Below are 115,343 nucleotides of genomic sequence, written 5' to 3'. Positions count from 1 at the left end.
GCGGCCGTCGGTGAGCCGCAGCGCCACGCTGCGCGGGGCGGGGCTGACCTGCAGCTGCCAGTCCAGCCGGGTGCCGGTTGGCACGCGCGCATCCAGGCCGGGCAGGCGTGCGGATGGCAGGCCGGTGTAAGCGGGCGGAGTGCTGTGTAGCTGTGCCTGACGCAGCGTGGGAGCGCCGTTGCCGGCACGGGCAGCGGCGACGCGGTCGTTGCTCGGCGCGGGCTGGGTGGCGCGGTGTGGCCACAGCAGCAGTGCGACGCAGGCCAGCAGGCCGAGCAGGCTCCATGGCCAGGCACGCCGCCACGGCCAGGCCGGGCGTAGATCGCGCGGGGTGCTGCGCAGGCGCTGTTCCAGGCGATGCCGTTGCAGGGCCTGCAAGGGGCCGAGCTGGGCGGTCGAGGCGAATAGCAGGTCGCTGCTGTCTTCCAGGTCCGCTTCGCGATCCAGCCGGCGGATCAGCCAGGTCTGGTCCAGCCGGCGTGCCGCCAGCACCGCCACACCGGCCAGTGCCAACACACCGGCAATGAGCGACGGCACGATCACCACATGCGCGCCGGTGCGCCAGGCCAGTACCGCCGGGAGGACGGCCAGCGGTAGCCCGAACAGCAGCACGCCTGCGGCCTGCCGCCGCCGCGCGGCCTGCCAGGCGTGGTGCAGTGCCGGCGTGCTCATGCCGCGTTGCTCCGGCGTGGCGATGTGGCCAGCCAGCGTTCGGCGGCGAACAGCAGCAGCACCAGACCGATCAGCCATGGCGCCAGCGGCCACGGTGCGGCGGTCAGGCGGATGGCCGCAGGGCCGCGCTGTGGTTGTTGGGTCTGTGCCAGCGCGCGCTGTGGTGCGGGCGTCGATTGCAAGGCGTCGTGCAGGCGGGTGGGGAAATCGGCATCCAGCAGCGCGGGCAGGTGCTGCGGTTGCAGCGGCGCGGCCCAGCGAAAGATGCGTCCGCGCCCTAACGCGATGGCATCGATCAGCGACGTGCCACGTGCGTCTTGCAGCACTGCCTGCCGCGGGCCGGCGAGTGCGGGCGGGGCCGGCGTCTGGGTGTCGAGCAGCAGTTGCCCGCCGGCTGCGACCCAGGCGATGACCGGCGCAGGCGGTGCGCTGTGCGACAGCCAGACCACCACCGTGCCGGGTGCCCAGCGCGCTGGCACTGCGGCGTCGGGTGCGCTGACTGGCAACGGGCCGGGCACTGCCCAGGCAGCGTGTACGGCGCGCAGATAGCGCAGCGCCGGGTCGGCAGGGGCGTCGGCGATCGCCTGCAGCCGCAGCGGTGCGACAGCTGCGGCAGGGGCGAGCGGCGATTGGCCGGGCAGCACCTGCCATTGCACGCTGCGCGACAGCTGCAGGCGCTGTGCATCCAGCGGCCCCCATTGGCTCGGCACGATGACGCTGAGTGCGGTGCCCGGCGGCAGGCTGGCATCGAGTTCGCGCAGCAGGCTGCCGACCGGTTGCGTGGTGCCGGCGGTCGCGGGGTGTGTGTTGGTCGCATCGGCATCGATCGGCGGGAAGCCCGGCGCCAGCCACACCCACTGCGCGTTCGCTGCGTGGCTGAGCGCGCGCGCCGCGGCCACATCCACGCCAGGACTCACCGCAACGCGCGGGCGCATATCCTGATGGTTGCGCAATGCCGGCTCGGCCAGCAGCAGCGCCAATGCCGCGAGCAACAGCAAGCGCACCAGCAGCAGCGGCCATTCGTCGAAGCGCACACGATGCCGTGGGCGCGGCAGGGCACGCAGCCAGCGCAGCGCGGCGAAGTCGGTGGGCCGGTGTTCGCTGCGGCGTGCCAGGTGGATCAGCAGCGGCAGCAGCAGTGCGGCCAACGCGGCCAGGCCGGCGGGGAAGAGCAGGAGCAGGTTCACGGCCGCGCCACCTCAGCGGCGTGCGCGATGAGGTGCAATGACGGTACCTCGCTGAGGCAGGTGTATTGGCTCATCGCCGCGTACCCTGCCCGAACAACGCGCGCAACGCCGCGTCGGGTGGTGCATCCAGATAATGCAGCGCATGCGCAATGCCGGCGGCCTGCCAGCGGGCCTGCCGCGCGCGCTGTGCATCGCCGAAGCGTTGCAGATACGCATCGCGCATCGCGGCGCCATCGCCGAGCAATTCTTCGCCGGTTTCCGGATCGCGGAAGCGGTGCCCGCCGCTGAAAGTGAAATCGCGTTCGTCGCAGGTCAGCACTTGCAGCTGGATCACTTCGCGGCGTGCGGCGGCGAGTTTTTCCAACGCGCCGACCAGTTCTTCGTCGAAGCCATCGCCGATCGACAGCACCAGCGCATGTGCGGCGATGCGTTCCCACAGCGGGCGTAGCGCATCCATGCCGGGCCAGCGTCCACCGGCGCGCAGACGCTGCAAGGCCAGCCAGAGCCGGTCACGTTGGCGTGGACCGCCGCCTGCCGGCACCGCCGCCAGGCCATCGCCGTGCACGGCGAACAAACCGACCTGATCGCCCTGGCGCAGCGCTACTTCGGCAGCGCATGCGGCCAAGGTCGCCATCGCCTGCAAGCGCGTGTAGGCAGGGCGCGCCTGATCGGCTTGGCCAGCGGAGGCGGTGGCATCGAGCAACAACCACAGCGTGAGCGGGCTTTCGCGCTCTGCTTCGCGCACGAAAAAACGGTCTGAACGTGCGTAGAGTTTCCAGTCGATCTGGCGCAAGGCATCGCCAGGTTCGTAAGCGCGGTATTGCGAAAATTCCAGCCCGGCACCACGGTTGCGGCTGGCGTGCTGGCCGATGCCGTGCGCGCCCTGCGCGTGGCGCGCGCGCAGCTGCAAACCACGCAGGCGGCTGCGCAGCTCGGCAGGAATCAACGCCGGCAGGTCCACGCTCACGCTACTGCGTGCCTCACGCCGGGAACGGCACGGCGCGCAACAGCGCTGCGACCACATCGTCGGCGCTGCGTTGTTCGGCCTCGGCCGCAAACGACAGCAGCAGGCGGTGGCGCATCACTGGCGCTGCGAGCGCAATGACATCGTCGCGGGTGGCGGCAAAGCGGCCGTGCAGTAATGCGCGTGCCTTGGACGCGAGCACCAGCGATTGCCCGGCGCGCGGGCCGGCGCCCCATCGGATCCATTGACGCACCTCGTCGCTGGCCTGCGGGCCGGGCCGGCTGGCGCGCACCAGGCGATTGATCCAGGTCAGCAGATCCGCGCCCACGTGCACCTGCCGCACCTGTTGCTGCAGCGCCAACACGCTGTCCGCGCCCATCACCACCGGCACCTGTGCAGTTGCGGTGCCGGTGGTCTGGGTGAGGATGTCGTGCTCTTCCTGCTCGCTGGGGTAGTCCACTCGCACATGCAGCAGGAAGCGGTCCAGCTGCGCTTCCGGCAGCGGATAGGTGCCGGCCTGTTCGATCGGGTTCTGCGTGGCCAGCACGAAGAACGGCGCCGGCAGCGCATAGGTGGTGCCGGCATAACTGACGGTGCGCTCGCTCATCGCTTCCAGCAACGCGGCCTGGGTCTTGGGCGGGGTGCGATTGAGTTCGTCGGCCAGCAGCAGGTTGGTGAAGATCGGCCCCTGCTGAAAACGGAAATGCCGATGCCCGGTGCCGTGATCTTCTTCCAGCAGCTCGGTGCCGAGAATATCGCTGGGCATCAGATCGGGAGTGAACTGCACGCGGCGGAACTGCAGCTCCAGCGCTTGCCCGAGCGAGCGCACCAGCAGCGTCTTGCCCAGGCCGGGCGCGCCTTCCAGCAGGCAGTGGCCGCCGGCCAGCAGGCCGATCAGCAGTTGCTCCACCACCGCGCCCTGGCCCACCACCGCCTGGGCCAGGGCCGCACGCAGCGCGCCGAGTTGGGAGAGCTGGTTGGCGAGAATGTCGTCGTTGGGGGAAGTCATGGGGAAGTCTCGTTATGTGACTGCTGGCGTAGGAGCGCGCTTGCGCGCGACGCTTCACCGGGAAATCTTCATCGCGCGCCAGCGCGCTCCTACACGGCGGTCAATTGGTCAACGCATACATCACGATGTTGACGCCGAACCTGGTGTTGTCTTCGGCCAGAAATCGCTTGTTGCGCCAGTCGTAATCCCATTCGCAGCCGTAGTCCTTGTTGCTGTACAACACGCCGAGCCGGCCATCGATGCTGATGCCCTTGAGATAATCGTGCACCAGATCGTCGCCCCAACCGTTGAGCTCGAAGCTGGTGGCGGGCGGGCCATCGGGGAACTTGAAGAACGCGTTGTAGAGACGGTGCGTCTTGGGCAACTTCTGCAGCGCGGTCTTGCCGAAGATCGATGCCATCTGCGCCTCGAACGACGTCGCAAACAAGCCATCGATATCGTGATTGCAATCGTCCACAAACACGAAGCCGCCATTGCGCACATAACGCTCGAAGTTGCGCCGCTCGGCGGGATTGAATTCCACCAGCTTGTGCCCGGCCAGATAGCAGAACGGGGCCTGCAACATGCGCGGATCGGCCAGATCCAGCACGTGTTCTTGCGGGTCCACACGCAGCTGGGTGTAGTCGATCAGCGAGGTGATCAGGTTGGACGGCATGCGCGCATCCACATCCCAATCGCCGGAGTCGTAACGCAGCCGGGTGAACCAGAAATCGTAGTTGCCGGCCGCGCGTGCACGCAGCGGTAGCGCCAGGGTGACGGCGCTACCGAGCAACAGGCCGAGGAAGTGGCGCCGCGAAGTGGGAGCCGGGAGACCGGGAACGGGAGCCGCAAGCGCCTGCAAGGTATCAGTCTGCAAAGAGCAGCTTCTGCTCTCCGATTCCCGAATCCCCACTCCCGAATCCCGGCTCCGACTCACACCGCATCCGACAACGAGGTAAACGTAAAGTCGCGCAGGCGCATCGGCGGGATCATCATCACGAAGTTGGATTCGTCGCCGGCCACACGCACCGGCTTGCCCAACTCGTCGATGTTGTTGAGCATGATCACCGGCGACTCGTTGAAGCGGAAATTCTTCACCGGATATTTGATCTGCCCGTTCTCGATGTAGAAGGTGCCGTCGCGGGTCAGGCCGGTGAGCAGCACGGTCTGCGGGTCGACCATGCGGATGTACCAGGTGCGCGTGACCAGGATGCCCTTCTCGGTGCCGCGCACCAGCTCGGCGATGTTCTTGTCGCCGCCGGCCATCAGCAGGTTGCCCGGCTCGCCGATCGCGCGCTTGCCGTTCTTCTGCGCCCAATAGCGCGAATACTGCAGGTTGGCGATCTTGCCGTTTTCCACGATGGACATCTTCTCGCGCGGCAGGCCCTCTTCGTCCCACGGCAACACTGCGGCACGCGCATCCCACGGGTCAGCGGTGATGTTTACGCGCGGGTCGTAGACCTGCTCGCCGAGCTTGTTGCCGCCGCCCTTCTTGGACAGGAAGCTGCGGCCTTCATCGGCGCGGCGCGCGTCGAAGAAATTCATCATGAACGAGATCAGCCCCGCAGCGGCGGCCGGCTCTAGAATCACCGTGTACTTGCCCGGTTCCAGCGCCTTGGCCTCGGCCGAATCGCTGGCCTTGCGCATGGCGATGCGGATGTCCTGCTCGGCCTTGAAGTCGGCCGCATCTTTCAGATTGCGCCCCACCCACCCCGAGCCGCGGCCGTCTTCGGTACGCACGGTGCAGGTGTAGTCGAAACGTGCGCCACGTTGATAGCCGAAATTGCCCTTGCTGTTGGCGAATGCGGTGAAGCTCTGGCCATCCTCAAGAAAGCCGGCAGCGATCAGCCCTTTGCCCTTGCACGGGGCGATCGAATCGGCGGCGACCTGCGCGCGAAACGCCGGGTCGATGGCCGCGGTGGAGTCGCTGAAGGTCGGGCTGGCGGTATAGGTTTGCTTCTCGACCGCCGGCATGAATTCCGGATTTTCCGGCGCCAGCCGGGCCAGATCTTCGGCACGCCGCACCACGCGCTCCAGCGCGGCGTCATCGAACTCGTTGATGGTGGCGATGCCTACGCGCTTGCCGAACGCCACCTGCACCTGCAGGTCGGTGTTGTCGACGATGCCGCTGGTGGACACGTTGTTGAGCGCAAAACGGATGTTGCCGTCGATCGCGCCGGTGAGCGTGGCGGTGCACTCATCGGCCTTGGACAGTTTGATGACCTTGTCCAGAATGGCCTTGGCCTGCGCTTCGGTAAGGATGCTCATATGGGTTTCTCCTGATCAGCCGAGCGAGCGGGCGGTGTTGATGACGTTGATGCCGTCGAAACGGGCGGTGGACGAGCCGTGCGAGACCGCCGAGGACTGGCTCGGCTGGCCCTTGCCGTCGAAGAACGAGCCACCCATGCGGTAATCGCGTTGATCGGCCACGGCGCTGCAGGCGTTCCAGAATTCCGGGGTGCGGATCTGGTAGGCCACGTCCTCAAGCATGCGGGTGATCGCGCCGTTCTTGATTTCGTAAAAGAGCTGGCCGCCGAACTGCGCGTTGTAGCGCTGCTGGTCGATGGAAAACGAGCCATCGCCGATGATGTAGATGCCGTTTTCCACGTTCTTGATCAGGTCGCTCACGCTCAACGGCGTCTTGCCGGCCGCCAGCGAGACATTGGCCATGCGCTGGAACTGCACGCTCGACCACGAGTCGGCGTAGCAGCAGCCATCGGAGGCGGTCTTGCCGAGGATATGCGCCTGATCGCGGATGGCCTGGTAGTCCACCAGCTTGCCGTCGCGGATCAGATCCCACTGCTTGGTCTTGACGCCTTCATCGTCGTAGCCCACCGCACCCAGGCTACCGGGCTGGGTCTTGTCGGCCAGGATATGCACCTTGTCGCTGCCGTACTGGAAGCCGGCCTTGAGCTTGTCGAGCGTGGCGAAGCTGGTGCCGGCGAAATTGGCTTCGTAGCCGAGCACGCGGTCCAGTTCCAGCGGGTGGCCGACCGATTCGTGGATGGTGAGCCAGGTGTGCGAGGGATCCAGCACCAGGTCGTACTTGCCCGGTTTCACAGACGGCGCCTTGAGCTTTTCCTGTGCCTGCTTGGCAGCCGCAATGGCGTCTTCCTTCATGTCGTAGGACAGTCCGTAATTGACCACGCCGTTGGGCGAGACGAACTTGCCCGAGGCCGCGCCATCCAGATATTCGTAGCCCAGGCCCATCGGTGCGGAGAGTCCGTCGCGGGTGCGGAACTTGCCGCTGGCCTTGTCGATGGCAGTCACGCTCATCGGTGCCCAGATGCGGTGCACGTCCTGATCGATGTAGGAACCATCGGTGCTGGCGAAGTACTTCTGCTCGTTGACCACGAACAGCATCGAGTTGACGAAGTTGGCGCCGGCCGCAGTGGCGGCGGCATTGACGCCGAGCAGCAGGTCCACCTTGTCCTTGATCGGCACTTCCATCGCGTTCTTCTTGATCGGCGTCTTCCAGCTCACCTCGCCCACGCCAGGCGTTGGCGCCAGTTGCACGGGGGTGCCCTGCACCTTGGCATTGGCCTTGGCGATCGCGGCAGCCTGCGATGCGGCCTTGGCCACGCCCTGTTCGGTGAGATCGTTGGTGGCAGCAAAGCCCCAGGCGCCAGCTACGAGCACGCGGATGCCCGCACCGATGGATTCGGTGTTGACCACGTTCTGCACCTTGTCCTCGCGGGTGATCACGAACTGGCGCAGATAGCGGCCGATGCGCACATCGCAGTAGCTCGCACCGGCCTGACGTGCGGCGTTGAGGCCGGCATCGGCCAGGCGCTTCTTGCTGCCGACATCCAATTGCGTCAACAACTGCTCGGCGGCAATGGCCTTGCCGAAGTAGGCGGGCACGATCAGTCCGCCCATGGTCAGCCCGGTCAGGGCCAGGAAATCACGTCGTTGCACGGGCAACTCCCCAATAGTCCCGCGCGGCGCGCAGGTAGTCTGGTGACGCACAGATGGGTATCTGCACGGTATCGCCGATTCTTGCCGGGCAACGAACGCTGCGTCAAATGACTTTCGGCATGGGTGTGGGTAAATGCTGTGCCCGCATAGAGTGAGTGGCACAACATGCATGCAGGTGTGGCGAGCGCGGCCGACAGCGTGCGATGGATGCATTTGCGCGGGAGCACGTAGCGGATGCCATGCATGCTTGCCTTATCGACGATCATGCGATGCGCTATCAGCACACATCACGCGATTATGCGCAGTATTTGCTTCACAGGTTCAGAGCGGCTGACAAACTAAGGAGATGATCTGCGCGCTGGCTGCGGGGCCCTTGCCCGCCCACCCTCGCGGGACACGCCGCAAGTACGTCCATGTAGGCTCTTACGCGGCATCCATGCCGCGTAAGGTCCCGCGACGGTGGGCGGGCAAGGACCAGTCGAGATGTTCGGCGTGCATGGTTGCAAGCGAGGCATGACGGGTGCTGTTTGAATAACGCCGTGTCCGATCAGCTTCTCAACGCAAGGCGATCAACCTGCAGGCTTAAAAAAGCTACCGGCTCACTTTCTGGTGCGGTGTCCTGGCCGCTTGCGGGACCGTGTGGCGGCATGGATGCCGCCACCGAGCCTACATGGAGGTACTTGCGGCGTGTCCCGCGAGCGGCGAGGGCACCGCGCGCTCGACTGACCATGCTTTTGACTTACAGCATTTTTGATGCATCTAAACAACATCACTCGATATCTTTGTTGTTGTGAGCTGATTGAACGAGGTAAGGGCTTCAGCGGCAGACCGATAGGGCTGCAACTCCGCTGCAGGGTCCTTGCCCGCCCACCATCGCAGGACACGCCGCAAGTACGTCCGTGTAGGCTCTTACGCGGCATCCATGCCGCGTAAGGTCCCGCGACGGTGGGCGGGCAAGGACCAGTGGAGATGGTCGGTATGCATGGTTGCAAGCGAGGCATGACGGTTGCTGTTTGAATAACGCCGCGTCGGATCATCTTCGCAACGCAAGGCGATCAACCTGCAGGCTTAAAAAAAGCTACCGACTCACTCTCTGGTGCGGTGTCCTCGCCGATTGCGGGACCGTGTGGCGGCATGGATGCCGCCACCGAGCCTACATGGACGTACTTGCGGCGTGTCCCGCGAGCGGTGAGGGCACCGCGCACTCGACTAATCAAGCTTTTGATCGCATCTAACAACGCTAAGAATCGACATCATTATTAGCCACTCTCAGCCCAACGAACGCGCGGTATTGATCACGTTGATGCCATCGAAGCGCGCGGTGGATGATCCATGCGACACGGCCGAGACCTGGCTGGGTTGTCCCTTGCCATCGAAGAACGAACCGCCCAAACGGAAGTCGCGTTGATCGCAGACTGCGCTGCAGGCATTCCAGAATTCCGGCGTGCGGATTTGATAGGCGCCGTCTTCCACCAACCGCGTGACCTGGCCGTTCTCGATCTCGTAGAACAACTGCCCGCCGAACTGCGCGTTGTAGCGCTGCTGGTCGATCGAATACGAACCGCGCCCGTGGATGTACAACCCGCGCTCGACGTTCTTGATCATCTCGGCAACGCCAAGTGGGCTTTTGCCTGCGGCCAGCGACACATTGGGCATGCGCTGGAACTGCACGCTGGACCAGGAATCTGCATAGCTGCAGCCATCGGAGGCGGTCTTGCCGAGCAGATGCGCCTGATCGCGCGTGCATTGGTAATCGACCAGGATGCCGTCTTTCACCAACTCCCACTGCTTGCTCTTGACGCCCTCATCGTCATAGCCCACCGCGCCCAGGCTGCCGGGCTGGGTGCGGTCGGCAACGAAGGTCACCGCATCGCTGCCCCAACGAAAGCCTGCATCGCGCTTGTCCAGCGTGGCGAAGCTGGTGCCGGCGTAGTTGGCCTCGTAGCCGAGCACGCGGTCGAGCTCGAGCGGATGGCCCACCGACTCGTGGATGGTGAGAAACAGATTGCTCGGGTCGATTACCAGATCGTACTTGCCGGCCTTCACCGAGGGTGCGGTGAGTTTGGCGCGCGCCTGTTTGGCGGCAGCAATCGCATCTTCGCGCGCATCGTAACTATGGCCGTAGCCGATGAGTCCGCCAGGCAACTGGTGTTTCTGGCCGGCATCGCCATCGAGATATTCGTAGCCCATGCCCATTGGCGAAGACAGCCCGTCGCGGGTGCGGAACTTGCCGCTGGCCTTGTCCACTGCGGTGACGGTAAACGGCAACCACAACCGGTGCACGTCCTGATCGATGTAGGAGCCGTCGCTGCTTGCGAAATACTTCTGCTCGTTGATCGCAAACATGCGCGAGGCCACGAAGGTGGCACCGGCAGTGAGCGCGGCCGCGTTGACGTCCATCAGCAGCGCTACCTTGTCCTGAAGCGGCACTTCCATCGCGTTCTTCTTGATCGGGGTCTTCCAGCTCACCTGCCCGGCCGGAGTCACCGGTGCCAACTGCACCGGCGCACCGCCCAGCCGCGCGTTGGCCTTGGCGATCGCCACTGCTTGATGCGTGGCAGTGGCCACGCCATCGCTGGTGAGCGTATTGGTGGCCGCAAAACCCCACGCACCATCGGCCAGCACGCGCACGCCCACACCGCTGGATTCGGCGTTGACCACGTTCTCCACCTGCGCCTCGCGGGTGATCACAAACTGGCGCAAATAGCGGCCCACGCGCACATCGCAGTAGCTGGCACCGGCCGCCTTGGCGGTGGTCAATGCGGTATCGGACAGGCGCCGGTTGCGCGCCGCATCCACCGGGGTAAGCAATTGCTCGGCCGCGATCAGGCGCGTATGCGGCAGCAGCAACCCGGCTGCACCGATGCCGGACAAGGTGAGGAAGGTACGACGGTCCACGTGGCGTTCTCCACTGAAGCGCACGCTGCGCACGTGCCAAACCCCGAGGGTGGCGTAGAGGCCTGAAAGTGGTCAAGTGACGATGTGCATGGCGGTTGGCGTGGCCCGCATGCAATCGTGCGGGCCGCATGGATCTACACCGCTCATGTGAAGGGTTGGATGTGCCTGGACAGACCAGCGCGCTGTCGCTGTGTCGATCGCGCTATGGCTTGACCTGCTTGGGTGCATGCCCGAAATACGCCTTGAACGCGCGGCTGAAGCCGGCTTCGGAGTGATAACCCACCCGGCGCGCGGCATCGCCCACGCTGACGTTGCCTGAGCGGATCAGAGCGTCTGCCACGCTCAGGCGCCACAGCGCGATGTAGCGCATCGGTGACTCGCCGGTGATCTGCGCAAACTGCTGCGCAAACAGCGAGCGCGACAACCCGGCATGGCGTGCCAGTTGCTCCACCTTCCAGCTGCGGTACGGGTCGGCATGGATCGCATGCAGGGCCAGCCCGATCCGCTCGCCGGTCGGGCTGGCAAGCCAGCGCGATTGCTGCGGATGCAGTTCGGCCCAGCTGCGCAAGGCGCGGATCACCAGCAGGTCGATGATGCGCGAGACCATCAAGCGCGCACCGGGGCGCACCTCGTGCGCTTCGGCCATCAAAAAATGCGAGAGCAGGCGCAGCCACTCCGGCACGCGCCCGCCATCGCCAGGGATATGGATCAGGGTTGGCAGCGCGCGCATGATCGGCGGCAGCGGTAACCGTTCGTAGCGAAAAATGCCGCCGATGACAGTGGCCAGCGGTGCGCCGTCGCCATGCCGGATCTTCAGCGTTGCAGCGTCGAACTGCCCTGCTGCGAAGAAATCATCGGCAGTGCCTTTCACCTGTGCGCAATGCGACAAGCGATGCCCACGCCCATGTGGTAGCACCACCAGATCGCCGGTCTGCAGCAACAACGGCTTATCGCCATCGGGCGTGATCCACAACGCGCCTGCTTCGACAAAGTGCAGATGCGATGGCCCCGCCGGCAGATGCGCATGGAAGTGATTAGCGACCTCTGCGGTATAGACGCCCTCGCCATGCAGGCGGATCAACGTGAGCAATTGCGACAGGATGTCGGCGCGTGCGGGCTGCGCAACGTGCGTTGCATGCAGCGGTAGAGGATCGGTCATGGAAGACGGTGTCCGGGTCATGGAGTCGTGCGGCGCGCAGGGGGAACCTTAGTGCATCCACACAGACCCGAGATGCACCGATGAAAAACAAGACCTGCATGACCATGACCACGCTGCTGTTGTGCGCGCTGTGTTCCGGCGCCGTCACCGCAAAGCCCGCCACGCATCCCACCATCGTGCTGGTGCACGGCGCCTGGGAAACCTCCGCCATCTGGCGGCCGGTCGCCGGCCAATTGCGTGCGCATGGTTATCGCGTCATCGCAGTGAATCTGCCGGGCCGCCCCGGTGCAGCGCAAGCGCCCGAGGCGATCAGCCTCGATGCATATCGCGACACGGTGCTGGCCGCGATCGCTGGCGAGCGCGCACCGGTGGTGCTGGTCGGGCATAGCTTTGGCGGTGTCACCGTCACCAACGTGGCCGAGGCCGCACCGGAGAAGATCAAGACCCTGGTGTATCTGGCTGCGTTCGTTCCACAAGACGGACGCACGCTGCTGGCGCTCGCGCAAGCGGACACGGCAAGCAAGATGCCGCCCTACCTGACAGTGAACACGCACAAGAAGGCAATGTCGGTGGAGGCATCTGCACGCGGCGAGCTGTTCGCCAACGATGCAACTGCCGCACAGCAGGCCCGCATGCAACACATGATCGTGGACGAGCCACTGCAACCGATGATGACGCCGGTGCATCTGACCGCGCGCTCGAGTGGCGTGGATCGGGTGTATATCCGCACGCTGCAGGACAAGGCGCTGAGCCCGGCGTTCCAGTCCAGGACAATCGCTGCCGCTCCCATGCGGATGACCATCGATCTGGACACCGGCCATTCGCCATTTCTCACCGCGCCTGGCGCGCTGGTCGCCGCCATCGAGCAGGCTGCGCAATGAGCATGCCCATCGAATTGATCGCGTTGGTGGCAACCGCGCTGCTGTGCCTGTGCATTCCTTTGCTGTCCTCTGCGCTGTACGCACGCCAGGTCGGCGCCAAGGCGTTGATCGGCAATCGCGAGGGGTTGCCCGAACCGAGCGGTGCCGCAGGGCGTGCACAACGTGCGCACCGCAACCTGCTGGAAAATCTGTTGCCGTTTGCCGCAGTCGTGCTCGCTGCCATGACGCTGCAGGTGTCCAATAGCATCACGGTGATCGCGTCGTTGGTATTTTTAAGTGCGCGCGTGGTGCATGCGGTTTGCTATCTTTTCGGCATTCCCGGACTGCGCACGCTCGCCTATCACTTCGGCCTGTGGGCGACGCTGGCCTATGCAGTGCAGTTGTTTGTGTGAGGATCACAATGCGCGCCAGAAATGTGTCCAGCGGATGTTTGCACGATGCTGCGCGCAGGCGACGCGCAGCGCTTTCTTATGCTGCTGCCGCTGGCATCGAGGCAACGCCGAAGGCGCTCGGTTGGTGCAGCGGTGCAGTGCTGGCGCTGATGGTCACGCTGTTGCCGTCACACGCCGCGCGTGCTGCAGACGTGCCGGAGCGCGTGAATTTCAGCGTCACCATCAAACCCCTGGCCGCGCAGGACGGCACGGTCAATGGCCTGGCTGTCACCGAGCTGATCGTTCTACCGGACGCGCGCGCGCCGTTGACCTTGGTGTTGCCTTTGGCATTGCCCGCAGTGCCGCGTAATGCCGAGGCAGTGAGCGAATTGCGCGTCACCGACGCGCGCGGCGAGGTTGCACTGTCGATCAATGACGGCGGGCCGTCGCAAGGTTTTGCCTTGCGACGCTGGACCACCGTCCGGGCAGTCGGTCCGCAGGTGACAGTGCGCTATCGCGCCGCGCTGCAGCCCGCGCAGACCGGCGGCCCACCGTATGGCATGAAGGCGGCCGGGCAGGGCGTTGCAGGCAGTACCAAGAGTTTCGTGTTGCTGCCCGAAGCTCTGAGCAGCGATACCAGCGTGCTGATGTGGGATCTGTCCGAGCTTGTGCCCGGTTCGATCGGCGTAGCCACTGGCGGGGCCGGAACGCTGCGTGTCCCCGGCTCGCCCATGGTCATGGACGATCTGTGGTTGCTGGCCGGCCCTGCACTCGCCGGCCAGACGCAAACCGATGCCGTGTTCAATGCCTACACCATCGGTCAACCACCGTTCGATGCGGCAGCCACCATGGCCTGGTCGCGACGCGCCTACGAGGTACTGACAAGCGCGTTCGGCTACATGCAGGCGCCGCATTACGAATTGTTGATCCGCGCCCTGCCGGTTGCCTCGTACGAAACCGGCACCGCTCGTCTGGCCGGCGGCGGCAGCCTGATGACGGTGGGCAGCGTGTTCTCGCCATCGCAGGATGTGCAAAGCGTGCAGAGCACGATCTTTCATGAGTTGGGGCATCAATGGGTTGGCCAACTCAGCAACGGCGTCGAACCGTGGTATGCGGAAGGCATGAACGTGTTCGTACAAGCGACCTTGCCCTGCGCCTCGGGCTTGCACCCGATCGCGGCCTGCGCAAAGACCATCAACCACTGGGCGCAGTACTACTACACCAGCCCGGCGCGGCACTGGTCGCTGCAGCAGATCGATGCCGCCGGTTTCGAACAGGAAGCCGTCCGCCGCATTCCCTATGCACGCGGCATGCTGTACTTCGCCAGCGTCGACGCCGCCTTGCGCAAGCGCTCTGCCGGCAAGCACGGCCTGCTGGATGCCATGCGCCCGCTCTACATCGCGCGACATGCAGGCAAACGCTTCGAACGCAGCGACATCGAAGCCTTGCTGCGCCGCGAACTCGGCGAGGCCGAGGTCACCACTTTTCGCCAGGTCGTCATCGACGGCACGCAGCTGATCGTGCCGCCTTCCAATGCGTTCGGCCCCTGCCTGCAGCGCGAGGAGCGGCGCTGGAGTAGTGAGGGTAAGGACATTGAGGGCTATGTGTGGGAGCCGATGCGCTGCAGGGCCCTTGCCCGCCCACCATCGCAGGACACGCTGCAAGTACGTCCGTGTAGGCTCTTACGCGGCATCCATGCCGCGTAAGGTCCCGCGACGGTGGGCGGGCAAGGACCAGTCGAGATGGTCGGTGTGCATGCTTTTGAACAAGTAACCTAAAACTGTGTGGTGCGGTGTCCTCACCGATTGCGGGACCGTGTGGCGGCATGGATGCTGCCACCGAGCCCCCAGGGACGGGTTCACGGCGTGTCCCGCGAGCGGTGAGGGCACCGCGCATTCGACTCACTCAGTGTTTGATCTGGACTTCTGACTGCATCCACCAAGAGACGGCCGACAAAACCACTGCACTCGCTGACAGGTGCTCGCTCGCCAGTGTTCACTTGGACTGACTTGCCGCGCGTTTGAAATACGCGGTGCGCATTACCGGGTTGCCGTCCTTGAAGTACGCTTCAATCTCGGTCATGACCTTGCCGTCGGCGCTGACCGTGTAGGTGCGTGTGGATGCCGGGACGCCTTGATACATCAACTGCATGACTAGCACGCCTGGCTCGGGCATTTTGACGGCGGCACGATCGACTAGGTAGGTGCCGGATGCCTTACCCGGCGTGCCGTCCAGCAGCAGCGTGGATTGTGCCTGCAGCGTCTTGTTGTCGTGTTCGATGATCTCGGCGCTGGTTGCCCACTTGTTGCCTGGAACCTGTTTGAAGTTCAGGACGACACGTTTGGGTCGTACTGCTGCTGGCATCGGCAGGCTGCTGGTATCCAGTAGCCAGGTTCCGACCAGTGGCGATGGGGCGGTTGATGCGGAGAAGGCGGGTGTGGCTTGCAACATGACGGCAGCTACCAGTGCAACGCATGCGGTCTTCATGAGAATTCCCTTATCGATATGTGATCCCTGCGGGCAGTCAGGCGACTGCTTGCAAGGCATTGCGCGTAGAGATCGACTTCCCGTAGACCGTCCCACTCCGGCCCGAGGGCGATACTCACCGCCGAGCGCTGGTGAGTCAACTCAGGGCACAAGGTCGCCGTTGGCGCAGGTCTCGCGTCCCCAGCGCATCGCCAGCGGCGCAATCAGCATGGGTTACATAAAAAGACACCCGCACTGGGCGGGTGTCTTGCATCAATCAACGTTGCTTGTCGCGTGAGCCGAAACCTCAGCCCTGCGCCTTATCCGCATCCACGTGATACCGCGTCGCCTCAGCCACCTCATTCTTCGAACCCAAGAACACCGGCACGCGCTGATGCAATTGCGTCGGCTGGATATCCAGAATGCGCTCGCGCCCCGTGGTGGCCGCGCCGCCGGCCTGTTCCACCAGCATGCTCATCGGGTTGGCTTCGTACATCAGACGCAGCTTGCCGGGCTTGGATGCGTCCTTCTTGTCCCAGGGGTAGATGAAGATGCCGCCGCGGGTCAGGATGCGGTGCACGTCGGCCACCATGCTGGCGATCCAGCGCATGTTGAAGTCCTTGCCGCGCGTGCCGTCCTTGCCGGCGAGCAGGTCGCCCACGTAGGCCTGCATGGCCGGTTCCCAGTGGCGCTGGTTGGACATGTTGATGGCGTATTCGGCGGTGTCGTCGGGCACGCGCATGTTGGCCTGGGTCAGCAGGAAGCTGCCTTCCTCGCGCTCCAGGGTGAAGGCGTGAGTGCCGTGGCCGAGCGTGAGCACCAGCATGGTGCTGGGGCCGTAGATGCAGTAGCCGGCGGCCACCTGCTTGGTGCCCGGCTGCAGGAAGTGTTCGTCGCCGGGCTTGTCGGTGCCCTCGGGGGCGCGCAGCACCGAGAAGATGGTGCCTACCGAGACATTGACGTCGATATTGGAGCTGCCATCGAGCGGGTCGAACAGCAGCAGGAAGTCGCCGCTGGGGTACTGGTCGGGCACCGGCTGGCTGTGGTCCATCTCTTCGGACGCGCACGCGGCCAGGTGGCCGCCCCAGGCGTTGGCTTCGAGCAGGATGTCGTTGCTCAGCACGTCGAGCTTCTTCTGTGCCTCGCCCTGCACGTTGCCGGTGCCGGCATCGCCAAGCACGCCGCCCAGCGCGCCCTTGCTCACGGCGATGGAAATGCGCTTGCAGGCGCGCGAGACGATGGTGATCAGCTGGCGCAATTCCGCATCGATACGGCCGGCGTGTTGCTCTTCGATCAGGAAGCGGGTCAGCGAGGGACGCGACATGGGAACGGGCAGCCTGTGTAGGAAGTGGTCCGCCATTGTCGCTATTGCGCCGTTAGATTTCGATCACTTGATGCGCGTTTTGCAGCAAACCTGATCGAACGTGCGCGAATGTGTTGCCGACGACATGGGCTACCGGCAGGTACCACTCGCAGTTTGAGCGCCTATGCGCGGCGGCAAGGGCGGCGAACAACCACAAAAAAACCGGGAGGCTCGCGCGCTCCCGGTTTAGGCATTTCAACCAGCCGCTGCAGTCACATGCGGCTGACGGTGGCCACCGCTTGTGCCACGTATTCCAGGTTGCGCTGGCTCAATGCGGCCACGCAGATGCGGCCGGTGCCGACGGCGTAGATCGCGAACTCGTCGCGCAGGCGGTCCACCTGGGTCCTGGTCAGGCCGGAGTACGAGAACATGCCGGCCTGGCGCTGGATGAAGTCGAACTCCGGCGCGCCCAGCGTGGCGAGCTTGGCGACCAGGCCCGCGCGCAGGGCGTGGATGCGCTCGCGCATTTCGGTGAGTTCCTGCTCCCACAGATCGCGCAGCTCCGGGCTGGTCAGCACGCCGGCCACCAGGGCGGCGCCGTGCGTGGACGGGCTGGAGTAGATCGTGCGGATGATGCGCTTGACCTGCGACTGCACGGCCTTGGCTTCGGCCGCGGTAGCCGAGACCACCGACAACGCGCCCACGCGCTCGCCATACAGCGAGAACGACTTGGAGTAGGAGCTGGCGACCACGTAGCTGTCGATGCCTTCGGCGGCCAGCAGGCGCACCGCATACGCATCGGCCTCAATGCCCTTGTCGAAGCCCTGGTAGGCGATGTCGACGAACGGGAACAGGTTGCGCTCCTTCAACACGCCGGCGACCTGCTTCCACTGCTCCTTGGTCAGGTCGGCACCGGTCGGGTTGTGGCAGCAGGCGTGCAGCAGCACCACCGTGCCCGGCTCGAGCTTGGCCAGATCGGCCAGCATGCCGTCGAAGTTCAGGCCATGGCTGACGGCGTCGAAATAGGTGTAGTCGACAACCTCGAAGCCGGCCGCGCCGAACACCGCGCGATGATTTTCCCAGCTCGGGTTGCTGATGGCGATGGTGGAGGTGGGCAACAGCTTCTTGAGCAGGTCCGCGCCCACGCGCAATGCGCCGCTGCCGCCGACGGTCTGCGAGGTCGACACGCGGCCGGAGGCCACCAGCGCCGACTCGGCGCCGAACAGCAGCTCCTGGGTGGCCTTGTCGTAAGCGGCCAGGCCGTCGATGGGCAGATAGCCGCGCGGTTTGGCCTCCAGCGCGAGCTGCTGCTCGATCTTGTGCACGGCGCGCAACAGCGGGATGCGCCCGTTTTCGTCGTAATAGATGCCAACGCCCAGGTTGACCTTGTTGGGGCGGCTATCGGCGTTATAGGCCTCGGTCAGGCCCAGGATGGGGTCGCCTGGAACCTGTTCCACGTTTGCAAAGAAGGACACGGCATGACTCGCTGAAGGACGAAAGAGTGAGGGACTTCCGGGTGCTTGACCGCGGCTGGGCCAAACCACTTCATCGTAGCAGCCCATGGCGGGCGTAGCATGCTTCGTTCCGTACGCAACAATGCGCCCGCAGTACGGATGAGGGACACTACGCCCATGCCCAGACTCACCTTGTTGGCCGCCGCGTGCGGCCTGTTCGCCACGAGCGCCGCGCCGCTCGCCCTGGCCGCCGACACGGCGCCGTCGTCTACACCGATCCAGCGCTTGCCCACCGTGCAGGTGGACGCCGCGCGCGTGCACGGGGTGGACGACTTCGACCTGCCGGCCTCGTTCACCGTGGTGGCGGCCGACGACGACAACCGCCGCGGCGCGCAGGTGTCCGAGCTGCTCGATGGCATCCCCGGCCTGGTGGCGCGCGACCGCCAGAACTATGCGCAGGACACCCAGCTGTCGATCCGCGGCTTCGGCGCGCGCTCCACCTTCGGCGTGCGCGGCGTGCGGCTGCTGGTGGACGGCATCCCGGCCAGCATGCCCGATGGCCAGGGCCAGCTCTCGCACTTCAACGTGCTGGGCGCCGAGCGGGTGGAAGTGCTGCGCGGGCCGTTCTCGGCGCTGTACGGCAATTCCTCCGGCGGCGTGTTGCAGCTGTGGAGCGCCGACGGCAAGCCGGGCGACCCGTGGCGGCTGCGTGCCACCTATGGCAGCAATGCCACTGCCAACGTGGGCGCGCAATTGCTCGGCCAGCAGGGCGCGGTGCACTACAACCTGGCCGCCAATCACTTCGAAACCGACGGCTTCCGCGACCATAGCCGCGCCAAACGCGATTCGGTCAATGCCAAGCTCGGTTTCGATCTGGCCGAGGGCCGCCGGCTGGACCTGGTGCTCAATTACCTCGATGCACCAGATGCGCAGGACCCGCTCGGCCTGACGCGTGCGCAGTTCAATGCCGACCCGGCCCAGGCCACGGCGGTGGCGACCCAGTTCAACACCCGCAAATCGGTACGCCAGTCGCAGGCCGGCGCCATCTTCACCCAGCAGTTCGATAGCCAGACGCTGCGGCTGATGGCCTACGGCGGGCAGCGCAGCGTGGAGCAGTATCTGGCGATCCCGGTCGCGGTGCAGCGCAACCCGCTGCATTCGGGCGGGGTGATCGATCTGGACAGCAATTACGAAGGCGCCGATGCACGTTGGGCCTGGCAAGGCGACGCGTTGGGCCGGCCGCTGCAGCTGACCGTGGGCGCCAATGTCGATCGCCAGCGTCAGCACCGCACCGGTTACGAAAACTTCGTCGGCGACACGCTGGGCGTCAAAGGTGCGCTGCGCCGCAATCAGCGCGATCAGGTCGAGAACGTGGACCAGTTCGCACAGCTGTGGTGGCAATGGAGCGAGCGCTGGTCCGCCTTGCTGGGCGTGCGCCATAGCGAGGTGCGCTTCGACTCGGACGACCATTACATCGTCGGCCGCAATCCCGACGACAGCGGACAGCGCGATTATTCGGCGACCACGCCGGTGGCCGGCATCGTGTTTCGCGCCGCCGACGATCTGCGTTTCTACGCCTCGGTGGGACGCGGCTTCGAAACGCCCACCTTCAACGAGTTGGGCTATCGCAGCGATGGCGGCGCCGGCCTGGCGCTGGATCTGGGCGCGGCGATAAGCCGCAACTATGAAGTCGGCAGCAAGTGGCGCGCGCAAAGCGGTGCAGCGGTGGAGTTCGCACTGTTCCGCGCCGACACCGACGACGAACTGGCGGTGGCCAGCAACACCAATGGCCGCAGCACCTATCGCAACATCGGCGCCACCCGGCGCCAGGGCGCTGAGCTGAGCTGGAATCAACCGGTGGGCGACACCCAGCAAGTACAGCTGGCCTACACCTTCGTCGATGCCACCGTGCGCGATGGGTATCTCACCTGCGCCAGCAGCGGCTGCGCCACACCCACCGCGCCAGTGGCCAGCGGCGCGCGCCTACCGGGCGTGCCGCGTCAACAATTGTTCGCACGCTGGCAGTGGCAGCCGATGCACTGGCAGTTCGCCGCCGAAACGGTGGTCTCCGACGCCACCGTGGTCAACGACCTGGCTACCGAACGCGCACCCGGCTATGCGCTGGTCAATCTGGAAGCCTCCAGGCGCTGGACCACGGGTCTTGGCGGGCTGCGCACCTTCGTCCGCATCGACAACGCGTTGGATCGGCAATACGTGGGCTCGGTGATCGTCAACGACGGCAACGGGCGCTATTACGAGCCCGGCCCGGACCGCACCTATACGGTGGGGCTGCAGTGGGATTTCGGCGGCTGAGCTACCCGAAGGCGGCGCGCGTTCAACAACACGCACGCCGCCCGTAGGAGCGCACCCGGGCGCGACGAAGCCTTCCCGATAACACGCGCGTCGCCACGCAACGGCCACAGCAGCGCAATTGCATCTCCAATACCACACCAGGCCCCACCATGATCGTCATCGATCACGCCCCCGCAGACTGGTTTCTCCTGCACGAGGACAACCGCTACTGGCTGGACATCAACTGCACGATCTCGGCCACCGGCTTCTCGCTCCTGCTGGCATTGAACGCAACCGAGCAGGCCGATGTGCTGGCAGACGGGCATGCCGCCTGCGCACGGCTGGCCGCGCAGGTGCAACGGCGGCCGCACGACTTTGCCGCGCGTGATGTCAGCGCCAGTCACGGTGCGCAGGTCACCGCGGCCGTGCAGGCGTGGCGCGCGGCAGACACCGGCACCACGCGCGCATGAGCGCGCATCGTGCCCGGCAAACCGCTCGCGCTGTTCGCTGGGCGTCGCTGCAAGGCGCCGCATTGACGCGGCGGTGACTGCCGGCAATGCGATGCACTAAGCTTGCAAGCGCATTCCCCGCACAAGGATGTTTCCGTTGAACACGCGCTACGCCCCGATCGATTTCAGCGACAAGCTCGCGATGCTGTCGCAGCATTGGTCGCCACGTGTGGTGGCGGAAATGAACGACTACCAGTTCAAGTTGGTCAAGCTGCAAGGCGCCTTCGTGTGGCATCAGCATGCGGACACGGACGAGGTGTTTATCGTGCTGGACGGCAACATGTCGATCGAGTTTCGCGATGGTGTGGTGGCGCTGTCGGCCGGGCAGATGCACGTGGTGCCCAAGGGTGTCGAACACCGGCCGGTGGCAGAGCAGGAATGCAGCGTGTTGCTGGTGGAGCCGCGCGGCGTGGTCAACACCGGCGATGCGGGTGGTGCGTACACGGCTGACAACGACGTCTGGATTTGATTGTTTTGCGGTGCGTGCGGGTGCAGAGCGGCTGCAGAGCGCATGATCTGCGGCTTGGTTGCAGGGTCCTTGCCCGCCCACCCTCGCGGGACACGCCGCAAGTACGTCCGTGTAGGCTCTTACGCGGCATCCATGCCGCGTAAGGTCCCGCGAGGGTGGGCGGGCAAGGGCCAGTGGAGATGGTCGGTGTGCATGGTTGTGAGCAGTGCGTGCCAGTCAGTTGCGTGGCACGCAACCAGCTCCGCGTGACATGTGTTGTTGCAACTACCGAGTTGCCTATTGCGCACCTTTGTCATACACGATATCGCTGCAGCGCCTGCGGATAGTCAGCTGTGAGGTGCGTGCTAGGCTCGACTTCTCGCACACAATGCATGGAGCACGTGATGAAGTTCTTGGCAGCAATGTCGATTGCGGTGTTTGGCACGAACAGCCTGTGGGCCAGTGCCGCTACGCCTGCGGAACAGGGCGATTTGCGTGTGACGCGCACCTATCCGACAAACAGTCCGGCGGTGGCGCAAGTGTATCGCTGGTTGCTGGAGCAGCCGTCCAGGCTAAAGCTTCCGGCAAGCGCTGCCGAATTAGGCCAGGTGCGGACCAGCTACTTCACGCACGCGCCAGGAGCGGATCGGCGCACGGATCTGACCAGCACAGAGGTTGCCTTCCCTGTGCGTGGCCATGGCGGCGATGAGGTCGGTATCGATGCGTGTGGCGCCGGCATTCGCTATCAATGGAAGTACCGATGGATGTCGTCGTCGGCAAATGCCGGTTGGCGGTTGCTGGCTTACCAATTCAAGCAGGTGCAAGACTGCACTGCTGCCATGGCGGATCCCGGGTTCGTCAAGCCGGCGGCACCGCGCAGCTGAGATGGGCGTGCGCAGCTGCTTGCGGCCCATGGTGTCGCACGTTGCGGGTGCTACACGCAGCAAACTGGCACTAGGGAACCTCTGAACAACGCACCACAGATACGCGACACTACCCGCCTGATGTTGAGGAGTGATCCATGCAACTGACGTTCGGTGACGCTGAGGGCCTGGGCAAGCGCAAGCAGACCCGGCGCGAGATCTTTCTGGCCGAGATGGAGCAGGTGGTTCCGTGGCAGCAACTGCTCGGTCTGATCGCGCCGCACTATCCGGTATCGGGCCGGCCAGGTCGGCAGCCGTACGCACTGGCGACGATGTTGCGGATTCATCTGCTGCAGCAGTGGTATGCGCTGAGCGATCCGGCGATGGAAGAAGCACTGCACGAGATCCCGACCTTGCGGCGGTTTGCCCAGCTCGGTGGCTTGGACAACGTTCCGGACGAGACCACGATTCTCAACTTTCGGCGCCTGCTGGAGACCCATGGCCTTGCCGCGCGGATGCTGGAAGCGGTCAACGCGCATCTGGCGCGCAAGGGCCAGAGCCTGCGGTCGGGCACGATCGTCGATGCGACGCTGATCGCGGCGCCCAGTTCGACCAAGAATGCCGACAACGCGCGCGACCCTGAGATGCATCAGACCAAGAAGGGCAATCAGTGGTATTTCGGGATGAAGGCGCACATCGGCGTGGATGAATTTTCCGGGTTGGTGCACCACGTCCATTGCACAGCCGCCAACGTCGCCGATGTCACGGTGATGCACACGTTGCTGCATGGCAAAGAAGACAGCGTGTTCGGCGATAGCGGCTACACCGGTGCGGACAAACGCGAAGAACTGCAGGCCTGCAAGGCTGCATTCTTCATCGCCGCCAGGCCCTCGACGATGCAAGCCCTCGGCAACAAACGCGAGCGTGCTCGGGAAAGACGTTGGGAACACTTCAAGGCCAGCGTGCGCGCGAAGGTGGAGCATCCATTCCGGGTGATCAAGCGCCAGTTCGGCTACACCAAGGTCCGCTATCGCGGCCTGGCCAAGAACACCGCGCAGGTGCTGACCTTGTTTGCGCTATCGAACCTGTGGATGAAGCGAAAGCAGTTACTGCCGACGATGGGGAGCGTGCGCCTGTAACCCGGGGAATTCCCAAGGAAAGCTCCAGAAATTGCGAAAAATCCGAAGATCCAAACGCGACTCTCCGGAACGATGCGACATCCCGCACTCTCAGGCCTCATTGTTCAGACCTTCCCTAGTTATCTCCGTGCACGCAATGATGCGCTGCAGCGCACTTTCCACAGCTGCGTACGAAAAAACGGCTGCGCCGCAATGACGCAGCGCAACAGCGCATGACATGACATTGCGCTAGCACTTGCGCGGGTATACACGTTCGCATCGGACCATCGCAGCAGGAGACCATGATGAATGCGCTTCCCTCCACCAAGCCGTTGAATACCGACCCGACCTCGATTTTCAAACCGCGCTACGACAACTTTATCGGCGGTGCGTGGGTGGCGCCGGCAAGCGGCCAGTACTTCGACAACACCACGCCGATCAGCGGCAAGGTGTTCACCTCGATCGCGCGCTCCAACACGCAGGACATCGAAGCGGCGCTGGATGCGGCGCATGCGGCCAAGGAGGCATGGGGCAAGACCTCCACTACCGATCGCTCCAATGTGCTGCTCAAGATCGCCGACCGCATCGAACAGAATCTTGAACTGCTCGCGTATGCCGAAACCTGGGACAACGGCAAACCGGTACGCGAAACGCTCAATGCCGATGTGCCGCTATGCGTGGATCACTTCCGCTATTTCGCCGGTGCCATTCGTGCACAGGAAGGCGGCATCTCCGAGATCGACAGCGACACCATCGCCTATCACTTCCACGAACCGTTGGGCGTGGTCGGGCAGATCATTCCGTGGAATTTTCCGTTGCTGATGGCCTGCTGGAAACTGGCACCGGCACTGGCCGCCGGCAACTGCGTGGTGATGAAGCCGGCCGAGCAGACCCCGGCATCGATCCTTGTGTTGATGGATGTCATCGGCGATCTGTTGCCGCCCGGCGTGCTCAACGTGGTCAACGGCTTCGGCCTGGAGGCGGGCAAGCCGCTGGCCAGCAACCCGCGCATCGCCAAGATCGCCTTCACCGGCGAAACCACTACCGGCCGGCTGATCATGCAGTACGCCAGCCAGAACCTGATTCCGGTGACGCTGGAGCTGGGCGGCAAATCGCCCAACATCTTCTTCGCCGATGTGATGGCCGAAGACGACGATTTTCTCGACAAGGCGGTGGAAGGCTTCGTGCTGTTCGCCTTCAACCAGGGCGAAGTGTGCACTTGCCCGTCGCGCGCGCTGATCCAGGAATCGATCTACGACAAATTCATGGAAAAAGCGCTGGCAAGGGTGGCGGCGATCAAGCAAGGCAACCCGCTCGATCCCAACACCATGGTCGGCGCGCAGGCCTCCAGCGAGCAGTTGGAAAAGATCCTGGCCTACATCGATATCGGCAGACAGGAAGGCGCCGAAGTGTTGATCGGTGGCGAGCGCAACACGCTCGATGGCGAGCTGGCCGGGGGCTTCTACGTCAAGCCGACCGTGTTCAAGGGCCACAACAAGATGCGCGTGTTCCAGGAAGAGATCTTCGGCCCGGTGGTGTCGGTGACCACCTTCAAGGACGAAGCCGAGGCGCTGGCGATCGCCAACGACACGCTCTACGGCCTGGGCGCTGGCGTGTGGAGTCGCGATGCGGCGCGGCTGTATCGCATGGGCCGCGCGATCCAGGCCGGGCGCGTGTGGACCAACTGCTACCACGCCTATCCGGCGCATGCTGCGTTTGGCGGTTACAAGCAGTCGGGGATTGGTCGTGAGAATCACAAGATGATGCTCGACCATTATCAGCAGACCAAGAACCTGCTGGTGAGCTATTCGCCGAAGGCGCTTGGGTTTTTCTGAGTGTTGTCACGGCAAGCGTGACCCAGGTTGCGCTTGCCGCAACATCAACTCACCAGCCCGCCATGCCGCCGTCCACGCGCTCTCGTTGGAGGCGAGAAACAACGCAACGTTCGCAACTTCCTCCGGCTTGCCGAGCCGGCCGAGCAGGGTCTTGCCCAGCATGTAGTCGGCCCATTCCGTGTCCTGCAACTGCTCATCCGCCAATCGCTCAGCGATGCGGTATTGACGATCGTGCCGCCACTCCTTGTGCAGTTGGTCCTCACCGATCGCTCGCAACTGTCGGCACAACGGCCGTCCGCCAGCTCGCCATTGACCTGGGACCTGGCAGACCTGTCCACCAAGCACGCGCTGCTGGTCAGCGGGCTGGGTTGGGGAGAGATGCCGCTACATACGGTGGACAAGGACCTCGCCGAGGCGCCTGGTCGAACTTGCAGTGAAGGGCCTGCCGCTTGGTGGAGCGCAGTTGCCAATGTGGCGATCTACCGCAATGCCGCGCCCCCGGGGCCTGCGGGCCGCTGATGATCGATCGGCTCAAGCAGTGCGCGAGCACGCGGCGCACCAACGTGTTGACAGTCTAATAAGTGTGCTGTAATGTTGGTTACACACATTCACAAGCAGGCCGACATGCCCACCAGCACCCGCTTCGTCGTTGCGGTCCACATCCTGACGTCACTGGCCGTCAGCGATGGCAAACCGCTGCGCTCCGAAGATCTGGCGTACTCGGCCAATACCGGGCCGGTCGTGGTGCGCGCGTTGTTGTCGCGTCTGGCCGAGGCCGGCCTGACCCGTTCGCAGCTCGGGGCGGGCGGCGGCGCCCTGCTTGCCAGGCAGGCGAAGACGATACGGCTGCTGGACGTCTATCAGGCCGTCGAGGATACCGAGTTGTTCCCTACGCATCGAACGCCACCTTGCGAGAACTGCGCAGTCGGCGGAAATATCCTCGAAGCGCTTGGCCCGCCGCTGGCGCGGGCACGCAAAGCACTTGAAGCGGAGCTGGCAAAAACCAGTATTGCGTCGGTCGCAGCAGAGGTGGCGCGGCTTGGAAAGTTTTCGATCCCGCTGGTGTGGTGAAGTTTTCTCAATAAATGTAATAGAGTAAGTGACACAAATATATTAATGAGCTGTTTGTACGTTCGATGTCTCAACACCCGATCGGCCCATGTGGCGCCGGCGGCCGTTTGCTTTCAACCCCAACGTCTTATCAGGAGAACATCATGAGTATCGGTATCATCGGTTCCGGCGCCCTCGGCTCCAACATTGCACGTGCGCTCGCCAAGCACGGAATTTCGGCCACCATTTCCAATCGCCGCGGCCCCGACTCGCTGGCAACGCTGGTGCAGGAGCTGGGCCCGTCGATCACGGCGGGTACCACGGCGGAAGCGGCGAGTGCCGATATCGTCTTCGCGGCGATCCGCTGGAGCGATATCGAGAGCGTCCTGGGTAGCCTGCCGGCATGGAACGGCCGCATCGTGGTCGACGGCACCAATCCGGTCGAATTCCTGGACCCGAATTCGGAAGATGCGAAGGACCCCAGCAATCCGCTTGCCGCCTACGGCATCAAGGCGGTCGATCTGGGTGACAAGCATTCCAGCGAAGTGCTGAGCCAGTTCGTTCCGGGTGCACGCGTGGTCAAGGCATTCAACCATCTCGACGTCAACGTGCTGCCAGAGCCAGAGGTTGCCGGCGGCAAGCGTGTGCTGTTCTATTCGGGCGATGACGCAGACGCCAAGGCCGAGGTTCGCAAGATCATCGAGGCTGCCGGCTTCTTCGCGGCGGATCTGGGCTCGCTGGAGGTTGGCGGCCGGCTTGCCTCGTTGCCGTTCGGTGCCTTGTCCACGCACAACTTCATCAAGATCTAAGCCCGCAACCTCTGATGAGGCGGCGCTTCAAGCAGCGCCGCAGCGTGCCGCATCGGACAGCAGGCAGCTCCCCGCCACGACGGTTGTCCAATCGGCGCAGCTGCGTAGGTCGGGCTGCACCTTGCAGCACGGTCGCGTGACACTCCGCGGAGAACGTATGCGCGCAGCAGCGTGAGAGGCGTATCGTGCCTGACAGGGCGGCCTGATGCGGCTGCAGGAGGCGGACGATGCAGCACACCACGCAATCCACCACGCAATCGGAGATGCCGCCGCAGGTCATGGCTACCTTGGCGGCGTTGCAGTTGATCGAAACGCTGCGCGCACGGCATGGCGAGTTGCTGTTCCATCAATCCGGCGGCTGCTGCGATGGGTCTTCGCCGATGTGCTTTCCGGTGGGCGATTTCATCGTCGGCGACCGTGACGTGCTGCTGGGCGAGATCGGCGGTGCGCCGTTCTACATCAGCGCCTCGCAGTTCGAGTACTGGAAGCACACCCAGTTGATCATCGATGTGGTGCCGGGGCGCGGCGGCATGTTTTCGCTGGAGAACGGCGAAGGTGTGCGCTTTCTGGTGCGCTCGCGCTTGTTTGCCGATGAAGAATTTGCCCGACTGCAGGCAGCAGGTCGGGCGTAACGCATACCCGCCTGGCTGGTGCCGCCGGGCGGGTATTTCAGCCGGCTGTTTTCAGCGGTCTGTCAATGTCGACAGTGCAGTGCCCGGCTTCTTGGCCGGCGTGTCGCTATCGGCAGGAATCAGCTTGTCGGGCGCATCGCCGGCACCGCGGTCTTCGTAGTGTTCGGCATCGCGCTTGCCGTGTTGTTCGCCCGGTTGGCTCGGTTGGTCGCGCAGTGGGTCACGGGACATACGATTCTCCTGAGAGTCGAGATGGTTGCGCAGTTGACCGCGCGTCGGGTGAAGGGGGCGCAGTGGCAGCTGCCCACACACGGCTCACGCATGGCTCACGGCGCCAGCGTTACAGCTATGTGCTACCCCAACAGCACCCGGAGTCACACGCCGATGGCACGACCGATCTGGACCGGAACCCTCTCGTTCGGCTTGCTCAATGTGCCGGTGTCGCTGATGTCGGGCGAGCGCAAGGTGGACCTGCATTTCCGCATGCTCGATTCGCGCGACAAGAAGCCGATCCGCTTCGAGCGCGTCAATGCCGACACCGGCGACGAGGTGCCGTGGAAGGAGATCGTCAAGGCGTTCGAGTACGACAAAGGCAGCTATGTGATTGTGGAGGAGCAGGACATCCGCTCCGCCTCGCCGGAAAGCCATGAAACGGTAGAGGTGGAGACCTTTGTCGACGCCGCCGACATCGACCCGCGCTATTTCGAAAAGCCCTACATCCTGGTGCCCGGCAAGAAAGCCGAAAAAGGCTATGTGTTGCTGCGCGAAACGCTACGCGACACCGGCAAGGTGGGCATCGCCAAAGTGGTCATCCGTACCCGCGAATACCTGGCGGCGGTGATGCCGCAGGGCGATGCGCTGATCCTGCTCCTGCTGCGCTACCAGCAGGAAGTGGTGGACCCGCAGGACTTCAAGCTGCCGACCGGCGCGGTGGGCGAATACCGCATCACGCCCAAGGAACAGGAGATGGCCAGGCAGTTGATCGAGTCGATGTCCGGCACCTGGCAGCCGGAGGATTACCACGACGAATTCCGCGGCAAGCTGGAGCAGCTGCTGCGCAAGCGCATCCAGGAAAAGGGCGGTACCACCAAGGTGGACATCGAGCCGCCGCAGCACGAAGACGCCACCACCAACGTGGTCGATTTCATGTCGCTGCTGCAGAAGAGCCTGCAAGCCAATACACGCACGCCGGCCAAGAAAAGCAGTGCGCCGGCAGCAGCGCCTGCCAAGAAAACCGCAACCAAGAAGGCGGCCAAGAAGGCCACCAAAAAGACCGCGAGCAAGCCGACCAAAACAGCGGCTGCGAAAGCACCGCCGCGCCGCAAGGCCGGATAGGCCCAGCCCATGTCACTGCACGACTACAACGCCAAGCGCCGCTTCGACCAGACACCGGAACCGGCCGGCGAGACGCCTGCGCGCGCCAGCAAGCAGCCGATCTTCGTGGTGCAGCTGCACCACGCCAGCTCGCGCCATTACGACTTCCGTCTGGAAGCCGATGGCGTGCTCAAGAGTTGGGCCGTGCCGAAGGGTCCTTCGTTGCGCGTTGGCGAAAAACGCCTTGCGGTGCAGGTGGAAGATCATCCGTTGTCGTACGCCAGTTTCGAAGGCGATATCCCGCAAGGGCATTACGGTGCCGGGCATGTGGACGTCTTCGACCACGGCCACTGGCACTGCGAGGGCGACGCATTGGCGGCGCTGGAGGCGGGCAAGCTGGAATTCGAGTTGCAGGGCACGTTGCTGCGCGGTGGCTTTGCGTTGGTGCGCACGCAGATGCGTGGCGGCAAACCGCAGTGGCTGCTGTTCAAGCGCACCGATGCCTACGCGGCCGATCTGGATGCCGATGCACTGGTGGCGCAGCAGGCCGCCGGTGCGTCGGGTGTGGCAACTTCGGCAACGCGTACCAAGACAGCGTCGGTGACAACGCGCGGCAAGGCTAGCCGTGCGCAACGTGTGCCGCCAGAAGCAATCGCCGAGACATCGACAGTGACAAGCAAACGTGTGCGCTCAGGGCGTGCAGAATCCAAACAGTGGCGTACCCGCGCCCTGGCGCTGGACGGCGCACGAGATGCGCCATGCCCAACCGAGCTGCGTGCGCAACTGACCTTGCTGCGCGAGCACGCCCCGGAGGGTGAGCGCTGGCTGCACGAGATCAAGTGGGATGGCTATCGCCTGCTGGCCGATCTGGTCGATGGCAACGTGCAGTTGCGCTCACGCAACGACCAGGCCTGGACGCAGCGCTTTCCGGATGTGGTGCGCGCGTTGCAGGCGTTGCCAGTGCGCGATGCGCGCCTGGATGGCGAGCTGGTGGTGCTGGACGCGCAAGGGCGCAGCGATTTCTCGGCGCTGCAACGCGCGCTCGATGGCAGCGTCACACAACCGCTGCGCTACATCGTGTTCGACCTGCTCGGCGTCGCTGGGGTGGATCTGCGCGGCACCCCGTTACTGCAGCGCAAGCAATTGCTGCGCGAGTTGCTGGGCGATCAACCGGGTACGCTGGCCTATAGCGACCATGTGATCGGTCACGGCCCGGAAGTGTTCGCGGCCAGCGCCGGCACCGGCTGGGAAGGCATCGTCAGCAAGCTGGCTGACGCGCCTTATCGCGAAGGACGCAGCGCCGATTGGGTCAAGACCAAGCACGCAAACAGTGACGAGTTCGTGGTGGTGGGCTACACCGACCCCAAGGGCGCACGTAGTGGTTTTGGCGCCTTGCTGATGGCGCAACGCGACGGCAAGACGCTGCGCTATGTCGGGCGTGTAGGCACCGGTTTCGACGATGCCTTGCTCGGCAAGATCACCACGCTGTTGCAGGCGCTGCATAGCGACACCGCCACGCTGGAATTGCCCACGCATATTCCGGGGCGGCCACGCGATGTGCATTGGGTGCGACCGGTGTTGATCGCCGAGGTGGCCTTTCGCGGTTGGGCCAAGGAAGGGCTGCTGCGGCAAGCCGCGTTCAAGCGTTTGCGTGAGGACAAACCTATGAGCGAGTTGGGCGGCGATCGCGCCGCGCCGGGCAAGCCGCGTGCTGCGAGCAAAAGTGGCAGTACGGCGACGGCCATTGCGCCTGCGCGCAAGACGGCGACGAAAAGAGCAACCAAAACGACAGTGGAAGCATCCACCAAGACAACCAGCAAACGCGTGCGTTCGACGGCATCGAAGACGACCGCCATATCGAAAACTGCAGTGCCCGGATCCAGGGCGTCGAAATCCGCAGCGTCCAAGTCCACTGAGTCCACATCCACGCCCACAGACGGCATCACCATCACTCATCCCGAGCGCGTGGTGTTTCCCGCAACGGGCATCACCAAGGGCGATGTGGCTGACTACTACCGCGCAGTGGCGCCGCTGGTGCTGGCGGAGATCGCCCGCCGTCCGTTGTCGCTGTTGCGTTGCCCCGACGGCGCCGGCGGCGAGTGCTTCTTCCAGAAGCACGAAGGTCGCCAGCTGGGCGCGCATATCAAGGCGATTCCGCTAAAGCAAAAAAGCGGCACCGAGGACTACATCTATGTCGAAGATGCCGCCGGCCTGCTCGAGCTGGTGCAGATGAACACGCTGGAGTTACATCCCTGGGGCGCGCAAATCGACGACCCGGAGCATCCGGATCGCTTGGTGTTCGACCTGGACCCCGGCGACGACGTGTCCTGGCCCGATGTGGTCGCCGCCGCGCGCGACATCCGCGCCAAGCTGCGCAGCGCGGGGTTGGAGAGCGCGGTGCGCCTGTCCGGCGGCAAGGGCCTGCACGTGGTGGTGCCGATCGTGCCGGAGGCAGGTTGGGAGCAGGCGCGCGATTTCTGCGAAGCGTTCGCACAGGCACTGGCAACGCACACCCCGGACCGCTACGTGGCGACCATGAGCAAGGCCAAGCGCCACGGCGTGATCTTCGTCGACTGGCTACGCAACGGGCGCGGTAACACCAGTGTGTGTTCGTGGTCGCTACGCGCCCGCGAAGAAGCCACCGTCGCCGTGCCGCTGCGCTGGGAAGAACTCGGCAAGATCAGCGGCCCGGATGCGTTTCCAATGGACAAGGCATTGCAACGTGCCAAGCGCCAACGCGCAGACCCATGGGCATCGGTGTTGGCGTTGCGGCAATACTTGCCCACAGGCGACGATAAGAACTAAGAGCGGCTAACAAACCTACTGCACAGCCCCCACGCGGGCGCGGCCTGTGTTCGGAATCGGCATTACCACTCGTACACTCCGGTTCTGAGCGCGCCGTCCGCACCCCACCTGACGAACGCTCGCTACGTTTTGTTAGCCGCTCTGAGCCGGAGGCTCAGGTCAAAAGCCTGGTTGGTCGAGCGCGCGGTGCCCTCACCGCTCGCGGGACACGCCGCAAGTACGTCCATGTAGGCTCGGTGGCGGCATCCATGCCGCCACACGGTCCCGCAATCGGTGAGGACACCGCACCAGGAAGTTGGTCGGTGGTCGCGTGAAAAGCTGCTTTCGCTCCAGGTGCATCGGCATTGGGTTGATACGCCATTATCCAAAATGCACATCCCGCACTGCTCTTGACCGTGCGCACCGACCATCTCGACGGGTCCTTGCCCGCCCACCGTCGCGGGACCTTACGCGGCATGGATGCCGCGTAAGAGCTTACAAGGACGTACTTGCAGCGTGTCCCGCGATGGTGGGCGGGCAAGGGCCCTGCAGCAAACTCACAGCGTCGAGGTCGCAGCGAGGACACCGCACCCGACAGTTTGCTGGCTGTTTATTGAAACTATGCGCACCGACCATCTCGACTGGTCCTTGCCCGCCCACCGTCGCAGGCTCTTACGCGGCATGGATGCCGCGTAAGAGCCTACACGGACGTACTTGCGGCGTGTCCTGCGATGGTGGGCGGGCAAGGACGCCGCAGCCAAACCGCAGATCATCCGCTCTACAAACGACAGATCCGCATCGCTTAATCCCCGCAACACAACTGAGATCTCACAGTCCTAACTCCTGATTCGAATCTCATCAAGGCGAAACGGAAGTCTCCCGCGTCACCCGGCTCAACGCATCGCCACTGATCTCGGCAATCGACCGCGTGCCGGTCAAGGTCATCGCCACGCGCATCTCGCGTTCGATCAAGGTCAGCAGATTCTCCACACCGGCCTGGCCACCGGCTGCCAGCGCGTACACGAACGCACGCCCAAGCAGTACCGCGTCGGCGCCCAGCGCCAGCATGCGCACCACATCCAGCCCGCTGCGGATGCCCGAGTCGGCCAGGATTTTCAGCTCACCTTTCACCGCATCGGCAATCGCCGGCAACGCCCGCGCGCTGGACAGCACGCCGTCGAGCTGGCGCCCACCATGGTTGGACACCACGATGCCGTCGGCCCCGAAGCGCACCGCATCGCGCGCATCGTCCGGGTCCAGGATGCCCTTGATCACCATCGGCCCGGTCCAGAATTCGCGGATCCATTCCAGATCCTTCCACGAAATCGACGGGTCGAAGTTCGCGCCCAGCCAGCCGATGTAATCCTGCAACCCCGTCGGGCTGCCGCGATACGCCGAGATATTGCCCAGATCGTGCGGCTTGCCGAGCAAGCCCACGTCCCAGGCCCAGCGCGGATGCGTCACCGCCTGCAGCATGCGCCGCAGCGCTGCGTTGGGCCCGCTCATACCCGAGTGCGCATCGCGGTAGCGCGCGCCCGGCGTGGGCATGTCCACGGTGAACACCAGCGTGGTCACCCCGGCCGCCTTGGCGCGCTCCAGCGCATTGCGCATGAAGCCGCGGTCCTTGAGCACGTAGAGCTGGAACCACATCGGCCGCTCGATCGCCGGCGCCACTTCTTCGATCGGGCACACCGACACCGTGGACAACGTAAACGGAATCCCCCGCGCCGCCGCCGCACGCGCCGCCTGCACCTCGCCACGGCGCGCGTACATGCCGGTCAGCCCCACCGGCGCCAACGCCACCGGCATCGCCAGCGTCTCGCCGAACAGCTCGGTGCTCAAGCTCAGGTCCGACATATTGCGCAGCACCCGTTGGCGCAGCGCGATATCGGCCAGATCGGCGACATTGCGCCGCAAGGTGTGCTCGGCGTACGCACCGCCATCGATGTAGTGAAACAGGAACGGCGGCAGGCGCGCCTGCGCGGCGGCACGGTAATCGGAAGCGGCAGAAATGATCATCGAAGACGCACGGCAGCTGCGGGGTAGCCGCTGAGTGTAAGACCATCGGTGTGGCGGGTGGACCGCGCTACAGCGTGCCTGGCGTAGCAGCAGGCCGATGCCGGGTGACTGGCGAGATGGACGAATGCGACACGCTCGGCAAGTTCGGCGTACTGCGCCAGCGGCGCACGCATTGCGGCTGCGGCCAAAGCGATAACAGGCGCCAGCTCAGCTTGCCCCATCACGGGAGGTGGCGCACCGGCTCACCCGGCAGCAGCAAAGTGCCCGTGAAATCCCAGCGGCACCGCATACGGCAACCAGACCTGTGCGATCGGCCCGGCATCCACGTGGCGTGAATCCAGCACCATCAGGCCGGTGCGCGCACGGGTGGTGTCCAGCACGGTGCCGACCAGCCAGCCGTCGTCTGGGCGGTCGCTGCCGGGGCGCGGCACAAACACGTGTTCTTCGGCCAGCATGTCCGGCCCGTAGCGGTGCACCTGGCGGCGGTCGCGATCCAGGTCGTAGCTGGCCACCGCGTTGAGAAACGGCGATGCGGTCGGCCCATCGATGCACGGCGCGTACAGCCGTGCGCCGCGCGTGCCGGGCGTACGCGCATCGAAGGTCGGCAGTTCCAGATTGTCCACCGCATGCGCCTGCCAGTGCGCGCGGCCGCTGCGTAGATCCAGGTGCAGGCTGCGCAGCTGCACCGGTGAGGGCGTGGCCGCCGGGTCGCCGTGCATTGCCGCCCGCAATGGCGAGCGCGCCTCCTCCGGATTGGTGTGGACCAGCGCCCGCACCACGATACGGTTGCGGTGTTCGTAGGCATCGGCGAAGTGATAGGCCACCGCGAAGTCGGCCTCGAACCAGCGCGGTTGATCCAGCGCATCCTTGGGCACCACCGCAATCCGGCACGCGGCGTCGGGGGTGAAGCGCATCTGCTCGAAGAACGGGCCCTCGCCATCCAGCCGGCGGTAGGGCGCCAGCACGAAGATCAGATGCCGCTGCGTCATCGCAAAGCTGTGCAGATAGCCCGGTGTGTCGGTCTGCAGCAGTTGCGCACTGCGCAGCACCGCATCGGCGCCGATGTGCCAGATCAGCACGCCGGTGGCGCCGATCACGCCGATCGAGCCGAAGTTCCAGGCACTGCCGTCACGGTCGATCAGTGGGTGCGCCGAGAACGGCATCGCCGCCAGGTCGTCGCGCCAGGTCACCGGGCCGAGCGTGCCCAGCGCATCCGGATCCAGTTCGATCGCCGAGCCGGCCTCCCACAACGCGAACAGGCGCCCGTTGAGCATCGCCACCGAGGTATTGGCAGTGTTGACGTCGTCGTTGTTGCGCGCCGGCTGCTGGTCCGGCACCGCGGTACCGGCAGCGCGATAGAGAAAGCGACCGGCCTGCTGCTCCTGGGTGAACTTGTGCGTGCCCACCATGCGCGCCTGGTGCTGCACCTGCGCTCCGCCCAGGCGCCAGCGGTGCACCATACCGTCGCCGTCGAACCAGTGTTCGTAGCGAAAGCCTGCACGCTCGGTCCACGCCGGGCCGTTGCGATACAAACTGCCGGCCAGCCCCTCGGGCAGCGTGCCTTGCAGTACTGCCGTGGTGGGGCCGAAGTTTGGGCGGGTGACGCTGCGCCAGCCCAGCAGCCACGGCGTGCGTTGCAGCTGCTCATGAAACAGCGCCGCTTCGGCGGCCTGCGCCGGCAAGCTGCGCAGCGCCCAACCGCCAAGCGCAGCACTGCCGGTGGCTGTCAGCAAGGACTGCAGGAAACGACGGCGATGCATGCACGGCTCCTTGAGGAAACGTGGATAGGTCAGCGCATCTGCACGCTGATACGTTTGCCGGAAGCGGGCAGATCGAACACGATCTCGTCAAAGCTGGGCTTGCGCATGCCGGTAGGGTTGTTGCTGAAGCCGTAGCCTTCCACCGGCATGCCGATCAAATTGGTGTCCAGCTTGCCATTGCTGTTTTCGTCGTGATTGATCATCACTGCGTAGCGGCCAGGGGCAAGGTTCTTGAACTGGATGTGCGGTGCGGTACTGGTGATCGGCACCGTTTGCGCCTGCACCGGCGGCTGTGCGCTCTCCAGCTGCGCAGCCGAGGCGATCACCGCAATGCGCAACTTGCCTTGTTGCGAACGCAGGCCACTGACGCCCACGTCCAGATCGGCGGCCTGGATGCCGGCGCTGCCGAGCAGGCCGGCGAGTGCGACAACGACGTAGGTGCGGGCAAGCATGCAAGTCTCCTGACACGGGTGGGGGATGCGACACGTTGGGGGCGATGGTACGCAGCGCCTCGACCCGGCGGCGGCGGTGGCCGCCGCAGATCGCCCCACGCGTGGCTGACCACAGTGCGGCAACACGTCTGCCTACACGCCACGTGGGCCGAACCCGTGTGCAAGCAGGCGAAGCGCTCCTCATCGCTGGCGCCACCCCGCTACCTTCGCAACCCTCACCACACCAACGGCAGCAACCGATGGCTCTGCTTCGCATACGCCGGGTAGGCCACCGGAAACGCGCGCTGCAATGCGGCTTCTTCGATACGGATGCGGTGCAGGAAGACCCAGGTCACCGGCACCACGATCGCCGCCACCGACAATGCATTGCCCATGCCCAGCGCCAGCCCGTAAAAGGCCAGCAGCGCGCCGGTGTAGGAGGGATGGCGTAGCCAGCGATACGGGCCGCTGCGCACCAGCTGATGATCGGGCTGGATGGTCACATCCACCGTGAACCAGCGTGCCAGCACCTGGATGGCCCACACGCGCAACGCCAGCCCACTGCCGATCAAGGCGCAGCCGGCCCACTGCAGCGGCGCGGCCCAGCCCTGCGGCCAATGGGCCAGGCCGCTATAGGCCAGCAGCACCGCGACGGCCACCGCTGCAGACAGCACCCGCCACAGGTGTTGCAGCGTGCCTTGATCGTGCGCCCCCCCATCGCTGGCGCGGCGGCGACGGCTGAGCAGCAGTTCGTAGCCGCCCCAGATCAGATTGAGCGCAAGAAACAGACTGGAAGCAGACATGGCGTGACTCCGTGGCGATGGGGTGGGTGGTTGGTCATGCCAGTGTGCGCACGCACCGCCACGACGGCAGGGGCCGCAGGTCATCGATCCCACCTGCCGGAAGTCACTTTCTGCATGCGCACCATTGCCGAGTGGCCGCGCGGCCGTCAGCATCGCCGCATGAACTCTTCCCTGCCGCATCTTTTGCATCCCCTGCGCCTGGCCGGCGCGTTCACCATTGCGGCGGTGGCGTTGTCGTTTATGCCCGATGCGTCAGCGCACGGCGCCTGGCGCTGGGGTGTGCTGGCCGGCTTCACCGCGTTGTTTCTGCTGCACTCCCTGTTGCGGCCGCTGCCTGCGTTGCGCAACGGCGCGCTGCTGTTACAAGCGGTCATGGCGCTGCTGCTGGTGTGGATGGAGCCGCATGCCGGCACTGCGCCGGTGCTGCTGGTGTTGCTGGTGGCGCAGGCAGGGATGGCCTGGCCGCCATTGCGCGTGCTGTTGTTGGCGCTGGCGTTGAACGCAGGCATGTACGCGGTGTTGGTGCAGGCCGGTATCGATCGCGCGCTGTCGATCGTCAGCATCTACGCCGGCTTCCAGGCCTTCGCCGCGCTCACCGCGCATTACGCGCGCAGTGCCGAGCGTGCCCGCGATGCGCTGGCCTACGTCAATGCCGATCTGCTGGCAACGCGCGCGCTGCTGGCCGACAGCGCGCGCGATGCCGAGCGCCTGCGCCTGGCGCGCGAGTTGCACGACGTGGCCGGGCACAAACTCACCGCGATGAGCATCCATCTGCGCTTGCTGCGTGCCGACCCCATGCTGGCGCCGCGCCAGGAGCTGGCGATGCTGGAAGGCCTTGCGCGTGAGTTGCTGGGCGACATCCGCAGCGTGGTGCAGTCGTTGCGCGACGATGCCGGGCTGGATCTGCACACCGCGCTGCATGCCCTGGCCGCGCCGTTTCCCAAACCGGTGCTGCAGCTGCAGATCGACCCGGCCGTACGCGTGAGCGACCCGCAAATCGCCGAAGCCCTGCTGCGGCTGGTACAGGAAGCGCTGACCAATGCCGCGCGCCATGGCGAAGCCGACACCGTGCAGGTGTCGCTGCACACCCATGACGGCCAGCTGCACATCGACATCCAGGACGACGGCCACTGCGCCGAGCAGATCCGCGAGGGCAACGGCATCGCCGGCATGCGCGAGCGGCTGGCGGCCTTGCATGGCCAGTTGCAACTCGGCCGCGCCGCGCACGGCGGCATGCAGTTGACCGCGAGGTTGCCGGCATGAGCGCGCGCCGCATCGCATTGGCCGACGACCAGGTGCTGGTCCGCGCCGGATTGCGCGCGCTGTTGCAGCAACAGGGCGTGGAGGTGGTCTGCGAGGCCGACGACGGCCAGAGCCTGCTGGACGCGCTTGTCATCAACACGGTGGACGTGGTGCTCAGCGACATCCGCATGCCCGGCCTGGACGGTATCCAGGCGCTGCAGCAATTGCGCGACCGGGACGACCGCACCCCGGTGCTGCTGCTCACCACCTTCGACGACAGCGACCTGCTGCTACGCGCGACCGAGGCCGGCGCGCAGGGCTTCCTGCTCAAGGACGCCGCCCCGGAAGACCTGCGCGAGGCGATCGAGCGGGTGGCCAACGGCGAGACCCTGCTGCAGCCGGTCAGCACCGACCCGGTGCGCGCGCGCTACCAGTTCCGCGACCAGCAGCCCCCGCGCGAGACCTTCAGCGAGCGCGAGGTGGCGATCCTGCGCCTGCTCGCCGGCGGTTACTCCAACAAGGAGATCGCCCGCACCCTGTTCCTGGCCGAGGGCACGGTGAAGAACTACGTCTCCACCATCCTGGAAAAGCTCGGCACCCGCGACCGCACGCGCGCGGTGTTGAAGGCGATCACCTTGCGGGTGATTTGAGGATTGGGAATGGGGAATGGGGATTGGGGATTCGTAAGAGCGGGGACGGGAGCGGGCGCTGGAAGGGGGGACTGGAGTCGAAGTCGAACCGAAAATCGGAAGCCGGAAGCTGCTAAAGAGTCGTTGTTGAAAGATCAGGAGCGTCAAACCTGCTCTCGGAAGTAAGGAAGCCGAAAGCCCCTCTCCCTCCGGGAGAGGGGTTGGGGTGAGGGTACGGGGCGAAGCCACACATGTGCTGAGTGACAACGAGGCTTCGCCCGTACCCTCATCCGCCCCTGCGGGGCACCTTCTCCCGAGGGGAGAAGGAACAGCCCTTGGTCAGCGGGCTTGGCGCCCGCCGCCTGCCCCTAGTCCCATTCCCAGTCCCAGTCCCAGTCCCAGTCACAGTCACAGTCACAGTCCCCCGAGGTTCGCTCTCCGACGGTGGCACTGGCCCATTCATCTCGGCCGAAGGGCGAAGCTCTACCGAGCTGCTACCACCACACGCAAGAGCCAGCTCGGCGCCTAGAGACATCGCCACCTCATTTACATGACGATATCTCGCAAGTGTGCATGACGTTGTTTTCCAAAGGATTTGCCAGCTTCGGCAGAATTTGGCGCCAACCGTAAGGTTGCCGTCAGGTCGCACGAGCGGCCAGGCGTGAAGGTCGTCTGGCGGCCACCAACGCCGCTCGGGGACGCGCCGCGCTCCGGTCTGCCGCGGAGTTCGTCATGCGCTTGGTCCGATATCTGTTCGTGTTGATCGTCGTGTTGTCCACCAGTGCCTGGACGGCACCTACCCAGCCCGAATTGCCGGGCAGCTGGACCCGTGCCGCGCTGTTGACCCAACCCGCCATGGCCGAGCGTGACCTGCGAGTGGCCGTGGGTCGCTGTGATCTGGCATTGCAGGGACCCGCGGCCGGGGCATGCGATAGGGCGGCCGCCCACGCCGATCAGCGCGGTTGCGCACAGGGCCTGACGTGTCGGCAAGGGGCAGGGCGTGGAGCTGGCCGTAACGATCGCGACCGCGACCGCATGCCCAGCGTGCTGGCAATACGCAGCCAGATCAACGTGGCTTTCAGCAACCTGTCTGATCGGGGATGACGGCGCGCAGCCGCCGAAGTCGAATGCGACAGTCGGAATGCGGCACCGCACTGACAGACGCACCGGCAAGCGCCCAACCTCGGCGGCGTGACTGTCTGGGCTGAGTGCCTGCCGTTATCCAGTCCGCTTGCGACCTGGCGGCCGGCGTCGTCGTGGGGCAAGGCCCAACTGCCTGGTCCAGCACGCTGACTGCCTGGCGGCGAACCGCCAGACAGATGCCGGCGTGGGATTATTGCGGTGAGATTTGCGGATCGTTGCCGACCTGCGGGTCGCAGCTGAACAAGAGTTTGCGCTTCTCGTCTTCGATGATCACGGTCAAGAAAATCAGCGTCGCCTTGTTATTGCGATTGAGGACCGACACGCTGCGCCCATCGTCGGCGATCTCCGGCTCCTCAAGCTGGTCGTGCGCGTCCGAACTCAGCAGACTGCGAATGCGAAACTGATAGGGCACATCCACATCGAAACGGTAGACCAAGGTCACATCTTGTTGCCCCTTGCCTACCAGCAGCAGGTCCGGCGAGAAGCTGTAGAAATACTCGCCTTTCCCAGTGTTGCCGCCAAAATCCACACGCGCCACGGTGAGAGTGATGATGATGCTCGCGTTCTCATTCGATTCCGTCATGACTTGTCCTGTTCCTTGAATAGCGGGGCATAGAGGGAGACGAATCCCGGGTGGCGGTAGCCCGCGTGATACAGCCATCCGAGCTGTTGCGTAACGGCGCTGCGTTGGCCCAGGTACACCTGCGCGCGAATCCAGGGGTCGAGCAGGTTCTTGTCGCGGCTGTTGGCGATGTCCTTGCCCAGCACCGCCACCGCGCGTTGCCACGCCGCGCGCGCACCGGCGCCGTTGCCGGCAGCGGCCTGCTGTTCGCCGTGCCAGACCAGCGCCTGGGCCAGGGCCGACAGGCCGAGCAGATCGTCGGGCCTGGCGCGATGCAACGCATCCAGCTGCGCAACGATCGGTGCAAGGCTGTCGGCATTCGTGTCCGAGCGGGCGGTGTGCACTCGCTGCAAGCGCAGCGCGATGATGGCGTCCAGCCATTGCCATTCCGGCAACGGTTGCGCCTGTTTCAGCACATCGGCCATGGTCTGGCGGGCCCGGTCGAGGTGGCGCTCGGCCAGATCGGGATGCCCGTCCAGTGCGGCCATCCAGCCGACCTGTGCGTCGGCGTGCGCCAGATCGCGGCGCCAGGCGACATTGTCCGGTTGCAACGCCACCAGTGCCTGCAGCATGCGCACGCTGTCCTGCGCATCGGCCTGCGCCTGCACCAGATGGCCGCGCGCCAGTGCCAGGTTGGAGGTGCGGATCAGCGATCCGGCCAGACGCCGCCGCCAGGCATGCGCGTCGGGATCTTGTTCGACCAATACGTCCAGCATGGCGATCTGCTCGCGATAGCCCTGCTCGGCAGGTGCCAGCAAACCCTGCATTTCCTGGGTCAGACTGAGCCAGGACAAGCTGTCGACCAGTTCGTAGCGCAGCGATGCGTTGTCCGGCGTGCGTGCCAGCAACTGGCGTTTGAGTGCGATCGAGCGCGCGAAGAAACCGATCGCGGCGTTGGTCTGGCCTTGCTCCTTGGCCAGCGTGCCAAGGTTGTTGAGTGCGTAGGACAGCTCCAGTTGCCAGCGCGGATCCTGCGGCGCGGTGCGCACCAGCCATTCGCAGGCCGCCAGATACTGCGACCAATACCGGTGCGCCAGCGGCAACTGCTTGCCTTTGTAGGCAAGGTCCCCCAGCCAATACGCGGTTTGCCCGGTTTCGGCGTGCGCCTCCAGCGAGGCGGGCGCACGCACACGCGCCTGTTTGGCCGTGGCAGCGGCACGCGTAAATGCCGCATGCGCCTCGTCCAATTTGCCCTGATTCATCAGCACTTCGCCGGTGGTGCGCAGGGCACGTGCGTGGTTGATCAAATCGCCCGGCTGCATGCTGGCGTTGGGCAGGCCCTCCAGATAATGCAGCGCGCGGCTGCCTACGCTGTCGAGCAGTTTGAGGTTGCCCACGGTGCGCAATTGCTCGGCCAGATCGCCCAGCATGTAGCTCACCAGTTGCTGGGCCTGGTCGCGGCGTTGTTCGGCCACTTGCTGCGCTTGCCGCGCTTGCCAGCCCAGCAGCATCGAGGCGCTTGCCAGCACCACCAGCAACGTCGCCGCCACCGCATACATCCCGCGCCGTTGCCGCTGCGAGCGCTCGCAGGCATGCAGGAACGCGTGATCCACCGCGCCCAACTCCCGCGGCATGCGCCGCGCCGCCTCGCGCGCTTCGCTCAACGGGCGCCCGCTGTTGAGCAGATGATCGGTGCGCCGGCCTTCGGCGGCCCAGCGCTGTGCGGCCAGTTGCAGGCGTTTGTGGGCCTGCAGCAGGCGGCGGTTTTCATGGATCCACTCGGCCGCGCGCGGCCATTGCCGCAGCAAGGCTTCGTGCGCAACCGCAAACCCCGGCTCGCCTGCGACCAGTTCGCTGACGAACAACCGCGCATGCACGAAGGCATCCACCAGCACGCGTGCGGCGCTGTTCTGGGGCAATGCCGACCACAACGCACGCCGCGCGGTCACCGCATCGCTGTCGGGATGGATCACGCTCAGCAACGTCAGTACCTCGCCCAGCGCGGCCTGCGCGGCGGCCGGCAACGCACGAAAGGTCTGGTCGGCATGGTGCGCCAACGCGCCTTCCAGCCCGCCCAATGCGCGATAGGCCGCAAAGGTCAGCAGGCCATCGTCGCTGCGTTGCGCGTGCAGTGCATGCAACAAGTGCTGCAGCAACGGCAAGGCATCGGGCTGGCGCGCGGTGGCGTCGCGCAGTACATCGTCCAGGCGGCTGGCGCTGTCGCGGTCTTCTTCGAAGCGCAGCCCGGCCATCGCCGCAGGCACCCGAATGATCTGGCCGATCTCGCCATCGCGTGGCGGCAGCAGATCCACATGCCCGTCGCCGCGTTTGAGCTCCACGATCTGCGGCAATGCGTCGATCAGGCGCGGATAAAAGTCGCTGCGTGTGAGCATCAACACCGCTACGTGCGCGCTGCTGCACAGCGCCTGCAAGGCGGCCGCCAATGCGGCGCGGTCGGCATCGGTGATACCGGGGGTGGCCACCATCGCTTCGGCATGGTCGATCACCAACAGCAGATGGCGTTGGGTCTGCAGGCTGTCGCGCGCCGGGGCGCTCTGGCGCATCGCCTCGCTAATGGCTGCATGCAGTGGTGCAGGGCGTTGCAACCAGTCGGGCAACAGCGCCGTCTGCGCTGGCGAAAACACCGCGCGCTCGCCCGGCGCCCAGTCGCCGAGTGCGCGTGCCAGTGTGTCGAGCACATCGCCGCCGCGGCATTGCGCCAGGTTGCAATACGCCACCGCCACCGCTTCCAGACCATCCAGGCCGCCGGGCTGCGACAGCAATGGCACCACGCCCGCCCGCAACAACGAGGTCTTGCCGCAGCCGCTGGCACCGCTCACCAGCACCAGCCCGCGTTGGCTGTGCAATTGCGCGCGCAGCGCGCCCAGCACCTGTGCAATCGCATGGCTACGGCCGAAAAACACCGCGGCGTGCGCGGGGTCGAACGCCTGCAGCCCCACATACGGGTTGCCGTGTCCCCACACCTGCGTGCCGATCACCGCACCGCGGTAATCCTCGGGAAAGATCACCTTCGGCAGCAGCCGGTAACCGCGCTTGCGGATGGTTTCGATGTAGCGCGGTTGGCGGCTGTCGTCGCCGAGTTTGCGGCGCAGCTGGGCGATGGTCTTGTGCACCGGGTTGTCGCCGTAAAAGCTGCCGTGCCAGACCTCGATCAGCAACTGCTCGGCGCTGATGACCTCGCCAGCGCGCTCGGCCAGCGCGATCAGCACTTCCATCATGCGCGGTTCCAGCGTGATGGTCTGGCCGTCGTCGATCAGCGCAAGCCGTTCCGGTTCGACCAGGAATGGCCCAAGCCGAAACCGTGGGACGGAGCTCAGCTGCGTGACGCGCTCGCTTCGTAGAGACATCGCTCGGATACCGGTCGCACAGCTGGAAGGGACCTCGACGATCGCCAACAGGCGCAGCCAGGCACGGCACGGCAGGCGCAAAAAATAGCACAGGCGGCCCGGCAGGAAATCGATGGTGATCGCTGTTCGTTCGCGCCCGTGCGCTGAAGATGCATGCGTTGCACGCCACACCGCGTGGCGATACCGGCCTCTTCACGCGCATCCATACAGCAGCGTGTGTTGCGTATCAGGCTGTTTCGCGCGCAGCCCACCGATTAAGATGCCGCCAGCATCTTGCTGACGAGGAGTACACGTTGATCATCCATCCCAAAGTGCGCGGCTTCATCTGCACCACCACGCATCCGCTTGGCTGCGAGCGCAATGTGCTCGAGCAGATCGCCGCCACGCGCGCGCACGGCGTGCGTAGCGACGGCCCGAAGAAGGTGCTGGTGATCGGCGCGTCCAGCGGCTACGGCCTGGCTTCGCGCATCACCTCCGCTTTCGGATTCGGCGCCGACACGCTGGGCGTGTTCTTCGAAAAACCCGGCAGCGCCACCAAGGCCGGTACCGCCGGCTGGTACAACTCGGCCGCCTTCGACAAGCATGCCAAGGCCGCGGGTCTGTACAGCAAGTCGATCAATGGCGATGCGTTTTCCGATGCCGCGCGTGCGCAGGTGATCGAGCTGATCAAAAGCGAGATGGGCGGCCAGGTCGACCTGGTGGTGTATTCGCTGGCCTCGCCGGTGCGCAAGCTGCCGGGCAGCGGCGAAGTGAAGCGCTCGGCGCTCAAGCCGATTGGCCAGACCTACACCGCCACCGCCATCGACACCAACAAGGACGCCATCATCCAGGCCTCGATCGAGCCGGCGACAGAGCAGGAGATCGAAGACACCATCACCGTGATGGGCGGGCAGGATTGGGAACTGTGGATCGACGCGCTGGAAGGCGCCGGTGTGCTCGCCGATGGCGCGCGCAGCGTGGCCTTCAGCTATATCGGCACCGAGATCACCTGGCCGATCTACTGGCACGGCGCGCTGGGCAAGGCCAAGGTGGATCTGGACCACACCGCGCAGCGCTTGAATGCGCGCCTGGGCAAGCACGGCGGCACTGCCAACGTGGCGGTGCTCAAGTCGGTGGTGACCCAGGCCAGTGCGGCGATTCCGGTGATGCCGCTGTACATCTCCATGGTCTACAAGATCATGAAGGAAAAGGGCCTGCACGAAGGCACCATCGACCAGCTGGACCGCCTGTTCCGCGAGCGCCTGTATCGCGAAGACGGCCAGCCTGCCGAGGTGGACGACGAAAATCGCTTGCGCCTGGACGACTGGGAACTGCGCGACGACGTGCAGGACGCCTGCAAGGCGCTATGGCCGCAGGTCACCACCGAGAACCTGTTCGCACTCACCGATTACGCCGGCTACAAGCACGAGTTCCTCAAGCTGTTCGGCTTCGAGCGCAGCGATGTGGATTACGACGCCGAGGTGGAGACGGACGTCAGGTTCGATTGCATCGAGTTGGGCTGAGAATCGGGAATCGGGAGTGGGGAATCGGAAAAGCCGTGGCGGCTTGGCACACTGGTTGTGCAGTACGCAGTGCTTTGACTGTTTCCGACTCCCGACTCCATCCCAATGCCAAATCCCGGCGCTAAAGGTCGAGACGTCGCTATGAATCGCAGGCTTTCATGGCGATCACTGGATCGGCAGGGACGTGGCTTGATTGGTGAACCACATCCACACTGCATAGAGCGCACGACGTCATGGACAAACTGATCGCTATCCTGGTGTTGGCCGTCCTGGTCAGCGTGACCTGTGCCGTGCTGCTGCGCTTCGTCAAGCTGCACGGCGCGCTGAAAGCAATCGTCAATGTGGTGATCACCACCGCCGTCGTCTGTGCCGTGGTCATGCAGGACGGCTCGGCGCCAGACTTTCAGTTCGCCCTGATGATCACGCTGTTCTTCAGCGTACCGGCCTCGCTGTGCGTGGTGCTGCTGAGCGCAACCCTCAACTGGATCATCCAGAAACGCCGCGTCCGTGTGCCGGCCTGAGCGCGTGAGCGCAGCGAACAACACGTAGCAAGCAGCTGCCCACCGCCCTGCGGCCGCAACAACGCGTCAGTCTGCGCACCGCGCTCCGTTGGCAACAAACCTGGACAGAGCGCCGAAAGCCAGCGCTCCTAGCTTTTACGATTCCCCAATCCCGATTCCCGATTCCCGGCGCGTCACCGCCTCACATCGAACCGCGCATCGCCCACACAGGCCTGCACATCGGCCACCGAGAGTGGATTGAAATCGCCGGGAATCGAGTGCTTCAAACAACCGGCAGCCAGGCCGAAGCGCACCGTGTCCTCCAGCGACCAGCCTGCGATCAGGCCGTGCAGCACGCCGGCCGCAAACGCATCGCCACCGCCGATGCGGTCGATGATTGGGGTCAGCTCTTCGCTCGGCGCACGTGCCACTTCACCACTGCGCGGCACCAGCATCGCGCCCAGGCTGTGGTGGTCCACGTTGTGCGCCACGCGCTGCGTGCAAGCCATCAATTGCAGTTGCGGGAACGCAGCGAAGGCCTGCTGCGCGGCCGCTTCCACGCGCGCTTCCAGCGTGCCCTGCGGGAACTCGCCACCGAGCACCACACCGATGTCGCGGTAATCGGCAAACACCACATCCGCACAGTCGAACAGCTGGTGCAGGATGCCGCGCGCATCGCCCTGCCAGCGCTGCCATAGCTTGGGCCGGTAGTTACCGTCGAATGAGACCTTGACCCCGGTCGCACGCGCGGCGCGTGCGGCCGCCAGCGTGGCCTGCGCCACATCGGCGCCCAGCGCCGGGCTGACCCCGGACAAATGCAGCCACTGCACGCCCTCAAGCAGGCGCGGCCAGTCGTAGGCATCGGCCGGCGCCAGTGCAAACGCCGAATCGGCGCGGTCATAGACCACCTCACTGGGCCGATGGATCGCACCGGTGGTCAAAAAGTACAGACCCATGCGTCCATCCACCTGCCGCACATGGCGCGTGTCCACGTCGTGCCGCCGTAGTTCGCCCAGCACTGCCGCACCCAGCGGGTTGTCCGCCACCGTGCTGACCATGGCCACCTCGTGGCCGAAATGCGCCAGCGACACGCCAACGTTGGCCTCCGCCCCACCGCAATGCACATCCAGCCGAGGCTGCTGTAGCAGCAACGCGTGACCAGGCGCCCCCAGGCGCAACAACAACTCTCCAAAGCACAAGATGCGGGCACGACTCATGCGGCAATTACCTCGTCTGTGTGGTGCGTCACGGGGTGGGGAGACCGGGACGCGTCAGGATGACCATCGGTGTCATTCTAGCCGTCGTGATGGACGGCCAATCCCAAGAATAATGCGACGTGTAGGGGCTGGTTGCACCCCTTTTGTGCAAATTAGGTGAGGTTTTCTGCTGCGCTGCAAGATGTTGAACGGCGATTCAGCTGGTAACGTCGTTTTGACCAGCGGTGTCATTACCGCCCACACCCCCGCTATTTCACGTTGTTCATGGACCCTTGGGAGGGGAGGACATGCAATTTCGGACCACCAACCGGAAGACACCGGTTACCTTGCTTGCACTGTCGATCGGCCTTGCGCTGAGCGGCCATGCGGCTGCACAGGACGCCGCCCAGGCACCCACCGAGCCAACGGTCGACCTCGACGCCGTCACCGTCACCGGCTATCGCGCCTCGGTGGAAAAGGCCCTGGACATCAAGCGCGGCGAAGCCGGCGTGGTCGATGCCATTGTCGCTGAGGACATTGGCAAGTTCCCCGACCTCAACCTGGCCGAATCGCTGCAGCGCATCCCCGGCGTGGTGATCACCCGCGATGCCGGCGAAGGCCGCAACATCTCGGTGCGCGGCTTAGGGCCGGACTTCACCCGCGTGCGCGTCAACGGCATGGAAGCGCTCACCACGGTGGGCGGCTCGGACCAGTCCGGTGGCTCCAATCGTGGCCGCGGCTTCGACTTCAACGTGTTCGCCTCGGACCTGTTCACCCAGTTGATCGTGCGCAAGACCGCGCAGGCCGATGTGGAAGAAGGCTCGCTGGGCGCCACGGTCGACCTGCGTACCGCGCGCCCGTTCGACTACGAAGGCCTCACCATCGCCGCCAGCGGCCAGGCCGCCTACAACGCGATGTCCGAGAAGGCCAACCCGCGCGTGGCCGGCCTGATCTCCAATACCTGGGCCGACAACACCTTCGGCGCGCTGGTGTCGGTGGCTTACACCGAGCGCGAGCTGCTGGAAGAAGGCAGCAACAGCGGTCGCTGGGCCAATGGCCCGAGCAACGGCAACTTTGCCGCCAGCCCGGCGTTCCCGCAGGCGCGCGATGCCAACGTGTTCCATCCGCGCTTCCCGCGCTACACCTTGATGGAGCACAAGCAGGAGCGCATCGGCGTGACCAGCTCGCTGCAATGGGCGCCGAGCGATTCCACCGAGTTCTCGCTGGACGGTCTGTATTCCAAGATCGACGCCAAGCGCAGCGAGAACTATATCGAAGCGATCTCCTTCAGCCGTGGCGCCGCACAGGGCGGCAAGCCGCAGACCATCGTCAATGATGGCTTTATCGATCCGGCTACCGGTGCGATGTTGTACGGCAACTTCGACAACGTCGACGTGCGCTCGGAAAACCGTTACGACGAATGGAACACCGTCTTCAAGCAGCTCTCGTTGACCGGCGAGCATCGCTTCAGCGACGTGTTCAAGATCAGCGGCATGGTCGGCACCTCGAGCTCCAAGCACGAGAACCCGATCCAGACCACGGTGATCATGGACAAGCTCAATGTCGATGGGTATTCCTACGACTACCGCGGCAACAGCCGCAAGCCGGTGTTCAATTACGGCATCAACCCCACCGACCCCAATGGCTGGACCCTGGCCGAACTGCGCCTGCGTCCGCAACAGGTGCAAAACGACTTCGACACCGGCAGCCTGGATTTCGACTGGAGCGTGAGCCCCGGGTTCCGTCTGAAGGGTGGCGTGCTGGCCAAGAACTACACCTTCTCCACCAAGGAATTCCGCCGCGCTTCCGAAGTGGCGGTGCCCACCTTCGCCGATGGCACCCGCATCGTGCCGGCCGACCTGACCGAGCAAACCGGATTGAGCGCCATCAAGGGCTCGCCCAACACCTGGGTGGTGCCGAATCTGGATGCGGTGGCCGATGCGCTGGGCATCTATAGCGGCACTGGCACCTTTGCGCTGGCCGAGCGTGCGGTGAACACCCGCAGCGTCACCGAGCAGGATCGCGGTGCGTATCTGCAGGGCGATTTTTCCTTCGATATCGGCGCGATCCCGTTCTCCGGCAACCTGGGCGTGCGCTATGTGCGCACCAAGCAGGAGTCCACCGGCTTTGCCACTGTCGGCTCCGCACTTGTGCAGACCACCGCAGAGCGCGAGTACAACAACACGCTGCCCTCGATGAACCTGGTGGCCGAAGTCAGCCCGGATTTTCTGGTGCGCTTCGGTGCGGCCAAGGTGATGTCGCGTCCGGGTCTGGGTAGCCTGACGCCGGGTGTCACGGTCAACGTCAGCGGCGGTGCGCGCACCGTGAGTGGCGGCAACCCGAATCTGGACCCGATTCTGGCCGACACCTACGACCTTGGCTTCGAGTGGTATTTCCAGGAAGGCGCACTGCTGGGCCTTGGGCTGTTCTACAAGGACATCGAAAGCTTCGTGCAGACCGCACGCGAGGTGCGTCCGTATTCCTCCAGCGGCCTGCCGGTGAGCCTGCTCGACGGTACCGGCGCCGGCGTCAACGACGACTTCGTCTTCAGCGTGCCGCTCAATACGCCCGGTGGCGATCTCAAGGGTCTGGAAGCCAATTACACCCAGCCTTTCAGCTGGTTGCCGGGCGTCTGGAGCAATCTGGGTATCCAGCTCAACTACACCTACGTCGATTCGCAGATCCAGTATCTGACCACCAGCGGCGCGGCATCGCTGGAAACCGACCTCACCGGTCTGTCGAAGAATGCGTACAACGCCACGCTGTTCTACGAAGGCGAAAAATTCGCCGGACGCGTGTCGGCCACGCATCGCGACGATTATCTGACCCAGGTGCCGGCAACCGAAACCGGCTTCGACGTGCACGGGATGAAGGCCACCACGATGATCGACGCCTCGCTGCGCTACAAGTTCGACGACAAGATCGAGCTGAGCCTGGAAGGCATCAATCTGACCAACGAAGTGGCCGACGAATGGGTCGGTGCGGCCGCGCAGTTGCCGCTGCAATACAGCGAAACCGGCCGGCAGTTCCTGCTGGGCGTGCGCTACAAGTTCTAACCGCTGTCTACCCGCTGCGCACGCGCGCAGCGGGCCCTATTCCAACGCTTGATCGCCTTGTATGCGGTGCACTGGTGCACGCATGCAACGCGGTGGGCGTGATGTTTGAAAGCCTCCAGCAACTCTGTAGTGCGCGGTTGCGCAGCAGGCGTGTTGGTCGCTCATTGCGACGCCATGGCCTTGGGGGGCTGAGCGCGTCATTGCAGCCAGTGCCAGGGAGAGAGCCGCCTCATGCAAGCCCGTTCGTGTCGTCCTGCCCATGCGGCAGGCGCCCGCCTGTCCGCCGCGCGTCTGTCGGTGGCCATCGTCCTGGCCTTGCACGGTGCCGGCGCTGCCGCGCAAACCGTCGGCCCGCCGACCACACCTACCGATGCGGTGGACCTGGACCGCGTGCAGGTCAAGGCCACCTACCGCGAAAGCCTGCAGCAATCGCTCGATGCCAAGCGCTACAGCGTGGAGCAGGTGGATGCGATCTATGCCGAAGACATCGGCAAGTTTCCCGATCTGAACCTGGCCGAATCGATGCAGCGCATCGCCGGCGTCTCCATCGACCGCGAGGGCGGCGAGGGCAAGCAGATCTCCGTGCGCGGCCTGGGCTCGGACTTCACCCGCGTACGCATCAACGGGCTGGAAGCATTGGCCACCGCCGGCAGCGGCAGCGATGGCGTCAACCGCAGCCGCGGCTTCGACTTCAACACCTTTGCCTCTGAACTCTTCAGCCGCGTCACCATCAGCAAGACCCAGTCGGCGCAGATGGACGAAGGCTCATTGGGTGCAACGGTCGATCTGCGAGGCTCGCGCCCGTTCGACTTCGACGGCTTCGAAGCAGCCGCCTCCACGCAATACGGCTACAACGACCTCTCGCGCGAAAAAGACCCGCGTTTTTCCGGCCTGATCAGCAACATCTGGGCCGATGGCCGCGTTGGCGCCTTGATGTCGGTGTCCTACAGCGAGCGCCACTTGCGCGAAGAAGGCTACAACCCGGTGCGCTGGGAGCACGGCAACTACCGCAACTCCAACCAGAGCACCGCCACCAACAACGGCACTTACGGCTTCTGTTCGCCGGTGGGCTACAACCCGCAGACCCCGCGCAACCCGCTCGCCAACGAAACCCCGGCCGGCGTCGGCTCGCAGGCCAACCAGGACCGCAACAACGGCTGGGGCAGCTATGGCATCAGCGCCGCCAATTGCGGCACCGGCATCGCACGCCCGGCCAACACGCCGGAGAACATCCAGGCCTACGAAACCGCCACCGATGCGTGGATTCCGCGCTACCCGCGCTACATCCGTACCGACCACGAGATCAAACGTCTCGGCGTCACCGGCGCGCTGCAATTCAAGGTCAGCGACGACACCCTGCTGAACTTCGACATGCTGTATTCCAAGTTGGACAAGGACCAGCGCGAAGACTCGGTCGGCGCCAACCTGCACCGCACCGCCAACTTCGGCGGCAAGACCCAGATCGCCGTGCGCGAAGCGCAGGTGGACGACCAGAACCGCCTCACCTACGGCGTATTCGACAACGTCGATTTCCGCACCGAATCCAGCAACATCGAAGAGTCCACCGAGTTCAAGCAATTCAGTCTGGACCTGCAGCACCGCTTCAACGACCAGGTGCGCCTCAACGCGTTGGTCGGCCACTCGACCTCGGACTACGAGCGCCCCGAGTTTTCGATGGTGAGTTTCGACAACACCAATCTCGATGGTTTTGTGCTCGATCGGCGCAACGGTGGCGACTACCCCAGCATGAGTTTCCCGTTCGATGCGGGTAACCCCAACAACTGGCAGTGGCTGGGCTACGGCGCGGTGCCGGTCAACAGCAACGGCACCGCGCGCGGCACCAATATCAGCGAGGTGCGGCTCAACCCGCAGTCGGTGAACAACACCTTCGACACCGCCAAGGTGGATCTGGAATTCAACATCAGCCCCACCTTCACCTTTCGCACCGGGCTGGCCTACAAGAACTACGACATGGACACGTCGGAGTCGCGCAACATCTCCTATGGGCGACTGGCGCAGGCATTGCCGGCCGGTGTGGGCGTCAATGAGCTCAGCACCAACCTGGATGGCTTCGGCCGCAGCTTGAACGGCAGCTTCCCCACCACCTGGGTGATTCCGGATTTCCAGAAAGTCGCCGACCTGCTCAACATCAATTGCAACTGCGACACCGGCGTGCCCGGTGGCGATTACAGGTTGGCCGATGTCGGCCACTTCGGCTCGTCCAACAACAATTTCGCCGTCAACGAAAAGAGCCTGGGCACCTACCTGCAGCTCGATTTCAACACCGACCTGTGGGGCCGCGCGCTGCGCGGCAACCTCGGCGTGCGCTATGTGCAGACGCAGATCGCCGCCAGCGGTTATGCACCGTGCACGGCCACCGCGGCCGGCGCGATTTCGCCTGCGTGCGAATCGTTCTTCGGTGTGGCCAGCGCTACCGCTGCGGCCGGCGAGCGCCTGCTGGTGCCCACCACTGTCAACCACAATTACCGCGACATCCTGCCCTCGTTGAATCTGTCCTGGGATGTCAGCGATGAGGTGGTGCTGCGCTTCGGTGCGGCCAAGACCATGGCGCGCCCCACGCTGGCGTATCTGTCGCCCAGCGTCAGCGGCGGGCCCACCCAGTTCTTCGACGACGGGCGGTTTTTCTCGATCAATCTGGGCAACCCCAAGCTCGACCCGTTCCGCTCCACCAACTACGACCTCAGCGCCGAATGGTATTTCCGCGAAGGCTCGCTGTTGTCGGCGGCGGTGTTCTACAAGGACATCGACAGCTACGTGCAACGCACCCGCGTGCTCAGCACCTGGGAGGCGATGGGCTACTCGCTGGATCTGCTGCCCGCCGGCTTTACCCCAGACACCATCTTCAATGTGCAGAGCTACTTCAACACGCCCGGCGGCCCGCTCAAGGGCTTCGAGCTGACCTACCAGCAGGCCTTCGACTTTTTGCCCGGCTTCTGGCGCAACTTCGGCATCCAGCTCAACTACACCCAGGTCGATTCCAAGATCAATTACCTGTTCAGTACCGCAGGCAGCAGCAACACCAGCATCACCACCACCGCCACCGAGCGCGATCTGCTCAACCTCTCGCCGCAGTCCTACAACGCCACCGTCTATTACGACGACGGCCGCTTCAGTGCGCGCGTGTCCACCAGTTATCGCGATGGCTATATCAACAACATCCTCGCCCAGGAGGACGTCTACGACCTGGACGGCAGGCGCCTGGTCACGGCCGACGTGACCGGCAAATACAGCGTGGAAAACGTGGATTTCAACATGTCCTACAAGCTCAACGACCACCTGTCGCTGACGTTTGAGGCTATCAACCTGCTCGATACCCCCGACCGCCGCTACGTCGATTCCACGCTGGAACTGCCCGACAAATACACCGTCACCGGGCGCCAGTACTACATCGGCGCGCGCTACAAGTTCTGACAGGAGCAACGCATGCAACCGCATCGCAGGATCGTGTTACGCACCCTCGTCGCCACCGCATTGCTGGCGGGGCTGTCGCTCGGCAGCACCGCAGCCATTGCCGCAGATCCGGTCTACACCGTGGCCAAGCAGGGCAGCGCCGGCTACCGCACCGTACAGGCCGCCATCGACGCCGCCGTGCAGGGCGGCAAACGCGCGCAGATCAACATCGGCGCCGGCACCTACCAGGAGCTGATCGTGGTGCCGTCCAACGCACCGGCGCTCAAGCTCACCGGCGCCGGCCCCACCCAGACCATCATCACCTACGACAACTACGCCTCACGCATCAATCCGGCCACCGGCACCGAGTACGGCACCTCCGGCTCGTCCAGTGTCATCATCGCCGGCAACGACTTCACTGCGGAAAAACTCGCCTTCGGCAATCACGCAGGCCCGGTGGGGCAGGCGGTGGCGGTGCGTGTGGATGGCGACCGCGCCGCGTTCCGCAATGTGCGCTTTCTCGGTTATCAAGACACGCTGTACCTGCGCGGCGCCAAGCTGTCGTATTTCCTCGACTGCTATGTCGAAGGCACGGTGGACTTCGTGTTCGGCGCCGGCACCGCGCTGTTCGAAAACGTGCAACTGCACTCGCTGGGCGATGGCTATCTCACCGCCGCCTCCACCCCGCAGGAAAGTGCGCGCGGCTTCGTGTTTCGCAATGCCCGCGTCACCGCTGCCAGCGGTGTCTCGCGCGTGCACCTGGGGCGCCCGTGGCGGCCGTATGCCAGCGTCAGCTTCATCAGCAGCCAACTGGGCGCACACATCCTGCCCGAGGGCTGGAACAACTGGGGCAACACCGCCAACGAGGCCACTGCCCGCTACAGCGAATACCAGAGCAGCGGCAACGGCGCCAACCCTTCGCGCCGCGTGAAGTGGTCGCGCCAGCTCACCGCTGCGCAGGCCGCCGCGCTGGACCGCAACACCATCCTGGGCAGCTGGAGGCCGTTCTGATGATCCGCTTATCGACAATCGCATTCACCGCCGCGTTGCTGCTGGCACCGCTGTCGGCCATGGCCGACAAGATCGCCGACAACATGTTGCTGCTGCAGACCGCCTCCGGCGGTTGGTCCAAGCAATACAAGGGCGTCGCCGTCGACTACAACCGCACCTTTACCGCTGCCGAAATCGCCGAGCTGCAACAGCCCGGGCGCAAGGACGACGCCACCATCGACAACAAGGCGACCACGTACGAAATCACGTACCTGTCCACCGCCTTCAAGAACGAAAAGAACGCCAAGTACATCGCCGCCGCACGCCGTGGTGTGGATTACCTGCTCAAGGCGCAATACGCCAATGGCGGCTGGCCGCAGTTCTACCCGGACCTGTCGTCCTATCACCATCAAATCACCTACAACGACGATGCGATGGTGCGCGTGCTCAACCTGCTGCAGGACATCGGCGAGGGCAAGGGCGACACCGGCGCGCAACTGCGCAGCAGCCACGGCGCACGCGCCGTGCAGGCAGTGGCCAAGGGTCTGGAATGCGTGCTCGCCACCCAGGTCAAGATCGGCGGCACGCTCACCGTATGGGGCGCGCAATACGACGAGGTCACGCTCAAGCCGGCCAAGGCGCGCGCGTATGAACTGGCCTCGTTGTCGTCCAGCGAGTCGGTGAGCATCGTGCGGTTTCTGATGCGCCAGCCCAACCCCTCGGCCAAGATCAAGACCGCGGTGCAAGCGGCCGGTGTCTGGTTCGACACCCATCGCATGCGCGATCTGGCCACCAAGAAAATCGACGACCCCACCCAGGAAACCGGCAAGGACGTGATCCTGGTTGCGCAACCCGGTGCATCGCTATGGGCACGCTTCTACGACCTGCAGAATCAACGCCCCTTGTATGCCAACCGCGACGGCAAGGCCTTGACCGACTACATGCAGGTGCCCAACGAACGCCGCGTGGGCTATGCCTGGCATGGCACCTGGCCGGACAAGTTATTGAAGGATGAGATTCCCAAGTGGAAGGCCGCAAACGGGCTGTAGTGAGCGCAGCCATCGCAACTGTGCACGCGGCGCATAGTGGTGCGCGCAGCACGCAGGCACGGCATGTACTCTCATACGTGCCGGCCCGCTTGTTCGCTGCCCATCGTGCACCGCGTGCCGCGTTGCGGTGGCACGTTGCAGTGTCTGTCGCCCATGCGGTGCGGCAGTGGTTTTGAAACAGACGAGGTGCGTGTGCTGAAGGTTTGGATGGGTTTGTTGTGTCTGATCGCGCTGCCGGTGAGTGCGGCCACCCCCACGGCCCCGGAGTTGTTGTTCCGGGTCTCGGCCAATCGCAGCTTTGAGGCCGATGTCGCCCGCGGCGACGGCGTGCCCAACTTCCGCGACAAGATCGCCCTGGTGCCCACCGGCAAACGCGGCAACGCCATCGAATGGGCCGATGACGGCGTGTTGTCGTGGAATGCGCCCGGTAATCTCTACACCCAACGCGGCACGCTGAGCTTCTTCTGGCGTTCGCGCTACCCGGTGGGCGAAGCGCCATTCGTGATCTTCCGCGTCGGCTACGCCGACCACACCAGTTGGGACATGGCCTGGCTGCGCATCGACTGGAACGGCCACGGCTTCGATGCCTTCGTTACCGACGCCAACCTTGCGCGCACCCGCGTTTCTTTCAAGCTCGACAAGAACCCGGCCGCCAGCGACTGGATCCACATCGCGTTTGCCTGGGACGAAACCCGCGGCGTACGCCTGTACGTGGATGGCAAGGAAGCCGCGCGCGTGGACTGCGGCCAACCATGCGCCAGCGGCGGCGCGCTCGACTTCGACGCCGCGCTGGACCAGTTCGGCCTGGCCGGCCGTGTGATGTCGCCGCACCAGGTGCAGAGCCGTTACAACTTCCTGCGCGGCAGCGATTTCGACGAGATCCGCATCTACGACCGCATGCTCGATACCAGCGGCGCTGCCGCACTGGCACGCCTGCAGGAGCCCACCACCGCCGAGCCCGCCACAAGCGACGCGCAACACGCCGCCTTCCTGCACCGCTTTGGCTGGGACAACGGCCACGCACCGCCGCTGCTGAGCGCACCCATCACCCGCATCCGCAAGGTGGAGTTCACCGACGCGCGCGACCTCAAGCAATGGATGTGGAAGGCCACCGACGGCATCGCCGAAACCACTTGGCCCGGCGTCTACAACCGCTCGCGCCTGCCGGGGCGCGACGACTACTTCCAGCTGCCGGACTGGAACACCTACGTCGAAGGCGGCAAGGCGCTGGACCTCACCCTGCCGGACGAGCCGGTCAACCGCATCGAACTGCGCGGCGCCGCCTTTGGGCAGGCCAGCTACACCGCGCCCGCTGCCGCCGGTGCAAGCACCGCGCAGGCGCAGCCACTGTTCGACCGCAAGCAAGGCGTGGTGCGCAGCGTGGACCAGTTCCCCGAGCGCCGCGGCGGCACGCTGCGCTTTGCCAACACCGCGCAGGAAACCCCCATCCAGGAAATCTGGGCCTACAACGTGCAACCGGGCGAGGTACCCAAAGGCAGCGCGCAACTCAGCTACACCGTGCGCAGCGACATCCAGCCCGACTACGACAACCTCGCACCCTTGCGCGATGTCATCGCCGGCCGCTACCCGCCAGGCGAGCGGCAGACCGTGATCGCGCTGCCCACCAAGGCGCCCGCGCGCAAGCGCCCCAGCGACAAGGCCGCAGCAAGCGCGCAGCAGCCCATCGTGCACATCCTGGTGCCCTCCAGCCTGGGCAACCCGCCACCGGACCAGGCGCTGATGCGCAGCTGGTCCTACGGCTGGGAGAACATGCACGACGGCCTGGACGGCATCGCCATCACCGTGCCGGCGCTCAACCTGCCGGCCACCCACAACGGCAGCATCCCGCTCAACATCCGCATCAAGGACCCCATCTGGCCCGCGCGCGACATGATCGATGTCTCGGTGGCGGTCGCCCCCGGCCAGGCCCGCACCCTGTGGCTGGACCTGCGCGACAGAATCCTCAGCAACGACAGCCTGATGCTCAGCATCGCCGCCGCCGCGCCCGGCTTCAACGCCAACGCGCTCGAAGGCACCCAGCTGCAGCTGGTGTTCAAACCGCGCGCCGAAGCCCTCAAAGAGCACGTCGCCGACCGCTTCAACCAGGTCAAGGACAACTGGGGCTTTTTGGTCGAAGAACACACCACCTCCAAGCGCCAGCTGCTCTACAAGCGCCTGGATGCCGACATCACCGACCTGCTGCGCGTCGACCCGGACCACGCCCTCGGCCGCCAGTACTGGAACGACATCAGCTACGCCAACCAGGGCGCGTTGCCTGTCGAACTGCCCAGCGTGCCCAAGGGCGTGCCCGCCTGGGCGTTCTGGCAGCTGCAGGACCTCAGCGCCACCCGCCGCTACATCCGCTGGTGGATCGAGCAGCGCCAGGTGGCCTACGGCGATTTCGGCGGCGGCATCTCCGACGACTCGGACCTGGTGCAGCAATGGCCCGGCGTCGCCCTGATGGGCGTGGACCCGGACATGCTCAACGCCTCCATGCTGGCGCTGTCCGAGGCCAACTACCGCAACGGCATGTTCACCAACGGACTGTCCACCATCGAAACCGACGAGCTGCATTCCTACGAAGAGGGCATCAACCTCAACAGCGCCCTGCTGTATCTCAACTGGGGCGACCCGCGCACCGTCGAGCGCCTGATGGAAACCGTCAAGGCCTTCGATAATGTCATCCAGGTCAACCCGCAAGGCCATCTGCTGTTCGCCAGCAACTGGTTCGGCGGCCGCACCGTCTACCGCGAGCCCAACTGGCAATGGCAAAAACCGTACTCCTTCCCCATCGTGCACCCGGCCATCCTGCTGGGCGGCTATAACGCCGACCCCAACAGCCGCCGCATCGTCACCGGCCTGGCAGATGGTTATCTCGCCCACGCCTACACCAACGCCAAGGGCAACTGGGCCCTGCCCAACGAGATCAACTGGCAAACCGGCAAAACCCGCGGCGGCGAACTGTTCGAAGGCAGCGGCGGCGCCGACACCTTGCACACCTTCTGGGCCGCCTACCGCTTCACTGGCGAGCAGCGCTATCTCAAGCCAATCGACTACCGCGTCGCCAACAGCGGCCCCAACGGCCTCTCCCTGCTCAACGAAAACTTCCTCGACGTCATGGGCAAGCGCAACGACTGGAGCGGCAAGCTCATCGATGCCGCAAATAAAGACGACGGCAGCGCCCCGGACTTCCCGCACCATGTGGCCTGGGAGCAGACCGGCAACCTTGAGTATCTCGCCGCCATTTACCGCAGCGAGGCGCGCGAGAAACTGCAGAACTTCTACATGAACACCGAAGGCCACTGGTGGAGCGATCGCGTGGAATCCCCCACGGTCAACCTGCAGCGCGCACGCCTAGGCGGCGTGGCGCTCAAGCGCAACCAGACCTACCCCGGCCACACCGTGAGCTGGCACTTCGCCGATCCGGAGGCCGCCACCCAAGTGGCCATCGCCATCCCTGCACCCCAGCAAGACCGCTTCACCGTCATCGCCTACAACACCTCCAGTAAACCTCAGCGCGCCAGCATGACCGGCTGGAACATCGCCCCAGGCCAATGGCGCATCACCCAAGGCGTGAGCAAAGGCAATGACGGCAAGCTCGACAGCACAGCCAAAACGCAAGAGGTCGCTTTCGAAAAAAGCGCGGCCATCGACATCGACTTCCCCGCAGGCCGCACCACCGTCCTGCAACTCGAACGCATTGCCGAAGCAAGTCCCGTCGAACTACGCCCGGACCTTGGCATCGGCCACGGCGACGTACGCGTGACTGCCGATGCCATCGAGGTGACCGTGCACAGCCTCGGCCATGCGGATGCACCGGCCGGGTTTGTGGTGTTGGAGGATGCGCGGGAGAAAGAGCTGGCAAGAGCGGGCTTTTCGGCGTTGGCGGCTCCGCGGGATTTGGTGCCTAGGAGCGTGGTTGTGCGTTTGCCGCTGCAGGGTGGGGGCGCTGGCAAGGGCGTGCGGTTGCGTCTGGTAGTGGAAGGCCAGGTTGCCGAGATCACTCAACGTAACAACACGCTGGCGATCCCGTGACAGCCAACGCTTAGCGGTAGTTTCTGCATAGACGTTTAGAGCTTGCAGCGTTATAGCGACAGACTGGAGAATAAAAGGAAGCACCTGCAAAAATGCGGATTAACATTTGATGCCCAAAACAGGAGCGCCAGTGAATTATCGCGTGTTCGAAGGAGTCGCAGCGATTGACAGCCGTCAAGAGGCCGGCCAGGATCATGTTATGCCGTGTTTAGGTGGCCCAAAAAGTTAGCTGTTCAGGGGAGATCGAATTGTCTGTAATTCAGTATTTTATGACTGGTGGTATGGCGAGCATCGGCGGCGACCTTCCTGAGCAAGATCAGCAGATCGCCAGCGAAGTGGTGACACTCTTCGGAGAGAAGGTGCGGCGCTATGCCCTAACGCTGCAGGTCCCAGCGTCCGTGCTGTCAGTGCAGCGGTGCACTTTTCTGTTTGTCGCGAAAGATACGCAGAGCTATCACTTTGTGTTTGTGGACGCGCCCGGCGGCAATCAGATCAGCTATCGCAACCTGGCAAGCCACGGCCGGATTGAGCTGCAAAGCCTCGTACACTCGGCGCGCATAGAGGTGGGCGAAGTTGTCTGGGCCTTCTCAATAAGCACCAATCTGGCAAGGCCAGACCTAGAGGCGTATTTGCAAACCATAGCCAACGAATACGTGAACAGCACGCTTCAAGCACAGACTAAAGCCAGCCCCAAAATTTCTGACGAAGCTCTCGCTCTACCAGAGATTGCGAGCGGGTTAGAAAAGTTTAGAGCCGATTATCCCATCGGCACCAAGACTGCCTTCATCATCATGCAGTTCGGGGCAACGAAGCCGCACGCTGCGGTAGTCGACTGCATCAGGAGCTCTCTAAAGGCGCACGGGATTTTTGCGCTTCGCGCAGATGACAAGGAGTATATGGATGATCTCTTTGCAAACATCAAGACATATATGCATGCCTGCGACTTCGGTGTCGCTTTGTTTGACCGCATCACGGAGGACGAATTTAATCCCAATGTATCGCTTGAGGTTGGATACATGATGGGGATGGGGAAAGATGTATTGCTGCTTAAAGACCGCACGCTTCGCAACCTGCACACAGATTTAGCCGGAAAGCTCTACAAGCAGTTCGACACAACGGACGTTGTTGGGACTATGCCGCAGCAGATCGAAAAATGGCTGGCTGACAAGGGGCGCAGCTGATCAGCTAATAATTCATTCAAGCTGACGCCATTTCGCGGCGCGGCTTAACTCAAGCGTTAGGGCTCAGAGGGGAGATTATGGCTGTCATAACGCAAGGGTTTGTTTATGTGTTTCGTGACAGGCTGGACAACAACCGAATTAAGGTCGGCTATAGCACAGATCCTGTCGCTCGCCTAAGACAGCTTTACACCACAGCAACTCCCGCTCCGCTGGCGCCCTACTGCATTTGGCGAGTCAGCAACATGCGTATCGCAGAGCAGATCGCCCATGCAGTGCTTGACGATCATCGGATCAACAAGCGAAGGGAGTTCTTCGAAATTGCTCCAACTCCGAATTTTACCCAATTCGAGCAAACTGACTACGATACAACTAGTGTCTTTCTAGATGCACTTTTGGAGCTGATCGAGGAGGGCATGGAAAGGCAAAGTGTTGAGTATATGCGCATCCCCAGTTTGGATGAGCTTGGCTAAATTTGGCTGGCTGAGCCTTAATAATTCGCCCAAGCCGACACCGCTTCGCGGTGTGATTAACCAAGGTGTTAGACCGCGTGGACAGAGACTCGACATTCAAAGAGCACTATTTCTGGGAACTCCAGCGCAGGGACAGTCTCAACACAAGCCTTGCGTTCCCAGTTGGCGTGGTTACGCTGCTTTTTGGCGCAACTTACGCCATGTCGCAGAGCGTCTCACTCGATCCGACGGGATGGAACGCCCTACTATTGATACTTCTTGGAATGACTGCGATCCTACTAGCCGTAGGCGTCTACTATTTAGTTCAAGCCTATTGGGGCTACACCTACAAGCACATGCCGCTTTCGGCAAAACTACTGGACTATAAGGAGGGGCTTGTTGCTTACCACAGCGCCTGCGGCAAGAATGACTCTGATTCGCGCAAATCGGCAGAACAGGAGTTCTGGACAGAACTTGATCGAGTGTACGCAGAAAACTGTGAGATCAACGGCGATAATAACGACAGTAAGTCTTCCAAAATTTTTCGAGCCAATCTGTACATCATTGCGGCGATAGCATCTGTTGCCTTGTGTGGCCTGATATTTCTTTGGCAATCCAAAGTAATTCCGCCAAAGCCGTCCAAGATCGAAATAACTAATCTCAAGGAGTTGGCTGTGACCCAGAACAGTAAGCCCTCACACCCTCCCGCGCAGCCAGCGCGCCAACCCGAACCTGTCCGGCCAACTATGCCGCCAAGCCGAGACGTGAAAGAGCATGTAGACCCCAAGAGAAAGTAGGTGTCATCTAACTATTTATTCAAGCCGAACCGGCTTCGCGGATCGGCTCAATTCAAGCGTTAGGGAACCTCTGAACAACGCACCACAGATACGCGACACTACCCGCCTGATGTTGAGGAGTGATCCATGCAACTGACGTTCGGTGACGCTGAGGGCCTGGGCAAGCGCAAGCAGACCCGGCGCGAGATCTTTCTGGCCGAGATGGAGCAGGTGGTTCCGTGGCAGCAACTGCTCGGTCTGATCGCGCCGCACTATCCGGTATCGGGCCGGCCAGGTCGGCAGCCGTACGCACTGGCGACGATGTTGCGGATTCATCTGCTGCAGCAGTGGTATGCGCTGAGCGATCCGGCGATGGAAGAAGCACTGCACGAGATCCCGACCTTGCGGCGGTTTGCCCAGCTCGGTGGCTTGGACAACGTTCCGGACGAGACCACGATTCTCAACTTTCGGCGCCTGCTGGAGACCCATGGCCTTGCCGCGCGGATGCTGGAAGCGGTCAACGCGCATCTGGCGCGCAAGGGCCAGAGCCTGCGGTCGGGCACGATCGTCGATGCGACGCTGATCGCGGCGCCCAGTTCGACCAAGAATGCCGACAACGCGCGCGACCCTGAGATGCATCAGACCAAGAAGGGCAATCAGTGGTATTTCGGGATGAAGGCGCACATCGGCGTGGATGAATTTTCCGGGTTGGTGCACCACGTCCATTGCACAGCCGCCAACGTCGCCGATGTCACGGTGATGCACACGTTGCTGCATGGCAAAGAAGACAGCGTGTTCGGCGATAGCGGCTACACCGGTGCGGACAAACGCGAAGAACTGCAGGCCTGCAAGGCTGCATTCTTCATCGCCGCCAGGCCCTCGACGATGCAAGCCCTCGGCAACAAACGCGAGCGTGCTCGGGAAAGACGTTGGGAACACTTCAAGGCCAGCGTGCGCGCGAAGGTGGAGCATCCATTCCGGGTGATCAAGCGCCAGTTCGGCTACACCAAGGTCCGCTATCGCGGCCTGGCCAAGAACACCGCGCAGGTGCTGACCTTGTTTGCGCTATCGAACCTGTGGATGAAGCGAAAGCAGTTACTGCCGACGATGGGGAACGTGCGCCTGTAACCCGGGCAACACCCTGCAAACGCGCCGGAAACGGCAAAAAAATCGAGGATCTGAGCGCCGTCAGCCTGGTCGATGTGGTTAGGCTCATCCTCCGATGCCGTTGATCAGACCATCCTTAGGCGCCCGATGCAAGATGAATTTGGCCTCGAGAGCTGGCGTTTTGATATTGGTGGCGAGATCATCGAAATAAAGTCGTCTCCAAAAAGAACGGGGCCAGGTTCACTTTAGAAACCAAACGACCGCGTTTCCTAGCGAGTTGGCTTGATTTATGCGTTGGAAACCATGGCAATCATCGGAATTATCTTGCGAGCAAATGAAGAGCTGGATGAGTTGTATGAGGACTGGACTCCAGAGCCGCTTGGTTCAAGGGCAGATGTCCTGGCTGCAATCGGAAGCTGCGTGCCAGCTGACGACGCCAGCTTGGCACTTAACTTCCGAGTCGAGCAATCTGATGATAGCGAGGAGCCGCGGGCCATATCCATTTCAGGGGTCTGGGGTCAAAGAGAGTCTGCAATTTTGCATAGGTTGTGCAGTTTGCTTGGTGCACGATTCTACGATTCTACGATGCTGAGGCTGGGAATTTTATCAATTTATGATCGCCAAAATTGATTCAAGACGAATCCGACGAAACATGCTCAGGTTCACTTAGGAAGTCAACTCGACCCCGTTCCTTAGAAGAAAGGAGCGTTAAAAGCCGCTCTTAAAGCCGCTAAGGAACCTCTGAACAACGCACCACAGATACGCGACACTACCCGCCTGATGTTGAGGAGTGATCCATGCAACTGACGTTCGGTGACGCTGAGGGCCTGGGCAAGCGCAAGCAGACCCGGCGCGAGATCTTTCTGGCCGAGATGGAGCAGGTGGTTCCGTGGCAGCAACTGCTCGGTCTGATCGCGCCGCACTATCCGGTATCGGGCCGGCCAGGTCGGCAGCCGTACGCACTGGCGACGATGTTGCGGATTCATCTGCTGCAGCAGTGGTATGCGCTGAGCGATCCGGCGATGGAAGAAGCACTGCACGAGATCCCGACCTTGCGGCGGTTTGCCCAGCTCGGTGGCTTGGACAACGTTCCGGACGAGACCACGATTCTCAACTTTCGGCGCCTGCTGGAGACCCATGGCCTTGCCGCGCGGATGCTGGAAGCGGTCAACGCGCATCTGGCGCGCAAGGGCCAGAGCCTGCGGTCGGGCACGATCGTCGATGCGACGCTGATCGCGGCGCCCAGTTCGACCAAGAATGCCGACAACGCGCGCGACCCTGAGATGCATCAGACCAAGAAGGGCAATCAGTGGTATTTCGGGATGAAGGCGCACATCGGCGTGGATGAATTTTCCGGGTTGGTGCACCACGTCCATTGCACAGCCGCCAACGTCGCCGATGTCACGGTGATGCACACGTTGCTGCATGGCAAAGAAGACAGCGTGTTCGGCGATAGCGGCTACACCGGTGCGGACAAACGCGAAGAACTGCAGGCCTGCAAGGCTGCATTCTTCATCGCCGCCAGGCCCTCGACGATGCAAGCCCTCGGCAACAAACGCGAGCGTGCTCGGGAAAGACGTTGGGAACACTTCAAGGCCAGCGTGCGCGCGAAGGTGGAGCATCCATTCCGGGTGATCAAGCGCCAGTTCGGCTACACCAAGGTCCGCTATCGCGGCCTGGCCAAGAACACCGCGCAGGTGCTGACCTTGTTTGCGCTATCGAACCTGTGGATGAAGCGAAAGCAGTTACTGCCGACGATGGGGAACGTGCGCCTGTAACCCGGGCAACACCCTGCAAACGCGCCGGAAACGGCAAAAAAATCGAGGATCTGAGCGCCGTCAGCCTGGTCGATGTGGTTAGGCTCATCCTCCGATGCCGTTGATCAGACCATCCCTAAGGACTCAGCCAAGTAAGCGCTAACAATCCATTCAAGCTGAACTTGCTACGAAAAGTCAGCTCAGTTAATGCATCAGAGCTATAGGTGACACAAACGCATGTCCAAGGAAAATCCAATGATCTCTGAGTTGCCGAAGTTTCCTCCAGCAAGAGACTTCTGCCTCACTGTTCCTCTGTACGAGGATTTTCAGTACGACGACGAAAAGCAAAACGGATTCTATGCACTAGAACAGTTCGCGGGAACATTGGATTTCCATTGCCAAGAATGCGGGCAGCACAGTGTTTTTAAAGTGCGTAAAAAAAACTACAGCTCAAACTCGCATTACATAAACTACGTTTTCTCTCTGCTATTTATCTGCTCGCGGAGTGCTTCTCACCAAGCATTATTTATCTTCAGGGCACATAGAGGAATTTGGGATAAAATAGGGCAAATTCCATCGCTCGCCGAGCTCGCTTTACCGGATTTGCGTAAGTACCGCAAAGTGCTGGGGAATGACAGATTCAAAGAGCTCACTCGAGCAATTGGTTTGGCCACACATGGGGTTGGGGTAGGCGCATTCGTTTATCTCCGCCGCATCTTTGAGTCACTAATTAACGATGCTCATGACGCAGCTTCAACCAGTGCCGATTGGGACGAGGGCGCGTATGCTCGGTCTCGTATGGATGAGAAAATTGGGCTGCTCAAAGACAAATTGCCACAGTTCCTTGTTCAAAATCGTGGCTTGTACAGCATTTTGAGTGTGGGAGTACATGAGCTATCAGAGGCAGAATGTCTAAACGCCTTCCCTGCAGTCCGTCTGGCCATTGAATTGATACTGGACGATTTGCTTGAGCAATATGAGAGACAAGCAAAACTCAAATCTGCGGAAAAATCTCCTGCAGTATTAAAGGCATCGAGCGGGCGTGCCGAGGCCTAAAGTTAATAGAGCCAAAGCCGCTTTGCGGCCTGTGTTAATCAATCGATAGCCAAGGAAAAAAATGATTGGAATTAAAGGAAAAACAATTCTATTCACACAGGGCGACTTAGGGATGGTCTGATCAACGGCATCGGAGGATGAGCCTAACCACATCGACCAGGCTGACGGCGCTCAGATCCTCGATTTTTTTGCCGTTTCCGGCGCGTTTGCAGGGTGTTGCCCGGGTTACAGGCGCACGCTCCCCATCGTCGGCAGTAACTGCTTTCGCTTCATCCACAGGTTCGATAGCGCAAACAAGGTCAGCACCTGCGCGGTGTTCTTGGCCAGGCCGCGATAGCGGACCTTGGTGTAGCCGAACTGGCGCTTGATCACCCGGAATGGATGCTCCACCTTCGCGCGCACGCTGGCCTTGAAGTGTTCCCAACGTCTTTCCCGAGCACGCTCGCGTTTGTTGCCGAGGGCTTGCATCGTCGAGGGCCTGGCGGCGATGAAGAATGCAGCCTTGCAGGCCTGCAGTTCTTCGCGTTTGTCCGCACCGGTGTAGCCGCTATCGCCGAACACGCTGTCTTCTTTGCCATGCAGCAACGTGTGCATCACCGTGACATCGGCGACGTTGGCGGCTGTGCAATGGACGTGGTGCACCAACCCGGAAAATTCATCCACGCCGATGTGCGCCTTCATCCCGAAATACCACTGATTGCCCTTCTTGGTCTGATGCATCTCAGGGTCGCGCGCGTTGTCGGCATTCTTGGTCGAACTGGGCGCCGCGATCAGCGTCGCATCGACGATCGTGCCCGACCGCAGGCTCTGGCCCTTGCGCGCCAGATGCGCGTTGACCGCTTCCAGCATCCGCGCGGCAAGGCCATGGGTCTCCAGCAGGCGCCGAAAGTTGAGAATCGTGGTCTCGTCCGGAACGTTGTCCAAGCCACCGAGCTGGGCAAACCGCCGCAAGGTCGGGATCTCGTGCAGTGCTTCTTCCATCGCCGGATCGCTCAGCGCATACCACTGCTGCAGCAGATGAATCCGCAACATCGTCGCCAGTGCGTACGGCTGCCGACCTGGCCGGCCCGATACCGGATAGTGCGGCGCGATCAGACCGAGCAGTTGCTGCCACGGAACCACCTGCTCCATCTCGGCCAGAAAGATCTCGCGCCGGGTCTGCTTGCGCTTGCCCAGGCCCTCAGCGTCACCGAACGTCAGTTGCATGGATCACTCCTCAACATCAGGCGGGTAGTGTCGCGTATCTGTGGTGCGTTGTTCAGAGGTTCCTTAGACCGCGAGCATAAAGCTCGCCTAGATTTATATCTCCAATGCATTGAAATTCGTAACTTTGAGATTTCGAACCTCGTTGCGAGAAACAACTTCTTCATGATCTTCCAGGGCGTTCTAATCGCTGGACTTCTGCAGTCTAGTGACAAAGGGCCTCCTATGGTGTTGCTCTGCGTTTGCTTATGTGGCCTTGTGGTTTCCGTGCTCCAGACAATGATGGCGTCTGGAGCTAAGTTCTGGCAGGATGCCTGGGAACATCATCTTGATTTATCAGAACGTCGATTGAAGCGAATTATGCATATATCGGATCCCGGAAGAAGGTTTTACGAGCTTTTCGCGCGAGATCCCGAGCAGACAAAGAGCGTACTTCGCCTGAGAAGAAGATGTTCCCGAAAGCCTGATCGCGCTCACTTCCTTGTCCGTCGATTCTCAGTGAGTAAGATGCCAATTTATGCCGGCCTCGCTTTTACTGGGCTTTGGTTAGCGTTGTCAGCGTCGCTTATTGAGGGCCCCATACCTAACCTATTTGCATCTATCTCGCGCGGGTTTCCTTGTCAATAAACTAAAATTTGTCTACTAAGTAACGGGGTTGGATTCACTTAAGAGCTTCGTAACGGGGTCAGATTAACTTAAAAAGCCAGCCTGATCGCCGCAGTTGCGAAGCGCGGAATGACTTTGTAGTCAACTAACGAGACTCTAGAGGGAGTAAGACATATGAGCCGATCGATAATTGACTTTTTTGTCTTCAGTCTCGTGCTTGCCACGGGGCCATTGCATGGTCAGAACATCACAGAAAAGGCCAACCCAACAGCAGTTGCCAGCGTTGCGTTACCGCCCGAACTTGATCGAGTACTCCGCGACTATGAGCGCGCATGGCGTAAGGGCGACGCGAGCGGGCTTGCTGCGTTATTTGCGGAAGATGGCTTTTTGCTGCAGAGCGATCGTCCTCCAATCCGGGGCAGGACAGCGATTCAAGCGGCCTATGAAGGTAGCAGCGGAGGCCCGCTACGCCTGCGCTCACTCGGTTTTTCCGCCGAAGGTAATGTCGCCTACATCATAGGTGCGTACGGCTACGGAGATGCACCCGGCGACATAGGAAAGTTCACCCTCACGCTGCATCGAGCACCCGGCAAGCCTTGGTTGATCTTCTCGGATATGGACAATCTCAATGCTTCGGCCAAGCGGTAGTCCGCTGCATGGTGCGACGCGAACAAAAATAGAGGAGCGATCTACATTTTCTTCGTGGTGGCCGCACTCAAAAATCACCGTCAATTTGTAGCTCGCAGCATTTGACATTCCAACAAATCCGCAGCAATCTCTACCACAAGGAGCGTAGAAACTCCTAAGACAGCGGTACCCACCTCCGAAATCCCGGTGGGTTTTTTGTGCCTGCAGCTTCCTGCTGGCGCAGCCGACGCGTTGCCTGCGTCGGGAGGGCGGCTAATACAACACCCTTCGGGAAATACGCCCGCCGTCTGTCTTCGGTTTCTAACCTCCCGACATCCCGTCGCCACCCGGCGGCGGGGCCTGTTCGTCAAGGAGGGCTTTGCCATGCGTCGACCCACGTCCCGTCCCACATCCGCACGCAAGCGCGCCACGGAGCCGCCGCCCACCGAGATCGGCTGGCACTCGCTCGACCCCTCGATCAAGCCGCGGCCCTACGTCGAGCGCACCCCCATCCCCCAACCCCGCACCGAAGCCCGCCCCCCACGCCCCGGCCACCCGCGTGCCCCGCACCACTGCACCGTCGGCTACGGCTACTACCCCGCCAGCAACCAACGCATCCCCACGCTACGCCTACGCGGCCGCTGGCTGGAACAACTGGGCTTCACCATCGGCAGCAAACTCCACATCCGCCTGCGCGATGGCGAGCTGGTCGTCAGCGTGGCACCTACGGACTAACCAGGTGCGCAGCGCACGCGCAGCACGCACCCGCACGCCCCGCGCCGAGCGCAACGCGCCAATCGCCACCACCGTGCGCGCTCCCCGCTCACCGCGCAGAGGAGGACACAGATGGACCACCCCGCCGTCGTCTTGCATCTCACGCTGGACCAACGCGACCAGCTCGACCGCCTGCTACGCACCCTCATCGCTCATGGCGACGTGATCGCCATGAGCAAACCGGAGTGCCTGGAGGCGCAGACCCTGCCCACGCTCGGGCAAGCCATCTTTGATGCGGCCAACGCCGTGCGCGAGATGCTTGAGCAGCGGGTGGAGCAAGGGTGTGGCGCTTCTTAGCGAAACCCCTGAGACCGCGCTCAATCACGTTTATGGTGACTTTGAATAGCGATGACACGACACGGATTGCATTCTGGTGGAGTGCGCCACTGGTGAACTGGAGGTGCAACCTCACACAATGCGATGACACGGAGCGATCGACGTGTTCTTGCTGCTGAGCTGGTTTCGCCAAGCGCCTGCAACCGGCTCAGTGACTGCTCGACCTGTTGTGCGATCGCATCTCACCCGTCTTCATGTGCATGGTGCACCTCCGCGAAGATAAAGCCGTGCCTATAAAACAACCTGGCGTCATGGCCCCATAACGCACGCGTCAGATAGCCTATGCTGTGATCGAAGCAATCTCTTCAGGCGCAATGCATGTCAAGACCGCACCAAGTTGTACGCGTATTGCTGTTATTAGTAACAGCGTATATGGCAGCGGGCTGTCATCGGCAGCCACAACAGACCAGTGCGCCACAGCCGGACCGGAACAGTGACAGCCAAACGGCTGTACCGTTGGCACGCTCGTTGGAAGCCATCCACGATGGCGAAATCCGACTTGATTTTGACGTGCCGGCCACAAATGGTGAGTCACCTCGCTCTGTCTTCATTGGGGTTCGTCTCGAGGGACGCGATTCAACATCCGTGGCTGAGGCTGCCGATGCGCTTAGAAAAGCAAAGATTTCTGCAAAGGTTCAGCTCTATCAAATCGAGCAAGGCCGTACTGCGGAGGTTGAACTCAAGCGCAGCCACTGGGTGAGTCGTAATGAGGTGGAGTGGCTCACTATCCCTGCGGACGGTGCCGTCCCCGGCCTGGAAGCCGCCGATGCAGACCGAGAGTCCTTGTTGGAAGCAGGCTTGATCGCTCAAGGGGTTGCTTACACTGAACTATCTTTTGCAAGCGCAGATGCGTTGCCGTCAGGCCACTATATCCTTGGCCTTGCGCTGGGCAATGAGCGTCAGTTGTTGATCGACGCCAAGGCGAAGCTCTTGATTGCGTATCGCGCAAAGAAGAAGTGAGAGGAGCATGGCAACGAATTCATCAGAAACGCACTACACCGTCACGGTCTATGTCGCCGCACCCGGCACGCCATTAGCAGGTGGCGGTACATCTGCAGCGGGACACGTCTACTACTCCATCTCTGATGGGCAAAATAACAATAGCTACGGGTTCGCTCCGTTAGCGCATGGCGAGTCAAGTGGGCTTGGCGGCGTATCAACAACCGATGTCGCAGATTACAAGGATCCCTACTACTCCAGGACGCTGGAGATCAGCAAGGACCAGTATGAAAAGCTTCAGGCCTTCGGCAGAGATGCTGCCGGCCACGGCTTTAACATGCAGTATGAGTGGAAGGAAAATAGTTGCATTGATTTTACCTGGAGTGCATTGAACCAGGCTGGCTTGCATCGGCGGAACGTATTTGTCATGACGGACAAGGATTTCGAAGGGCAGCTGAAGCCGCTCTCTAACGTCGAAGACATCAAGAGCATTAAGGCCCCATTCCCTGATAGCAAGTTGAATAGTGAGTCGCAGCATGCAATGCCGAAACAGACCTTCGAGCAGCGTCTTATTTCGGAGCAGCGGCATCCGGACGATCGTAGTCTACCGGGTCTAGCTGCGCCATTTGAAAGACATCAGATGCCAGCAAGTGACGCAAGCAAAATGGACCCTCTCTTGTCCCAAGCGGAAGCTGCGGTTCGCGATCTAGGGATGGTCTGATCAACGGCATCGGAGGATGAGCCTAACCACATCGACCAGGCTGACGGCGCTCAGATCCTCGATTTTTTTGCCGTTTCCGGCGCGTTTGCAGGGTGTTGCCCGGGTTACAGGCGCACGTTCCCCATCGTCGGCAGTAACTGCTTTCGCTTCATCCACAGGTTCGATAGCGCAAACAAGGTCAGCACCTGCGCGGTGTTCTTGGCCAGGCCGCGATAGCGGACCTTGGTGTAGCCGAACTGGCGCTTGATCACCCGGAATGGATGCTCCACCTTCGCGCGCACGCTGGCCTTGAAGTGTTCCCAACGTCTTTCCCGAGCACGCTCGCGTTTGTTGCCGAGGGCTTGCATCGTCGAGGGCCTGGCGGCGATGAAGAATGCAGCCTTGCAGGCCTGCAGTTCTTCGCGTTTGTCCGCACCGGTGTAGCCGCTATCGCCGAACACGCTGTCTTCTTTGCCGTGCAGCAACGTGTGCATCACCGTGACATCGGCGACGTTGGCGGCTGTGCAATGGACGTGGTGCACCAACCCGGAAAATTCATCCACGCCGATGTGCGCCTTCATCCCGAAATACCACTGATTGCCCTTCTTGGTCTGATGCATCTCAGGGTCGCGCGCGTTGTCGGCATTCTTGGTCGAACTGGGCGCCGCGATCAGCGTCGCATCGACGATCGTGCCCGACCGCAGGCTCTGGCCCTTGCGCGCCAGATGCGCGTTGACCGCTTCCAGCATCCGCGCGGCAAGGCCATGGGTCTCCAGCAGGCGCCGAAAGTTGAGAATCGTGGTCTCGTCCGGAACGTTGTCCAAGCCACCGAGCTGGGCAAACCGCCGCAAGGTCGGGATCTCGTGCAGTGCTTCTTCCATCGCCGGATCGCTCAGCGCATACCACTGCTGCAGCAGATGAATCCGCAACATCGTCGCCAGTGCGTACGGCTGCCGACCTGGCCGGCCCGATACCGGATAGTGCGGCGCGATCAGACCGAGCAGTTGCTGCCACGGAACAACCTGCTCCATCTCGGCCAGAAAGATCTCGCGCCGGGTCTGCTTGCGCTTGCCCAGGCCCTCAGCGTCACCGAACGTCAGTTGCATGGATCACTCCTCAACATCAGGCGGGTAGTGTCGCGTATCTGTGGTGCGTTGTTCAGAGGTTCCCTAGAGAAAGGGCTTGGTCGCGACTACGACGAAAATAGCGCTCGCCTCGCCGCGAGTAGCGCCTATCTCGCAAAGGAGAATGGGTTATCAAGGATAAATCACATCGCATTGAGTCAGCAGGCCGACTCTGTACGCCAAGGTGAGAACGTCTTTGTTGTTGAGGGGGCGTTGAATGATCCTGCACACAAGATGGCGCACATGAAGACCATGGATGCCATTGCGCAGCCGGTGGAGCAATCATTGGCTCAGCTGCAAACACTGAGCGAGGCGCAGCGGCAGCAACAACCGCAACCACAGCAGCAGCAAGAGCAGCAACGTGATCAAGCACCAGTGCAGCCGCATCGAACGGTATGAAATTGATCAGATAGTGCAACAAAGGTGTCAGCGCGATTTGCGATGTTTTTGTCCCAGTGGGCTGGTATCGCATCAGATCGCTAGCAAGCTTTATTTCAAGATCATAGAAAATCTTCTAAGAGCTGTATCCACCGGCGTCAACCCAGTGTGTTTTTGTGTCCGTAGTTTCTGGTGGTTGTAATCGACGCGATGCCTGCGCCCGGAGCCCGGCTGACAACACCCGTCGGGAAATACGACCACTCATTCTGTGCGGTTTCTAACCTCCTGCATCCCGTCGCTACCTCCACATCCGCCTGCGCAACGGCGAGCTGGCCCGCCTTGCATCGACGCAGCGACCCAGGTAATACCTCCGCCTAACGTATGGCGTGCGACACGCCACCGCGCATCACACTCGTACGCGACTACACGCACGTACGCCCCACCACGCGCTGGCGCGTGCGCGAGGAACCGGCATCGGGCAGGGCGCGCTTCGACTAGGCCATCGGCCTGTTGCATGCCGACTTGCTCGCCTACATGCGCCGGCGCCTTCGTCACCCGGACACCGCCGCCGACCTCGCCGAGGAAACGCTGCTCCGCCTGCTGGCCTACCGCGACGCGCCTAACATTGGCGACTGCGCACTGCTGATGTACCGCATCGCTCACAACATGGTGCTGGAGCATTGGCGCACGTGCCACCGCCGCCACGCCAACACCCACGTCGCACTGGACCTGATCACGCCGCTGGCCGCAGACGGCGCACACGTCGACCAGATCGCCGACACCCGCCGCATCGTGCAGCACCTGCAGACCCACACCCTCGCCACCCTCCAGTCCAGGTGCCGCCAGGCCTTCACCCTCCAACGCATCGACGATCTCACCTACCCGCAAGTGGCCGCAGCCATGGGCATCTCGATCAAGATGCTGGAAAAGCACATCAGCCGTGCGCTGGCTGCTTGCCGGGCTGCTGTGCAGTGATGTACTAATTACATGCAGCCAGGGCAGCGCTACGCTGCTAAATCAATGGATAAAGCCGATATGGAACTTGCTGGTTTATTGCAGTCTCTTAAGCCGGATGAGCTTCTCTTCATCGCGCAGCGAGACTACGGCGAGGATACTCACGCACACTTGGATGCTCTTGTCGCTGTTATGGCAAATGGTGGGCTGCTTGAGGAGGGGCAGCATTGGCATCCTTACGAGGTTATCGAGCTAACCGCGCATCGTCTCGTACCTGGGCATGAACGTGCATTTGTCGCGTGTACTCTGCTGGTCATCGCCGCAGTTCGCTCGGGCTTCGACACTTCAACAGATCTAGGCAGCAAGCTGGTCGACCGTGCTGCTGACTATGAAAGGCTCGAACCAGAACTCCGCGATTCCGTGTTATCAGCCTATGGAGAAGCCAGGTTGTAGAGAATCAGAGAACGCCCGCTTCTCCAGTCCGTATGTCGTACACCACTAATGCCTCTTGAAAAGGGTCAGCGCTGCAAACAAGTTCACCGGCACTGCTCCAGATAGCGGACAGACCTGCTCCTATAAAATTATCGGCGGCGCCGATACAGTTCGCCATCATTACGGTCATGGAATGGGTTTTTGCCATCATCGGATAATGACTGTAGGCCGATGCGACGCCTCTCTCGGATTTGGCCACGCTTGCAAGATACACATGAGAGCCTAACTTTGCAGCGTGTTCTGCATGGCTTGCCTGCAGCGACTCGTAGCAGATGGCGGGTGCCAGGACATGATCTGCGTGTCTAAGCACGAGCTGTTCAGTGCCGGGGGTGAAGAAAGGGTATTCGTCGACGTGTAGATGCTGCTTGGAATAGGTACTGCGCGCCAGCCCCGGTTGGAAGCAAATCATGCTGATTTCGGTGCCTTTCGTCCCCTTCGTCGGCGCGCCAACGGCGATGAGCATGCCATGCCGGTCGCTTAATGCCTGAAACTCATCAAAGCGCCGATCAGTCGGGTGCATCGCCAGAGCCTCCGCCAGACCTGGTTCATAACCAGTGAGGGACAGCTCGGGAAAGACCAGCACATCGGCACCCTTGCTTGCAGCCAGGCGGATGACATCGAGGTGCTTACTGATGTTTTTTTCGATCTCGCCAGGTATAGAAGCGATTTGAGCAGCGATTAACTTCATTGCCTGTCTCGTGTGAACGTGTTGAGGTCGTGCATCTTGGCTGGGCGCTTACCTAAGCAACGGCCTCAGGAAGACAGATTGCCTGGATGCTTACCGAACCTCTCCAGCCTGAATCCTGTAAAAAACTAGGTGCGCCGGTTTGGGGCCGGTGTTCATTTGTTGAGCACCGTGGTTCCCCAGATCTGGTCGTAATCGGCATTGTGCGCCTTGGTAAATCCATGGGCATCGCTGAACCCCTCATCGACTTTCTGGCCATCCTTGTAGATCACATAATGTCGCCCGCCGGCAGACTGGTTGCCCGGGTAATGCAGCTGCATACGGTAGACGAGCCTGCTCTCTTCCGCTGCAGGCGTTGCCTGTTGCTGTCCGCCGCCGCTGGCCATGTGCTTTATCTGCAATAGCGGTGTCGCCTGCTGCGGATAGGCAACAATCCAGCGCATGAAATTGGCTTGGTCCTGGGCTGACGCTTGCCCGGACGCTGGCCAGATATACAGAAAAGTTGCCGGCGTACCGGGCGCTGTACTGGCAGCTGGCATGTGCCACTCATAGACCTGCTGCTTGCCATCGGCTGTCGTCATCTCGAGCAGGCTGGCACTGCCGTGCGATGGGTTGCTGGCGGCCACCGGAAGTTCACTGATCGGCACCAGGCGGGAATCCGGTATGGCACCCGCCAGTGCCAGCAGTAGGTCGCGCTGGTTTGTCACCTCCTGCGCGTTCAACGACAGCGAGCGCAGATAGCGCGAACGCAGACTGAAACGGTAGCGCTTTTCCTGCAGGGTGAATTCTCCCTCGACCCTGGATGCTTCGTGCCAGTCGTGTCCGGGTGCCAAATTGACAGTGCCGTGCATGACGCAGAACCCCTGCTGGGACTGCGCCGCTGGCGGGAAGGGCGATGCGCTGCTGGTGATGGAGGCCAGGATTTCCTTGGTGCGCCGCTCGGTGATGTCCTGCAGGCGGCTGATGGCACTCTTCTGGAAGCGAAAGGTCGTGCCATCGCGATGGACGAAACCGGTGACCTGTACCACATCTGGATCGAGCGGCAATGCTTCTTCCTCGCGTGCGACGATCACTCTGCCATCATCCTGCGCCAGCGTTTCTACGGGCTTGATCAGTTGGCGTACCCGGCCATCACTGGCCGATGCTTGCGCGGCCAGCAGGCGCTGCGCATAGCTGGCCGCGTCTTCGCGGTAGGTATCGACGTCGCCCCAATAAAACTGCGCGGAACTTCCCAGGAAATGCAGGGGCATGTTGGACGTCACGGCAAGCCGCCCGATGCAGTAACTTGTGTTGCCAGTAGTGTCCGCCGATGGCGGCAGCGGCTTGTGAGTGGTGTTGGTGGTGCTGCAAGCAGCAAGCAACGCCACGGAAAACCACAGTAGTGCGCGCATCGGGCGTGGGGCGGAACGTCTCAACGCAATTCCTTCAAAACAGCAATCGGCCATGATAAATGACGCCGGTCCACGTGGTGCGTCACCCATGGCCAGGTCACCGGAAACCGCACTGCGCCGCTTTGCATCGGCTTTCATGCCGCGCGGTGGTTGATGGCGTGCCTGCCTCCGTTGCGTTTGCCCCTGCAGGAGTGCGGCGCACCGGGGTGGCTAGGCTTGCGATTACTTCTTTCGGTATACCCCGCCGAAGGAAACGTTCATTCCGCCGCATTCCAGGTTGTCGTCGACCAGCAGCATGTCGCCCAGCAATTGCAGGCGCACCTTGCACGTGTTCTCGTTGACCTCGATGCGGTTGCCTTCTGGATAGCCGCGCGCGGTGACCGAGCCGGTGTGCGGACCGCCCGGCGTCTGTTCCGGGTCAGGATAGGCGCTGGGCCAGTACGCATCGCCGTTGACGGTGATGCTGCCGTCTGCGTTGGGGGTCAATTGCAGCATGTTGTCGCCGTAGTGCCAGTGGCCGTTCCACGCCTGTGGTGTGGGCGTGGCAGCGCTTGGTTGCATCTGCAGGCTGGACTGTGCAACCCAACCGGCGGTGCCGCCTCCCTTGTTGGGATAGAGCACGCAGACATACGCATTGCGGCGCTGCGCCGTCAGGACGATATCGTTCTTGACCACGTAGGCGCGTCCCTGGCATGCGGCCCCGCCCTTGTCCGGGCAACCATCGGTGTCCTTGAGCAGATGCAGGCGCGGCGGGATGACCTTGCCGAGGGAGAACGCCACCGGCGCGCTGGTGAACAATCCATTGCGGCAGGTGGCATCGTCGGTGGCAGGCGCGGCGTGGACCAACGGCGAAACGCCCAACAGGGCAAGCATCCAGGCCTTATGCATGGCAATCACTCCAAATGTGGCGCGGTAGTGTGCGGTAAACCGGGCCGTCTTTCAGCAGGAAAATGTCACCACACGCCATGCGTACCACAGCCGCGCTGACCCACGTCCAGTTCCACGCCCGCCCGCCCGCAAGCGCGCGCCGCCGCGTGCGGTGCGTGCATGGTGCGGCGTTGTGTCTTCGCCCCGCAGCCCATGCTTGTGTCTGATTAACTCAGTGGAAGTGTATGAGCTCTCTTCACCTGGCGAGGGCGATGCTGCTGTCTCCAATCGAGAGGGAGTGGAGCATGAAACAATCACTGTTGGTCCTGTCCATCGTCGCGGCGCTGGCGCTCGCTGGCTGCAAGCCGGATGCCGACAAGGAGGCCGCAGCGCCTGCCGCGTCCACCGAGCCGACGCCGACCGGTGGCGCGGCGACCCCGACCACACCGCCTGTCGGCGAAGCCAGCCCGGCGCCGGAAGGCGCGGCGCGCGCGAGTTCCGGAGACGACATCGCCCTGGGCCTGCTCGGGGCGGTGAATAACCACGAGATCGCCGCAGCCAAGCAGGCGCAGGACAAGAAAGTCACCGGCGCGGTGCTGGAGTACGCGAAGATGATGGAAAAAGAGCACACCGAGAACCTGGAAAAGACCAAGGCGCTGGGGACGCTGGCCGAAACCCCGGACGTCAAGAAGCTGGAGAGCAAGGGCGAGCAGGACCTGTCCACGCTAGGGCAGAAGTCCGGCAAGGACTACGCGGCGGCCTACATCGATGCAATGATCGCCGGGCACAAGGACGCGCTGCAGCTGATCGAAACACAGATGATGACGGTGGCGTCGACCGAGCCGGTCAAGCAGCATCTGACCGAGACCAAGACGCACGTCGAGCAGCACCTGGCGAAGGCGGAAGCCATCAAGAAGGCGATGTGAGCATGGGCGTGGCAGATCGCCGGTCTGCCACGCCTGGTCTGCAAGCGGCGAGTGAGCGCGACGTCGCCATCTTGAGCTTTAGGGACCTGCACGGACGTCGATCAAACGTTCTCTGGCGAAGCGTTCGAGCCCACGTCGCGTTGCCGCAAACGTGATGGCAACCGACCTTCTGCTCAGCGGCACCGACCGAAGGTTCTGACGCGCGTTTGCTCCGCAATGATCAGGCGATCTTCCATCTGGCTGAGGATGAAGACCGCAGGAACGTTCTTGTTCGGCGCGTTGGCAGACGCGGTGATAATGCGCCATGTCCAGGGTGTGCGTGCCAGCAGCGTGACCGCGTTGGGCCAGAGGTCTTCGCCCTTGCCGGTCATGTGATCCCAGCCGAACTGGATGAGGTGCTTGGGGTCCGCTGTCTCGGCGTCATGGCAGGCGATCCCTGCGGTGACCCAGGCGCCTCGCAGTTGCTCGGGAAAATGGGCCTTGGGGACGTGTGGTTCATAGCTGCCAGCGCCGGTAATGCGCGTCAACGCGCCTGGCTTCCAGGTGTACGTCCAGCTGTAGCGGCCGGGGGCGGGACAGCGCTGCGACCCGTCCGGATTGGGTTGTTCCCGTTTGCAGATCGGCGAGTTCTCCTGCACGACGAACACGACCTCGATGCGGTTGCCCTGGACTGCAAGAGTCATCACTTCGCCAGGAATCTGCTCGCTGGCGTCTGGCGTGTAACCGGTCTTGCGTGCCCTGGTTTCCCATTCGTCGATCGGAGCGCTGACGTTGGGTGCCTTCCTGGGTGGGTGCTTGCGCAATACATCGATGCTGTTGGGGCAGTCGGAAGTGGAACCCGAGCAGTACGAAGAACTCAGATAGACGATCTCATCGACTCCATCCTTGTCCAGGTCGACGACCTGCACGAAGCCGGCGTAGTCGTCCTTGACGATGTCGTCGTTGACGCTGACGTCTTGCCAAAGCCCTACGATCTCTCCGGCACGACTCGGGCTCAGCCTCTGATCCTTTGCCGTTGCAACTGTGGCGGTGGCCAGCAGCGCCGCCATGATGTAGCTCCGCATCCTTGCTCTCCCTGCAGGTTGAAGCCCTAGCCTACAACGCCTGGGAATTGGCCAATGCTGTCTGATCCCTCACCACTGCCGCGCTTGTTTGATTTTCGTCAATTCCACCGACACATGAAATTCGCAGCCGGGGTGCTTGACTGCATCGGTCAAGAATCGTTGCGGAGTTGCGCATGAGTGCAGTCACGGTAGAAAGGGTCGACCAGGCCTTGAGTAGGCAGGGGTCGATCCGGACGGGAGTTGGACTGGTGCGTCGTGACCGAGCGCCGGTGGATCTGCGGGGTGGGTCGGCCCGTGTCGTTTCCTTCCTCACGGCGCGTGCGCGCGCCGTGGTCTGCTGAGGGGGGGCGCCATGCGGATCTGTGTTCTCAATGAGGCAACCGGCGAGCAGGCCGGGCTGGAGCAGCGCTGCAGGTCGGCGCGTGAGGCCGGCTTTGACCATGTGGTGCTCGCGCCGCCATTTGCACGCGACGCCGAAGGCCGGCTGAGCGAGGTCGCCACCACCGGCGAGGAAGACGCGCAGCGTCTGCGCGAGGTGGTGCAGGCCGCGCACCGCGCTGGCGTGAAGCTGCTGCTCGATGTGCGCCTGGACGAAGTCGGCGGCGCCAGTGCGGTGGTGCGCGAGAACCCGCAGTGGTTCCGTGCACGCAGCACGGCGGTGCCGGACCCGCGTCAGCCGCGTACTACGCCGGAAGTGGCAGAGGCACGTTTTGCCTATGCGCAGGAAGGCGCGGCGCTGATGGAGTGGTGGAGCGCGCGCCTGCTGGACTGGGCGGCGCAAGGTGTGGCCGGCTTCCGCCTGCTGCAGCCGCAACAGGTGCCGGCGCAGCGCTGGCGCGAGTTGATCGCACGCGTGCATGCGCAGGCGCCGGAAGTGGTGTTTGCAGCGTGGACGCCAGGCCTGGGCACTGAAGCCTTGCAGCAATTGGCCGGTGCCGGGTTCGATGCGGCGTTCTCCTCGCTCGCGTGGTGGGATGGGCGCAGCAGTTGGTTCTTCGATGAAGACACCGCATTGCGCGCACTCGCCGCCCAGGTGGTTGCGGTGCTGGATGCGCCCGATGGCAAGCGTGCGGCGACGCCTGCGCAGCACTGGCAGCTGGCGCAGGCACTGGGCGGGGCGTGGTTGTTGAACGCTGCGCAGCTGGATGCAGTGCCCTCTTCCATCCGTGCCACTGACAGCGTGCCGGCAAGCAATGCCGGCCTGCGGCTGCGCCCGCTATTGCGCGAAGCCACCGGGCTGACGGCCGTAGCGGTGGAGCCGCTCGGTGGCTTGCCCTCGTTGCTGTTGATCAATGGCGATGCCGCACATGTAGTGCCGGTGCCGGCACCGGATCTGCTGCGTCTGTTAGGCGATGCCGAAGCGTTGGTGGGCGAAGACGGCAGCACCTTGTCTGGTGCGACGCTGGAGGCGCTGGAGCCGGGCGAGGTGCGCGTGTATCGCAGTGTGCCTGCGCGGCATGTGTTGGCGGTGCCGCGCATGCGCCCGCGTGCGCAGACCGCGGCCGCGTGGCCGCGCGTGTGCATCGAATCGGTGACGCCTTCGGTCGATAACGGTCGCTTCCCGGTCAAGCGGACGGTGGGCGATCGTATCTGTGTAGAGGCCGATGCGTTCTGCGATGGGCACGACCGCATTGCAGTCGCTGTGCTGTGGCGCCCGGCCGATGCAAAGACCTGGGCCAGTGCGCCGATGCGCGCCTTGGGCAACGACCGTTGGCGTGCGGAGTTTCCGCTGGAGCGCATCGGTACCTACGAGTTCCGTGTGGAAGGCTGGCGCGATGTGTTCGCCACCTTGCATGCGGATCTGGAAAAGAAGCGCGCCGCCAACACGGTGCTGCCGGTGGATGTGCAGGAGGCGGTGGCGGTGGTGCAGGCCGCGCATGCACGCAGCAAAGGTGCATTGGCCGAGCGCTTGCAGGCCGTCCTCACCCGCATCGGTGCGCAGAGCGAGCCGTTGCAGCAGCTGGCCATCGTGCTGGAGCCGGACACCGCACAGGCGATGGCGTTGGCTGACGACAAGCCGTTCCGCTCCGAGACGCCAGTGACCTTCCGGGTGGAGTCGGAGCGCCGCGCGGCGCACTTTGCCAGTTGGTACGAATTGTTCCCGCGCTCGCAGAGCGGCGATGCGCAGCGCCATGGCACCTTCGACGATGTGATCGAACGGCTGGCGCATATCCGCGCAATGAACTTCGACGTGTTGTACATGCCGCCGATCCATCCCATCGGTGCGAAGAACCGCAAGGGACGCAACAACACGGTCACTGCCGTCGAAGGCGAGCCGGGCAGCCCGTATGCGATCGGCGCGGCCGATGGCGGGCATACCGAAGTGCACGCCGAACTCGGCGGGCTCGATGGCTTCCGCCGCCTGATCCAGGCCGCACGTGCGCATGGGCTGGAAGTGGCGCTGGATTTCGCCATCCAGTGCGCGCCGGATCACCCATGGTTGAAGGATCACAAGGACTGGTTCACCTGGCGTGCGGATGGCTCGATTCCGTATGCGGAGAACCCGCCGAAGAAATACCAGGACATCGTCAACGTCGATTTCTACGCCAGCGGTGCGGTGCCCGATCTGTGGAATACGCTGCGCGATGCGGTGCTGTTCTGGGTCAACGAGGGCGTGACGCTGTTCCGCGTGGACAACCCGCATACCAAGCCGTTCCCGTTCTGGGAGTGGTTGATTGCCGATGTGCGTGGGCGCCGCCCGGATGTGGTGTTCCTGTCGGAGGCCTTCACCCGGCCGAAGATGATGTATCGCCTGGCCAAGTGCGGCTTCTCGCAGTCCTACACCTACTTCACCTGGCGCAATCACAAGCACGAGCTGCAGGAGTATGTGGAAGAGTTGAACGAAGGCGTGCCGCGCGAATGCTTCCGCCCGCATTTCTTCGTCAACACGCCCGACATCAATCCGCAGTTCCTGCAGACCAGCGGGCGCAACGGGCATTTGATCCGCACTGCGTTGGCCACGACCTTGTCGGGGCTGTGGGGGATGTATCAGGGCTTCGAGTTGTGCGAAGCCACGCCGCTGGCGCCGGGCAAGGAAGAGTATCTGGACTCGGAGAAATTCCAGCTGCGCGCCTGGCCCGAACGTGCGCCCGGCGACATCGTCGATGAGATCACCCGCTTCAACCAGCTGCGTCGCATGCATCCCGAGCTGCAATCGCACCTGGGCACGCGGTTCTATCAGGCGCACAACGATCAGGTGCTGTACTTCGGCAAGTTCCTGGATGCCGGTTACCTCTCGCGCAGCCGCAGCATGGTGTTGGTGGCAATCAATCTGGACCCTAATGCCGCGCAGGACGCCGATATCGAAATTCCATTGTGGGAGTTGGGCCTGCCCGATCACGCCAGCGTGGCAGTGGACGATCTGTGGGACGGCCATCGCTTCACATGGCAAGGCAAGCAACAACACATCCGGTTAGAGGCGACGCGGCCGTTCGCGTTATGGCGCATCCGCGCAGGAGAGGTCGCATGAATGCAGTCCCATCGTTACAAGCCGACGCAGAACAGTCTGCGGTGGTTGCAGATCAGCTTTGGTACAAAGACGCGATCATTTATCAAGTGCACGTCAAGTCGTTCTTCGACTCCAACGACGATGGCATCGGCGATTTTCCCGGCCTGATTTCCAAACTGGATTACATCGCCGAACTCGGCGTGGACACCATCTGGTTGCTGCCGTTCTACCCCAGCCCGCGCCGCGACGACGGCTACGACATCGCTGAATACATGGCGGTGCACCCGGACTACGGCACCATTGCCGACTTCGAGCAGTTGGTGGCGCAGGCGCATGCACGCGGCATCCGCGTCGTGACCGAGCTGGTGATCAACCACACCTCCGATCAGCATTCCTGGTTCCAGCGTGCACGCAATGCGCCGGCTGGCTCGCCGGAGCGCGACTTCTATGTGTGGTCGGACACCGACCAGGAATACGAAGGCACACGGATCATCTTCTGCGATACCGAAAAGTCCAACTGGACCTGGGATCCGGTGGCCGGGCAGTACTTCTGGCACCGCTTCTATTCGCATCAGCCGGACCTCAACTTCGACAACCCCGCCGTACTGGAAGCGGTGCTGGAAGTGATGCGCTTCTGGCTGGATCGCGGCGTGGACGGCTTGCGTCTGGATGCGGTGCCGTACCTGATCGAGCGCTCCGGCACCTCCAACGAAAATCTGCCGGAAACCCACGCGATCCTGCGCAAGATCCGCGCCACCCTGGATGCCGAATACCCGGACCGCATGCTGTTGGCCGAGGCCAACATGTGGCCGGAAGACACCCAGCAATACTTCGGCCAGAACGCCGACGAATGCCATATGGCGTTCCACTTCCCGCTGATGCCGCGCATGTACATGGCGATCGCGCGCGAAGACCGCTTCCCCATCACCGACATCATGCGCCAGACCCCGGAGATTCCGGAGAGCTGCCAGTGGGCGATCTTCCTGCGTAACCACGACGAGTTGACGCTGGAAATGGTCACCGATTCGGAACGCGATTATCTGTGGCAGACCTACGCCTCCGATCGGCGCGCGCGTATCAACTTAGGCATCCGTCGCCGCCTGGCGCCGCTGCTGGAGCGCGACCGCCGCCGTATCGAATTGATGACCTCCTTGTTGCTGACCATGCCCGGCACGCCGGTGCTGTATTACGGCGATGAGATCGGCATGGGCGACAACATCCATCTGGGCGACCGCGACGGTGTGCGTACGCCGATGCAGTGGTCGATCGACCGCAATGGCGGTTTCTCGCGTGCCGACCCGGCACAGCTGGTGTTGCCGCCGGTGATGGACCCGCTGTACGGCTTCCAGGCGGTGAATGTGGAAGCGCAGATCCGCGACCAGCATTCGCTGCTGACCTGGACCCGCCGCGTGCTCAGCGTGCGCAAGCGCTACCAGGCCTTCGGCCGCGGCACCTTGCGCTTTTTGTACCCGGGCAATCGCCGCATGCTGGCCTACCTGCGTTGCTATCAGGACGAGACGGTGCTGTGCGTGGCCAATCTGTCGCATACGCTGCAGGCGGTGGAACTGGATCTGTCCGAGTTCGAAGGCCGCGTGCCGGTGGACATCATCGGTGGCGGCAGCTTCCCGCCGGTCGGCCGCCTGACCTATCTGCTCACTGTGCCGCCGTTCGGCTTCTACGCCTTCCAGCTGGTCAGCGAAGGGACCTTGCCGGATTGGCATGTGCCCACCCCGGTGCCGCTGCCGGATTACCGCACGCTGGTGTTGCGTAGCGATACCGACGAAGGCAACGCGCTGCTGCCGCATCTGTCCACATTGGAAAGCGAAATCCTGCCGGCCTGGTTGTCGGCGCGGCGCTGGTTCTCGGCCAAGGATCAGGTGCTGAAACACGTGCGTATCTCGCGTCGCACGCCGTTGCCCGGCGATGAGCCGATGAGCCTGCTGGAGCTGGAAGTAGAGCTGGAAGATGGCCGCCACGAGAGCTACATGCTGCCGATCGGCATCGTGTGGGAGCGCGACCACCCCAGCACCCTGGCCGAGCAGTTGGCACTGGCGCGTGTGCGTCAGGGCCGCGAGGTGGGTTACCTCACCGATGCGTTCGCACTCAAGCCGATGGTGCGTGGAGTGATCGATGCGCTGCGCGAGAATTCCACGCTGGAGTTCCGCGATGGCGACGATGCCTCGCAGCAGGGACAGGTGCGCTTCGAAGCGACGCCGGCGTTGGCCAAGCTGGATATTCCGCAGGATCCGGACATCCGTTGGTTGTCGGCCGAACAGAGCAACAGCTCGCTTGTGGTCGCCGACAAGGCGGTGTTCAAGCTGCTGCGGCATGTGGCCAATGGCGCCAATCCGGAGATCGAGATCGGCCGTCGTCTGACCGAAATGGGCTATGCCAACGCCGCGCCCTTGCTGGGAAGCGTCAGCCGCATCGACGCGCAGGGCACCATCACCACCATTGCGTTGCTGCAGGGCTTCATCCGCAATCAGGGCGATGCCTGGCGTTGGACGCTGGACCATCTGGCACGCAGTTTCGACGAGTACGCCACCGCGCAGACCGACGAATCGCGCGCCGAAGCCGTGGCCGGTTACGACGCGTTCGCTGCCGTGGTCGGCAAGCGTCTTGCCGAGCTGCACGAAGCCTTGTCGTGCGATACCGACGATGCGGACTTCGTGCCGCAGCGCATCGACCTGCCCGCCGCCAACGATGTGGTGGCCGGCGTTGCGCGCCAGGTCGAACAGATGTGGGACACAGTCAACGCACGCCTGGCCAGCAGCGACGATGCGATCGAACGCGACGCACTGGAAGCGGTGCTGGCCGAACGCTCGCAGCTGGAGGCCTTGCTGGCCAAGGCACCGAGCGTGCTCGCCGAGTCGTTGTTGACCCGCGTACACGGCGACTTCCACCTGGGCCAGATCCTGGTGGCGTTCGACGATGTGATCCTGATCGACTTCGAAGGCGAGCCGGCAAAGCCCTTGTCCGAACGGCGCGCCAAGGCCAGCCCGCTACGCGATGTCGCCGGTTTCCTGCGCTCGCTCGATTACGCCAGCGAAGTCTCGGCACGCGGCGAAGAAGGCACTGCCGCACGTGCGGGCGTGGGGGTGGATACGCATCTGGATGAATTCCTGGTGCAGTTCCGTCGCCGCTCCACGCAGGCATTTCTGGACGCGTACCATGCCGTGCTCGATGCCAGCACGCATCCGTGGATCGCACCGGCAGCGTTCAATGCGGCCACGCTGTTGTTCCTGGTGGAAAAGGCCTGCTACGAAGTGCGCTACGAAGCCGCCAACCGGCCCGGCTGGTTGATGGTGCCGGTGGAAGGCTTGCGACGCATCCTGCAACGCGCGCGCGCTGATGCAGGAGACACATGATGAGTGGAGTGATGACAGCAGTGACCAATCGATGGGACCCCGGCGCGACCCGCGCCCTGGCCGAGGCACGCCATGGCGATGCATTCGCCATCCTGGGCGCGCACCCGACCGACAGCGGACGGGTGCTGCGCACCTACCAACCGGGCGCCAACTACGTCAATGCAGTGCTCGACGAAGGGCAGGTCATCGCGCTGGAGGCAGGCCCGGAGCCGGGCCTGTTCGCTGGCGAGTTGCCGGCGCAAGGCGCTTATCGCCTGCGCATCGGCTGGCCCGGTGGCGAGCAGGACACCGCCGACCCGTTTGCGTTCGGGCCGCAACTCAGCGACTTCGATCTGCACCTGATCAGCGAAGGCCATCATCTGCAACTGGCCGATGCACTCGGCGCCAATGCGATCGAGGTCGATGGCGTGCGCGGCACGCGCTTTGCGGTATGGGCACCGAATGCCACACGCGTGGCGGTGGTGGGCGATTTCAATAGCTGGGACGCGCGCCGGCATCCGATGCGGCTGCGGCATCAGTCCGGCGTGTGGGAGTTGTTCGTGCCCGATGTCGGCCCTGGGGCGCATTACAAGTACCAGCTGCGCGGCCCGCATGGAAATGAGTTGCCTGCCAAGGCCGACCCGGTGGCGCGGCGTGCGGAGCTTGCTCCGGGCACCGCTTCGATCGTGGCTGACCCCACGCCGCATCAGTGGAACGACGACGGCTGGATGGCCACACGCGCACGCCGTCAGGCGCACGACGCACCGATGAGCATCTACGAGATCCACGCCGGCTCCTGGCTGCGCGAAGAAGGCGTGGACCTGGATTGGGACGGGCTTGCCGATCGCCTGATTCCGTACGTGGCCGATATGGGCTTCACGCACGTTGAGCTGATGCCGGTGACCGAACATCCGTTCGGCGGCTCGTGGGGCTATCAACCGTTGGGGCTGTTTGCGCCCACCGCGCGCTTCGGCTCGCCGGATGGCTTCGCCCGCTTCGTCGAGCGCTGCCATCGCGACGGGATCGGTGTGATCGTCGATTGGGTGCCGGCGCATTTCCCCACCGACGCACACGGCCTGGCGCATTTCGACGGCACGGCGCTGTACGAGCATGCCGACCCGCGCGAAGGCTTCCATCGCGACTGGAATACGCTGATCTACAACCACGGGCGCCGCGAGGTCTCCGGGTTCCTGATCGCCAGCGCATTGGAATTTCTGCAGCGCTTCCACGTCGACGGCCTGCGCGTGGATGCGGTGGCCTCGATGCTGTACCGCGATTACAGCCGCAATGCCGGCGAGTGGGTGCCCAACATCCACGGCGGGCGCGAGAATTACGAAACCATCGCGTTCCTGCGCCGGCTCAACGAGGTGGTGCGCGAGCATGCGCCTGGTGCGGTGATGATCGCGGAGGAATCCACCGCGTTCCCCGGTGTGACCGCCGATGTGGCGCATGGCGGGCTGGGCTTCCACTACAAGTGGAACATGGGCTGGATGCACGACACCTTGCACTACGCCGCGCTGGATCCGATCTACCGCCGTTATCACCACGGCGAGCTGACCTTCAGCATGGTCTATGCGTATTCGGAGCGCTTCGTGCTGCCGATCTCGCACGACGAAGTGGTGCACGGCAAGGGCTCGCTGCTGGGCCGTATGCCGGGCGACGATTGGCAGCGCTTCGCCAATCTGCGTGCGTATCTGGGTTTCATGTTCACCCACCCCGGGCGCAAGTTGCTGTTCATGGGCTGCGAGTTCGGCCAACCGACCGAATGGAATCATGACGGCGGCATCCCGTGGCATCTACTCGACGACCCGCGCCACCGCGGTGTGCAGACGCTGGTACGCGATCTGAATCGACTGTATGTCGAATACCCCGCGCTGCACGCCTACGACGACGATCCGTCCGGATTTGCGTGGGTGGTGGGCGATGATGCCGCCAACAGCGTGGTTGCGTTCCTGCGCAAGGGCAAGCGCGGCGATGCGCCGGTGTTGGTGGTGATCAACTTCACCCCGCTGGTGCAGCACGGTTATCGCATTGGCGTGCCGCAGAGCGGTCAATGGCGCGAAGTGTTCAATAGCGACGCCGGTATCTACGGCGGTGCCAATCTGGGCAATGGCGGTGTGGTCACTGCAGAGCAGCAATCCATGCATGGCCAGGCACAATCGCTGCCGCTGCTGTTGCCGCCGCTGGGCGTCATCGTGCTGACCCCGCACGGCTGATGCATCGCATACACCGCCGGACTGCTGGTCCGGCGGTGTGGCACCTGTTAGATTGCGCGCCGTAGAGTGGTGAACGAAACACCGCGAACGCCTTCATTGGCGCGCGGCAGTTTTGTCATCCGCTTCTTAGGCAGCCCTGGGAGGGCTGCCGGGCACAGCCGCCGCCATGCCTTCCGTCGACCGTCTTTGCGGGAGCGTTGTGCGTGGGCGTTTTGATTGCTGTGAGTGTTGGTTTGCCTGTTGAGTCCGCTTTCTGCGCTGCGCGCAACAGTGGCTGCGCGCATGCAGCGGTGTGCACGGCACAGCCACTGCGTGCGACCGCGCGATGTGGCTACCGATGTCCTGCCCGGCTTGGTGCGCTGCCTGAGCCCACCTCGACGCAGGCTTGCGCATGAGCAGCCTGATGACGTTTTTGTATCTGCTCGCCGCTGCCGCCTCGGCTTTTGCGTTTTATCTGGCAACCACGCATCAACGTCTCGTACTGCGGCGCCGATTGTCTGCGCGCCTGTTGCGCAGCGGTGGCAGCGTGTTGCTGGTGTTGTCGCTGGCCTGCGCCATCCGTGCGCTGGGTGTGTGGGCGGGCGTCTTCGCCGCTGTGACCGCGCTGATGCTGGTGGCGGTGGCGCTGCCGTATCTGGATGTCTGGCAACAGGCGCGTGCGCAACGCAGGCAGGTGCGTCATGTGGGCTAGATGGTTGGCTGCCGTGGTGCTGGGCCTGCCGCTTGCGGTCGGTGTGGTCGGCTTGTGCGCGTTGTTGCTGCCCGGGCCGCAGCAAAGCTACACGCTGGCGTGGCTGCTGCTGATGTTTCCGGTGTGGATCGGTGCAATGGCACTGCCGTTCGTGTTTCGTAGCGCAGGACGCGCCTGGATGGTCCTCGGTGGGCTGACGTTGCTGTGCTACATCGTACTCGCGGGCATCAAGGTACTTGGCTGGACGGAGTTGAGCGCATGAAAGCATCGACCTTGCGCGCGTTTCTCTCCGTGCATAGCTGGATGGGTTTGCTCGCCGGCATGGCGTTGTTTATCGCCTTCTATGCCGGTGCCATCACCGTGTTTACGCATGCGTTGAGCGACTGGCAGGCCACGCCACAGGTCACGCAAAAGACGCCAGCCGATCCGGTCGCCGCAGCGCAGGCCTTGCTGGACGCGGTGATCGCCGAGCATCCGCAGGTGGCCGAATCGTTTCTGGTGCTGCTGCCCGGTGAACACGGGCCGATTCCACGGCTGTATTGGTATGGCGCGCAGGCCGATGCCAGTGGCGGCATGCGCCAATACCAACACGCCGCCGATGGCACGCTGCAGGAGTTGCCGCAGCGCGTGGGTTTTGCCGATTTCCTTTACGACCTGCATTTCACCGCCGGACTGCCGCGGGTGTTCGGCACCTATCTGTTCGGCGTGATCAGCGTGCTGTACGGGCTGGCCCTGGTCAGCGGGGTAGTGTTGTATGCGCCGGTGTTCTTCAAGGATCTGTTCGCGCTGCGGCTGGGCCACAACCTCAAGCGCCTGTGGCAGGACGCGCACAACGTGGTCGGCATGTTGTCGCTGCCGTTCCATGTGATCTTCGCCTGGTCCGGTGCGGTGTTGTGCCTGGGCGTGTTGCTGCTGGCACCGTTTCAGTTTCTAGGGAACCTCTGAACAACGCACCACAGATACGCGACACTACCCGCCTGATGTTGAGGAGTGATCCATGCAACTGACGTTCGGTGACGCTGAGGGCCTGGGCAAGCGCAAGCAGACCCGGCGCGAGATCTTTCTGGCCGAGATGGAGCAGGTGGTTCCGTGGCAGCAACTGCTCGGTCTGATCGCGCCGCACTATCCGGTATCGGGCCGGCCAGGTCGGCAGCCGTACGCACTGGCGACGATGTTGCGGATTCATCTGCTGCAGCAGTGGTATGCGCTGAGCGATCCGGCGATGGAAGAAGCACTGCACGAGATCCCGACCTTGCGGCGGTTTGCCCAGCTCGGTGGCTTGGACAACGTTCCGGACGAGACCACGATTCTCAACTTTCGGCGCCTGCTGGAGACCCATGGCCTTGCCGCGCGGATGCTGGAAGCGGTCAACGCGCATCTGGCGCGCAAGGGCCAGAGCCTGCGGTCGGGCACGATCGTCGATGCGACGCTGATCGCGGCGCCCAGTTCGACCAAGAATGCCGACAACGCGCGCGACCCTGAGATGCATCAGACCAAGAAGGGCAATCAGTGGTATTTCGGGATGAAGGCGCACATCGGCGTGGATGAATTTTCCGGGTTGGTGCACCACGTCCATTGCACAGCCGCCAACGTCGCCGATGTCACGGTGATGCACACGTTGCTGCATGGCAAAGAAGACAGCGTGTTCGGCGATAGCGGCTACACCGGTGCGGACAAACGCGAAGAACTGCAGGCCTGCAAGGCTGCATTCTTCATCGCCGCCAGGCCCTCGACGATGCAAGCCCTCGGCAACAAACGCGAGCGTGCTCGGGAAAGACGTTGGGAACACTTCAAGGCCAGCGTGCGCGCGAAGGTGGAGCATCCATTCCGGGTGATCAAGCGCCAGTTCGGCTACACCAAGGTCCGCTATCGCGGCCTGGCCAAGAACACCGCGCAGGTGCTGACCTTGTTTGCGCTATCGAACCTGTGGATGAAGCGAAAGCAGTTACTGCCGACGATGGGGAACGTGCGCCTGTAACCCGGGCAACACCCTGCAAACGCGCCGGAAACGGCAAAAAAATCGAGGATCTGAGCGCCGTCAGCCTGGTCGATGTGGTTAGGCTCATCCTCCGATGCCGTTGATCAGACCATCCCTAGTGTTCGACGGCAAGTTGATGCAGATCCTGGAGCCGGAGTTCGAGCTCACCCCGCATGTGGCACCGGCCAAGCGTGCCGCCCCGTTACTACCGGTCGCGGTGTTGCTGGACAAGGCGCGTGCAGCCAGCCCGGGGTTTGTGCCGGAAAGCATCGGGTTTCACGATGCCGGCGATGCCAATGCGCGTGCGGAAGTCTATGGCCACCACGATCAGCGCCAGCTCAACACGCTCGGCGGCGTGGCACTGGAAGCGGCAACCGGCAATGTCTTGCGGGTGCTCGAGCCCAAGACGATGTCGGCCGGCACCGCTGCACTGCGTGGGCTGCAGGCGCTGCATTTCGGCAATTTCGGGCATGTGCCGGTGCAGTGGCTGTACTTCCTGCTGGGGCTGGGCGGTGCGTTCCTGTTCTACAGCGGCAACCTGTTGTGGATCGAGGCACGCCGCAAACGTCGCCTGGTCGATCAACCGCGCCGCACGCACGCCATGGCGCGGCTCACCGTCGGCATCTGCCTGGGCAGCGTCGCCGGCATCTCGGCCTTGTTCATCGCGGCGCGGTTTCTGCCGCAGGGACAGGAGCGTTATGTCTACTACGCGGTCTTCGCGCTCATGGTGATGTGGGCCTTGCTGCGTCCCACTGCACGCGGCGCCTACGAGGTGTTGCTGGCGTGCGCCGTACTGACGGCGTTGATTCCGGTAGCCAGCTGTTTTTCCGCGCGCGGTGTGGTGCTGCCGTGGCAGGACGCAACGGTGCTCGGCGTTGACCTGATCGCGCTTGCCTTGGCATGGACGTACTGGCAGCTGGCACGCGCGAGCAAACGGCGCGGAGTGCAGGGCGATCCGAACAGCGTCTGGGCGTGGGGAGATCGCGCCGCTCCGTGAGCGGTCGCTGTGCCTGCGCGCTGTAGTGCATTGCAGTGCTGCAATGCACAACGCGCGTGTTGCGGACCGAAGACCTGGGCCCGGTTGAGCTCAACCCACGTGTGATGACATGTATGTCACGTACGATTCTTGGCTTCTTGTCGCTGCTGACGTTTGTTTGGGTGCGTTGAAATGTCCACACCACTGCGCATTGGCCTGATCTCCGACACGCACGGCTTGCTGCGGCCGGAGGCGGTCGCCGCGTTGCAGGGCTGCGCGGCCATCATCCATGCCGGCGATGTGGGCAAGCCGGAGATCCTCACCGCGCTGCAGGCGCTGGCGCCGTTGCACGTGATCGCCGGAAACATCGACAACACGCCATGGGCAGCCGAGCTACCCGAGACGCTGGATCTGCGGATCGCAGGCGCGCGTCTCCATGTGTTGCACGATCTGAAAACGCTGGCGCCCAATGTGGCGGCAGATGTGATCGTCAGCGGTCATTCGCACCAGCCATCGGTGCATATGCGCGACGGCGTGCTGTACGTCAATCCGGGTAGCGCCGGCCCACGTCGCTTCAGCTTGCCGATCAGTGTGGGCACCTTGTGGTTGGGCGATGGCCCGCCGCGTGCGGAACTGCAAGTGCTACAGCTGCGTTGATCCAGGACAGATGCCTGCAACAGGCGGTGAGCCACGATCCAGGTGACGCGGTGCGATGGCGTGCATCTGACTTCGATACGCTCGATCCAGCATGCACTGACAGTACGAACGCAAGCTGTTGGCAACGCATGAGTTCGCCGACCTCACGCGGCATATAGGCACGCACCCGGGCTATCTGTTGAACGCTTGTGCACGTTTGAAACCCATGACCCTGTCTGCACGCATGCGGGGCCACCCTAGTGCCTCAAGTCGTCGCAAGGAGTCCTCATGAATACACGTCGCCAATTCCTCTCCGCCGCCGCTGCCGGCACCGCTGCGTTGGCCGCTGCGCCATTGTTGGCACAGTCCTCCGCGCCCGGCAGCGTGATGCCGACGCGCGGCAAAACCACCGTATCGAAGCTGCCTGCCAACGCAGCGACCAAGGGTGCGCGGTATCGCCCTGCGAGCCGTCTAGGCTTTGGTGGCGTGGCGATCGGCAATGGATTCGCAGCCACCAGCGATGCGCAGAGCGAAGCGACCCTGGCGGCGGTGTGGGAGTCGGGCGTGCGTTATTTCGATACCTCGCCGTGGTACGGGTTGGGGTTGTCGGAGCGTCGCACCGGTCATCATCTGCACAATCACGCCGCAGACGAATACGTGCTGTCGACCAAGGTCGGGCGCCTGCTCACCGCGACCGACAAACCGCCCAAGACGATGTGGCAGCAGCCCTCGCCCTTCGACTATCGCTACGACTACAGCGCCTCCGGCGTGCGCCGCTCGATCGAAGACAGCCTGCAGCGCCTGGGTGTGTCGCAGATCGATATCGCCTACATCCACGATCTGTCGCCGGAGAACGAAAAAGATCTCGGCATGCCATGGGAACAGCGCTTTGCCGAAGCGGTGAAAGGCGCCATGCCCGAGCTGAGCAAGATGCGCAAGGAAGGCCTGATCAAGGCCTGGGGTTTTGGCGTCAATCGTCCGGAACCTGCCTTGCGTGCGATCGAGGAAGCCGACCCCGACATCTTCCTGCTGGCCTGCCAGTACTCGCTGCTCGATCACGCGCGTGCACTGCACGACACCTTCCCGAAGATCGCCAAGCATGGCGCCTCGGTCGTCGTTGGCGCGCCGCTGTTGGCGGGTTATCTGGCCGGGCGCGAGCGTTATCTCTACGACGGCAGCGTGCCGGAATGGGCGCCGGCCATGCGACAGAAAGCGCTGGCCATCTGCGACCGCCACGGCGTGGATCTACGCACCGTCTCGCTGCAGTTTGCCGCTGCACCGCAAGTGGTCTCGGCGGTAATTCCGGGCGCGCGTACGGCCGAGCAGGCGCATGCGAATGCGGCGTCGATGCGCGTGGCGATTCCAGCAGCTGTGTGGGATGAACTCAAGCGCGAGCAAGTGATCGAAGCGGATGCGCCGGTGCCTGTTGTGAGCTGATGCAGCTAAGAGCGGCTAACAAAACCTAGGGATGGTCTGATCAACGGCATCGGAGGATGAGCCTAACCACATCGACCAGGCTGACGGCGCTCAGATCCTCGATTTTTTTGCCGTTTCCGGCGCGTTTGCAGGGTGTTGCCCGGGTTACAGGCGCACGTTCCCCATCGTCGGCAGTAACTGCTTTCGCTTCATCCACAGGTTCGATAGCGCAAACAAGGTCAGCACCTGCGCGGTGTTCTTGGCCAGGCCGCGATAGCGGACCTTGGTGTAGCCGAACTGGCGCTTGATCACCCGGAATGGATGCTCCACCTTCGCGCGCACGTTGGCCTTGAAGTGTTCCCAACGTCTTTCCCGAGCACGCTCGCGTTTGTTGCCGAGGGCTTGCATCGTCGAGGGCCTGGCGGCGATGAAGAATGCAGCCTTGCAGGCCTGCAGTTCTTCGCGTTTGTCCGCACCGGTGTAGCCGCTATCGCCGAACACGCTGTCTTCTTTGCCATGCAGCAACGTGTGCATCACCGTGACATCGGCGACGTTGGCGGCTGTGCAATGGACGTGGTGCACCAACCCGGAAAATTCATCCACGCCGATGTGCGCCTTCATCCCGAAATACCACTGATTGCCCTTCTTGGTCTGATGCATCTCAGGGTCGCGCGCGTTGTCGGCATTCTTGGTCGAACTGGGCGCCGCGATCAGCGTCGCATCGACGATCGTGCCCGACCGCAGGCTCTGGCCCTTGCGCGCCAGATGCGCGTTGACCGCTTCCAGCATCCGCGCGGCAAGGCCATGGGTCTCCAGCAGGCGCCGAAAGTTGAGAATCGTGGTCTCGTCCGGAACGTTGTCCAAGCCACCGAGCTGGGCAAACCGCCGCAAGGTCGGGATCTCGTGCAGTGCTTCTTCCATCGCCGGATCGCTCAGCGCATACCACTGCTGCAGCAGATGAATCCGCAACATCGTCGCCAGTGCGTACGGCTGCCGACCTGGCCGGCCCGATACCGGATAGTGCGGCGCGATCAGACCGAGCAGTTGCTGCCACGGAACCACCTGCTCCATCTCGGCCAGAAAGATCTCGCGCCGGGTCTGCTTGCGCTTGCCCAGGCCCTCAGCGTCACCGAACGTCAGTTGCATGGATCACTCCTCAACATCAGGCGGGTAGTGTCGCGTATCTGTGGTGCGTTGTTCAGAGGTTCCCTAGCGAGCGAGCGCCTGTCAGAGAGTGCAGTGGTTTTGTCGGCCGCATCTTGGTGGATGCAGTCAGAGGTCCAGATCAGACACTGAGGTGGTTGAATGCGCGGTGCCCTCACCGCTTGCGGGACACGCCGCAAGTACGTCCATGTAGGCTCGGTGGCGGCATCCATGCCGCCACACGGTCCCGCAAATCGGTGAGGACACCGCACCAGAGAGTTTGTCGGTTGCTTTCTTAAAGCTTGTCCATGGCTCGGCTTGCATTGAGAAGATGAATCAGGCGTGCCGTTATCTAAGCAACCCACGTAATGCATTGCTTGCACCATGCACACCGATCATCTCCACTGGTCCTTGCCCGCCCACCGTCGCGGGACCTTACGCGGCATGGATGCCGCGTAAGAGCCTACATGGACGTACTTGCGGCGTGTCCTGCGATGGTGGGCGGGCAAGGGCCCTGCAGCCAAGCCGCAGATCAGCCGGCCTGCAGTAGCCTGACGTGAAGTAGTTTTGTTAGCCGCTCTAGTTGATCAAATAGAGTGACGCATCAAGGAATCAACAGCGGCCGCAACGCAGGCACCTGCTTTGCCAACTCGTCGGCGACAATCGCCGCGAACAGATCCGCGCCGTCCGCACCAAGATGCGTGTAGTCGAATGCGAGTTTGGCCTGGCCCATCGGCTCGGCGCTGGCATTGTCCTGTGCAGTGGCGGGGACGCTGCCCGCTGCCGCGATTTTTGACGACGCCGACACCGGCGCATGCAATGCCTGCCCCGGTGTCTTGCCAATCGTGGTGCCCGATTGCGCGGCAATCACTTGTTCCGGATCGGCAGGGCGCTGCGCCAGCCGCATCGCCAATACCGGGCCCATGCCCTGCACCAGCGCACGGCTGCGCGCATGCAGGTCGATCAACGGCACCTGTAACTCGCGTGCAATTGCGCGTGTTGTCTCCGCCCACGGCGCCAAGTCGTCGATTAATTGGCCGCGTTCGAATTGCCGCCGCGTCAATGGCGTGACCAACACGGGGATCGCACCGGCGGCACGTGCGTCGGCGACATAACGGCGAAGATTCGCCGGGAATTCGGTCGCCAACTCGGTGGAACGCCCAGGTTTGCCGGGTTGATCGTTGTGCCCGAACTGGATCAACACATACACCTGTCGATAGCCGCCGCTGCGTAGCTCCTTCAGTGCGATCTCCCACGAGCCTTCGGCGCGATAGTTGGAGGTGCTGCGGCCACCGCGCGCCAGATTGAGGCAGCTCAGGAACGAGGTCACATGCTGCGCGCAAAAGCTCGGCCCCCAGCCACCTTGCACGGCGGTGGTGGAGTCGCCGACCAGCACGATCTTGCTGGCGGCAAAGTGCTTGCCGCTAGCGGCCACGTTAAACGCTGGCACGCTTGCAGTTGACACATCAACCGGTGACGCATCTGCAGCGTACGCAACAGGTGCAGCGATTGCTGCAAGCAAAACCAACGGTACAAGAGACGAAAAACGCATGAATCACCAATGAGGAAAGCGATCAGAAGACGAAAGGTAGTCAGAAGGCGAAAGGTGATCAGAAGACCGCAGGCAGGCAGAAGAGCGCAAGCACGATGACCCGAGCCGCGCGCTGATGGGCGCCTACACGCACGCCACGCCGTGCCGCTGCGGAGTGCGATCAGACCACGCTCGACCTCGACCTTGACCACGAAAGTCAGTCAAAACGTACCGCGTTGAATGAAAGGCGCTTGCTGATACAGCTTGCGCTCGCCACTGCGCGGATCGTGGTCGAGCCGGCTGGGTGTATCGAACAGCAACGTCTCGCGCTGCTGCAACGAATACTGTCGCCAACGCGGCAGACCACGATGATTCGGGTCGCCGCTGTGCGCGAATGCAATCAACGCCTCGCTCATCTGCTCGGCCATGCGCTGCGCATCGGCGCCATCGCCGGTGCGCGAACCCGGTTGCGCAATGGTGTCGAAGACCAGCGGAATATCCAGCGTGTGGAAGGCACCGAACTTGCCGCCATCCAGTGGCGAGCCCCAATCCAGTTGATAGACCCAGGTGGGTGCGCCTTGACGTGCGCGTGCCTCGGCTTCTTCGACCGCGCCGCGCCATGAGCGCCCTGCGGTGGTGGCCGCGAAGAACACCTCCGATGGCGAATACTGCGGATACAGCCGGCGGTATTCGGCAATCACCACCTGCGGCAGCAGATCCACGTATTGCTGGGTTTCCAGCCTGGCCGGCAGCTCGTCCCAGCTCAGCGCGAAGTTCTTCGCATCGTTGCCGAGAAACGCGCGCGTTTCGTCGCGGGTATTGCCGATCACCAGCGGAATTTTCGCCGATTGCAGCGGGGCGGTCGGCCAGAACGGATGCACCGGCACATTGCGCGCATCCAGCACCGGGCCGAAATATAACGCGCTGTTTTCCACCCGCGAGGGATCGCGCACTTGCGCGGCAGCCAGCAGCTGCGCAAGTGGTAGCGTGCGAATGCGCGCAAGCGCGCCGGGCGCAAGTTTCAATGCATCCAGCAGCAGTTGCGCGCGCTGGGTGGCCGCACGCGGGCCGGCCACGGTGACCTGCTGCCCGCTCATGGTCCACGCGCGATGGAACAGGCCGCGTGCGGCGGGCATCGCCATCAAGGTGGCGATCTTGGCGCCGCCACCGGACTGGCCGAACACGGTGACATTGCCGGCATCGCCGCCGAATTCGGCCGCGTGCTGGCGCACCCACTGCAGTGCCTGGATCAGGTCCAGCTGCCCGGCATTGCCGGAGTCGGCAAAGCTCGTATCGCCCAGCTGCGCCAGCGACAGATAGCCGAACAGGTTGAGCCGGTGGTTGACGGTGATCACCACCACATCGCCGCGCTTGCACAGGCGCACGCCGTCGTAGAGCGGATCGCTGCCTGAGCCGGTGGTGTAGCCGCCGCCGTGGATGTAGAACAGGATCGGCCGCTTGCCGCCGTCGCGCAGGCCCGGCGTCCACACGTTGAGGAACAGGCACTCCTCGCTGGTGGGTTCGCTGGCTTTGGGTTGCGGTGCAGCGGCACCGAAGGCGCTGGCATCGCGCACGCCCTGCCAGGGCGTTTCCGGCACCGGCGCCTGAAAGCGCCGCGCTGCGGTGTCGCCGCCGTACGGAATGCCCTTGAACACGCAGATACCTTGATCGCGATAACCGCGCAGTGCGCCGCCACGCACGTGTGCCAGCGGCGTACTGTCGTCGCGCGCAGGCGCTGTTGCGGCCGCGCCGACGAAACCCGGCAGCGCGGCTGCAGCCGTGGCTAACAAGCCACCACGCAGCAGCGTTCGCCGCCGCGCGTCGGGCGTGGATGGTGACGTCATTGCGCGGCGTCCTGCGCCGGTACAGATGTGGATGCAGGTGCAGCGACAGAGGCATTCGCAGTCGTCGCAGTCGAGGGCGTTTGCGCCTTGCTGACATGCGCGATCCAGGCCTGCGCCAGCTGTGGCCACGCGGCCACGGTCAGCCCGGTGCCGCTGGCGGTACCAAAACCATGGCCACCCTGCGGAAACACATGCAGCTCGCTGGGCACGCCGGCACGCAGCAACGCGTCATGCATCAACAGGCTGTTGCGCACCGACACCACCGTGTCGTCCTGCGCATGCAGCAGAAAGGTCGGCGGCGTGCGTGCATCCACATGCAGGTGCGGCGAGTACGCGCGCACCTGCGCATCGCTCGGAGTGCTGCCGAGCAGGCGTTCGCGCGAGCCCGCGTGTGCGTTGGCGCTGTCCATGTCGATCACCGGGTAGATCAGCAGTTCGAAATCCGGCCGCGCGCTCAGCGCATCGGCCGCATCCAGCTTCGGGTACACCTGCGCGGCATAGCGGGTGCCCAGGCTGGCGGCGACGTGACCGCCAGCCGAGAACCCCATCACCCCAACGCGCTGCGTGTCGATGCCGTAGCGGGCGGCGTTGGCGCGGATCAGCCGCAACGCGCGCTGCGCGTCGGCCAGCGGCACGTCGGCTCCGTTCGGATGGCCTTCGCCGGGCAGCCGATAGCGCAGCACGAACAGCGTGATCCCGGCCTGGTCGACGAAGCTGGGCACCAGCGCGCTGCCTTCGTTGTCCAGCACGATGCGCTGGTAGCCGCCGCCGGGGGTGACCAGCAGGGCAGTGCCATTTGGCTGCTTGGGCCGGTAGACCACCAGGTAAGGCGTGCTGATCTGCTGGATGTAGCGATCGGGCAGGGCAGGGTCGCTGCTGCGCTCGATGATGCGCTGCGGCTGCTTCAGCGCGTTGTCTCCTGGTGCCATCCCGCTGGGCCACAGCGCGATCCGGCTGGCCTGCTCGGCCGTGGTATCGGCACTGGGCACCTCGGCCGCAACCACCGGCCCGATCAATAGTGAGGTCGCCAGCAACACCAGCGGCAGGCACCGCCGCGCAACACTCGAAAACGCCGCAAAACCACGCGTTTGGCTTGTCTGTTCCATCCACCCCTCCCAGGGTTACTTCGCTTTGAAGGCTAACTTTGCCGCACTGCACATTGCCAATGACACCGGTTTACCATATACAGCACACCGTGCCACTGTCGATTGGCAGTGCAACAAAAACACTAGCAGGGAGACACCCTTGAGCAACGACGCCGCCACCCCGCCATCGTCCACATCCATGCTGTCGCAGATCGCCCAGCAGTTTGTGGAGGCACGCCGTGCAGGGGCATCGCTGCCCGACTTTCCCGGGCAAATCCCTGAGGATCTGGTCACTGCCTATCAGGTGCAGGACATCGCCATCAGCCAGTGGGACGACCAGGTGGTCGGCTGGAAGGTGGGTTATATCGCCGCCGAGCGCCGCGACGCCTCCGGCGACGACCGCCTGCTGGGGCCGATCTTCTCGCACAAGCTCTGGAATGCTACCGGTGGAACAACGCAGTTCCCGATCTACCAGGGCGGCTTCGGTGCGGTAGAGGCCGAATACGTACTGCGCCTGGAAGCGGACGCTCCCGCCGAGCAGACCCACTTCACCCCGGAGCAGGCCGCGCAGCTGCCGGCCACGTTGTTCATCGGCGTGGAGATCGCCAGTAGCCCGTTGGCGACCATCAACAAGCTGGGCCCGCGCGTGGTGATTTCCGACTTCGGCAACAATAACGGCCTGATTTTAGGCCCGGAAGTGACCGATTGGCTGGCGCGCGACGAGTCTGCGCTGACTGCCGAAACGCTGATCGATGACCAGGTGGTCGGTACCGGTGGAGCCACCACGTTGCCGGGTGGATTGCGCGCCGCCTACGCGTTTGCGCTCAGTCGTTCGGCCCAGCGCGGGCGTCCGCTCAAGCGCGGTGATCTCATTGCCACGGGCAATGCCACCGGTATCCATGACATCGAAGTGGGACAGCGTGCCCTGATTCGCTTCGCCGGCATCGGCGACATTTCCTGCACGGCTGTGTCCGCTACCTGATTCGGACCCAGTGACCAGACGCTTGGGAGGGCGCCAATGATCACACGCAGACATTTCCTCGGTGCCGGGCTCGGTGCCGCCGCGGCCGGCCCCTGGTTGGGCGCCGGTGCCACCACGCCGATCCCCGGCGGGCAGTTGTTGACCGCCACCGATGTGCATATCGGCGACTACCCCACCGTGGAAGCGGTGCTGTGGTTCGGCAAGCAGCTCGAAGCACGCACCAATGGCCGGCTCAAGCTGCGCCAGTACCACTCCGGCCAGCTGGGCCGCGAGTCGGAGGCGATCGACATGGCGCGCTTCGGTGCCATCGACATCACCCGGGTGTATTCGGGCGCGCTGAACAACACCTTTCCGCTCACACAAGCGCTGTGCCTGCCGTACGTGTTCGACTCGGTGCCGCATCTGCGCCGCGCCATCGACGGGCATGTCGGCGACAGCGTGCTGCGCAGCTTCGAGCAGCGCGATCTGGTCGGCCTGGCGATCTACGATTCGGGTGCGCGTTGCTTCTACAACACCAAGCACCCGCTGCATCGCCCGGAAGATCTCAAGGGCCTGAAGTTGCGTGTGGCCTCGTCGGACATCTTCCTCAAGCTGATGCGCATGCTGGGCGCCAATCCCACCCCGATGTCGCTGGGCGAGACGTTCTCGGCGATGGAAACGCACATGATCGACGGTGCGGAAAACAACATGCGCAGCTTCCAGTCCAGCCGTCATTTCGAGGCGGCGCACTACTGGTCGCAGAGCGAGCATTCCTACGCGCCGGACATCCTGGTGATGTCGCGCAAGAGTTTCGAATCGCTGAGCCCGGCCGACCGCGGCCTGGTGGTGGAACTGGCACGCGCCTCGGTGCCGGTGATGCGCAACCTGTGGGATGCCTCGGAGGTGATCGCGCGCAAACAGGTGATCGACTACGGCGTCAAGCTCAATCAGGTCGACATGCCGGCGTTCCGCGCCGCCTCCGCCCCGCTGCTGGCCGAATACCGCAGGCAGCCGGAGATCGAAGCGTTGTACCGCCGCATCCGCGATTTCGCATAGAGGTAATCCAATGACCGAACCCGAGACTCTCGCCGTCCCGGTCGCGCCGTTGCAGCGCGCGCTGGACCGCGTTTCCGACACTGCCGTTGGCGTGGCATCGCTGGCCTTGCTGGGCCTGGTGGTCGTGCAGGGCTGGCAGGTGTTCACCCGCTACGTGCTCAACGACTCGCCCAGCTGGACCGAGCCGGTGACGCTGCTGCTGCTCAGCACCGCGCTGAGCCTGGGCGCTGCCGCCGGTGTGCACACCAACCGCCACTTCGGCTTCTATCTGCTGGGCGAACACGTGCCGCCGCTGGTGCGCAAGGTGTTCGACCTGATCCGCCCGCTGATGATCATCGCCATCGGCGCGGTGCTGGCGCGCTGGAGCGCGGCGCTGCTGCTGGATGGGCTGGACATCAAGATGGCCGGCGCGCAGATGCCGCAGAGCATCAACTACCTGCCGCTGTCGATCGGCGGTGCGCTGATGGTGGTGTTCGCCTTGTACAAGCTGTGGCGTGTGCTGCGCCCGATCCACACCGGAGGAGTGCGCTGATGGGCATCGCCATGTTGTTGGGAACCTTCGTGGTGCTGCTGCTGATCGGCGTGCCGGTGGCCTATGCGCTGGGCGCGGCCGCACTGGCCACGCTGCTGTATCTGGACCTGCCCACGGTGGTGCTGGTGCAGCAGATTTCCGCCGGTAGCGGCTCGGCCTCGTTGATCGCCATTCCGCTGTTTATCTTCGCTGGCGAGTTGATGCTGCGCGGTGGTATTTCCGAACGCTTGATCGCCTTGGCCTCGTCGCTGGTGGGGCGTGTGCGTGGCGGCCTGGGCCAGGTCAGCGTGTTGTCGTCGCTGTTCTTCGGCGGCGTGTCCGGCTCGGCGATTGCCGATGTCTCGGCAGTTGGCGGCACCATGATTCCGCAGATGATCAAGCGCGGTTACGACCGCGATTACGCGGTGAATGTGAGCATGACCGCCGCGCTGGTGGCGCTGCTGGTGCCGCCCTCGCATAACCTGATCCTGTTCTCCGCAGCGGCGGGCGGCGGTATCTCGATCGCCGATCTGTTCGCCGCCGGCATCTTCCCCGCGCTGCTGATGACCGCAGCGATGATGGTCACCGGCTATGCGGTCGCGCGCCATCGCGGCTACGGTACCGAGCCGTTCCCCGGCTGGCGCGCGGTGGCGCTGCGCCTGTTCGGCGCACTGCCGGGCCTGGGGTTGGTGGCGCTGATCTTCATCGGTATTCGCGCCGGCATCTTCACCGCAGTGGAAAGCGCCGCGATTGCGGTGGTCTACGCATTGATCGTCACCGCGCTGCTGTATCGCCAGCTGCGTTGGGCCGAGTTCTTCGCGGCGGTCACGCATGCCGCGCGCACCACTGGCGTGATCCTGTTCGTGATCGCCACGGCTGCAGTGTTCGGTTGGTTGCTTGCGTACTTGCAGGTGCCGGCGGCCGCAGTGAAGTTCCTGCAGGCCATCGCCGACAGCAAGAACACCGTGCTGCTGATGATCGTGGTGATGCTGTTGCTGCTGGGCATGTTCATGGACCTGGCACCGAAGATCCTGATCTGCACGCCGATCTTCCTGCCGGTGGTCAAGGCCTACGGCATCGACCCGATCCACTTCGGTCTGGTGATGGTGCTGGCTGGCGGCATCGGCTTGATCACCCCGCCGATCGGCTCGGTGTTGTTTATCGGTACCTCGATCGGGCAGATCACCATCGCCCAGAGCATGCGCACCATCTGGCCATTCTGGTTGGCCGCGTTATGCGTGCTGCTGATCGTGGCGTTTTTCCCCGAACTGTCGTTGTGGTTGCCGCGGGCACTGCGCGCGTAAGGGCGCCACTCTATCCACTGCGTATCCGTCGGCAGGGCGCGGTCGGGGCGAACGAATCGGCATCTACCACGTGCGATTCCACCGCCCCGGCCACCCCATCCGACAGTCGCTTGGCGACGCTGCATGAGCTGTGCTCAGCGCCGCTGCTGGCGGGAGTTTCCGCCGTCATCCCCGCGGCCGACGATCTAAGGCGTCGGCCGCCGCATCGCCCCGCAGGTTGGGGGTCAAGGAGAGAGCATGCGTGTACGTATCACTTCACCCCGTTTGCGTTGGCTGCTGGCCGGCGGCCTGCTGCTGTGTGCCGGGCTAAGCGCTGCGGCCGACTGGAAGCGCGGCATCGAACAGCAGCGCATTGCCGACCAGGGCAACGGCACCTTCCTCAACCCGGTGCTGGCCGGCGATCACCCCGACCCGTCGGTGCTCAAGGACGGTGACGACTATTACCTCACGCTGTCTTCGTTCGATGCGTATCCGGGCCTGCCGATCTGGCATTCGCGCGATCTGGTCAACTGGCAACCGCTGGGCCATGCCATCAGCCAGAACGTCGGCGCGATCTGGGCGCCGGATCTGATCAAGCACGGCAAGCGCTATTACATCTACTTTCCCGCGCGCCGCGGCGACCAGGGCGAGCGCAGCAACTTCGTGGTCTGGGCCGACGACATCAAGGGCCCGTGGAGCGCGCCGATCGACATCGGCCTGGGCAAGTACATCGACCCCGGCCATGCAGTGGGCGAAGACGGCAAGCGCTATCTGTTCCTGAGCGGCGGCGATTACGTGCAACTCTCCGACGACGGCTTCAAGGTGGTGGGCACGCCCAAGCACGTCTACGACGGCTGGAAGTACCCGGAAAGCTGGGACGTGGAAGGCTACGCCCAGGAAGGCCCCAAGATTACCCGCCACAACGGCTGGTACTACATGACCACCGCAGTCGGCGGCACCGCCGGCCCGCCGACCGGGCATATGGTGATCACCGCGCGCTCGCGCTCGATCCACGGCCCCTGGCAGAACGCGCCCAACAACCCGATCACCCGCACCAAGAGCGCCGACGAGCCGTGGTGGTCGCGTGGCCACGCCACCCTGGTGGAAGGCACCGACCAGCGCTGGTGGATGCTCTACCACGGCTACGAACACGGCTACTGGACGCTGGGCCGGCAGGCCTTGCTCGACCCGATCGAGTGGACGCCGGATGGCTGGTTCGTCGCCAAGGGCGGCGACCTGGGCACGCCGTTGAAAAAGCCCAGCGGGCAGGCCTTGCCGCATGGCCTGAGGTTGTCGGACGACTTCCGCGCCAACACGCTCGGCCCGCAGTGGTCGTTCTTCAACCCGGCCGCCGACGAAGCCAAGCGTCTGCAAGTAGGCGATGGCGTGTTGCGCCTGCAGGGCAAGGGCAGTGCCCCGCGCGATGCCTCGCCGCTGACCCTGATCGCGCCCGACCAGGCCTATCAGTTCGAGGTGCAGATGACCGTGGCACCGGCCGGGCAGGGCGGGGCGCTGCTGTTCTACAGCGACAAGCTCTACGCCGGGGTGGGGAGCAACGGCGAGAACTTCGTCATGCACCGCTACGGCGAAGAACGCCCGGCGAAGCTGGCGCCCAGCTGCAAGGGCGGCGCGCTATGGCTGCGCGTCACCAACAACCGCCACATCGTCACCATCCACAGCAGCACCGACGGCACCACCTGGACCAAGTACCCGGTGCAGATGGAAGTGTCCGGCTACCACCACAACGTGGCCGGCAAGTTCCTGGCACTGAAACCGGCGCTCTACGCGTCCGGCCAAGGCCAGGTGGAGTTCCGCAACTTCCGCTACCGCGCCCTGGACTGACCGTTCTGCACTGCCGGGCATGCTGTGGCGCATCACGCCACGGCGCCCTGGTCATGGCGGATTCGGGACATCGGCAAGCCTGCGAAGGCTTGCCGGCCCGCTGGCCGGTAGAATCCAATCAACTTCAATGGTTGACCGCTATGCCCGCCCGCAAGATGCCTGAAGAGGGAATGCCCGGCCTGCCGAAGGGCAAGGTAGCCACGATCAACGACATCGCCCGGATGTCCGGGGTGTCCAAGAAGACCGTCTCGCGGATCATCAACAATTCGCCGCTGGTCCGCCAGGACACCCGCGAGAAGGTCGAAGCGCTGATGCGCGAGGTCGGCTATTCGCCCGACCCGCTCGCGCGCGGGCTGGCGTTCCGGCGTTCGTTCCTGATCGGCATGGTCTACGACAACCCCACCGCGCAGTACATCGTGGACATGCAGTACGGCGCACTGGACGCGCTGCGCGGCTCCAGTTTCGAGCTGGTGGTGCACCCCTGCGACAGCCGCAGCCCCGGCTACATCGAAGGCGTGCGCCGCTTCGCCCAGGCGCAGAAGCTGCACGGGGTGATCCTGGTGCCACGCGCCTCCGAGGACCAGGCGCTGGCCGACATGCTGGCCGAGATCGGCTGCCGCTACACCCGTATCGCCTCGGTCGCGCTGGATGCCACTTCGCAGACGGTGATCACCCACGACCGCGACGGCGCCGCCGAGGCCGCCGACTACCTGCTCTCGCTCGGCCACCGCGACATCGCCCTGGTCACCGGCCCCAGCGCCTACCGCTCCTCGGTCGAGCGCACCTCGGGCTTTGCCGACGCGCTGACCCGGCGCGGCATCGAACTGCCGCCCGAGCGGATTGTGGAAGCCGGCTACACCTTCGAGTCCGGCGTGGCTGCGGCCGAAAAGCTGCTGCTGGGCAAGAAGCGCCCCACCGCCATCTTCACCGGTAACGACGAAATGGCTGCCGGTATCTACAAGGTCGCACTGCGCGCCGGTATCAACATCCCGCGCCAGCTTTCGGTGATCGGCTACGACGACAGCTCGCTGGCCTCGCGGCTATGGCCGCCGCTGACCTCGGTGCGCCGCCACACCCGCGACACCGGCCGCACCGCCGCCGCGATGCTGATCCAGCCCGACAACGCCCCGCAACTCCCCACCGCCAGCGTGCGCCCGCACCTGATCGTGCGCGACTCCTGCCAACCGCCGGAGGATTGAGCAGGTAAAGCCTCTCTCCCTGCGGGAGTGCGCGCAGCCTCGCACCCTCATCCGGCGCTACGCGCCACCTTCTCCCGACGGGAGAAGGGAGTGAGCCCCTCTCCCTCCGGGAGAGGGGTTGGGGTGAGGGTACGGCGGCAGACAGCCATCTAAGAAAGCTCGGACATGCGCTGAAGTGAGATGGGCGCACAGGCCTCTACTCAACCAACCCGATCGCGCCTCTAGCACCGCGCGCAGCCTCGTACCTTCATCCGGCGCTTACGCGCCCTCTTCTCCCGCAGGGAGAAGGGATTCCCCACCCTATCGTGCACTGCGCAATGACACCGGTTAACCAGAGCCGGTAGAATGTCCCGGTGCAAGCCAATATCCCCCTTGCTTGCTACCGGAGATCGCGCATGTCCCTGTACTGCAAGACCCACTACGCCACCCATCCCGACGCCATCAAGGGCGCCAGCAACGACGACCTGCGCGAGCTTTATCTGCTCGACGGCCTGTTCGTGGACGATGCGGTGACCCTCAAGTACACCCACTACGAGCGCTTTGTGCTCGGCGGCGCCGCTCCGCTCAGCAAAACGCTGGAGCTGCCCAAGCAGACCGAACCTGCTTCCGCTGCCGGCCATCCGTTCCTGGAGCGCCGTGAGCTGGGCATCCTCAACGTCGGCGCCGGGACCGGCACCGTGACCGTGGACGGCACCGCCTACACGCTCGGGCCGAAAGACGGCCTGTACGTGGCGATGGGCAGTACCGAGGTCACGTTCGCTTCGTCAGACGCCAGCAACCCGGCCAAGTTCTACCTGGCCTCCACGCCGGCGCACGCGCGCTTCGAGACCAAACAACTCTCGATCAAGGATGCGGTGGCACTGGAGCGTGGCGCGCTGGAAACCAGCAACGAGCGCACCATCTACCAGTACATCGTGCCGGCCACCTGCCAGTCCTCGCAGTTGCTGCTGGGCCTGACCGTGCTCAAGCCGGGCAGCGTCTGGAACACCATGCCGCCGCATCTGCACGACCGCCGCAGCGAGGTGTATTTCTACTTCGATCTTGGCGCCAACGACCGCGTCTATCACTTCATGGGCGAGCCGGACGCGCAGCGCCACATCGTGATCCAGAACAACGAAGCGGTGGTGTCGCCGCCGTGGTCGATCCACATGGGCGCCGGCACCAGCAATTACGCCTTCATCTGGGCGATGGGCGGCGAAAACCTGGATTACACCGACATGCACGTGCTGGACATCTGCCAGCTCAAATGACGCTGGCGCTTGCAAGGCAATACTTAATCAGCGCAATAACTCGGTTAATGCGATTCATCAGCCAAGTTAATGCAATAACTCCATCAATGCGTGGCCGCGCAGCGCGCGGACGCAACACACTCATCCAACGTGGCATCACCCAGCAGGAGCGATAAGGTAATGAGCAATCCGTTCAGTCTCGAAGGCAAGGTCGCACTGGTCACCGGTGCCAACACTGGCCTGGGCCAGGGCATCGCGCTGGCACTGGCACAGGCGGGCGCCGACATCGCCGCCGCCGGCATCCAGGCGCCGACCGAGACCGAAGAACTGGTCAAGGGCCTGGGCCGCCGCTTCATCGCCATCCAGGCCAACCTGATCAGCCTCGAGCCAGTCGAGCGCATCCTCAAGGAAACCTTGGACGGCCTGGGCCGCCTGGACATCCTGGTCAACAACGCCGGCCTGATCCGCCGCACCGACGCGGTGGATTTCAGCGAGCAGGATTGGGACGACGTAATGAACGTCAATCTGAAATCGGCCTTCTTCATGGCCCAGGCCGCCGGCCGCCATTTCATCGCCCAGGGCAGCGGCAAGATCATCAACATCGCCTCGATGCTGTCGTTCCAGGGCGGCATCCGCGTGCCGTCCTACACCGCCAGCAAGTCCGGCATCGCCGGCATCACCCGCTTGCTGGCCAACGAGTGGGGCAGCAAGGGCGTGACCACCAACGCCATTGCACCTGGCTACATGGCCACCGACAACACCGCCCAGCTGCGTGCTGACGAAGCGCGCAACAAGTCCATCCTTGACCGCATCCCGGCCGCGCGCTGGGGCGTACCGGCCGACCTCGGCGGCACCGCAGTGTTCCTGGCAAGCAGCGCCTCGGATTACGTCAACGGCGCCATCATCCCGGTCGACGGCGGCTGGCTGGCACGCTGAGAAAACCGCGTCGTTCCCTTCTCCCTCCGGGAGAAGGTGCCCGAAGGGCGGATGAGGGTCGGTATGCACGTAAATCAACCAGACGCGCGCTGCATGCCGGCATACCTCTTCCGTTCTCGATCAGAGCCTTAATCCTGCACGGACAAGGCACAGGAAGAGCGGATCAAGACACAGCACCAAAGCGCACACATTCCACATACAAACCACTTCCCCAACCCAATCGGAGCATCCCATGAAAATCGCACTCATGAATGAGTTCAGTCAGGCCGGCAAGAACCCGGTGATCCTGCAGCAGCTCAACGACGTCGCCAGCGAGCAGGGCCACAGCGTGTTCAACGTCGGCATGGATGGTGACAACGACCACCGCCTGACCTACATCCACCTGGGCATCGTCGCCAGCCTGCTGCTGAACTCCAAGGCCGTGGACTTCGTCGTCGCCGGCTGCGGCACCGGTCAGGGCGCGATGATGTCGCTCAACGCACACCCGGGCGTGTTCTGCGGCTACTGCATCGAGCCGACCGACGCCTACCTGTTCGCCCAGGTCAACAACGGCAACGCGCTGTCGCTGGCATTCGCCAAGGGCTACGGCTGGGGCGCGGAAATCAACGTGCGCTACATCTTCGAAAAAGCCTTCAGCGGTGAGCGCGGCCTGGGCTACCCGGCCGAGCGTCGCGAATCGCAGGCGGCCAACGCCGGCATCCTGACCCAGCTCAAGCAGGCCACCGCCAAGTCGTACATCGACGGCCTGCGCGCCATCGACCCGGAACTGATCAAGCAGGCGATCGGCGGCGAGCGCTTCCAGCAGTGCTTCTTCGACAACGCACAGGACGCCGAGATCCGCGCCTTCGTCGCCGGCGTACTGGGCAAGCCGGAAGCCGCTGCAGCAGCGGCAGCTTAACCGGCCCCCGAAGCGCTAGGGAACCTCTGAACAACGCACCACAGATACGCGACACTACCCGCCTGATGTTGAGGAGTGATCCATGCAACTGACGTTCGGTGACGCTGAGGGCCTGGGCAAGCGCAAGCAGACCCGGCGCGAGATCTTTCTGGCCGAGATGGAGCAGGTGGTTCCGTGGCAGCAACTGCTCGGTCTGATCGCGCCGCACTATCCGGTATCGGGCCGGCCAGGTCGGCAGCCGTACGCACTGGCGACGATGTTGCGGATTCATCTGCTGCAGCAGTGGTATGCGCTGAGCGATCCGGCGATGGAAGAAGCACTGCACGAGATCCCGACCTTGCGGCGGTTTGCCCAGCTCGGTGGCTTGGACAACGTTCCGGACGAGACCACGATTCTCAACTTTCGGCGCCTGCTGGAGACCCATGGCCTTGCCGCGCGGATGCTGGAAGCGGTCAACGCGCATCTGGCGCGCAAGGGCCAGAGCCTGCGGTCGGGCACGATCGTCGATGCGACGCTGATCGCGGCGCCCAGTTCGACCAAGAATGCCGACAACGCGCGCGACCCTGAGATGCATCAGACCAAGAAGGGCAATCAGTGGTATTTCGGGATGAAGGCGCACATCGGCGTGGATGAATTTTCCGGGTTGGTGCACCACGTCCATTGCACAGCCGCCAACGTCGCCGATGTCACGGTGATGCACACGTTGCTGCATGGCAAAGAAGACAGCGTGTTCGGCGATAGCGGCTACACCGGTGCGGACAAACGCGAAGAACTGCAGGCCTGCAAGGCTGCATTCTTCATCGCCGCCAGGCCCTCGACGATGCAAGCCCTCGGCAACAAACGCGAGCGTGCTCGGGAAAGACGTTGGGAACACTTCAAGGCCAGTGTGCGCGCGAAGGTGGAGCATCCATTCCGGGTGATCAAGCGCCAGTTCGGCTACACCAAGGTCCGCTATCGCGGCCTGGCCAAGAACACCGCGCAGGTGCTGACCTTGTTTGCGCTATCGAACCTGTGGATGAAGCGAAAGCAGTTACTGCCGACGATGGGGAACGTGCGCCTGTAACCCGGGCAACACCCTGCAAACGCGCCGGAAACGGCAAAAAAATCGAGGATCTGAGCGCCGTCAGCCTGGTCGATGTGGTTAGGCTCATCCTCCGATGCCGTTGATCAGACCATCCCTAAAGCCCCTCTCCCGCCGGGAGAGGGGTTGGGGTGAGGGTACGGCGGAAGACAGCTTTCCTGAACGAAGATCGCTTGGGGCGGCTATGACAGTCCAACATTTCCAATGCCGCCGCACCCTCATCCGCCCTTCGGGCACCTTCTCCCGATGGGAGAAGGGACACCGCGCTGTCCTAAACACTCTTCCCCGGAGGCACCATGCGTCTGCTTCTCTTCGCATCGTTGCTGCTGCTCTCCGCAAACCTCGCCCGCGCCGAACCACATCGCATCTTCATCGCCGGCGACTCCACCGCCGCCGAGTACGGCCCGGAGCGCGCCCCGCAAGCCGGCTGGGGCCAACTGCTGCAAGACTGGTTCGACCCTGCGCAATGGCAGGTCCGCAACTACGCCAAGGGCGGCCGCAGCACGCGCAGTTTCATCGCAGAAGGACGCCTGGACGCCATCGCCAACCAACTGCAACGCGGCGACATCCTGCTGATCCAGTTCGGCCACAACGACGCCAAACACGAAGACCCGACCCGCTACACCGACGCGCACAGCGACTATCAGCAGTTCCTGCGCCGCTATATCGCCGTCGCGCGCGACAAGGGCGCCACGCCGATCCTGATCACGCCCGCCGCTCGTTTGCTCTACGACTTCGGCGCGCTGCTCGATACCCACGGCCGCTATACGCTGGCCATGCAGCAACTCGCAGCGCAAGAACACGTTGCCCTCATCGATCTCAACGCCAGTTCCAGCGACTGGATCCGCGCACTCGGCGAACAGGCAGCCAAACCGTATTTCCTGTTCGTGCCCGAACAAGGCAAAGCCGATGGCACCCACTTCAGCCGCGCCGGTGCCACCGCAATCGCCTGCCTGGTTGTGCATGGCTGGGTGCAACTGCAGCCAGCGCTGAAACCGCAACTCCGTCGCGACGCCGATTGCGGCGCAGCCCACAACACCGCCGCACAACGCGCCGCGCAGGCGCATCCCTCGCTGGTGGTGCACGAACGCGACCTCGCCCGCGCGCAACCCGGCCCGCACGGTGGCGCCGGGCCCACCACGGCGTACCCCTTCTTCGCCGACGCACCGGAGCTGAAATTCGTGCTGCGCAAACGCGTGCTGCACAAGGGCGCGGGCATCGGCCTGCACTTGCACGACAAGGACGAGATCTATTACATCGTCAGCGGCCGCGGGCTGTATGCGCTGGATGGAAAGCAATACGAAGTCAACGCAGGCGATGCGCTACTGACGCGGCCGGGAAGTACGCACGCGTTACAGCAAACCGGAGAAGAACCGTTGGTTGTATTGCTGGCGTACACGGTGGCGCCGAAGATATAAGCCACACGTCACTGATATGTATCATCGATCTCCCGGTTGCGATGCTCACGATACGCCTTGAAATCAAGCCTATCGCATCGGATCAATCACCGACTCCATCGCCACTATCTCGGCGCGGCTGGCGTTGCATCGCACAGCTTCCTGTTGCCACCGCGCAACCGCCGCGCGTACTTCTTCGATGATGGCCAATGCCTGCGCTCTGGTCAGCCGATAATACTCGTGCGTTTCCATCAATAGCGCCGTATCGGGTGTGGTGTCGTCAAGACTGATGGCCAGCACGTGCACGTCTTTGTCCTGGTTTGGATTGACGTCGAACGCAGGTGCCAAACGCCAGCCGTCGTGCTCACGCAGGAATCCATGATTGCGTAAGTGATCGTCGCGATTGCCGACCAGTATGTTGAAGGCGACGCGGCGGAATAACTGGTGCAGATCATGTTGAATTGCGTGTGTTGCGCCAACGACTTCGATGGCATGCGCAATATCGACGTAAGACGACGCTTCGCTGTGTTCCACATCTAGCAGCGTAAATGCCGAGGCATATGCACGGCGGCTATGCGCAGTGCGATCAAAGCGCTGCACCGCGAACGTGGTGCCGTGATTGGACAGTTCCAGTGGTTTGGCGGCAGGCATGCTGATGCCCGCAGCCAGTGACAGACGGTAGGTGATGTATTCCCATCGCCCCACGTCGTAGAGGTCGTCAGCGGAAGGGAATTTCGCCAGCCAGAGAGAGCCATCCGTCTCTCTGACACTGGCCTTGGGCCTGGCGCCACCAAGCGAAGCGCCGGGTGCGATCAGTTGCTTGACCCACGTGAGATCCATGTCGCTGTCATCCATGTCATCGCGCTCAAGGCGCCGAGCAATCGCTTCCAACTCGCGCAATTGCGTCATGGGCGGTGCGCTCAATGCATGGTCGTCGAGGTATCGGCCGGTCGTGCTGTCGCGCAACTTCAGCGCGCCCATGCGGGACGCATCGTTGACGCCGATCAGATAATCCCAGGGCCGCAGTGTACGAACTTTTCGGCCTTGTTCGCGCGCCATGATCACTTCTCTGCGCTTCATCAGCAGTTTGCCCCAGCGATCGGGCGAACAATCCAGAAAGGCACTGGTCAACTCGGACGCTCCAGCGCGTGCAATCGATGCGCCCGCATAAAGCGGCAGTTGCGGGTCGAGCGCGAACGCGCGAACGGGTGTCTCGTCGGCCAACCATCCGGCGGCATATTCGAACTGCAGTGTCTCGCCGCGGCGGCTGTATTGGCGTGTCAAATACCCAACCAGGGAGCTGCCGCCCAATGATTGATCCTCTAGCCACACCTCGACCTTGTTGATGTCATGCGCCAAGGGAGCCGAACTCATGGCTCGCTCCTGATGGAGGAGGGCCTCGGGCGCCGTAGCCGGCTGTCCTGCAGCTGCCTCCCCAGTGGATCGGCCTGCGCCAGCAGATCGATGTCCTTGTCCACACCAAGCACGGTCAGTACACGGAGAACGGTCGCCAGACTGGTCGATGGATCGCCGTTTTCCAGCTTGGCTAGGGTTGGCACGCTGACGCCGACGCGGGTGGCCAGCTCGCGCTGGGTCATCTCGCGACGCAGTCGTGCGGCGCGCAAGCGTTCTCCCAGCGCCTCGATCTGGCGCTGCGCACGCGGCATAGTAGGAGGAATACGCTTAGCCATACCAAATTAAATTACTCTTTAGTCTCGTAAAAGCAACTTAATTTTGTATTCGAGCGATGTGAGTTCAAGTTTCAGTCGCAAGATCACTGTCTGACCGGCCCATACAAACGCAGTGCAACCGCCCGGCACTGCGATGGCGCGGTCGCTGCAAACGTCAGACATCCGCATCACCCATTCCAAGACACGGCAGCCATTGCACTGCCTTGCACGCCGTGACCTTCGGCACACTGGTGGGCGGCCTCGAGCGGCGGCATGATCGGCCATCCCCAGCGTCCGGCATGTATGAAAACTCCCTGGTTCCTCCTGTTCGTACTCACCACTGTGGCAACTGGCGCAGTGGCAAGCCCGGCGCCGGCGGCGCCCGCGCCGGTTGCCCTGGAGCTGCAACTTGCGCCCTACGCAGACAAGGGGGAGGTGACCGCGTTGGAGGTGCGCCTGCGCATTGGTGACCTTGCCGTCCCGCGTGGCGGCATCGTGGCGCAGCTGCCGATGCAGGTGAACAACGTGGACACCTTCGCCGAGCACATCGCCTCGATCGAGGCGACCGATGCGCGCGGCCAGTTGCAGTTGTCTGGACGTGCGGCCACCGCGCAGGAAAACGGCGATCAGAGCCAGTTGCGTGTCTGGACCGCACCGCGTGCGCTCAGCGGCCCGCTGACCCTGCGCTACCGCGTACCGGCCAACGCAACGCGGCCGCCGCGCGGCCCGGCCCCGCCGATTTCGTTCCGCAACGATGCGCATGCGTTTTCTGCAACCTCGGCGATGTTTCTGGTGCTGCCGCCCGAGGAGCAGATCTACGCGTTGAACATCGGCTGGGATCTGAGCCACCTGCCGGCCGGCGCCAGGGGCGTGAGCTCGTTCGGGGAGGGCAACGTGCAGGTCGGGGACATCGATACCGGCAGCCTGCCCGGCTTGTTCTTCATGGCAGGGGACGTCGGGCGCTGGCCGAGCGTGCCGCGAGCGGACGGGTTTTCGGTTGCCTGGCAGGGGCAACCGCCCTTCGATGCAAGCGCGTTGTCCGCCTGGGTGGGCGAGCTGCACGAACAGTTCGAAACACTGTTTCCGCAGCCGGAATCCAGGCCCTATACGATTTTCCTGCGCTACAACCCGGTCAACGCCGGCGGCGGAACGGCCTTGTACCGGTCCTTCATCACGACCTACGGCACGCCGGCAGAGACCGACCTGGACGAGATCAAGGTCACCTTGTCGCATGAAATGTTCCACACCTATCAGCCACGCCTGTCGCGCAACGGTGGCGAGTCCACGACCTGGTTCAGCGAGGGCTCGGCGGTGTTTTACGAAGCCCGCTTGCCGCTGCGTTTCGGTTTGTTCACCCCGCAGCAGTATCTGACTGTTCTCAACCTTACCGCAGCGCGTTACTACACCAATGCGCTGGGCGCTCTACCCAATGCACGCATAGAAGAGGGGTTCTGGAAGGACACCCGTATCCGGACGCTCGCGTATGACCGTGGCATGTTGTATCTGGCCACGGTGGACGATGCGCTGCGCAAGCGCTCGCACGGTCAACGCTCTCTGGATGACTTGCTGCGTGCACTGTTGCTGATCACCCAAGAGCGCAATGCGACCCAAGCTGACTGGGAGGTCGTGCTGAAGGCAGAGCTGGGCGATACGGCGGTGCAGGAGTTCCACGCGTTTCTGGCGGGCACCCCGCCGTTGCCCGCATCGGACGCGTTCGGGCCGTGCTTTCGCAGAACCAGCAAACCGCTGCGGCGCTATGTGCTGGGGTTCGAGCCGGCGGTGCTGGCCGAACCCACACGCATCGTGCGCGGCCTGATGGCAGATTCGGCGGCCGCGCGCGCCGGCGTGCGCAATGGCGATGAAATCGTGCGGCCGGTGCCGCAGGACGGCATCCAGGGCAACCAGACCGAGCGCCTGCACCTGCGCCTGCGTCGCGATGGCAAGGAGTTCGACGTGGACTATCTGC

General features: G+C 63.4%; 93 protein-coding genes, 1 other RNA gene and 3 pseudogenes (2 of these 97 only partly in view). 64 read left to right on the top strand and 33 right to left on the bottom strand.

What is annotated here, in order from left to right; translation table 11 throughout:
* From NMB96_RS05315 to NMB96_RS05275, 9 genes are all read right to left on the bottom strand, one after another.
* On the bottom strand, nucleotides 1-672 hold the start of the coding sequence (locus NMB96_RS05315; RefSeq protein WP_255086431.1) for a DUF4175 domain-containing protein. 1,605 nt of this gene lie to the left of the window's left edge; the window shows 672 of its 2,277 coding nt (coding positions 1-672); the start codon lies at nucleotides 670-672; its stop codon lies beyond the left edge, outside the window.
* On the bottom strand, nucleotides 669-1,859 hold the full coding sequence (locus NMB96_RS05310) for a BatA domain-containing protein (RefSeq protein ID WP_023902023.1): 1,191 nt from the start codon (nucleotides 1,857-1,859) through the stop codon (nucleotides 669-671). The genes NMB96_RS05315 and NMB96_RS05310 overlap by 4 nt, the downstream gene beginning before the upstream one ends.
* A 70-nt stretch (nucleotides 1,860-1,929) precedes the next feature.
* Nucleotides 1,930-2,826, bottom strand: a complete 897-nt coding sequence (locus NMB96_RS05305) for a DUF58 domain-containing protein (RefSeq protein ID WP_043888810.1) — start codon at nucleotides 2,824-2,826, stop codon at nucleotides 1,930-1,932.
* A gap of 13 nt (nucleotides 2,827-2,839) precedes the next feature.
* The gene (locus NMB96_RS05300; protein WP_023902025.1) at nucleotides 2,840-3,832 is read right to left on the bottom strand and encodes an AAA family ATPase; all 993 of its coding nucleotides are present in this window, start codon (nucleotides 3,830-3,832) and stop codon (nucleotides 2,840-2,842) included.
* A 100-nt stretch (nucleotides 3,833-3,932) separates the two neighbouring features.
* Entirely contained in the window at nucleotides 3,933-4,748 is an 816-nt protein-coding gene (locus NMB96_RS05295; protein WP_255086430.1) for a DUF4159 domain-containing protein, read from the bottom strand.
* Nucleotides 4,745-6,079 carry a TldD/PmbA family protein gene (locus NMB96_RS05290; RefSeq protein WP_023902027.1) on the bottom strand — a complete coding sequence of 445 codons (1,335 nt, stop codon included), beginning with the start codon at nucleotides 6,077-6,079 and terminating at the stop codon, nucleotides 4,745-4,747. Before NMB96_RS05290 ends, NMB96_RS05295 begins: the two co-directional genes overlap by 4 nt.
* A gap of 15 nt (nucleotides 6,080-6,094) precedes the next feature.
* Entirely contained in the window at nucleotides 6,095-7,729 is a 1,635-nt protein-coding gene (locus NMB96_RS05285) for a TldD/PmbA family protein (RefSeq protein WP_255086429.1), read from the bottom strand.
* 1,269 nt (nucleotides 7,730-8,998) lie between these two features.
* Nucleotides 8,999-10,627, bottom strand: coding sequence for a TldD/PmbA family protein (locus NMB96_RS05280; RefSeq protein WP_023902030.1), 1,629 nt, complete (start codon nucleotides 10,625-10,627; stop codon nucleotides 8,999-9,001).
* A 202-nt stretch (nucleotides 10,628-10,829) separates the two neighbouring features.
* Nucleotides 10,830-11,786, bottom strand: a complete 957-nt coding sequence (locus NMB96_RS05275; protein ID WP_023902031.1) for an AraC family transcriptional regulator — start codon at nucleotides 11,784-11,786, stop codon at nucleotides 10,830-10,832.
* Between the two features lie 80 nt (nucleotides 11,787-11,866).
* On the opposite strand from NMB96_RS05275, the gene NMB96_RS05270 reads away from it, so the two are divergent.
* From NMB96_RS05270 to NMB96_RS05260, 3 genes are all read left to right on the top strand, one after another.
* Complete coding sequence (locus NMB96_RS05270) at nucleotides 11,867-12,667, top strand: alpha/beta fold hydrolase (protein ID WP_023902032.1); 801 nt, start codon at nucleotides 11,867-11,869, stop codon at nucleotides 12,665-12,667.
* Entirely contained in the window at nucleotides 12,664-13,059 is a 396-nt protein-coding gene (locus NMB96_RS05265; protein ID WP_255086428.1) for an MAPEG family protein, read from the top strand. The genes NMB96_RS05270 and NMB96_RS05265 overlap by 4 nt, the downstream gene beginning before the upstream one ends.
* Before the next feature lie 137 nt (nucleotides 13,060-13,196).
* Entirely contained in the window at nucleotides 13,197-14,744 is a 1,548-nt protein-coding gene (locus NMB96_RS05260) for a M61 metallopeptidase family protein (protein WP_255086427.1), read from the top strand.
* 289 nt (nucleotides 14,745-15,033) lie between these two features.
* Here the strand turns inward: NMB96_RS05260 and NMB96_RS05255 are convergent, their stop codons facing one another.
* The 3 genes from NMB96_RS05255 to NMB96_RS05245 all read right to left on the bottom strand — a co-directional run bounded on the left by NMB96_RS05255 (nucleotide 15,034) and on the right by NMB96_RS05245 (nucleotide 18,282).
* Complete coding sequence (locus NMB96_RS05255) at nucleotides 15,034-15,525, bottom strand: hypothetical protein (protein ID WP_023902035.1); 492 nt, start codon at nucleotides 15,523-15,525, stop codon at nucleotides 15,034-15,036.
* 286 nt (nucleotides 15,526-15,811) lie between these two features.
* Complete coding sequence (locus NMB96_RS05250) at nucleotides 15,812-16,828, bottom strand: class 1 fructose-bisphosphatase (RefSeq protein ID WP_043888812.1); 1,017 nt, start codon at nucleotides 16,826-16,828, stop codon at nucleotides 15,812-15,814.
* Between the two features lie 251 nt (nucleotides 16,829-17,079).
* The gene (locus tag NMB96_RS05245) at nucleotides 17,080-18,282 is read right to left on the bottom strand and encodes an amino acid aminotransferase (RefSeq protein ID WP_255086426.1); all 1,203 of its coding nucleotides are present in this window, start codon (nucleotides 18,280-18,282) and stop codon (nucleotides 17,080-17,082) included.
* A 156-nt stretch (nucleotides 18,283-18,438) separates the two neighbouring features.
* On the opposite strand from NMB96_RS05245, the gene NMB96_RS05240 reads away from it, so the two are divergent.
* From NMB96_RS05240 to adh, 6 genes are all read left to right on the top strand, one after another.
* Nucleotides 18,439-20,574 carry a TonB-dependent receptor family protein gene (locus NMB96_RS05240; RefSeq protein WP_255086425.1) on the top strand — a complete coding sequence of 712 codons (2,136 nt, stop codon included), beginning with the start codon at nucleotides 18,439-18,441 and terminating at the stop codon, nucleotides 20,572-20,574.
* A gap of 149 nt (nucleotides 20,575-20,723) precedes the next feature.
* Nucleotides 20,724-21,023, top strand: a complete 300-nt coding sequence (locus NMB96_RS05235) for an FHA domain-containing protein (protein WP_023902040.1) — start codon at nucleotides 20,724-20,726, stop codon at nucleotides 21,021-21,023.
* Nucleotides 21,024-21,150: 127 nt separating this feature from the next.
* Complete coding sequence (locus NMB96_RS05230) at nucleotides 21,151-21,531, top strand: cupin domain-containing protein (protein ID WP_043888814.1); 381 nt, start codon at nucleotides 21,151-21,153, stop codon at nucleotides 21,529-21,531.
* A 371-nt stretch (nucleotides 21,532-21,902) separates the two neighbouring features.
* Nucleotides 21,903-22,394, top strand: a complete 492-nt coding sequence (locus NMB96_RS05225; protein ID WP_255086424.1) for a hypothetical protein — start codon at nucleotides 21,903-21,905, stop codon at nucleotides 22,392-22,394.
* Between the two features lie 137 nt (nucleotides 22,395-22,531).
* A complete protein-coding gene (locus tag NMB96_RS05220; RefSeq protein ID WP_183086603.1) occupies nucleotides 22,532-23,512 on the top strand; it encodes an IS5 family transposase in 981 nt (326 codons plus the stop codon).
* Between the two features lie 284 nt (nucleotides 23,513-23,796).
* Entirely contained in the window at nucleotides 23,797-25,326 is a 1,530-nt protein-coding gene (gene adh / locus NMB96_RS05215) for an aldehyde dehydrogenase (RefSeq protein WP_023902044.1), read from the top strand.
* Between the two features lie 6 nt (nucleotides 25,327-25,332).
* Here adh and NMB96_RS05210 read toward each other — a convergent pair whose 3' ends face one another.
* Nucleotides 25,333-25,614 carry an SDR family oxidoreductase gene (locus tag NMB96_RS05210; protein WP_192824378.1) on the bottom strand — a complete coding sequence of 94 codons (282 nt, stop codon included), beginning with the start codon at nucleotides 25,612-25,614 and terminating at the stop codon, nucleotides 25,333-25,335.
* A 336-nt stretch (nucleotides 25,615-25,950) separates the two neighbouring features.
* Here NMB96_RS05210 and NMB96_RS05205 point away from each other — a divergent pair, with 336 nt between their 5' ends.
* From NMB96_RS05205 to NMB96_RS05195, 3 genes are all read left to right on the top strand, one after another.
* Nucleotides 25,951-26,397, top strand: a complete 447-nt coding sequence (locus tag NMB96_RS05205; RefSeq protein ID WP_023902047.1) for an Rrf2 family transcriptional regulator — start codon at nucleotides 25,951-25,953, stop codon at nucleotides 26,395-26,397.
* Nucleotides 26,398-26,540: 143 nt separating this feature from the next.
* Nucleotides 26,541-27,185: an NADPH-dependent F420 reductase gene (locus NMB96_RS05200; RefSeq protein ID WP_023902048.1), complete on the top strand. Its 645-nt coding sequence runs from the start codon at nucleotides 26,541-26,543 to the stop codon at nucleotides 27,183-27,185.
* Between the two features lie 227 nt (nucleotides 27,186-27,412).
* On the top strand, nucleotides 27,413-27,817 hold the full coding sequence (locus tag NMB96_RS05195; RefSeq protein ID WP_023902049.1) for a DUF779 domain-containing protein: 405 nt from the start codon (nucleotides 27,413-27,415) through the stop codon (nucleotides 27,815-27,817).
* A 51-nt stretch (nucleotides 27,818-27,868) separates the two neighbouring features.
* Here the strand turns inward: NMB96_RS05195 and NMB96_RS05190 are convergent, their stop codons facing one another.
* On the bottom strand, nucleotides 27,869-28,048 hold the full coding sequence (locus NMB96_RS05190) for a hypothetical protein (protein WP_023902050.1): 180 nt from the start codon (nucleotides 28,046-28,048) through the stop codon (nucleotides 27,869-27,871).
* Nucleotides 28,049-28,201: 153 nt separating this feature from the next.
* Here NMB96_RS05190 and ku point away from each other — a divergent pair, with 153 nt between their 5' ends.
* From ku to NMB96_RS05175, 3 genes are all read left to right on the top strand, one after another.
* Nucleotides 28,202-29,152: a non-homologous end joining protein Ku gene (gene ku / locus NMB96_RS05185; RefSeq protein ID WP_023902051.1), complete on the top strand. Its 951-nt coding sequence runs from the start codon at nucleotides 28,202-28,204 to the stop codon at nucleotides 29,150-29,152.
* Nucleotides 29,153-29,161: 9 nt separating this feature from the next.
* The gene (ligD, locus tag NMB96_RS05180) at nucleotides 29,162-31,936 is read left to right on the top strand and encodes a DNA ligase D (protein WP_023902052.1); all 2,775 of its coding nucleotides are present in this window, start codon (nucleotides 29,162-29,164) and stop codon (nucleotides 31,934-31,936) included.
* Between the two features lie 61 nt (nucleotides 31,937-31,997).
* Nucleotides 31,998-32,074: non-coding RNA, sX9 sRNA (locus tag NMB96_RS05175), on the top strand.
* 699 nt (nucleotides 32,075-32,773) lie between these two features.
* Here the strand turns inward: NMB96_RS05175 and lldD are convergent.
* The 4 genes from lldD to NMB96_RS05155 all read right to left on the bottom strand — a co-directional run bounded on the left by lldD (nucleotide 32,774) and on the right by NMB96_RS05155 (nucleotide 36,928).
* The gene (lldD, locus tag NMB96_RS05170) at nucleotides 32,774-33,934 is read right to left on the bottom strand and encodes an FMN-dependent L-lactate dehydrogenase LldD (protein ID WP_023902053.1); all 1,161 of its coding nucleotides are present in this window, start codon (nucleotides 33,932-33,934) and stop codon (nucleotides 32,774-32,776) included.
* Nucleotides 33,935-34,176: 242 nt separating this feature from the next.
* The gene (locus NMB96_RS05165) at nucleotides 34,177-35,694 is read right to left on the bottom strand and encodes a carotenoid oxygenase family protein (RefSeq protein ID WP_023902054.1); all 1,518 of its coding nucleotides are present in this window, start codon (nucleotides 35,692-35,694) and stop codon (nucleotides 34,177-34,179) included.
* A 29-nt stretch (nucleotides 35,695-35,723) separates the two neighbouring features.
* Entirely contained in the window at nucleotides 35,724-36,146 is a 423-nt protein-coding gene (locus NMB96_RS05160) for a DUF2141 domain-containing protein (protein WP_043888817.1), read from the bottom strand.
* Between the two features lie 215 nt (nucleotides 36,147-36,361).
* The gene (locus NMB96_RS05155) at nucleotides 36,362-36,928 is read right to left on the bottom strand and encodes a methyltransferase family protein (RefSeq protein ID WP_255086423.1); all 567 of its coding nucleotides are present in this window, start codon (nucleotides 36,926-36,928) and stop codon (nucleotides 36,362-36,364) included.
* Nucleotides 36,929-36,964: 36 nt separating this feature from the next.
* On the opposite strand from NMB96_RS05155, the gene NMB96_RS05150 reads away from it, so the two are divergent.
* The 3 genes from NMB96_RS05150 (at nucleotide 36,965) to NMB96_RS05140 (ending at nucleotide 39,903) form a co-directional block, all read left to right on the top strand.
* Nucleotides 36,965-38,191, top strand: a complete 1,227-nt coding sequence (locus NMB96_RS05150; protein ID WP_255086422.1) for a sensor histidine kinase — start codon at nucleotides 36,965-36,967, stop codon at nucleotides 38,189-38,191.
* The gene (locus tag NMB96_RS05145; protein WP_255086421.1) at nucleotides 38,188-38,820 is read left to right on the top strand and encodes a response regulator transcription factor; all 633 of its coding nucleotides are present in this window, start codon (nucleotides 38,188-38,190) and stop codon (nucleotides 38,818-38,820) included. The genes NMB96_RS05150 and NMB96_RS05145 overlap by 4 nt, the downstream gene beginning before the upstream one ends.
* Nucleotides 38,821-39,531: 711 nt before the next feature.
* Nucleotides 39,532-39,903 (top strand): hypothetical protein, encoded by a 372-nt coding sequence (locus NMB96_RS05140; RefSeq protein ID WP_023902060.1) that lies wholly within the window; start codon nucleotides 39,532-39,534, stop codon nucleotides 39,901-39,903.
* A gap of 229 nt (nucleotides 39,904-40,132) precedes the next feature.
* On the opposite strand, the gene NMB96_RS05135 is transcribed toward NMB96_RS05140, so the two are convergent.
* Entirely contained in the window at nucleotides 40,133-40,525 is a 393-nt protein-coding gene (locus NMB96_RS05135) for a hypothetical protein (protein ID WP_023902061.1), read from the bottom strand.
* Complete coding sequence (locus NMB96_RS05130) at nucleotides 40,522-43,872, bottom strand: nSTAND1 domain-containing NTPase (RefSeq protein WP_043889630.1); 3,351 nt, start codon at nucleotides 43,870-43,872, stop codon at nucleotides 40,522-40,524. Before NMB96_RS05130 ends, NMB96_RS05135 begins: the two co-directional genes overlap by 4 nt.
* Before the next feature lie 293 nt (nucleotides 43,873-44,165).
* On the opposite strand from NMB96_RS05130, the gene fabV reads away from it, so the two are divergent.
* On the top strand, nucleotides 44,166-45,374 hold the full coding sequence (fabV, locus tag NMB96_RS05125) for an enoyl-ACP reductase FabV (RefSeq protein WP_255086420.1): 1,209 nt from the start codon (nucleotides 44,166-44,168) through the stop codon (nucleotides 45,372-45,374).
* 233 nt (nucleotides 45,375-45,607) lie between these two features.
* Nucleotides 45,608-45,895: a hypothetical protein gene (locus NMB96_RS05120; protein WP_023902064.1), complete on the top strand. Its 288-nt coding sequence runs from the start codon at nucleotides 45,608-45,610 to the stop codon at nucleotides 45,893-45,895.
* A gap of 173 nt (nucleotides 45,896-46,068) precedes the next feature.
* On the opposite strand, the gene NMB96_RS05115 is transcribed toward NMB96_RS05120, so the two are convergent.
* A complete protein-coding gene (locus NMB96_RS05115; protein ID WP_023902065.1) occupies nucleotides 46,069-47,091 on the bottom strand; it encodes a sugar kinase in 1,023 nt (340 codons plus the stop codon).
* A 287-nt stretch (nucleotides 47,092-47,378) separates the two neighbouring features.
* On the opposite strand from NMB96_RS05115, the gene NMB96_RS05110 reads away from it, so the two are divergent.
* The 12 genes from NMB96_RS05110 (at nucleotide 47,379) to NMB96_RS05055 (ending at nucleotide 65,937) form a co-directional block, all read left to right on the top strand.
* Entirely contained in the window at nucleotides 47,379-50,126 is a 2,748-nt protein-coding gene (locus NMB96_RS05110; RefSeq protein ID WP_006453330.1) for a TonB-dependent receptor, read from the top strand.
* Between the two features lie 231 nt (nucleotides 50,127-50,357).
* Entirely contained in the window at nucleotides 50,358-53,558 is a 3,201-nt protein-coding gene (locus NMB96_RS05105; protein WP_023902066.1) for a TonB-dependent receptor, read from the top strand.
* Nucleotides 53,559-53,570: 12 nt separating this feature from the next.
* A complete protein-coding gene (locus NMB96_RS05100; protein WP_023902067.1) occupies nucleotides 53,571-54,548 on the top strand; it encodes a pectinesterase family protein in 978 nt (325 codons plus the stop codon).
* Nucleotides 54,548-55,576 (top strand): pectate lyase, encoded by a 1,029-nt coding sequence (gene pelA / locus NMB96_RS05095; RefSeq protein ID WP_023902068.1) that lies wholly within the window; start codon nucleotides 54,548-54,550, stop codon nucleotides 55,574-55,576. The genes NMB96_RS05100 and pelA overlap by 1 nt, the downstream gene beginning before the upstream one ends.
* A gap of 207 nt (nucleotides 55,577-55,783) precedes the next feature.
* A complete protein-coding gene (locus NMB96_RS05090; protein ID WP_255086933.1) occupies nucleotides 55,784-59,611 on the top strand; it encodes a LamG domain-containing protein in 3,828 nt (1,275 codons plus the stop codon).
* Between the two features lie 248 nt (nucleotides 59,612-59,859).
* Complete coding sequence (locus NMB96_RS05085) at nucleotides 59,860-60,792, top strand: hypothetical protein (protein ID WP_255086419.1); 933 nt, start codon at nucleotides 59,860-59,862, stop codon at nucleotides 60,790-60,792.
* Between the two features lie 77 nt (nucleotides 60,793-60,869).
* Nucleotides 60,870-61,262 carry a GIY-YIG nuclease family protein gene (locus NMB96_RS05080; protein ID WP_255086418.1) on the top strand — a complete coding sequence of 131 codons (393 nt, stop codon included), beginning with the start codon at nucleotides 60,870-60,872 and terminating at the stop codon, nucleotides 61,260-61,262.
* A gap of 77 nt (nucleotides 61,263-61,339) precedes the next feature.
* A complete protein-coding gene (locus NMB96_RS05075; RefSeq protein ID WP_255086417.1) occupies nucleotides 61,340-62,038 on the top strand; it encodes a DUF1206 domain-containing protein in 699 nt (232 codons plus the stop codon).
* A 126-nt stretch (nucleotides 62,039-62,164) separates the two neighbouring features.
* Complete coding sequence (locus NMB96_RS05070) at nucleotides 62,165-63,145, top strand: IS5 family transposase (protein WP_183086593.1); 981 nt, start codon at nucleotides 62,165-62,167, stop codon at nucleotides 63,143-63,145.
* A 261-nt stretch (nucleotides 63,146-63,406) separates the two neighbouring features.
* Nucleotides 63,407-63,754 carry a hypothetical protein gene (locus tag NMB96_RS05065; protein ID WP_255086416.1) on the top strand — a complete coding sequence of 116 codons (348 nt, stop codon included), beginning with the start codon at nucleotides 63,407-63,409 and terminating at the stop codon, nucleotides 63,752-63,754.
* A 167-nt stretch (nucleotides 63,755-63,921) separates the two neighbouring features.
* The gene (locus tag NMB96_RS05060; RefSeq protein ID WP_183086593.1) at nucleotides 63,922-64,902 is read left to right on the top strand and encodes an IS5 family transposase; all 981 of its coding nucleotides are present in this window, start codon (nucleotides 63,922-63,924) and stop codon (nucleotides 64,900-64,902) included.
* Between the two features lie 216 nt (nucleotides 64,903-65,118).
* Nucleotides 65,119-65,937 (top strand): hypothetical protein, encoded by an 819-nt coding sequence (locus NMB96_RS05055; RefSeq protein ID WP_255086415.1) that lies wholly within the window; start codon nucleotides 65,119-65,121, stop codon nucleotides 65,935-65,937.
* 225 nt (nucleotides 65,938-66,162) lie between these two features.
* On the opposite strand, the gene NMB96_RS05050 is transcribed toward NMB96_RS05055, so the two are convergent.
* Nucleotides 66,163-67,143 (bottom strand): IS5 family transposase, encoded by a 981-nt coding sequence (locus tag NMB96_RS05050; RefSeq protein ID WP_183086603.1) that lies wholly within the window; start codon nucleotides 67,141-67,143, stop codon nucleotides 66,163-66,165.
* A gap of 27 nt (nucleotides 67,144-67,170) precedes the next feature.
* Here NMB96_RS05050 and NMB96_RS23660 point away from each other — a divergent pair, with 27 nt between their 5' ends.
* From NMB96_RS23660 to NMB96_RS05025, 6 genes are all read left to right on the top strand, one after another.
* Entirely contained in the window at nucleotides 67,171-67,767 is a 597-nt protein-coding gene (locus tag NMB96_RS23660) for a RipA family octameric membrane protein (RefSeq protein ID WP_485130461.1), read from the top strand.
* A gap of 153 nt (nucleotides 67,768-67,920) precedes the next feature.
* On the top strand, nucleotides 67,921-68,394 hold the full coding sequence (locus NMB96_RS05045; protein ID WP_255086414.1) for a YybH family protein: 474 nt from the start codon (nucleotides 67,921-67,923) through the stop codon (nucleotides 68,392-68,394).
* A 363-nt stretch (nucleotides 68,395-68,757) separates the two neighbouring features.
* Nucleotides 68,758-69,108 (top strand): SymE family type I addiction module toxin, encoded by a 351-nt coding sequence (locus NMB96_RS05040; protein WP_104592842.1) that lies wholly within the window; start codon nucleotides 68,758-68,760, stop codon nucleotides 69,106-69,108.
* A gap of 111 nt (nucleotides 69,109-69,219) precedes the next feature.
* The gene (locus NMB96_RS05035; RefSeq protein WP_255086413.1) at nucleotides 69,220-69,444 is read left to right on the top strand and encodes a hypothetical protein; all 225 of its coding nucleotides are present in this window, start codon (nucleotides 69,220-69,222) and stop codon (nucleotides 69,442-69,444) included.
* Between the two features lie 357 nt (nucleotides 69,445-69,801).
* Nucleotides 69,802-70,443, top strand: a complete 642-nt coding sequence (locus tag NMB96_RS05030) for a hypothetical protein (protein ID WP_255086412.1) — start codon at nucleotides 69,802-69,804, stop codon at nucleotides 70,441-70,443.
* Nucleotides 70,444-70,450: 7 nt separating this feature from the next.
* Nucleotides 70,451-71,143 (top strand): hypothetical protein, encoded by a 693-nt coding sequence (locus tag NMB96_RS05025; RefSeq protein ID WP_255086411.1) that lies wholly within the window; start codon nucleotides 70,451-70,453, stop codon nucleotides 71,141-71,143.
* A 104-nt stretch (nucleotides 71,144-71,247) separates the two neighbouring features.
* On the opposite strand, the gene NMB96_RS05020 is transcribed toward NMB96_RS05025, so the two are convergent.
* Nucleotides 71,248-72,228 (bottom strand): IS5 family transposase, encoded by a 981-nt coding sequence (locus NMB96_RS05020; RefSeq protein WP_183086593.1) that lies wholly within the window; start codon nucleotides 72,226-72,228, stop codon nucleotides 71,248-71,250.
* 63 nt (nucleotides 72,229-72,291) lie between these two features.
* Between NMB96_RS05020 and NMB96_RS05015 the strand changes: the two are divergent.
* The 3 genes and pseudogenes from NMB96_RS05015 to NMB96_RS05005 form a co-directional block, all read left to right on the top strand.
* Nucleotides 72,292-72,645: pseudogene (locus NMB96_RS05015) on the top strand (XVIPCD domain-containing protein); the annotation flags it as partial.
* A gap of 501 nt (nucleotides 72,646-73,146) precedes the next feature.
* Nucleotides 73,147-73,599 carry an RNA polymerase sigma factor gene (locus NMB96_RS05010; RefSeq protein ID WP_255086409.1) on the top strand — a complete coding sequence of 151 codons (453 nt, stop codon included), beginning with the start codon at nucleotides 73,147-73,149 and terminating at the stop codon, nucleotides 73,597-73,599.
* 45 nt (nucleotides 73,600-73,644) lie between these two features.
* On the top strand, nucleotides 73,645-74,031 hold the full coding sequence (locus NMB96_RS05005; protein WP_255086408.1) for a hypothetical protein: 387 nt from the start codon (nucleotides 73,645-73,647) through the stop codon (nucleotides 74,029-74,031).
* 4 nt (nucleotides 74,032-74,035) lie between these two features.
* On the opposite strand, the gene NMB96_RS05000 is transcribed toward NMB96_RS05005, so the two are convergent.
* The 3 genes from NMB96_RS05000 to NMB96_RS04990 form a co-directional block, all read right to left on the bottom strand.
* On the bottom strand, nucleotides 74,036-74,758 hold the full coding sequence (locus tag NMB96_RS05000) for a carbon-nitrogen hydrolase family protein (RefSeq protein WP_255086407.1): 723 nt from the start codon (nucleotides 74,756-74,758) through the stop codon (nucleotides 74,036-74,038).
* A 152-nt stretch (nucleotides 74,759-74,910) separates the two neighbouring features.
* On the bottom strand, nucleotides 74,911-76,284 hold the full coding sequence (locus NMB96_RS04995; protein WP_225970153.1) for a hypothetical protein: 1,374 nt from the start codon (nucleotides 76,282-76,284) through the stop codon (nucleotides 74,911-74,913).
* A gap of 84 nt (nucleotides 76,285-76,368) precedes the next feature.
* Complete coding sequence (locus tag NMB96_RS04990; RefSeq protein WP_023902074.1) at nucleotides 76,369-77,034, bottom strand: hypothetical protein; 666 nt, start codon at nucleotides 77,032-77,034, stop codon at nucleotides 76,369-76,371.
* A gap of 284 nt (nucleotides 77,035-77,318) precedes the next feature.
* Here NMB96_RS04990 and NMB96_RS04985 point away from each other — a divergent pair, with 284 nt between their 5' ends.
* A complete protein-coding gene (locus NMB96_RS04985) occupies nucleotides 77,319-77,939 on the top strand; it encodes a DUF4142 domain-containing protein (RefSeq protein WP_023902075.1) in 621 nt (206 codons plus the stop codon).
* 173 nt (nucleotides 77,940-78,112) lie between these two features.
* Here NMB96_RS04985 and NMB96_RS04980 read toward each other — a convergent pair whose 3' ends face one another.
* Entirely contained in the window at nucleotides 78,113-78,988 is an 876-nt protein-coding gene (locus NMB96_RS04980; protein ID WP_152025478.1) for a hypothetical protein, read from the bottom strand.
* Between the two features lie 367 nt (nucleotides 78,989-79,355).
* Here NMB96_RS04980 and NMB96_RS04975 point away from each other — a divergent pair, with 367 nt between their 5' ends.
* From NMB96_RS04975 to NMB96_RS04930, 10 genes and pseudogenes are all read left to right on the top strand, one after another.
* Nucleotides 79,356-82,472: a maltotransferase domain-containing protein gene (locus NMB96_RS04975; protein ID WP_255086406.1), complete on the top strand. Its 3,117-nt coding sequence runs from the start codon at nucleotides 79,356-79,358 to the stop codon at nucleotides 82,470-82,472.
* Nucleotides 82,469-85,819 carry a maltose alpha-D-glucosyltransferase gene (gene treS, locus NMB96_RS04970; RefSeq protein ID WP_023902078.1) on the top strand — a complete coding sequence of 1,117 codons (3,351 nt, stop codon included), beginning with the start codon at nucleotides 82,469-82,471 and terminating at the stop codon, nucleotides 85,817-85,819. The genes NMB96_RS04975 and treS overlap by 4 nt, the downstream gene beginning before the upstream one ends.
* 11 nt (nucleotides 85,820-85,830) lie before the next feature.
* Nucleotides 85,831-88,014, top strand: a complete 2,184-nt coding sequence (gene glgB, locus NMB96_RS04965) for a 1,4-alpha-glucan branching protein GlgB (RefSeq protein ID WP_043889634.1) — start codon at nucleotides 85,831-85,833, stop codon at nucleotides 88,012-88,014.
* A 391-nt stretch (nucleotides 88,015-88,405) separates the two neighbouring features.
* Complete coding sequence (locus tag NMB96_RS04960) at nucleotides 88,406-88,705, top strand: hypothetical protein (RefSeq protein ID WP_043888820.1); 300 nt, start codon at nucleotides 88,406-88,408, stop codon at nucleotides 88,703-88,705.
* Nucleotides 88,695-88,967: a hypothetical protein gene (locus NMB96_RS04955; RefSeq protein ID WP_023902081.1), complete on the top strand. Its 273-nt coding sequence runs from the start codon at nucleotides 88,695-88,697 to the stop codon at nucleotides 88,965-88,967. The genes NMB96_RS04960 and NMB96_RS04955 overlap by 11 nt, the downstream gene beginning before the upstream one ends.
* Nucleotides 88,964-89,638 (top strand): annotated as a pseudogene (locus NMB96_RS04950) (PepSY-associated TM helix domain-containing protein); the annotation flags it as partial. The gene NMB96_RS04955 and the pseudogene NMB96_RS04950, both read left to right, overlap by 4 nt.
* 64 nt (nucleotides 89,639-89,702) lie before the next feature.
* Complete coding sequence (locus tag NMB96_RS04945) at nucleotides 89,703-90,683, top strand: IS5 family transposase (protein WP_183086593.1); 981 nt, start codon at nucleotides 89,703-89,705, stop codon at nucleotides 90,681-90,683.
* A 115-nt stretch (nucleotides 90,684-90,798) separates the two neighbouring features.
* A pseudogene (locus NMB96_RS04940) lies at nucleotides 90,799-91,680 on the top strand (PepSY-associated TM helix domain-containing protein); the annotation flags it as partial.
* Nucleotides 91,681-91,851: 171 nt separating this feature from the next.
* Nucleotides 91,852-92,316 carry a metallophosphoesterase family protein gene (locus NMB96_RS04935; RefSeq protein WP_023902084.1) on the top strand — a complete coding sequence of 155 codons (465 nt, stop codon included), beginning with the start codon at nucleotides 91,852-91,854 and terminating at the stop codon, nucleotides 92,314-92,316.
* A gap of 267 nt (nucleotides 92,317-92,583) precedes the next feature.
* Nucleotides 92,584-93,732 (top strand): aldo/keto reductase, encoded by a 1,149-nt coding sequence (locus NMB96_RS04930; RefSeq protein WP_183086599.1) that lies wholly within the window; start codon nucleotides 92,584-92,586, stop codon nucleotides 93,730-93,732.
* Between the two features lie 144 nt (nucleotides 93,733-93,876).
* Here the strand turns inward: NMB96_RS04930 and NMB96_RS04925 are convergent, their stop codons facing one another.
* The 4 genes from NMB96_RS04925 to NMB96_RS04910 form a co-directional block, all read right to left on the bottom strand.
* Nucleotides 93,877-94,857 carry an IS5 family transposase gene (locus NMB96_RS04925; RefSeq protein WP_255084985.1) on the bottom strand — a complete coding sequence of 327 codons (981 nt, stop codon included), beginning with the start codon at nucleotides 94,855-94,857 and terminating at the stop codon, nucleotides 93,877-93,879.
* Nucleotides 94,858-95,458: 601 nt separating this feature from the next.
* Nucleotides 95,459-96,406, bottom strand: a complete 948-nt coding sequence (locus NMB96_RS04920; RefSeq protein WP_183086600.1) for a rhamnogalacturonan acetylesterase — start codon at nucleotides 96,404-96,406, stop codon at nucleotides 95,459-95,461.
* A 200-nt stretch (nucleotides 96,407-96,606) separates the two neighbouring features.
* Nucleotides 96,607-98,229 (bottom strand): carboxylesterase/lipase family protein, encoded by a 1,623-nt coding sequence (locus tag NMB96_RS04915; protein ID WP_023902087.1) that lies wholly within the window; start codon nucleotides 98,227-98,229, stop codon nucleotides 96,607-96,609.
* Nucleotides 98,226-99,335, bottom strand: coding sequence for an alpha/beta hydrolase (locus NMB96_RS04910; protein ID WP_255086405.1), 1,110 nt, complete (start codon nucleotides 99,333-99,335; stop codon nucleotides 98,226-98,228). Before NMB96_RS04910 ends, NMB96_RS04915 begins: the two co-directional genes overlap by 4 nt.
* A 139-nt stretch (nucleotides 99,336-99,474) precedes the next feature.
* On the opposite strand from NMB96_RS04910, the gene NMB96_RS04905 reads away from it, so the two are divergent.
* The 11 genes from NMB96_RS04905 (at nucleotide 99,475) to NMB96_RS04855 (ending at nucleotide 111,728) form a co-directional block, all read left to right on the top strand.
* Entirely contained in the window at nucleotides 99,475-100,296 is an 822-nt protein-coding gene (locus tag NMB96_RS04905) for a 2-keto-4-pentenoate hydratase (protein ID WP_023902089.1), read from the top strand.
* A 36-nt stretch (nucleotides 100,297-100,332) separates the two neighbouring features.
* Nucleotides 100,333-101,331 carry a TRAP transporter substrate-binding protein gene (locus NMB96_RS04900; protein WP_255086404.1) on the top strand — a complete coding sequence of 333 codons (999 nt, stop codon included), beginning with the start codon at nucleotides 100,333-100,335 and terminating at the stop codon, nucleotides 101,329-101,331.
* Between the two features lie 10 nt (nucleotides 101,332-101,341).
* Nucleotides 101,342-101,863 carry a TRAP transporter small permease gene (locus NMB96_RS04895; RefSeq protein ID WP_006452153.1) on the top strand — a complete coding sequence of 174 codons (522 nt, stop codon included), beginning with the start codon at nucleotides 101,342-101,344 and terminating at the stop codon, nucleotides 101,861-101,863.
* Complete coding sequence (locus tag NMB96_RS04890) at nucleotides 101,863-103,146, top strand: TRAP transporter large permease (protein ID WP_006452152.1); 1,284 nt, start codon at nucleotides 101,863-101,865, stop codon at nucleotides 103,144-103,146. Before NMB96_RS04895 ends, NMB96_RS04890 begins: the two co-directional genes overlap by 1 nt.
* 237 nt (nucleotides 103,147-103,383) lie before the next feature.
* Nucleotides 103,384-104,967: a family 43 glycosylhydrolase gene (locus NMB96_RS04885; RefSeq protein ID WP_255086403.1), complete on the top strand. Its 1,584-nt coding sequence runs from the start codon at nucleotides 103,384-103,386 to the stop codon at nucleotides 104,965-104,967.
* A gap of 140 nt (nucleotides 104,968-105,107) precedes the next feature.
* Nucleotides 105,108-106,166, top strand: a complete 1,059-nt coding sequence (locus NMB96_RS04880; protein WP_006452150.1) for a LacI family DNA-binding transcriptional regulator — start codon at nucleotides 105,108-105,110, stop codon at nucleotides 106,164-106,166.
* Nucleotides 106,167-106,561: 395 nt separating this feature from the next.
* Entirely contained in the window at nucleotides 106,562-107,416 is an 855-nt protein-coding gene (gene kduI / locus NMB96_RS04875) for a 5-dehydro-4-deoxy-D-glucuronate isomerase (RefSeq protein WP_255086402.1), read from the top strand.
* Between the two features lie 159 nt (nucleotides 107,417-107,575).
* Nucleotides 107,576-108,331, top strand: coding sequence for a 2-dehydro-3-deoxy-D-gluconate 5-dehydrogenase KduD (gene kduD / locus NMB96_RS04870; protein ID WP_023902094.1), 756 nt, complete (start codon nucleotides 107,576-107,578; stop codon nucleotides 108,329-108,331).
* A gap of 232 nt (nucleotides 108,332-108,563) precedes the next feature.
* The gene (locus NMB96_RS04865; protein ID WP_255086401.1) at nucleotides 108,564-109,229 is read left to right on the top strand and encodes an RpiB/LacA/LacB family sugar-phosphate isomerase; all 666 of its coding nucleotides are present in this window, start codon (nucleotides 108,564-108,566) and stop codon (nucleotides 109,227-109,229) included.
* Nucleotides 109,230-109,311: 82 nt separating this feature from the next.
* Nucleotides 109,312-110,292 (top strand): IS5 family transposase, encoded by a 981-nt coding sequence (locus tag NMB96_RS04860; RefSeq protein WP_183086593.1) that lies wholly within the window; start codon nucleotides 109,312-109,314, stop codon nucleotides 110,290-110,292.
* Between the two features lie 314 nt (nucleotides 110,293-110,606).
* The gene (locus NMB96_RS04855) at nucleotides 110,607-111,728 is read left to right on the top strand and encodes a GDSL-type esterase/lipase family protein (protein WP_255086400.1); all 1,122 of its coding nucleotides are present in this window, start codon (nucleotides 110,607-110,609) and stop codon (nucleotides 111,726-111,728) included.
* A 69-nt stretch (nucleotides 111,729-111,797) separates the two neighbouring features.
* Here the strand turns inward: NMB96_RS04855 and NMB96_RS04850 are convergent, their stop codons facing one another.
* Both NMB96_RS04850 and NMB96_RS04845 read right to left on the bottom strand, forming a co-directional pair.
* Entirely contained in the window at nucleotides 111,798-113,081 is a 1,284-nt protein-coding gene (locus NMB96_RS04850; protein WP_255086399.1) for a type II toxin-antitoxin system HipA family toxin, read from the bottom strand.
* Nucleotides 113,078-113,398 (bottom strand): helix-turn-helix domain-containing protein, encoded by a 321-nt coding sequence (locus tag NMB96_RS04845; protein ID WP_255086398.1) that lies wholly within the window; start codon nucleotides 113,396-113,398, stop codon nucleotides 113,078-113,080. The genes NMB96_RS04850 and NMB96_RS04845 overlap by 4 nt, the downstream gene beginning before the upstream one ends.
* A 282-nt stretch (nucleotides 113,399-113,680) precedes the next feature.
* On the opposite strand from NMB96_RS04845, the gene NMB96_RS04840 reads away from it, so the two are divergent.
* Nucleotides 113,681-115,343, top strand: partial view of a M61 metallopeptidase family protein gene (locus NMB96_RS04840; RefSeq protein ID WP_255086397.1) — the 5' portion only. The gene runs 74 nt beyond the window's last position; the window shows 1,663 of its 1,737 coding nt (coding positions 1-1,663); it begins with the start codon at nucleotides 113,681-113,683; its stop codon lies off the right edge, out of view.

Source organism: Xanthomonas hortorum (assembly GCF_024339125.1).
In the GTDB taxonomy this organism is placed as follows: Bacteria; Pseudomonadota; Gammaproteobacteria; order Xanthomonadales; family Xanthomonadaceae; genus Xanthomonas; species Xanthomonas hortorum.
This window is presented reverse-complemented; position numbering and strand designations above follow the sequence as displayed.

What these genes read in the sequence shown, in the direction of transcription:
- NMB96_RS05300 (WP_023902025.1), bottom strand. Translation starts at nt 3,832, where the DNA reads ATGACTTCCCCCAACGACGACATTCTCGCCAACCAGCTCTCCCAACTC.
- NMB96_RS05290 (WP_023902027.1), bottom strand. Translation starts at nt 6,079, where the DNA reads ATGAGCATCCTTACCGAAGCGCAGGCCAAGGCCATTCTGGACAAGGTC.
- NMB96_RS05275 (WP_023902031.1), bottom strand. Translation starts at nt 11,786, where the DNA reads ATGACCGATCCTCTACCGCTGCATGCAACGCACGTTGCGCAGCCCGCA.
- NMB96_RS05270 (WP_023902032.1), top strand. Translation starts at nt 11,867, where the DNA reads ATGAAAAACAAGACCTGCATGACCATGACCACGCTGCTGTTGTGCGCG.
- NMB96_RS05265 (WP_255086428.1), top strand. Translation starts at nt 12,664, where the DNA reads ATGAGCATGCCCATCGAATTGATCGCGTTGGTGGCAACCGCGCTGCTG.
- NMB96_RS05255 (WP_023902035.1), bottom strand. Translation starts at nt 15,525, where the DNA reads ATGAAGACCGCATGCGTTGCACTGGTAGCTGCCGTCATGTTGCAAGCC.
- NMB96_RS05250 (WP_043888812.1), bottom strand. Translation starts at nt 16,828, where the DNA reads ATGTCGCGTCCCTCGCTGACCCGCTTCCTGATCGAAGAGCAACACGCC.
- NMB96_RS05240 (WP_255086425.1), top strand. Translation starts at nt 18,439, where the DNA reads ATGCCCAGACTCACCTTGTTGGCCGCCGCGTGCGGCCTGTTCGCCACG.
- NMB96_RS05235 (WP_023902040.1), top strand. Translation starts at nt 20,724, where the DNA reads ATGATCGTCATCGATCACGCCCCCGCAGACTGGTTTCTCCTGCACGAG.
- NMB96_RS05230 (WP_043888814.1), top strand. Translation starts at nt 21,151, where the DNA reads ATGTTTCCGTTGAACACGCGCTACGCCCCGATCGATTTCAGCGACAAG.
- NMB96_RS05225 (WP_255086424.1), top strand. Translation starts at nt 21,903, where the DNA reads ATGGAGCACGTGATGAAGTTCTTGGCAGCAATGTCGATTGCGGTGTTT.
- NMB96_RS05220 (WP_183086603.1), top strand. Translation starts at nt 22,532, where the DNA reads ATGCAACTGACGTTCGGTGACGCTGAGGGCCTGGGCAAGCGCAAGCAG.
- adh (WP_023902044.1), top strand. Translation starts at nt 23,797, where the DNA reads ATGAATGCGCTTCCCTCCACCAAGCCGTTGAATACCGACCCGACCTCG.
- NMB96_RS05205 (WP_023902047.1), top strand. Translation starts at nt 25,951, where the DNA reads ATGCCCACCAGCACCCGCTTCGTCGTTGCGGTCCACATCCTGACGTCA.
- NMB96_RS05200 (WP_023902048.1), top strand. Translation starts at nt 26,541, where the DNA reads ATGAGTATCGGTATCATCGGTTCCGGCGCCCTCGGCTCCAACATTGCA.
- NMB96_RS05195 (WP_023902049.1), top strand. Translation starts at nt 27,413, where the DNA reads ATGCAGCACACCACGCAATCCACCACGCAATCGGAGATGCCGCCGCAG.
- NMB96_RS05190 (WP_023902050.1), bottom strand. Translation starts at nt 28,048, where the DNA reads ATGTCCCGTGACCCACTGCGCGACCAACCGAGCCAACCGGGCGAACAA.
- ku (WP_023902051.1), top strand. Translation starts at nt 28,202, where the DNA reads ATGGCACGACCGATCTGGACCGGAACCCTCTCGTTCGGCTTGCTCAAT.
- ligD (WP_023902052.1), top strand. Translation starts at nt 29,162, where the DNA reads ATGTCACTGCACGACTACAACGCCAAGCGCCGCTTCGACCAGACACCG.
- lldD (WP_023902053.1), bottom strand. Translation starts at nt 33,934, where the DNA reads ATGATCATTTCTGCCGCTTCCGATTACCGTGCCGCCGCGCAGGCGCGC.
- NMB96_RS05165 (WP_023902054.1), bottom strand. Translation starts at nt 35,694, where the DNA reads ATGCATCGCCGTCGTTTCCTGCAGTCCTTGCTGACAGCCACCGGCAGT.
- NMB96_RS05160 (WP_043888817.1), bottom strand. Translation starts at nt 36,146, where the DNA reads ATGCTTGCCCGCACCTACGTCGTTGTCGCACTCGCCGGCCTGCTCGGC.
- NMB96_RS05155 (WP_255086423.1), bottom strand. Translation starts at nt 36,928, where the DNA reads ATGTCTGCTTCCAGTCTGTTTCTTGCGCTCAATCTGATCTGGGGCGGC.
- NMB96_RS05150 (WP_255086422.1), top strand. Translation starts at nt 36,965, where the DNA reads ATGCCAGTGTGCGCACGCACCGCCACGACGGCAGGGGCCGCAGGTCAT.
- NMB96_RS05145 (WP_255086421.1), top strand. Translation starts at nt 38,188, where the DNA reads ATGAGCGCGCGCCGCATCGCATTGGCCGACGACCAGGTGCTGGTCCGC.
- NMB96_RS05140 (WP_023902060.1), top strand. Translation starts at nt 39,532, where the DNA reads ATGCGCTTGGTCCGATATCTGTTCGTGTTGATCGTCGTGTTGTCCACC.
- NMB96_RS05135 (WP_023902061.1), bottom strand. Translation starts at nt 40,525, where the DNA reads ATGACGGAATCGAATGAGAACGCGAGCATCATCATCACTCTCACCGTG.
- NMB96_RS05130 (WP_043889630.1), bottom strand. Translation starts at nt 43,872, where the DNA reads ATGTCTCTACGAAGCGAGCGCGTCACGCAGCTGAGCTCCGTCCCACGG.
- NMB96_RS05120 (WP_023902064.1), top strand. Translation starts at nt 45,608, where the DNA reads ATGGACAAACTGATCGCTATCCTGGTGTTGGCCGTCCTGGTCAGCGTG.
- NMB96_RS05115 (WP_023902065.1), bottom strand. Translation starts at nt 47,091, where the DNA reads ATGAGTCGTGCCCGCATCTTGTGCTTTGGAGAGTTGTTGTTGCGCCTG.
- NMB96_RS05110 (WP_006453330.1), top strand. Translation starts at nt 47,379, where the DNA reads ATGCAATTTCGGACCACCAACCGGAAGACACCGGTTACCTTGCTTGCA.
- NMB96_RS05105 (WP_023902066.1), top strand. Translation starts at nt 50,358, where the DNA reads ATGCAAGCCCGTTCGTGTCGTCCTGCCCATGCGGCAGGCGCCCGCCTG.
- NMB96_RS05100 (WP_023902067.1), top strand. Translation starts at nt 53,571, where the DNA reads ATGCAACCGCATCGCAGGATCGTGTTACGCACCCTCGTCGCCACCGCA.
- pelA (WP_023902068.1), top strand. Translation starts at nt 54,548, where the DNA reads ATGATCCGCTTATCGACAATCGCATTCACCGCCGCGTTGCTGCTGGCA.
- NMB96_RS05090 (WP_255086933.1), top strand. Translation starts at nt 55,784, where the DNA reads ATGGGTTTGTTGTGTCTGATCGCGCTGCCGGTGAGTGCGGCCACCCCC.
- NMB96_RS05080 (WP_255086418.1), top strand. Translation starts at nt 60,870, where the DNA reads ATGGCTGTCATAACGCAAGGGTTTGTTTATGTGTTTCGTGACAGGCTG.
- NMB96_RS05070 (WP_183086593.1), top strand. Translation starts at nt 62,165, where the DNA reads ATGCAACTGACGTTCGGTGACGCTGAGGGCCTGGGCAAGCGCAAGCAG.
- NMB96_RS05060 (WP_183086593.1), top strand. Translation starts at nt 63,922, where the DNA reads ATGCAACTGACGTTCGGTGACGCTGAGGGCCTGGGCAAGCGCAAGCAG.
- NMB96_RS05055 (WP_255086415.1), top strand. Translation starts at nt 65,119, where the DNA reads ATGTCCAAGGAAAATCCAATGATCTCTGAGTTGCCGAAGTTTCCTCCA.
- NMB96_RS05050 (WP_183086603.1), bottom strand. Translation starts at nt 67,143, where the DNA reads ATGCAACTGACGTTCGGTGACGCTGAGGGCCTGGGCAAGCGCAAGCAG.
- NMB96_RS05045 (WP_255086414.1), top strand. Translation starts at nt 67,921, where the DNA reads ATGAGCCGATCGATAATTGACTTTTTTGTCTTCAGTCTCGTGCTTGCC.
- NMB96_RS05040 (WP_104592842.1), top strand. Translation starts at nt 68,758, where the DNA reads ATGCGTCGACCCACGTCCCGTCCCACATCCGCACGCAAGCGCGCCACG.
- NMB96_RS05035 (WP_255086413.1), top strand. Translation starts at nt 69,220, where the DNA reads ATGGACCACCCCGCCGTCGTCTTGCATCTCACGCTGGACCAACGCGAC.
- NMB96_RS05030 (WP_255086412.1), top strand. Translation starts at nt 69,802, where the DNA reads ATGTCAAGACCGCACCAAGTTGTACGCGTATTGCTGTTATTAGTAACA.
- NMB96_RS05025 (WP_255086411.1), top strand. Translation starts at nt 70,451, where the DNA reads ATGGCAACGAATTCATCAGAAACGCACTACACCGTCACGGTCTATGTC.
- NMB96_RS05020 (WP_183086593.1), bottom strand. Translation starts at nt 72,228, where the DNA reads ATGCAACTGACGTTCGGTGACGCTGAGGGCCTGGGCAAGCGCAAGCAG.
- NMB96_RS05005 (WP_255086408.1), top strand. Translation starts at nt 73,645, where the DNA reads ATGGATAAAGCCGATATGGAACTTGCTGGTTTATTGCAGTCTCTTAAG.
- NMB96_RS05000 (WP_255086407.1), bottom strand. Translation starts at nt 74,758, where the DNA reads ATGAAGTTAATCGCTGCTCAAATCGCTTCTATACCTGGCGAGATCGAA.
- NMB96_RS04995 (WP_225970153.1), bottom strand. Translation starts at nt 76,284, where the DNA reads ATGAAAGCCGATGCAAAGCGGCGCAGTGCGGTTTCCGGTGACCTGGCC.
- NMB96_RS04990 (WP_023902074.1), bottom strand. Translation starts at nt 77,034, where the DNA reads ATGCATAAGGCCTGGATGCTTGCCCTGTTGGGCGTTTCGCCGTTGGTC.
- NMB96_RS04985 (WP_023902075.1), top strand. Translation starts at nt 77,319, where the DNA reads ATGAAACAATCACTGTTGGTCCTGTCCATCGTCGCGGCGCTGGCGCTC.
- NMB96_RS04980 (WP_152025478.1), bottom strand. Translation starts at nt 78,988, where the DNA reads ATGGCGGCGCTGCTGGCCACCGCCACAGTTGCAACGGCAAAGGATCAG.
- NMB96_RS04975 (WP_255086406.1), top strand. Translation starts at nt 79,356, where the DNA reads ATGCGGATCTGTGTTCTCAATGAGGCAACCGGCGAGCAGGCCGGGCTG.
- treS (WP_023902078.1), top strand. Translation starts at nt 82,469, where the DNA reads ATGAATGCAGTCCCATCGTTACAAGCCGACGCAGAACAGTCTGCGGTG.
- glgB (WP_043889634.1), top strand. Translation starts at nt 85,831, where the DNA reads ATGACAGCAGTGACCAATCGATGGGACCCCGGCGCGACCCGCGCCCTG.
- NMB96_RS04960 (WP_043888820.1), top strand. Translation starts at nt 88,406, where the DNA reads ATGAGCAGCCTGATGACGTTTTTGTATCTGCTCGCCGCTGCCGCCTCG.
- NMB96_RS04955 (WP_023902081.1), top strand. Translation starts at nt 88,695, where the DNA reads ATGTGGGCTAGATGGTTGGCTGCCGTGGTGCTGGGCCTGCCGCTTGCG.
- NMB96_RS04945 (WP_183086593.1), top strand. Translation starts at nt 89,703, where the DNA reads ATGCAACTGACGTTCGGTGACGCTGAGGGCCTGGGCAAGCGCAAGCAG.
- NMB96_RS04935 (WP_023902084.1), top strand. Translation starts at nt 91,852, where the DNA reads ATGTCCACACCACTGCGCATTGGCCTGATCTCCGACACGCACGGCTTG.
- NMB96_RS04930 (WP_183086599.1), top strand. Translation starts at nt 92,584, where the DNA reads ATGAATACACGTCGCCAATTCCTCTCCGCCGCCGCTGCCGGCACCGCT.
- NMB96_RS04925 (WP_255084985.1), bottom strand. Translation starts at nt 94,857, where the DNA reads ATGCAACTGACGTTCGGTGACGCTGAGGGCCTGGGCAAGCGCAAGCAG.
- NMB96_RS04920 (WP_183086600.1), bottom strand. Translation starts at nt 96,406, where the DNA reads ATGCGTTTTTCGTCTCTTGTACCGTTGGTTTTGCTTGCAGCAATCGCT.
- NMB96_RS04915 (WP_023902087.1), bottom strand. Translation starts at nt 98,229, where the DNA reads ATGACGTCACCATCCACGCCCGACGCGCGGCGGCGAACGCTGCTGCGT.
- NMB96_RS04910 (WP_255086405.1), bottom strand. Translation starts at nt 99,335, where the DNA reads ATGGAACAGACAAGCCAAACGCGTGGTTTTGCGGCGTTTTCGAGTGTT.
- NMB96_RS04900 (WP_255086404.1), top strand. Translation starts at nt 100,333, where the DNA reads ATGATCACACGCAGACATTTCCTCGGTGCCGGGCTCGGTGCCGCCGCG.
- NMB96_RS04895 (WP_006452153.1), top strand. Translation starts at nt 101,342, where the DNA reads ATGACCGAACCCGAGACTCTCGCCGTCCCGGTCGCGCCGTTGCAGCGC.
- NMB96_RS04890 (WP_006452152.1), top strand. Translation starts at nt 101,863, where the DNA reads ATGGGCATCGCCATGTTGTTGGGAACCTTCGTGGTGCTGCTGCTGATC.
- NMB96_RS04885 (WP_255086403.1), top strand. Translation starts at nt 103,384, where the DNA reads ATGCGTGTACGTATCACTTCACCCCGTTTGCGTTGGCTGCTGGCCGGC.
- NMB96_RS04880 (WP_006452150.1), top strand. Translation starts at nt 105,108, where the DNA reads ATGCCCGCCCGCAAGATGCCTGAAGAGGGAATGCCCGGCCTGCCGAAG.
- kduI (WP_255086402.1), top strand. Translation starts at nt 106,562, where the DNA reads ATGTCCCTGTACTGCAAGACCCACTACGCCACCCATCCCGACGCCATC.
- kduD (WP_023902094.1), top strand. Translation starts at nt 107,576, where the DNA reads ATGAGCAATCCGTTCAGTCTCGAAGGCAAGGTCGCACTGGTCACCGGT.
- NMB96_RS04865 (WP_255086401.1), top strand. Translation starts at nt 108,564, where the DNA reads ATGAAAATCGCACTCATGAATGAGTTCAGTCAGGCCGGCAAGAACCCG.
- NMB96_RS04860 (WP_183086593.1), top strand. Translation starts at nt 109,312, where the DNA reads ATGCAACTGACGTTCGGTGACGCTGAGGGCCTGGGCAAGCGCAAGCAG.
- NMB96_RS04855 (WP_255086400.1), top strand. Translation starts at nt 110,607, where the DNA reads ATGCGTCTGCTTCTCTTCGCATCGTTGCTGCTGCTCTCCGCAAACCTC.
- NMB96_RS04850 (WP_255086399.1), bottom strand. Translation starts at nt 113,081, where the DNA reads ATGAGTTCGGCTCCCTTGGCGCATGACATCAACAAGGTCGAGGTGTGG.
- NMB96_RS04845 (WP_255086398.1), bottom strand. Translation starts at nt 113,398, where the DNA reads ATGGCTAAGCGTATTCCTCCTACTATGCCGCGTGCGCAGCGCCAGATC.